This is a genomic window from Streptomyces sp. NPDC048192, from assembly GCF_043202415.1.
Classification (GTDB): domain Bacteria; phylum Actinomycetota; class Actinomycetes; order Streptomycetales; family Streptomycetaceae; genus Streptomyces.
Genome location: NZ_JBIDAL010000007.1, coordinates 222,379 through 332,549, shown reverse-complemented (window position 1 = coordinate 332,549; position 110,171 = coordinate 222,379). Strand labels below are relative to the sequence as shown.

104 protein-coding genes and 6 pseudogenes (2 of these 110 only partly in view) are annotated in these 110,171 nt (G+C 72.3%); 47 read left to right on the top strand and 63 right to left on the bottom strand.

The features are described from left to right. Positions 1-520, bottom strand: a pseudogene (locus ACGFZN_RS17330) (alpha/beta fold hydrolase); it reaches 246 nt to the left of the window's first position. Between the two features lie 726 nt (positions 521-1,246). Here ACGFZN_RS17330 and ACGFZN_RS17325 point away from each other — a divergent pair. Beyond that, positions 1,247-1,765, top strand: coding sequence for an NUDIX hydrolase (locus ACGFZN_RS17325; RefSeq protein ID WP_393859303.1), 519 nt, complete (start codon positions 1,247-1,249; stop codon positions 1,763-1,765). Positions 1,766-1,774: 9 nt separating this feature from the next. On the opposite strand, the gene ACGFZN_RS17320 is transcribed toward ACGFZN_RS17325, so the two are convergent. Continuing rightward, positions 1,775-2,395: a TetR/AcrR family transcriptional regulator gene (locus tag ACGFZN_RS17320; protein WP_393859302.1), complete on the bottom strand. Its 621-nt coding sequence runs from the start codon at positions 2,393-2,395 to the stop codon at positions 1,775-1,777. Positions 2,396-2,527: 132 nt separating this feature from the next. On the opposite strand from ACGFZN_RS17320, the gene ACGFZN_RS17315 reads away from it, so the two are divergent. Continuing rightward, positions 2,528-3,097 carry a dihydrofolate reductase family protein gene (locus tag ACGFZN_RS17315; RefSeq protein WP_393859301.1) on the top strand — a complete coding sequence of 190 codons (570 nt, stop codon included), beginning with the start codon at positions 2,528-2,530 and terminating at the stop codon, positions 3,095-3,097. Between the two features lie 42 nt (positions 3,098-3,139). Here the strand turns inward: ACGFZN_RS17315 and ACGFZN_RS17310 are convergent, their stop codons facing one another. Both ACGFZN_RS17310 and ACGFZN_RS17305 read right to left on the bottom strand, forming a co-directional pair. Beyond that, on the bottom strand, positions 3,140-4,285 hold the full coding sequence (locus ACGFZN_RS17310) for an RNA polymerase sigma factor (protein ID WP_393859445.1): 1,146 nt from the start codon (positions 4,283-4,285) through the stop codon (positions 3,140-3,142). An 8-nt stretch (positions 4,286-4,293) separates the two neighbouring features. Beyond that, positions 4,294-4,701, bottom strand: a complete 408-nt coding sequence (locus ACGFZN_RS17305; RefSeq protein WP_393859300.1) for a YciI family protein — start codon at positions 4,699-4,701, stop codon at positions 4,294-4,296. Between ACGFZN_RS17305 and ACGFZN_RS17300 the strand changes: the two are divergent. Next, positions 4,588-4,935 (top strand): annotated as a pseudogene (locus ACGFZN_RS17300) (LysR family transcriptional regulator); the annotation flags it as partial. The gene ACGFZN_RS17305 and the pseudogene ACGFZN_RS17300 sit on opposite strands and share 114 nt — an antisense overlap. Positions 4,936-5,295: 360 nt before the next feature. Here the strand turns inward: ACGFZN_RS17300 and ACGFZN_RS17295 are convergent. Continuing rightward, positions 5,296-7,455, bottom strand: coding sequence for an MFS transporter (locus tag ACGFZN_RS17295; protein WP_393859299.1), 2,160 nt, complete (start codon positions 7,453-7,455; stop codon positions 5,296-5,298). 73 nt (positions 7,456-7,528) lie between these two features. Here ACGFZN_RS17295 and ACGFZN_RS17290 point away from each other — a divergent pair, with 73 nt between their 5' ends. Together ACGFZN_RS17290 and ACGFZN_RS17285 are read left to right on the top strand one after the other, a co-directional pair. After that, positions 7,529-8,479, top strand: a complete 951-nt coding sequence (locus tag ACGFZN_RS17290; protein ID WP_393859298.1) for a 2-hydroxyacid dehydrogenase — start codon at positions 7,529-7,531, stop codon at positions 8,477-8,479. A gap of 108 nt (positions 8,480-8,587) precedes the next feature. Continuing rightward, complete coding sequence (locus ACGFZN_RS17285; protein ID WP_393859297.1) at positions 8,588-9,430, top strand: hypothetical protein; 843 nt, start codon at positions 8,588-8,590, stop codon at positions 9,428-9,430. A gap of 57 nt (positions 9,431-9,487) precedes the next feature. On the opposite strand, the gene ACGFZN_RS17280 is transcribed toward ACGFZN_RS17285, so the two are convergent. Then, positions 9,488-10,582 carry a sensor histidine kinase gene (locus ACGFZN_RS17280; RefSeq protein ID WP_393859296.1) on the bottom strand — a complete coding sequence of 365 codons (1,095 nt, stop codon included), beginning with the start codon at positions 10,580-10,582 and terminating at the stop codon, positions 9,488-9,490. Continuing rightward, complete coding sequence (locus ACGFZN_RS17275; RefSeq protein ID WP_393859295.1) at positions 10,575-11,264, bottom strand: response regulator transcription factor; 690 nt, start codon at positions 11,262-11,264, stop codon at positions 10,575-10,577. The genes ACGFZN_RS17280 and ACGFZN_RS17275 overlap by 8 nt, the downstream gene beginning before the upstream one ends. A gap of 87 nt (positions 11,265-11,351) precedes the next feature. On the opposite strand from ACGFZN_RS17275, the gene ACGFZN_RS17270 reads away from it, so the two are divergent. After that, positions 11,352-12,467, top strand: coding sequence for an endonuclease/exonuclease/phosphatase family protein (locus ACGFZN_RS17270; protein ID WP_393859294.1), 1,116 nt, complete (start codon positions 11,352-11,354; stop codon positions 12,465-12,467). A 114-nt stretch (positions 12,468-12,581) separates the two neighbouring features. Here the strand turns inward: ACGFZN_RS17270 and ACGFZN_RS17265 are convergent, their stop codons facing one another. From ACGFZN_RS17265 to ACGFZN_RS17255, 3 genes are all read right to left on the bottom strand, one after another. Continuing rightward, positions 12,582-13,409: a class I SAM-dependent methyltransferase gene (locus ACGFZN_RS17265; RefSeq protein WP_393859293.1), complete on the bottom strand. Its 828-nt coding sequence runs from the start codon at positions 13,407-13,409 to the stop codon at positions 12,582-12,584. 70 nt (positions 13,410-13,479) lie between these two features. After that, entirely contained in the window at positions 13,480-14,529 is a 1,050-nt protein-coding gene (locus ACGFZN_RS17260; RefSeq protein WP_393859292.1) for a 1-acyl-sn-glycerol-3-phosphate acyltransferase, read from the bottom strand. Between the two features lie 11 nt (positions 14,530-14,540). After that, complete coding sequence (locus ACGFZN_RS17255; protein ID WP_393859291.1) at positions 14,541-15,416, bottom strand: patatin-like phospholipase family protein; 876 nt, start codon at positions 15,414-15,416, stop codon at positions 14,541-14,543. Between the two features lie 567 nt (positions 15,417-15,983). Between ACGFZN_RS17255 and ACGFZN_RS17250 the strand changes: the two genes are divergently transcribed. Continuing rightward, the gene (locus ACGFZN_RS17250) at positions 15,984-16,619 is read left to right on the top strand and encodes an AAA family ATPase (protein WP_393859290.1); all 636 of its coding nucleotides are present in this window, start codon (positions 15,984-15,986) and stop codon (positions 16,617-16,619) included. Further along, positions 16,616-16,849: a hypothetical protein gene (locus tag ACGFZN_RS17245; RefSeq protein ID WP_393859289.1), complete on the top strand. Its 234-nt coding sequence runs from the start codon at positions 16,616-16,618 to the stop codon at positions 16,847-16,849. The genes ACGFZN_RS17250 and ACGFZN_RS17245 overlap by 4 nt, the downstream gene beginning before the upstream one ends. A 90-nt stretch (positions 16,850-16,939) precedes the next feature. Here the strand turns inward: ACGFZN_RS17245 and ACGFZN_RS17240 are convergent, their stop codons facing one another. Then, positions 16,940-17,473: an AAA family ATPase gene (locus tag ACGFZN_RS17240; RefSeq protein ID WP_393859444.1), complete on the bottom strand. Its 534-nt coding sequence runs from the start codon at positions 17,471-17,473 to the stop codon at positions 16,940-16,942. 64 nt (positions 17,474-17,537) lie between these two features. Between ACGFZN_RS17240 and ACGFZN_RS17235 the strand changes: the two genes are divergently transcribed. Next, positions 17,538-18,368, top strand: a complete 831-nt coding sequence (locus ACGFZN_RS17235) for a LuxR C-terminal-related transcriptional regulator (protein ID WP_393859288.1) — start codon at positions 17,538-17,540, stop codon at positions 18,366-18,368. Between the two features lie 282 nt (positions 18,369-18,650). Here the strand turns inward: ACGFZN_RS17235 and ACGFZN_RS17230 are convergent, their stop codons facing one another. Continuing rightward, on the bottom strand, positions 18,651-18,986 hold the full coding sequence (locus ACGFZN_RS17230) for a hypothetical protein (RefSeq protein ID WP_393859287.1): 336 nt from the start codon (positions 18,984-18,986) through the stop codon (positions 18,651-18,653). 358 nt (positions 18,987-19,344) lie between these two features. Between ACGFZN_RS17230 and ACGFZN_RS17225 the strand changes: the two genes are divergently transcribed. Both ACGFZN_RS17225 and ACGFZN_RS17220 read left to right on the top strand, forming a co-directional pair. Next, complete coding sequence (locus ACGFZN_RS17225) at positions 19,345-19,731, top strand: hypothetical protein (protein ID WP_393859286.1); 387 nt, start codon at positions 19,345-19,347, stop codon at positions 19,729-19,731. A 139-nt stretch (positions 19,732-19,870) separates the two neighbouring features. After that, on the top strand, positions 19,871-20,911 hold the full coding sequence (locus ACGFZN_RS17220) for a vWA domain-containing protein (protein WP_393859285.1): 1,041 nt from the start codon (positions 19,871-19,873) through the stop codon (positions 20,909-20,911). A 41-nt stretch (positions 20,912-20,952) separates the two neighbouring features. On the opposite strand, the gene manD is transcribed toward ACGFZN_RS17220, so the two are convergent. Both manD and ACGFZN_RS17210 read right to left on the bottom strand, forming a co-directional pair. After that, entirely contained in the window at positions 20,953-22,194 is a 1,242-nt protein-coding gene (manD, locus tag ACGFZN_RS17215) for a D-mannonate dehydratase ManD (RefSeq protein WP_393859284.1), read from the bottom strand. Between the two features lie 105 nt (positions 22,195-22,299). After that, complete coding sequence (locus tag ACGFZN_RS17210) at positions 22,300-23,745, bottom strand: gluconokinase, GntK/IdnK-type (RefSeq protein WP_393859283.1); 1,446 nt, start codon at positions 23,743-23,745, stop codon at positions 22,300-22,302. A 326-nt stretch (positions 23,746-24,071) separates the two neighbouring features. Between ACGFZN_RS17210 and ACGFZN_RS17205 the strand changes: the two genes are divergently transcribed. Beyond that, positions 24,072-24,269, top strand: a complete 198-nt coding sequence (locus tag ACGFZN_RS17205) for a hypothetical protein (protein WP_393859282.1) — start codon at positions 24,072-24,074, stop codon at positions 24,267-24,269. Between the two features lie 69 nt (positions 24,270-24,338). On the opposite strand, the gene ACGFZN_RS17200 is transcribed toward ACGFZN_RS17205, so the two are convergent. The 3 genes from ACGFZN_RS17200 to ACGFZN_RS17190 form a co-directional block, all read right to left on the bottom strand. Further along, the gene (locus tag ACGFZN_RS17200; protein WP_393859281.1) at positions 24,339-24,839 is read right to left on the bottom strand and encodes a DUF4232 domain-containing protein; all 501 of its coding nucleotides are present in this window, start codon (positions 24,837-24,839) and stop codon (positions 24,339-24,341) included. A gap of 20 nt (positions 24,840-24,859) precedes the next feature. Then, positions 24,860-25,231, bottom strand: coding sequence for a hypothetical protein (locus ACGFZN_RS17195; protein WP_393859280.1), 372 nt, complete (start codon positions 25,229-25,231; stop codon positions 24,860-24,862). Positions 25,232-25,531: 300 nt separating this feature from the next. Then, a complete protein-coding gene (locus ACGFZN_RS17190) occupies positions 25,532-26,740 on the bottom strand; it encodes a cytochrome P450 (RefSeq protein ID WP_393859279.1) in 1,209 nt (402 codons plus the stop codon). A gap of 316 nt (positions 26,741-27,056) precedes the next feature. Here ACGFZN_RS17190 and ACGFZN_RS17185 point away from each other — a divergent pair, with 316 nt between their 5' ends. Together ACGFZN_RS17185 and ACGFZN_RS17180 are read left to right on the top strand one after the other, a co-directional pair. Continuing rightward, the gene (locus ACGFZN_RS17185; protein ID WP_393859278.1) at positions 27,057-27,956 is read left to right on the top strand and encodes an esterase/lipase family protein; all 900 of its coding nucleotides are present in this window, start codon (positions 27,057-27,059) and stop codon (positions 27,954-27,956) included. 69 nt (positions 27,957-28,025) lie between these two features. Next, complete coding sequence (locus tag ACGFZN_RS17180; protein WP_393859277.1) at positions 28,026-28,916, top strand: GNAT family N-acetyltransferase; 891 nt, start codon at positions 28,026-28,028, stop codon at positions 28,914-28,916. Between the two features lie 121 nt (positions 28,917-29,037). On the opposite strand, the gene ACGFZN_RS17175 is transcribed toward ACGFZN_RS17180, so the two are convergent. Beyond that, complete coding sequence (locus ACGFZN_RS17175; protein ID WP_393859276.1) at positions 29,038-30,012, bottom strand: hypothetical protein; 975 nt, start codon at positions 30,010-30,012, stop codon at positions 29,038-29,040. Positions 30,013-30,376: 364 nt separating this feature from the next. Here ACGFZN_RS17175 and ACGFZN_RS17170 point away from each other — a divergent pair, with 364 nt between their 5' ends. Then, positions 30,377-30,784, top strand: coding sequence for a hypothetical protein (locus tag ACGFZN_RS17170; protein WP_393859275.1), 408 nt, complete (start codon positions 30,377-30,379; stop codon positions 30,782-30,784). A gap of 473 nt (positions 30,785-31,257) precedes the next feature. Here the strand turns inward: ACGFZN_RS17170 and ACGFZN_RS17165 are convergent, their stop codons facing one another. After that, complete coding sequence (locus ACGFZN_RS17165; RefSeq protein WP_393859274.1) at positions 31,258-31,989, bottom strand: hypothetical protein; 732 nt, start codon at positions 31,987-31,989, stop codon at positions 31,258-31,260. A 632-nt stretch (positions 31,990-32,621) separates the two neighbouring features. On the opposite strand from ACGFZN_RS17165, the gene ACGFZN_RS17160 reads away from it, so the two are divergent. Beyond that, positions 32,622-33,959 carry an alpha/beta hydrolase family protein gene (locus ACGFZN_RS17160; protein WP_393859273.1) on the top strand — a complete coding sequence of 446 codons (1,338 nt, stop codon included), beginning with the start codon at positions 32,622-32,624 and terminating at the stop codon, positions 33,957-33,959. Positions 33,960-34,522: 563 nt separating this feature from the next. Then, positions 34,523-36,427 (top strand): ArnT family glycosyltransferase, encoded by a 1,905-nt coding sequence (locus ACGFZN_RS17155; RefSeq protein WP_393859272.1) that lies wholly within the window; start codon positions 34,523-34,525, stop codon positions 36,425-36,427. A gap of 321 nt (positions 36,428-36,748) precedes the next feature. On the opposite strand, the gene ACGFZN_RS17150 is transcribed toward ACGFZN_RS17155, so the two are convergent. The 5 genes from ACGFZN_RS17150 to ACGFZN_RS17130 form a co-directional block, all read right to left on the bottom strand. Next, complete coding sequence (locus ACGFZN_RS17150) at positions 36,749-37,234, bottom strand: hypothetical protein (RefSeq protein ID WP_393859271.1); 486 nt, start codon at positions 37,232-37,234, stop codon at positions 36,749-36,751. A gap of 280 nt (positions 37,235-37,514) precedes the next feature. After that, positions 37,515-38,816, bottom strand: coding sequence for an acetyl-CoA carboxylase biotin carboxylase subunit family protein (locus ACGFZN_RS17145; protein WP_393859270.1), 1,302 nt, complete (start codon positions 38,814-38,816; stop codon positions 37,515-37,517). Between the two features lie 272 nt (positions 38,817-39,088). Next, positions 39,089-39,784: a helix-turn-helix transcriptional regulator gene (locus ACGFZN_RS17140; RefSeq protein ID WP_393859269.1), complete on the bottom strand. Its 696-nt coding sequence runs from the start codon at positions 39,782-39,784 to the stop codon at positions 39,089-39,091. Between the two features lie 158 nt (positions 39,785-39,942). Further along, entirely contained in the window at positions 39,943-40,305 is a 363-nt protein-coding gene (locus ACGFZN_RS17135) for a DUF488 domain-containing protein (RefSeq protein WP_393859268.1), read from the bottom strand. Positions 40,306-40,398: 93 nt separating this feature from the next. Continuing rightward, positions 40,399-40,803 (bottom strand): cupin domain-containing protein, encoded by a 405-nt coding sequence (locus tag ACGFZN_RS17130; protein WP_393859267.1) that lies wholly within the window; start codon positions 40,801-40,803, stop codon positions 40,399-40,401. A gap of 342 nt (positions 40,804-41,145) precedes the next feature. On the opposite strand from ACGFZN_RS17130, the gene ACGFZN_RS17125 reads away from it, so the two are divergent. The 4 genes and pseudogenes from ACGFZN_RS17125 (at position 41,146) to ACGFZN_RS17110 (ending at position 44,058) form a co-directional block, all read left to right on the top strand. Further along, positions 41,146-41,595, top strand: coding sequence for a carboxymuconolactone decarboxylase family protein (locus ACGFZN_RS17125; RefSeq protein WP_393859266.1), 450 nt, complete (start codon positions 41,146-41,148; stop codon positions 41,593-41,595). 61 nt (positions 41,596-41,656) lie between these two features. Next, positions 41,657-41,797, top strand: a pseudogene (locus ACGFZN_RS17120) (LysR family transcriptional regulator); the annotation flags it as partial. After that, complete coding sequence (locus ACGFZN_RS17115) at positions 41,797-42,969, top strand: MFS transporter (protein ID WP_393859443.1); 1,173 nt, start codon at positions 41,797-41,799, stop codon at positions 42,967-42,969. The pseudogene ACGFZN_RS17120 and the gene ACGFZN_RS17115, both read left to right, overlap by 1 nt. Before the next feature lie 201 nt (positions 42,970-43,170). Next, the gene (locus ACGFZN_RS17110; protein ID WP_393859265.1) at positions 43,171-44,058 is read left to right on the top strand and encodes an amidohydrolase family protein; all 888 of its coding nucleotides are present in this window, start codon (positions 43,171-43,173) and stop codon (positions 44,056-44,058) included. Positions 44,059-44,113: 55 nt separating this feature from the next. On the opposite strand, the gene ACGFZN_RS17105 is transcribed toward ACGFZN_RS17110, so the two are convergent. Beyond that, positions 44,114-46,330 (bottom strand): SpoIIE family protein phosphatase, encoded by a 2,217-nt coding sequence (locus ACGFZN_RS17105; protein ID WP_393859264.1) that lies wholly within the window; start codon positions 46,328-46,330, stop codon positions 44,114-44,116. Positions 46,331-46,453: 123 nt separating this feature from the next. Between ACGFZN_RS17105 and ACGFZN_RS17100 the strand changes: the two genes are divergently transcribed. The 3 genes from ACGFZN_RS17100 to ACGFZN_RS17090 all read left to right on the top strand — a co-directional run bounded on the left by ACGFZN_RS17100 (position 46,454) and on the right by ACGFZN_RS17090 (position 49,040). Then, on the top strand, positions 46,454-47,047 hold the full coding sequence (locus ACGFZN_RS17100) for a DinB family protein (RefSeq protein ID WP_393859263.1): 594 nt from the start codon (positions 46,454-46,456) through the stop codon (positions 47,045-47,047). A 56-nt stretch (positions 47,048-47,103) separates the two neighbouring features. Further along, positions 47,104-48,291: a permease gene (locus tag ACGFZN_RS17095; protein WP_393859262.1), complete on the top strand. Its 1,188-nt coding sequence runs from the start codon at positions 47,104-47,106 to the stop codon at positions 48,289-48,291. 194 nt (positions 48,292-48,485) lie between these two features. Further along, complete coding sequence (locus ACGFZN_RS17090) at positions 48,486-49,040, top strand: DoxX family membrane protein (protein WP_393859261.1); 555 nt, start codon at positions 48,486-48,488, stop codon at positions 49,038-49,040. A gap of 66 nt (positions 49,041-49,106) precedes the next feature. Here ACGFZN_RS17090 and ACGFZN_RS17085 read toward each other — a convergent pair whose 3' ends face one another. The 7 genes and pseudogenes from ACGFZN_RS17085 to ACGFZN_RS17055 all read right to left on the bottom strand — a co-directional run bounded on the left by ACGFZN_RS17085 (position 49,107) and on the right by ACGFZN_RS17055 (position 55,426). Next, the gene (locus ACGFZN_RS17085) at positions 49,107-49,784 is read right to left on the bottom strand and encodes a DUF4142 domain-containing protein (protein ID WP_393859260.1); all 678 of its coding nucleotides are present in this window, start codon (positions 49,782-49,784) and stop codon (positions 49,107-49,109) included. A 267-nt stretch (positions 49,785-50,051) separates the two neighbouring features. Continuing rightward, the gene (locus tag ACGFZN_RS17080) at positions 50,052-50,561 is read right to left on the bottom strand and encodes an Hsp20/alpha crystallin family protein (RefSeq protein ID WP_393859259.1); all 510 of its coding nucleotides are present in this window, start codon (positions 50,559-50,561) and stop codon (positions 50,052-50,054) included. A gap of 66 nt (positions 50,562-50,627) precedes the next feature. After that, complete coding sequence (locus tag ACGFZN_RS17075) at positions 50,628-51,782, bottom strand: site-2 protease family protein (protein ID WP_393859258.1); 1,155 nt, start codon at positions 51,780-51,782, stop codon at positions 50,628-50,630. Positions 51,783-52,062: 280 nt separating this feature from the next. Continuing rightward, positions 52,063-53,145: pseudogene (locus tag ACGFZN_RS17070) on the bottom strand (SpoIIE family protein phosphatase); the annotation flags it as partial. A 45-nt stretch (positions 53,146-53,190) separates the two neighbouring features. Continuing rightward, positions 53,191-53,487, bottom strand: a pseudogene (locus ACGFZN_RS17065) (PAS domain-containing protein); the annotation flags it as partial. 120 nt (positions 53,488-53,607) lie between these two features. Beyond that, positions 53,608-54,411 (bottom strand): VOC family protein, encoded by an 804-nt coding sequence (locus ACGFZN_RS17060; protein WP_393859257.1) that lies wholly within the window; start codon positions 54,409-54,411, stop codon positions 53,608-53,610. Between the two features lie 148 nt (positions 54,412-54,559). Beyond that, positions 54,560-55,426, bottom strand: a complete 867-nt coding sequence (locus ACGFZN_RS17055; protein WP_393859256.1) for a hypothetical protein — start codon at positions 55,424-55,426, stop codon at positions 54,560-54,562. Positions 55,427-55,635: 209 nt separating this feature from the next. On the opposite strand from ACGFZN_RS17055, the gene ACGFZN_RS17050 reads away from it, so the two are divergent. After that, on the top strand, positions 55,636-55,938 hold the full coding sequence (locus ACGFZN_RS17050) for an antibiotic biosynthesis monooxygenase (protein ID WP_393859255.1): 303 nt from the start codon (positions 55,636-55,638) through the stop codon (positions 55,936-55,938). A gap of 34 nt (positions 55,939-55,972) precedes the next feature. On the opposite strand, the gene ACGFZN_RS17045 is transcribed toward ACGFZN_RS17050, so the two are convergent. Together ACGFZN_RS17045 and ACGFZN_RS17040 are read right to left on the bottom strand one after the other, a co-directional pair. Continuing rightward, positions 55,973-56,575 carry a hypothetical protein gene (locus tag ACGFZN_RS17045; protein ID WP_393859254.1) on the bottom strand — a complete coding sequence of 201 codons (603 nt, stop codon included), beginning with the start codon at positions 56,573-56,575 and terminating at the stop codon, positions 55,973-55,975. 60 nt (positions 56,576-56,635) lie between these two features. Then, positions 56,636-57,100 (bottom strand): AAA family ATPase, encoded by a 465-nt coding sequence (locus tag ACGFZN_RS17040; RefSeq protein ID WP_393859253.1) that lies wholly within the window; start codon positions 57,098-57,100, stop codon positions 56,636-56,638. Between the two features lie 230 nt (positions 57,101-57,330). Between ACGFZN_RS17040 and ACGFZN_RS17035 the strand changes: the two genes are divergently transcribed. Next, positions 57,331-58,503 (top strand): polysaccharide pyruvyl transferase family protein, encoded by a 1,173-nt coding sequence (locus ACGFZN_RS17035; protein WP_393859252.1) that lies wholly within the window; start codon positions 57,331-57,333, stop codon positions 58,501-58,503. Positions 58,504-58,553: 50 nt separating this feature from the next. Further along, positions 58,554-59,963, top strand: coding sequence for an FAD-dependent oxidoreductase (locus ACGFZN_RS17030; RefSeq protein WP_393859251.1), 1,410 nt, complete (start codon positions 58,554-58,556; stop codon positions 59,961-59,963). Between the two features lie 87 nt (positions 59,964-60,050). Here the strand turns inward: ACGFZN_RS17030 and ACGFZN_RS17025 are convergent, their stop codons facing one another. After that, positions 60,051-60,482 carry a DUF2267 domain-containing protein gene (locus ACGFZN_RS17025; RefSeq protein ID WP_393859250.1) on the bottom strand — a complete coding sequence of 144 codons (432 nt, stop codon included), beginning with the start codon at positions 60,480-60,482 and terminating at the stop codon, positions 60,051-60,053. A 174-nt stretch (positions 60,483-60,656) separates the two neighbouring features. Between ACGFZN_RS17025 and ACGFZN_RS17020 the strand changes: the two genes are divergently transcribed. Together ACGFZN_RS17020 and ACGFZN_RS17015 are read left to right on the top strand one after the other, a co-directional pair. Next, positions 60,657-61,088 (top strand): CBS domain-containing protein, encoded by a 432-nt coding sequence (locus ACGFZN_RS17020; protein WP_393859249.1) that lies wholly within the window; start codon positions 60,657-60,659, stop codon positions 61,086-61,088. Between the two features lie 186 nt (positions 61,089-61,274). Then, positions 61,275-62,159, top strand: coding sequence for a universal stress protein (locus ACGFZN_RS17015; protein WP_393859248.1), 885 nt, complete (start codon positions 61,275-61,277; stop codon positions 62,157-62,159). A gap of 49 nt (positions 62,160-62,208) precedes the next feature. On the opposite strand, the gene ACGFZN_RS17010 is transcribed toward ACGFZN_RS17015, so the two are convergent. The 4 genes from ACGFZN_RS17010 to ACGFZN_RS16995 form a co-directional block, all read right to left on the bottom strand. Next, on the bottom strand, positions 62,209-63,540 hold the full coding sequence (locus tag ACGFZN_RS17010) for an erythromycin esterase family protein (RefSeq protein ID WP_393859247.1): 1,332 nt from the start codon (positions 63,538-63,540) through the stop codon (positions 62,209-62,211). Between the two features lie 133 nt (positions 63,541-63,673). Beyond that, a complete protein-coding gene (locus ACGFZN_RS17005) occupies positions 63,674-63,886 on the bottom strand; it encodes a hypothetical protein (RefSeq protein ID WP_393859246.1) in 213 nt (70 codons plus the stop codon). 110 nt (positions 63,887-63,996) lie between these two features. Next, complete coding sequence (locus tag ACGFZN_RS17000; protein ID WP_393859245.1) at positions 63,997-65,160, bottom strand: glutamate--cysteine ligase; 1,164 nt, start codon at positions 65,158-65,160, stop codon at positions 63,997-63,999. A 221-nt stretch (positions 65,161-65,381) separates the two neighbouring features. After that, positions 65,382-66,386, bottom strand: a complete 1,005-nt coding sequence (locus ACGFZN_RS16995; protein ID WP_393859244.1) for a LacI family DNA-binding transcriptional regulator — start codon at positions 66,384-66,386, stop codon at positions 65,382-65,384. Between the two features lie 108 nt (positions 66,387-66,494). Between ACGFZN_RS16995 and ACGFZN_RS16990 the strand changes: the two genes are divergently transcribed. The 3 genes from ACGFZN_RS16990 (at position 66,495) to ACGFZN_RS16980 (ending at position 68,323) form a co-directional block, all read left to right on the top strand. Then, complete coding sequence (locus tag ACGFZN_RS16990; RefSeq protein WP_393859243.1) at positions 66,495-67,649, top strand: Gfo/Idh/MocA family protein; 1,155 nt, start codon at positions 66,495-66,497, stop codon at positions 67,647-67,649. A gap of 125 nt (positions 67,650-67,774) precedes the next feature. Continuing rightward, positions 67,775-68,017, top strand: a complete 243-nt coding sequence (locus tag ACGFZN_RS16985) for a hypothetical protein (RefSeq protein WP_393859242.1) — start codon at positions 67,775-67,777, stop codon at positions 68,015-68,017. Between the two features lie 90 nt (positions 68,018-68,107). Next, positions 68,108-68,323 (top strand): hypothetical protein, encoded by a 216-nt coding sequence (locus ACGFZN_RS16980; RefSeq protein WP_393859241.1) that lies wholly within the window; start codon positions 68,108-68,110, stop codon positions 68,321-68,323. Between the two features lie 18 nt (positions 68,324-68,341). On the opposite strand, the gene ACGFZN_RS16975 is transcribed toward ACGFZN_RS16980, so the two are convergent. Continuing rightward, entirely contained in the window at positions 68,342-68,758 is a 417-nt protein-coding gene (locus ACGFZN_RS16975) for a hypothetical protein (protein WP_393859240.1), read from the bottom strand. A 159-nt stretch (positions 68,759-68,917) separates the two neighbouring features. Here ACGFZN_RS16975 and ACGFZN_RS16970 point away from each other — a divergent pair, with 159 nt between their 5' ends. Continuing rightward, complete coding sequence (locus ACGFZN_RS16970; RefSeq protein ID WP_393859239.1) at positions 68,918-69,505, top strand: pyridoxamine 5'-phosphate oxidase family protein; 588 nt, start codon at positions 68,918-68,920, stop codon at positions 69,503-69,505. Positions 69,506-69,574: 69 nt separating this feature from the next. On the opposite strand, the gene ACGFZN_RS16965 is transcribed toward ACGFZN_RS16970, so the two are convergent. After that, entirely contained in the window at positions 69,575-70,456 is an 882-nt protein-coding gene (locus tag ACGFZN_RS16965) for an SDR family NAD(P)-dependent oxidoreductase (protein ID WP_393859238.1), read from the bottom strand. 70 nt (positions 70,457-70,526) lie between these two features. Between ACGFZN_RS16965 and ACGFZN_RS16960 the strand changes: the two genes are divergently transcribed. Next, the gene (locus ACGFZN_RS16960; RefSeq protein ID WP_393859237.1) at positions 70,527-71,195 is read left to right on the top strand and encodes a TetR/AcrR family transcriptional regulator; all 669 of its coding nucleotides are present in this window, start codon (positions 70,527-70,529) and stop codon (positions 71,193-71,195) included. 44 nt (positions 71,196-71,239) lie between these two features. Here the strand turns inward: ACGFZN_RS16960 and ACGFZN_RS16955 are convergent, their stop codons facing one another. The 6 genes from ACGFZN_RS16955 to ACGFZN_RS16930 all read right to left on the bottom strand — a co-directional run bounded on the left by ACGFZN_RS16955 (position 71,240) and on the right by ACGFZN_RS16930 (position 76,588). After that, complete coding sequence (locus tag ACGFZN_RS16955; protein WP_393859236.1) at positions 71,240-72,112, bottom strand: endonuclease/exonuclease/phosphatase family protein; 873 nt, start codon at positions 72,110-72,112, stop codon at positions 71,240-71,242. Positions 72,113-72,239: 127 nt separating this feature from the next. Beyond that, on the bottom strand, positions 72,240-72,686 hold the full coding sequence (locus tag ACGFZN_RS16950; RefSeq protein ID WP_393859235.1) for a hypothetical protein: 447 nt from the start codon (positions 72,684-72,686) through the stop codon (positions 72,240-72,242). Between the two features lie 98 nt (positions 72,687-72,784). Further along, on the bottom strand, positions 72,785-73,240 hold the full coding sequence (locus ACGFZN_RS16945; RefSeq protein ID WP_393859234.1) for a MaoC family dehydratase: 456 nt from the start codon (positions 73,238-73,240) through the stop codon (positions 72,785-72,787). Further along, positions 73,237-74,772, bottom strand: coding sequence for a long-chain fatty acid--CoA ligase (locus ACGFZN_RS16940; RefSeq protein ID WP_393859233.1), 1,536 nt, complete (start codon positions 74,770-74,772; stop codon positions 73,237-73,239). Before ACGFZN_RS16940 ends, ACGFZN_RS16945 begins: the two co-directional genes overlap by 4 nt. A gap of 11 nt (positions 74,773-74,783) precedes the next feature. Next, positions 74,784-75,668 (bottom strand): amidohydrolase family protein, encoded by an 885-nt coding sequence (locus ACGFZN_RS16935; RefSeq protein WP_393859442.1) that lies wholly within the window; start codon positions 75,666-75,668, stop codon positions 74,784-74,786. A gap of 2 nt (positions 75,669-75,670) precedes the next feature. Next, positions 75,671-76,588: an SDR family NAD(P)-dependent oxidoreductase gene (locus tag ACGFZN_RS16930; RefSeq protein WP_393859232.1), complete on the bottom strand. Its 918-nt coding sequence runs from the start codon at positions 76,586-76,588 to the stop codon at positions 75,671-75,673. 107 nt (positions 76,589-76,695) lie between these two features. On the opposite strand from ACGFZN_RS16930, the gene ACGFZN_RS16925 reads away from it, so the two are divergent. The 4 genes from ACGFZN_RS16925 (at position 76,696) to ACGFZN_RS16910 (ending at position 81,290) form a co-directional block, all read left to right on the top strand. Then, positions 76,696-77,214 carry a MarR family winged helix-turn-helix transcriptional regulator gene (locus tag ACGFZN_RS16925; RefSeq protein ID WP_393859231.1) on the top strand — a complete coding sequence of 173 codons (519 nt, stop codon included), beginning with the start codon at positions 76,696-76,698 and terminating at the stop codon, positions 77,212-77,214. 72 nt (positions 77,215-77,286) lie between these two features. Then, complete coding sequence (locus ACGFZN_RS16920; protein WP_393859230.1) at positions 77,287-78,108, top strand: PaaX family transcriptional regulator C-terminal domain-containing protein; 822 nt, start codon at positions 77,287-77,289, stop codon at positions 78,106-78,108. A 173-nt stretch (positions 78,109-78,281) separates the two neighbouring features. After that, entirely contained in the window at positions 78,282-79,685 is a 1,404-nt protein-coding gene (locus ACGFZN_RS16915; RefSeq protein ID WP_393859229.1) for an alpha/beta hydrolase, read from the top strand. A gap of 15 nt (positions 79,686-79,700) precedes the next feature. Next, entirely contained in the window at positions 79,701-81,290 is a 1,590-nt protein-coding gene (locus ACGFZN_RS16910; RefSeq protein WP_393859228.1) for an MFS transporter, read from the top strand. A 49-nt stretch (positions 81,291-81,339) separates the two neighbouring features. Here the strand turns inward: ACGFZN_RS16910 and ACGFZN_RS16905 are convergent, their stop codons facing one another. The 5 genes from ACGFZN_RS16905 to ACGFZN_RS16885 all read right to left on the bottom strand — a co-directional run bounded on the left by ACGFZN_RS16905 (position 81,340) and on the right by ACGFZN_RS16885 (position 87,253). Next, the gene (locus tag ACGFZN_RS16905) at positions 81,340-81,693 is read right to left on the bottom strand and encodes a hypothetical protein (protein WP_393859227.1); all 354 of its coding nucleotides are present in this window, start codon (positions 81,691-81,693) and stop codon (positions 81,340-81,342) included. Positions 81,694-81,790: 97 nt separating this feature from the next. Next, on the bottom strand, positions 81,791-84,172 hold the full coding sequence (locus tag ACGFZN_RS16900) for a glycoside hydrolase family 3 N-terminal domain-containing protein (protein WP_393859226.1): 2,382 nt from the start codon (positions 84,170-84,172) through the stop codon (positions 81,791-81,793). Then, the gene (locus ACGFZN_RS16895) at positions 84,169-84,987 is read right to left on the bottom strand and encodes a carbohydrate ABC transporter permease (RefSeq protein ID WP_393859225.1); all 819 of its coding nucleotides are present in this window, start codon (positions 84,985-84,987) and stop codon (positions 84,169-84,171) included. Before ACGFZN_RS16895 ends, ACGFZN_RS16900 begins: the two co-directional genes overlap by 4 nt. After that, entirely contained in the window at positions 84,984-85,940 is a 957-nt protein-coding gene (locus tag ACGFZN_RS16890; protein ID WP_393859224.1) for a carbohydrate ABC transporter permease, read from the bottom strand. Before ACGFZN_RS16890 ends, ACGFZN_RS16895 begins: the two co-directional genes overlap by 4 nt. Before the next feature lie 8 nt (positions 85,941-85,948). Then, positions 85,949-87,253, bottom strand: a complete 1,305-nt coding sequence (locus ACGFZN_RS16885; protein ID WP_393859223.1) for an ABC transporter substrate-binding protein — start codon at positions 87,251-87,253, stop codon at positions 85,949-85,951. Positions 87,254-87,388: 135 nt separating this feature from the next. On the opposite strand from ACGFZN_RS16885, the gene ACGFZN_RS16880 reads away from it, so the two are divergent. The 3 genes and pseudogenes from ACGFZN_RS16880 to ACGFZN_RS16870 form a co-directional block, all read left to right on the top strand. Next, the gene (locus tag ACGFZN_RS16880) at positions 87,389-88,411 is read left to right on the top strand and encodes a LacI family DNA-binding transcriptional regulator (protein WP_393859222.1); all 1,023 of its coding nucleotides are present in this window, start codon (positions 87,389-87,391) and stop codon (positions 88,409-88,411) included. A gap of 312 nt (positions 88,412-88,723) precedes the next feature. Continuing rightward, positions 88,724-89,419, top strand: a complete 696-nt coding sequence (locus tag ACGFZN_RS16875; protein ID WP_393859221.1) for a glycoside hydrolase family 11 protein — start codon at positions 88,724-88,726, stop codon at positions 89,417-89,419. 70 nt (positions 89,420-89,489) lie between these two features. Then, positions 89,490-90,170 (top strand): annotated as a pseudogene (locus tag ACGFZN_RS16870) (polysaccharide deacetylase family protein); the annotation flags it as partial. A 169-nt stretch (positions 90,171-90,339) separates the two neighbouring features. Here ACGFZN_RS16870 and ACGFZN_RS16865 read toward each other — a convergent pair. Beyond that, complete coding sequence (locus tag ACGFZN_RS16865; protein WP_393859220.1) at positions 90,340-90,975, bottom strand: DUF6629 family protein; 636 nt, start codon at positions 90,973-90,975, stop codon at positions 90,340-90,342. A gap of 144 nt (positions 90,976-91,119) precedes the next feature. Between ACGFZN_RS16865 and ACGFZN_RS16860 the strand changes: the two genes are divergently transcribed. Both ACGFZN_RS16860 and ACGFZN_RS16855 read left to right on the top strand, forming a co-directional pair. Beyond that, a complete protein-coding gene (locus ACGFZN_RS16860; protein WP_393859219.1) occupies positions 91,120-91,335 on the top strand; it encodes a DUF4177 domain-containing protein in 216 nt (71 codons plus the stop codon). A 155-nt stretch (positions 91,336-91,490) separates the two neighbouring features. Beyond that, positions 91,491-93,923 (top strand): SpoIIE family protein phosphatase, encoded by a 2,433-nt coding sequence (locus ACGFZN_RS16855; RefSeq protein WP_393859218.1) that lies wholly within the window; start codon positions 91,491-91,493, stop codon positions 93,921-93,923. 96 nt (positions 93,924-94,019) lie between these two features. Here the strand turns inward: ACGFZN_RS16855 and ACGFZN_RS16850 are convergent, their stop codons facing one another. Continuing rightward, positions 94,020-95,309: a YbfB/YjiJ family MFS transporter gene (locus ACGFZN_RS16850; protein ID WP_393859217.1), complete on the bottom strand. Its 1,290-nt coding sequence runs from the start codon at positions 95,307-95,309 to the stop codon at positions 94,020-94,022. Between the two features lie 153 nt (positions 95,310-95,462). Between ACGFZN_RS16850 and ACGFZN_RS16845 the strand changes: the two genes are divergently transcribed. Next, positions 95,463-96,419: a LysR family transcriptional regulator gene (locus tag ACGFZN_RS16845; RefSeq protein WP_393859216.1), complete on the top strand. Its 957-nt coding sequence runs from the start codon at positions 95,463-95,465 to the stop codon at positions 96,417-96,419. Positions 96,420-96,551: 132 nt separating this feature from the next. Further along, the gene (locus ACGFZN_RS16840) at positions 96,552-97,064 is read left to right on the top strand and encodes a DUF2231 domain-containing protein (RefSeq protein WP_393859215.1); all 513 of its coding nucleotides are present in this window, start codon (positions 96,552-96,554) and stop codon (positions 97,062-97,064) included. 68 nt (positions 97,065-97,132) lie between these two features. On the opposite strand, the gene ACGFZN_RS16835 is transcribed toward ACGFZN_RS16840, so the two are convergent. From ACGFZN_RS16835 to ACGFZN_RS16825, 3 genes are all read right to left on the bottom strand, one after another. After that, the gene (locus tag ACGFZN_RS16835; RefSeq protein ID WP_393859214.1) at positions 97,133-97,321 is read right to left on the bottom strand and encodes a hypothetical protein; all 189 of its coding nucleotides are present in this window, start codon (positions 97,319-97,321) and stop codon (positions 97,133-97,135) included. Between the two features lie 133 nt (positions 97,322-97,454). Further along, complete coding sequence (locus ACGFZN_RS16830; protein ID WP_393859213.1) at positions 97,455-98,837, bottom strand: L-serine ammonia-lyase; 1,383 nt, start codon at positions 98,835-98,837, stop codon at positions 97,455-97,457. A 153-nt stretch (positions 98,838-98,990) separates the two neighbouring features. Beyond that, positions 98,991-100,124 carry an aromatic ring-hydroxylating dioxygenase subunit alpha gene (locus ACGFZN_RS16825; protein ID WP_393859212.1) on the bottom strand — a complete coding sequence of 378 codons (1,134 nt, stop codon included), beginning with the start codon at positions 100,122-100,124 and terminating at the stop codon, positions 98,991-98,993. A gap of 288 nt (positions 100,125-100,412) precedes the next feature. On the opposite strand from ACGFZN_RS16825, the gene purU reads away from it, so the two are divergent. After that, positions 100,413-101,285 carry a formyltetrahydrofolate deformylase gene (gene purU, locus ACGFZN_RS16820; protein ID WP_393859211.1) on the top strand — a complete coding sequence of 291 codons (873 nt, stop codon included), beginning with the start codon at positions 100,413-100,415 and terminating at the stop codon, positions 101,283-101,285. Positions 101,286-101,396: 111 nt separating this feature from the next. Further along, the gene (locus ACGFZN_RS16815) at positions 101,397-102,191 is read left to right on the top strand and encodes an IclR family transcriptional regulator (protein WP_393859210.1); all 795 of its coding nucleotides are present in this window, start codon (positions 101,397-101,399) and stop codon (positions 102,189-102,191) included. Between the two features lie 206 nt (positions 102,192-102,397). Here ACGFZN_RS16815 and ACGFZN_RS16810 read toward each other — a convergent pair whose 3' ends face one another. The 6 genes in view from ACGFZN_RS16810 to ACGFZN_RS16785 are tightly spaced (at most 22 nt apart) and all read right to left on the bottom strand, a layout consistent with a single transcriptional unit that may run on beyond the window. Beyond that, on the bottom strand, positions 102,398-103,000 hold the full coding sequence (locus ACGFZN_RS16810) for a sarcosine oxidase subunit gamma (protein ID WP_393859209.1): 603 nt from the start codon (positions 102,998-103,000) through the stop codon (positions 102,398-102,400). Beyond that, a complete protein-coding gene (locus tag ACGFZN_RS16805) occupies positions 102,993-106,295 on the bottom strand; it encodes a sarcosine oxidase subunit alpha family protein (protein ID WP_393859208.1) in 3,303 nt (1,100 codons plus the stop codon). Before ACGFZN_RS16805 ends, ACGFZN_RS16810 begins: the two co-directional genes overlap by 8 nt. An 11-nt stretch (positions 106,296-106,306) precedes the next feature. After that, positions 106,307-107,539 carry a sarcosine oxidase subunit beta family protein gene (locus ACGFZN_RS16800; RefSeq protein ID WP_393859207.1) on the bottom strand — a complete coding sequence of 411 codons (1,233 nt, stop codon included), beginning with the start codon at positions 107,537-107,539 and terminating at the stop codon, positions 106,307-106,309. Continuing rightward, a complete protein-coding gene (glyA, locus tag ACGFZN_RS16795; protein WP_393859206.1) occupies positions 107,536-108,819 on the bottom strand; it encodes a serine hydroxymethyltransferase in 1,284 nt (427 codons plus the stop codon). The genes ACGFZN_RS16800 and glyA overlap by 4 nt, the downstream gene beginning before the upstream one ends. Then, on the bottom strand, positions 108,816-109,676 hold the full coding sequence (locus tag ACGFZN_RS16790) for a bifunctional methylenetetrahydrofolate dehydrogenase/methenyltetrahydrofolate cyclohydrolase (RefSeq protein WP_393859205.1): 861 nt from the start codon (positions 109,674-109,676) through the stop codon (positions 108,816-108,818). Before ACGFZN_RS16790 ends, glyA begins: the two co-directional genes overlap by 4 nt. A gap of 22 nt (positions 109,677-109,698) precedes the next feature. After that, a protein-coding gene (locus ACGFZN_RS16785) for an FAD-dependent oxidoreductase (RefSeq protein ID WP_393859204.1) crosses the window boundary here: on the bottom strand, positions 109,699-110,171 show its 3' portion. The gene runs 1,966 nt beyond the window's last position; the window shows 473 of its 2,439 coding nt (coding positions 1,967-2,439); its start codon lies off the right edge, out of view; its stop codon occupies positions 109,699-109,701.

Sequence of the window (110,171 nt, the reverse complement as noted above, 5' to 3'; positions counted from 1 at the left end):
CGTAGGCGCCTTTGATACCCACCGACATGCTCCAGAGCCAGAACGCATCGCGGGTTCCCTGAGAAACGGTCCGTCAGGATGCCCTTTCGGATCTCGTCGAACACCTCGATCGGCAGCCCTTCCGGGTTCGCTTCCGTCTTCAGCATCAGCGGGGGTATCGCGCCGAGCAGGACGGCCTTGGCGACACGACTCGAGCCGTGCCGGCCGATATAGCGTGTGACCTCTCCCCCACCCGTCGAGTGTCCGACCGGGATGACGTCGGTGAGGTCGAGAGCCTCGATGACCGAGGCCAGGTCGTCAGCGTATGTGTCGAGGTCGTTGCCCTGCCACGGCTGGTCCGAGCGTCCGCCCCCGCGGCGGTCGGGGCCACGGCCCTGAAGCCGTTGTCGGCCACCAGTTTCAGTTGCCGATCCCACGCGTCCGCGGTCAGCGGCCGGCCGTGGGAGAAGACGACCGGCGGGCCCGATCCCCAGTCCTTTAAATAAATCCGAGTGCCGTCCACGGCGGTGGCAAAGGCCATGACTGCCTCTCTCGCACTTGTCGCGGCATACGCGTCGCATGGAATTCAGTGCCCGAGCCCGCACGGGAATACGCCCCACGGCCGGCAGCGGACGCGCAGGAAGAGGCCCACACCGGAAGGCGGCCGAGCAGCACGTCGTGCCTCACACGCTACTCGGAACGCCACCCGCGAGCGCGTCGGACCGACGACAGGGGCTGCTCCTATGAGGGCTCGGATGTTGTGGTCACAGGGTCTGCCGATCCTGGAGAGCAGTGCGAAGAGGTCTCCGTTCCCCGCGTCCGCGAAGAACAGCAGTGGATCGAACGGGATGTACAGGGCGGCGAGCTCGGTGTCCGCGCCAAGGTGCCGGTTCTCGGAAGCGATACGCTCGGCCGACCATAGGAGCCCGTCTCCGTACTCGTCCTCGATACCGTCGCTTTCTCGAATACAGCAGCGAGGTCCGTGTGCAGCGGGTGGCCGAGAACCACGGCACGGCGGATCAGTGCAGACTCCGGCACGGGGGGGCTGGAAGAGACCCGGCCGAACCAACCGTTCACCGACCCCGGTTCCGTTGCGGCGCAGCCCTCGGCACCGCGCGGATGGCTCCGCATCCCGGCCCTCCGCCGGCCCCGGAGCCGAGCCCCCTGCGCAGCCCTCGGCCACTCGGCGAAGCAGCCGTAGACGATCTTCCACGACGGCATGGCATGACCGGGGCTACTGCCTGAGCCGGGCGGGCAACATGTCGAGGTGGCCGCTTCTCACTCCTCACCGCTGGCCGTCGACGACCGCGGCAATGCCCTGGTCTCCTTCGTCCCGGGACCGGAGGACAGACCGCCCGGTGACGCGCCCTTGCCCGTTGCGCTGGTGGCCCTGTGGCACGGCGATCGGGTCTTGATGGCCTTCAACCGGTTCCGACAGGCCTGGGAGCTGCCCGGCGGGCTGATCGACCCCGGCGAAACCCCTCGCCAGGCAGCCGCGCGCGAGTTGCTGGAGGAGACCCACCACGTGCCCGACGGGCACCTCCGCTTCGTCGGCTTCGCCGGCTTCACTCTGTCACCTGACCAACGGGCCGAATACGGCGCCCTGTTCACCGGCCGGGCCGTCGGCGTCCCGCAGTCGTTCCGCCCCAACGACGAGATCGCGGCCATCCGGTGGTGGGACCTCCGAGAGCCGCTGCCGGGGCGGCTCCAGCCGCTGGACGTACACCTCGCAGAGCTCAGCCGCGGCACGCCGACGAGCACCGGCCACGGCGCGACCGAAGGGTGAAGGACGAGTTCAGGGGCTGGTGGTGGACTCTTCGGCGTTCCGGCCCGCTGAGCGCGCCTCCGCGGGGAGGAGGCGCGTCACCATGGTGTCGATCAGGGCGTCGAGCCGATGCGGCCGGAGGACTTCCGGGACGGTCAGGTCGTCGACGATCAGTCCGAGCATGGCCAGATAGAGCACGAGCACGCCGGTGCGGTCGCCCGGCAGGCCGTGGCCCAGGTGGAAGTCGATGTTGGCGTCGAGCTCGGCGGTGAAGAAACGCGCCAGCTCCGCGTGCAGTTCGGGCCGGCGGGTGGCTTCCAGGCGCAGCTCGAGCATGGCCAGGTGACTGCTGCGGTCGCGGCGCATGCGGTCGACCAACTGCAGCATCAGAGTTCTGACCACCTCATGTGACGGCTCGGCGTTCATCGTGCCGGCCAGTTCGGCCGGATCCGGGGTCAGACGCTCGCGGGTACGTCTCATGACCTGGGCCAGCATGTCGGTGCGGTTGGTGAAGTAGTTGGACGCCGTCCCGGTGGGCACGGCCGCCTCCTTGTCGACGGCGCGCAGCGTCAGGCCCCGGGAGCCCTCGCGGGCGAGAACCTCGATGGCGGCGTCGAGCAAAGCGGTGCGGCGGGCCGGGTTCTGACGCATCGACAACTCCTCGGAGAACTCATTGACATCACTGCAACTGCAGTACTACGGTCAAACCACTTCAAGTAGAGTACATCAGAGCGATGCGGCAGCAGACGGCCCGCCGTGTCGTCCAACGGGGAAAGAGACTTGATGCGCAAGCTCACCTATTACGTCGCCGCCAGCCTCGACGGCTATATCGCCGCTCCGGACGGCAGTTACGACTTCCTCCCGTTCGAGGGGGAGGTGCGGGAGGCGATCCTCGCCGAGTATCCCGAGACGATGCCGGTGCACGTCCGCGGGCCGCTCGGCCTGACCGGCACCCCGTCCCGGCACTTCGACACCGTGATCATGGGTCGCGGCACCTACGAGCCGGCCCTCAAGGCAGGCGTCACCAGCCCCTACGCCCACCTGAAGCAGTACGTCGTCTCCCGCACCCTGCGCGCCCCCGGCCCCGAGGTGGAGATCGTCGCCGACGACCCTGCGGCGCGGGTGCGGGAGTTGAAGGAGCAGGACGGGATGGGCATCTGGCTCGCCGGCGGAGGCAAGCTGGCCGCCGCGCTCCGCGCCGAGATCGACGAACTGATCATCAAGCACAACCCCGTCGTCATCGGCTCCGGCATCCCGCTGTTCGACGGCCCGTTCGCTCCCACCGGGTTTCTGCCCACCGCACGCCGCGACTTCGGCTCCGGCGTCAGCATCGTCACCTACACGAGGAAATGACATCAGCGCACTAGGTACCGCCTAGCCTGCGTGATCGGTACGTCAGCGGCGTCGGCGGGCGTTGAGGCGGGCGGCCTGGCGGGTCAGGTGGTCGCGTTCGGCGAGGTGGGGAGCCTTGTGGGCGGCCTCGGCGTACAGCTGTGCCGCCGTGGCCAGGTCGCCGTCGCGCTCGTGGAGGTAGGCGGCCACGGCGGTGTGGCGGGGCAGGGAGGCGTCCAGCTCCGCGAGCGCGGCCAGGCCGGCGCGCGGCCCGTCGGCCTCGCCGACGGCCACCGCGCGGTTGAGCCGGACGATGGGGTTGCGGGTCAGGCGGGTGAGCTCGTCGTACCACTCGACGATCTGCACCCAGTCGGTCTCCTCGGCGGTCGGCGCGTCGGCGTGCAGGGCCGCGATGGCGGCCTGGGCCTGGAACTCGCCCAGCCGGTCGCGGGCGAGGGCCGCCTGCAGGATCTCGATGCCCTCGGCGATCAGGCGCGTGTCCCACCGACGGCGGTCCTGTTCGGCGAGGGGCACCAGGCTGCCGTCGGCCGCGGTGCGGGCGGCGCGCCGGGCGTGGTGCAGCAGCATGAGCGCGAGCAGCCCGGCCACCTCGGGGTGGTCGACGTGGGCCGCGAGCTGCCGGGTGAGCCGGATGGCCTCGGCGGCGAGGTCGATGTCACCGGAGTAGCCCTCGTTGAAGACCAGGTAGAGCACGCGCAGCACGGTGCCGACATCGCCGGGCTGGTCGAACCGCACGCCGGAGACGGTCCGCTTGGCCCGGCTGATGCGCTGTGCCATGGTCGCCTCGGGGACCAGGTAGGCCTGGGCGATCTGCCGGGTGGTGAGTCCGCCGACGGCGCGCAGGGTGAGCGCGACCGCGGACGCCGGGGTCAGCGACGGATGGGCGCACAGGAAGTACAGCTGGAGCGTGTCGTCCACCGCGGGCACGGGCCCGGGCGCCGGTTCCTCGTCGAGGCGGTCCTCGCGCCGACGGCGGGCGGCGTCCGAGCGCGCCGCGTCGAGGAACTTGCGCCAGGCGACGGTGACCAGCCAGCCCTTCGGGTCGCGCGGAGGGTCGGCGGGCCAGCCGCGGACCGCCTCGACGAGCGCGTCCTGTACCGCGTCCTCGGCCGCCGCGAAGTCGGCTCCGCGGCGGACGAGGACGGTGAGCACACCCGGCGTGAGGCTTCTGAGCAGGGCCTCGTCCATGGATGAGGTCACTCCGTGATGGTGGGCGGCGCGGTGAGGAACGGGCGCAGCTCGAGCCACTCGTGGATGGGCTCGCCGCCCGCTCCGGGGGCGGCCGACAGTTCCCCGGCCAGCTCGACGGCGCGCTCGTAGCTGTCGACGTCGATCACCATCCAGCCGGCGATGAGGTCCTTGGTCTCGGCGAACGGGCCGTCGGTGACCGGCGGGCGCCCCTCACCGTCGTACCGGACCCACGTCCCCTCGGGGGCGAGTGCCTGGCCGTCGACGAACTCGCCGGTCTTCTCGAGCCGGGCCGCGAAGTCGTGCATGTACTGCATGTGCGCCGAGATCTCCTCAGGCGTCCACCGCTCCATCGGCACGTCGTTGACCGCTGCCGGGGCGCCTCGGTAGTGCTTGAGAAGCAGGTACTTGGCCATCGTGACTCTCCTCGTGCTGGTGCGACCCATTGTGGTCGCGTTCACCTCGGGGACGGAGCCGATCACGGGTTCTCGACATCGCCGTCCGAAGTTTTTTCGGACCCGGTGCCGGCCTGTTCGGGCCGGTCGTTCGGTGTCGCGGTGGCCTCGCACCGCAGCTTCACCAGTGCCGCCCGCACCCTGCTCGTGGCGCAGCCGTCGCTGTCGCACTCGATACGGCTGCTGGAGCGGGAACTGGGAACGCCCCTGTTCCACCGCCTCGGCCGCGGGGTCGCGCTGACCCCGGCGGGCGAGGCGTTCGTCGCTCCGGCCCGGCAGATCATGCGGGACATGGAGACGGCGCGGTCGGTGGTGCACACCATCGCCGGTCTCGCGGGCGGCAGACTGGACATCGTCGCGCCGACGACGCTGGCGGTCGATCCGCTGGCGGGGCTCGTCGGCGTGTTCCGGCGGCGGCATCCCGCGATCGACCTCGTCATCGTGGAACCACCGGACGTGCCCGCGACCGCCGAGATGGTGCGCACCGACGGCCGGTGGGTCGCCTGGCCGGACCCGTCAGCGGGCCCGATCAGGCTGCGGAGTGCTGCGCCCGTCTCAGGCGGACACCCGGGCCGCGATCTCCGTCACGCAGTCCCTCAACTCGGGCGCGAGTGCGCGCAGTTGCCCGGCGTCGGTGAGGATGACGGTGGCGGCCAGGGAGACGGCCAGCGGGCGGGCGCTGTCGGGAGCGCCGGGGAGCGCGGCCGCGATCGAGCGGACGCCGATCTCGTTCTCCTCCTCGACCTCCGCCCAGCCTCGGTCCCGGACCTGCGCCAGTTCGGCGCGGAGCCGGTCGGGGTCCGTGACGGTGCGGGGCGTCACCGCCGGGAGCGGGCCGGACAGCAGACGCTCGCGGTCCGCCTCCGGCAGGGCGGCTGCCAGTGCCTTGCCGAGGGAGGTGGCGTGCCACGGGTTGCGCGTGCCCTCCGCACTGCGCAACTGCAGATGCTGGGTGCCCTGGACGGAGAGGACGAGCAGCACTTCGGTGCCGTCGAGGACGCCCGCGATGACGGGCAGACCGGTGCGTGCGGCCAGCCGGCGCATCGGTTCCGCGGCCGCCGAGTAGCCGGAGGGCGAGCGCTGGAAGCCGCGGGACAGCTCCAGCACCCGGGAGCCCAGGGCGTAGCGCCGGGTGTCCTCGTCGTAGACGGCGAACCGTTCCTCGACGAGCCGTCCGAGCAGGCGGTGGGCGCTGCTGACGGGGAGCCGGGCGGCCCGGGCGGCGGCGCTCACGCCCAGGCCGGCGGGGTGCTCGGCCAGTACGGTGAGCAGGCGCAGCCCCCGGCCCAGCATGTCGTCGCCGGATGGTGTGGTCACCGTGTGCGCCTTTCGTCGTTCCGTGCCGCTGACGTCACCGGGGTGCGGTGGCCCGGGCCCCGATCGACCGTGATCAAGGTACCGGGTCCGGCCGGACGGTCGCCGCGCGCTCGGGGCGGCCAGGGTCAGGGCGGCGGCGAGCAGGGTGCAGGCGGCCATCAGCGCGAACGCGCCCGCGTCGCCGAGCGGCGTGCCGCGTACCCAGCCGACCAGGTAGGTACCGGCGAACGAGCCGAGCGCGCCGAAGGAGTTGACCAGCGCGACGGCGGCGCCGGCGATCCCGGGCGGGGCGAGCGCCGAGACGAGGGCGAAGTACGGCCCGTACGGCGCGTACAGACACACGCCCGCCACCACCAGCAGGGCGAGGGCCACGGGGAAGTCGCCGGCGGCCGCATAGGACGCGAGCAGGGCGAGGCCGCCGCAGGCCAGCCAGGGCCACACGGCCGCCCGGCGGCGCCCGCTGCGGTCGGACAGGCGGGAGTTGAGCAGCATGACGGCGGCCGCGCACGCATAGGGGATCGCGGTGAGCAGGCCGGTGGCTCCGATGCCCTCGCCGGAGCCCTTCTTGATGATCGCCGGGAGCCAGAAGACGAAGCCGTACATGCCGAAGGACCAGAAGAAGTACTGCGCCGCCATGAGAAGCACGGGGCGGGAGCACAGCACGCGGGTGTACTGCCGGCGCAGCGTGCCCGCCACCGCCGGTGCGGCCGCGCGTTCCACGGCCAGGTCGGCGCGCAGCAGGGCGAGTTCGGGTTCGGGCAGCCCGTTGGCCTGCTCGGGGCTGTCCTTGACGAGCCGCAGGCAGCACAGCCCCCACAGGACCGAGGGCACGCCTTCGGCGATGAACATGGCGCGCCAGTCGGCGACCGACACCAGCCAGCCGGAGACCGCCGACAGCCACATCACCGTGATCGGGTTGCCCAGGATGAGCAGGGTGTTGGCGCGTCCGCGCTCGCCCCGGGTGAACCAGCGCCCGAGCAGCATCACCATCGACGGCAGCACCGCGCCCTCGACCACACCCAGTGCGAAGCGGACCGCGATCAGCTGGGCCGGGCTGCTCAGCAGGCCCTGCGTCACGGCGAGCAGTCCCCACGCCACGGTCGACCAGGCGACGAGCCGGCGGGCACTGCGCTGCTCGGCGTAGATCGTTCCCGGTATCTGGAAGAAGAAGTAGCCGAGGAAGAACGATGCGGCGACAAGGGAGTCGGTACCTGCGGACAACCGCAGGTCGTCGGCCATGCCACCGGCGGACGCGATCGCGTAGTTGGACTTGTCGAGATAGGCGAGCGAGTACGTGACGAACGCGACCGGCATGAGGTACCGGGCCCGGGCGGACCGCCAGAACCCGGCACCCGACCCGCTCGGGGCGGTCTCGGTGGCAGGAGACGTCGCTGTCATACCTGACCCCCTGTTTTCCGTGAGATGGAAAGTGTTTCATTGGACGGAAACACCGTAGAAGAAGGAGAGCCCGATGACCAGAGCCGTTCACCAGACCGCCACCGGTGTGCTGCTGCCCTGGCCCGGCCTGGACCGGCGGTACGGACCCTGGCCGTCCGGTGTGAAGGTGCACGTCTGGGACGGTGTGACGCCGCACAGCGAGCCGGGCCGGGAGGTGCTCGACGGGATCGGCCTGTGGGTGATGCCGTACGCCGTGCCCGACGCGATACGCCTCCTGCCCCGGCTCCCGCGACTGCGCGCGGTGCAGTCACTGAGCGCGGGCGTCGAAAAGCTCCTGCCCCATGTGCCCGCCGGGGTCGGGCTGCACAACGGACGGGGACTGCACGACGCCTCCGCCGCCGAACACGCCCTGGCCCTGATCCTGGCTGCGCAGCGCGACCTGCCGCAGTGGGTCGCCGACCAGCACGCCGACCGCTGGGAGCCGCACTTCACCCGCTCCCTCGCCGACGCGCGCGTGACGATCGTGGGCTACGGCTCCATCGGCGCGGCCCTGGAACGGCGTCTGCTCGCGTGTGAGGCTCAGGTCACCCGGGTCGCCCGGCGAGCGCGGCCGGAGGAGGGCGTCCACGCCGTCGCCGACCTGCCCGATCTGCTTCCCAGCACGGACATCGTCGTGCTCGTCCTGCCGGAGAACCCCGGCACCGTGGGCCTCTTCGGGGCCGGGGAACTCGCCGCACTGCCCGACGGCGCCCTGGTCGTCAACATCGGACGGGGCAGCACCCTGGACACCGCAGCCCTGCTCGCCGAGACGGCCGGCAAACGGCTCCGGGCCGCCCTCGACGTCGTCGACCCCGAACCGCTGCCCGCCGGCCACCCTCTGCGCCACACGCCCGGAGTCCTCGTGACCCCGCATGTCGGGGGCGGCTCCACCGCGTTCCGCCCGCGCGCCGAGCGCCTGATCGTCGAGCAGGTCCACCGCTTCGCCACCGGCAGGCCCCTCCTGAACCCGGTCAGCCGGGACTGAGCGGCCCTCACGTCCGCCGCACGTGGGAGTGGTCGAACGCGGCGGAAACAGCACGTCCGCGCGGGCCGCCGCCGGCCGCGTGCACACCACCCGCTACCATCCCTGGCCATGGCACGACGGGGGTGGCGGCTGGGTGCCGCGGCGGCGGTGACAGTGGTGGCGGCGTACTGCGCCTCCGCCCCGGAACGACCGGGGCTCGTACGCACGGCCGCGGACCTCGGCCCCCTGCCGGCCGACCGCTACGCCTTCACATCACAGGACTACCAGCGGTCCGAGCGGGCATCGGCCCTGCTGGTCCGGCAGTGCATGGCGGACCGCGGCCACCCGGACTTCCCGCTCGACCCCCGTTACCCCCAGGACCCCGTCGTCGCCGTCGCGGTCGGCACCGACTACGGCGTCCTCGACCTCGGCGCCGCCCGCCGCTGGGGCTACGGCTGGGATCCCGCACGGCACCTGGTCCCCCAGCCCGCCGGCCGCCGCATGACCGGTGCCGAGTACGCGGACTGGCCTGCCTGCAACTCGGCGGCGCAGCGGCAGTTGATGCACGGCATAGACGTCAAGCGCGACTGGCTCTACGCGGGCAGGCGGGCCGTCGAGGTCGACAAGGCGGTCAAGCGTGACCCGGGCCTGCGCGCGGCCTGGGACCAGTGGTCCCGATGTATGGCGGCACAGGGATTCACCCGCTACGCGGACCCCGTCGCCGCCTACACGGACCACGCCTGGCAGCGCGACAACAGCGGCAACACCCGGCACACGCAGCGGGAGCGGGCCACCGCCGTCGCGGACGTCACCTGCAAGCGCCGCCACCACACGGCCGAAATCTGGCACGCCGTGCAGGCCCGGAGACAGGCGGCGGACATCGCCCGCCATCGCGACCGCTACGCCGCCGGACTGCGGGCACTGCACACCTACCGGGCCAACATCGCCGAAGTGCTGCGCAGGCTCGGCTAGGTGGGCGGCCTGCTGGTCGGGCGGGCGATCGCCGGATCAGTTGTCAGGCCCTCCCCCTCAGCGCTCCCGCGGGAGTTCCACCGTGACGCGAAGCCCGCCGGTGGCGCGCGGTGTGAGGGTGAGCGTTCCCTCGTGTGCGATGGTGATGGACCTGACGATCGCCAGGCCGAGGCCGACGCCTGCGTGGTCGGTGTGTACGCGCTCGGTGCCGCGCCGGAACGGCTCGGTGAGGGTGGAGACCTGCTCCGGGGCGAGCCTGTCGCCGGTGTTCTCCACGGTGAGGAGCACGGTTTCGGGGCGGATGCCGGTGGTGACCCACACGGTGCCCTGTTCCGGCAGATTGTGGACGATCGCGTTGTGCACCAGGTTCATGGTCAGCTGAAGCAGCAGCGCCTGCGATCCGGTCGCGGGGGCCACCTCTCCGCCGGTCTCGACGGTGACGCCGTGCTTTTCCGCGAGGGGCAGCAGTGTTTCGGTGACCTCTTCCGCCAGCAGGGACAGGTCGACGGGCTCCCGGGTGAAGGACCGTTGTTCCGCGCGGCTGAGCAGGAGCAGTGCCTCGGTGAGGTCGATCGCTCGGGCGTTGACGGCGTGGAGGCGGTCGATGATCTCCTGGATGTCGCGGTCCGGATCGGTGCGGGCCACGTCGAGAAGCGCCTTGGAGATCGCCAGTGGTGTGCGCAGCTCGTGTGAGGCGTTGGCGGCGAACCTCTTCTGTTCGGAGACGTGCGCCTCGAGCCGCGCGAGCATCGTGTCGAAGGCGTCGGCGAGTTCTCGGAACTCGTCCTTGCGGCCGGGCAGCCGGACCCGGTGGGAGAGTGTTCCGTTCGTCGCCAGCCGGGCGGCATCGGTGATGCGGGTCAGGGGGGCGAGCATGCGTCCGGCGAGAATCCATCCGCCCAGAAGACCGAATGCCAGCAGCAACGCCAGGACTGCGGCTGCCCTCGGAGCGAAGATGCGCAGGAGGTTGGACCGGACGGGGAAAACACCGTGGGTCGGGGTGTCGGCGGACACGATGAGCGCACGTTCGGGGACGTAACGCAAAAGAAAAACCCATACCGCCGCGAGCAGGAGAGCGCCGGCGAGCATGAGGAACCCGGCGTAGCTGAGGGTGAGTTTGGCGCGTGCGCTCAAACCAGGTGCCCTATCCACGCCCGGCTCCCCCCTGTTCTGGCGGCGTTTCGATGCGGTATCCGACGCCGGGCACGGTGGCGATGATCCAGGGTTCACCGAGCCGCTTGCGCAAGGCCGAGACCGTGATGCGCACGGCGTTGGTGAACGGGTCGGCGTTCTCGTCCCACGCGCGTTCCAGGAGTTCCTCGGCGCTGACGACACCGCCTTCGGCGGCGATGAGAACTTCGAGGACCGCGAACTGCTTTCTGGTCAGCGCGACATAGCGGCCGTCCCGGTAGACCTCTCTGCGGAACGGGTCCAGCCGCAGCCCTGCGATCTCCCGCACGGGAGGCCTGTGGTGGGCGCGTCTGCGGTCCAGTGCCCTGAGCCTGAGCGCGAGTTCGCGCAGTTCGAACGGCTTGGTGAGGTAGTCGTCGGCGCCCAGTTCGAACCCGGAGGCCTTGTCGTCGAGACGGTCGGCCGCGGTGAGCATGAGAATCGGCAGGCCGCTTCCGGAGGCGACGATGCGCGTGGCGATCTCGTCACCGGACGGTCCGGGGATATCACGGTCGAGGACGGCGATGTCGTAGGTGTTCGTGCTCAGCAGTTCCAGAGCGGTGTCGCCGTCTCCCGCGATATCGGCTGCGATCGCTTCCAGGCGCAGGCCGTCGCGAATGGCTTCTGCCATATAGGGTTCGTCCTCGACGATCAACACGCGCATGCATGTGATGCTACAAGCCGGCACATATCGTCGACGTATCGGAAAAGGGATACTCCCCGGCAACGCCAGACCGCCTTGACTGGGGTCATGCATCGAGCAGCACCTTCAGAACGAACAACGCCCCACCGGCTGACACGGGCGGACGCGACGGAGAACGGGCAGGGCGGCGCCGGACGCCGGGCTGCCGGCGCCTGGCGCGAGCGCATCCACCGGACGGTGCGCGCCGCCTCCCGGCCGGGCCCCTGGAAACGGGGCCTGGTGCTCGCGGCGCTCGCGCTGCTGCTCGGGCTGCTCCTGCTGCTGCACGCGAAGATCCCGAACCAGGGGCTCGGGAACGCCGGCAGTCTGGTGGAGACCTTCCTGCCGTGGTTCGGCCTGTTCATCCCCGTGCTGCTGGCCGGGGCGCTGTGGCGCCGCTCCGCATCCGCGGTCCTCGCGCTCCTGCTGCCGGTCGTGGCGTGGCTGAACCTGTTCGGCGGGCTGCTCGGCGACAAGTCCCACCCGGGCAGTGACCTCACCCTCGCCGAACAGAACGTCAACGCCGACAACCCCGACCCGGCCCGCACCGCCCGCTCACTGGCCGCCACCGGCACGGACGTGCTGGCCCTGGTGGAGCTGACCCCGCAGGCCACGGGCACGTACGAGAAGGAGCTGGCGAAGGCGTACCCGTACCACACGGTGCAGGGCACGGTCGGGCTGTGGAGCAAGCTGCCGCTGTCCGGCACCCGGCCGATCGACATCGTGGACTACGGGCCGCTGGCGGACACCAAACCGGCCGACGCCAAGCTGGCCTCGAACCGGGCGCTGCGCACCACGGTCTCCACGAGCCACGGCCCGCTGACGGTGTATGTGGCGCACCTGGGGTCCGTCCGGGTGACTCCGAGAACGGGCTACTGGACGGCCTCGCGGGACAGGACCGCGCAGACGCTCGGCAAGGCCGTCGCCGCCGATCCGAGCAAGAGGGTGGTGCTGCTCGGCGACCTGAACGGCACCATGGACGACCGCGCGTTCGCCGGTCTCACCTCGCAGCTGCGCTCGGCCCAGGACGCCGCCGGGAGCGGCTTCGGCTTCACCTGGCCGGCACGGTTCCCGGTGGCCCGGATCGACCAGATCCTGGTGAAGGGCGTGAAGCCGGACAGCTCCTGGCTGCCGTCGGCCACCGGGAGCGACCACCTGCCGGTGGCGGCCGGCATCAGCTGGTGAACACCGCGCAAGGGCCGATCCGGCCGGGGACAGTGGTGGGCTGGCCGTACAGGCCCTCCCCGCAGGGCGCGGGCCGTCGCTCCCCCGCGACGGCCGTCGTCCCCACGCCCGGTCTCACTCGGCGCGCCGGCCGACACGCAAGACGCTGAGGTAACGGCGCGGTACCCGGTCGCCCATCCGCGTGCGGATCCGCTCGGCGATGGCGTCGAGCAGGGGCTCGCGGACGTCGCGGTGAAGGGAGCGGTACAGCGACGTCGAGCGGAGGAGATCGGCGAAACCGGCGCCGTCGAACCACTGGACGGTGGGATACCAGCGCACGATCGTCGGGCCGAACAGTGCTCCGGGATCGTCGACCAGGCCCCAGCCCTCGTCGGTGGCGCGCACGTCGCCCTCCAGGGGCGGATGACCCCAGCCGGGGTTCCCGGGACAGAACCGCTCGTGGAGGTCGGCGGTCTCGGCGTAGACCTCCGGCTCTCCCGGCCGGCGGACGACGACGTGGCCGAGCAGCGCCATCCAGCCTCCGGGGTGGAGCACGTCGTACGCCCGCCGCCAGCCGATCGACGGGTCGACCCAGTGCCACGACGACGCGGCCGCGAGCACATCGAAACGCCGGCCGCGGTCGTCCCACTCCTCGAACGCCGCCGTCTCGATGTCGACGTTGCCGAAGGAGGCGATCCGCCGGCGGGCGAGTGCGGCCATGGCCGGTCCCGGTTCTACGGCGGTCACCGCGCACCCCAGCGCTGCCAGCGAGCGCGTCGCCTGACCGGTACCGCAGCCGACCTCCAGCACCGACGACCTCTCGTCCAGGCCGGTGACGGCGCAGAGATCGGCGAACAGTGCGTCGGGGTATCCCGGACGGACCCGGTCGTAGAGCTCCGGTACCTCGTCGAACACCCGGCCGAGGTCGTGTCGTTTCGGGGGCGTCCCCGGATCGTCGGTCACGCATGCAGAAGCTAGGGGACGCGTCGATGCAGACGCCACTGGTTTGTCATCAGCCCGGCGTCTGCGTACCTCAGGCATGTGTGGCGCCCGGGTCGGCGTGGGCCGCGATCCAGTGGTCGACGCTCGTCCACTGGGCGAGCAGCCACTCGCTGCGCGCGTCGTCGTCCGGTGGGACGCGGTGTGCGGGGATGCGCCACCAGTGTGCCCGCACACTCTCGCGCAACGGCAGCCGGCTCCACACGGTGCGGGTCGACTGGAGGACGTCGAGCCCGGTGTGGGCGACGAACACCACGTCGGCCGAGGGCGCGGCGGCGAGTGCGGCGAGGGCGCCGGCGTCCTGGGGCGGCAGCACATGGTGCATCCGTTCGGCGCGGGACGCCCGGCGCCGCAGGCCCCGGCGGCGCAGCGAGGCGATCACGCGCCGGCGCCGGCGCGGTGTGAAGTTGCCGCCCTCCGGAAAGATCACCAGGGCGTCGCCCGGTCCGAGCCCGGCCGCCAGCTCCGCGATCGCCTCCTCGGCCGTCCGGCCGTGGCGGGGAGGCAGGAAGCAGTGCGGGACCCGTCCGATGAGCACGTCGAGGGCGGGGTCCGCGCGCAGGATCCGCTTCAGGACCGTGTGGGGACGCAGTCCAGCCTGGCTGAGCAAGGTCTGAAGCAGCAGGAAGGAGTCGCCGACCCCGGCGTGCCGCGCCAGGATCAGGACGGGCGCCGCCGTGCGTCCCTCAGCGCCCGGCAGCGGGGGCGTCACCTCCACCCGAAGTCCGAAGACCAGCTCGCCCGCGCGTCGCAGCAGCCGCAGCAGCCGCTCCAGGAGGGCGAACGCGTCCGCGGTGCGCCGCTGACGACGGTTGCGCCGGTCGGGCAGCCGCCGCGCCCACAGACCGGCGGCGGCCACCAGCCCGGAAAGGTCCACCAGGAGGTACACGAGGATGAAGGCGGTGATCCGTACCGGTCTCCACGGGCCGCGCGTGGCGAGCGAGACCGGCGCGCACAGCACGCCTGCGGCGACCAGGAGCGCGGCCGCCGCGGGAACGAGTATGAGCAGCAGCGCGGTGGTGGTCGTGCGGCGCAGCACGGTCACCACGACGCCGGCCGGCCTCGTCGCGCGTCTTCGGTGCACGGCCGTCACCCTCATGGCGCGTCGTCGGCCGCGCTGAGCGCGGTCTCGAGGTACCGGGAGGAGGCGGCGTAGGCACGCTCGATGCGCTCAGCGGTCCGACCGAAGGTGCGGTGGCGCAGCTGCCGGAGGGTGGCCGTGCCCTCCTCGGGCCCCGAGCCCGACGGCAGCACGCGGACCGTGACGCCGGGCGGCAGGTCGGCCATGTCGCGGGCGAACCGGTGCCTGCGGGCGATCTCGAACGCCACCAGTGCCACCTGCCAGGGAGCCCGCGGCGGGGAGAGCCCTCGCTCGACACGGCCGACCTGCAGGACGTACACCTCGGTCGCGCCCAGGGCCACCGCGCGGCCGACGGGGATGCTGTTGACCAGGCCTCCATCGACGAAGTGCTCGCCGTCGAGCCGCACGGGCGGCAGCAGCCCGGGCACCGCGCACGAGGCCAGCACGGCGTCCACCAGCGGCCCGGCGGCGAACCAGTGCTCGGCGGCCCGCTCGATGTTCGCCGCGACGCACTGGAACGACAGCGCCAGATCCTCGATACGAGTGACCGGAAGATGGGAGGAGATCAGCTCGCGCAGCGGTGTGGGCTGGTACAGGTGGGTGCCGCTGCGCACGGCGGTGCCCAGCCTCCCGAGCAGCGATCCGGAGAACACGCCGGCGCGTCCCAGGCCGGTCCACAGGTCGGCGAGCCGGGTCACCGACGCGGCCGAGGGTTCGGCCGCGACGGCGGCGCCGTTGATCGCACCGACGGAGGTGCCGACAACGAGATCCGGGTGCACGCCGGCGGCGAAGAGCGCCTTGAGCATGCCGACCTCGTAGGCGCCGAGCGCCCCACCGCCTCCCAGCACGAAGGCGCGGGTCGGTGGGCGGGTCGGCCGGCTGTCCTCCATGGCCGAAGAGTGCCCCGGCACGGCGCCACCAACCGCCGGGGGTCACCGCAAGGGAACAGCGCGCCGGATGCCTGAGCCGGTGCCCTCATCAGCAGGAAGCCGGCGGCGGCCTTCGCCATCGCGCCGCCCGTGGACGCGGTCCCCGAGGGCGAACCCGTCAGCGCCGGCTCCCACCTCGTCGACGCGCCCGCGAAGTCGTACCCGAACCCGGAGGGCACGGGGACGCCGAATGTGCCGCCGTCCCGGGGCTCGAGGAGACGATCCAGCCCACCGGGTTGAGCCCGGCGGCCGCCACGCGGACACGTACCTCGCCCGGGCCGGCGTGCGGCTCCGGCGCGTCTCGCAGCTCCAGCACCTCGGGGCCTCCGAACGCCTGATCGACGACGGCTCGGCTCATGGGTGTGCCTCCGGGCTGGACATGAACGGGCGCGGCCGGTCTTCCCGGACGAACAGCGATCTCGGCGGGTTAGCCCGCGGGCGTGATTCGGCGGCTCCGCAGGGTGAACCGCGGGTGGTTGCTCCGCGTCAAGGACGGTCGCCGGTGCCCGGCCGTTAGCGTCGGCTCCTGTGCCGCTGAGCTATGCATTCGTGAACCTCAAGCCCGGGGTGGGGAAGACGACCAGTGCCGTCTGGCTGGCCCACGCGCTCCACGCATCGGGCCTGTCACCGCTGCTTGTGGACAGCGATCCCGCCTCGTCCGCCCTGCGCTGGAGTGAACTTGCGGGCGGTTTTCCGTTCCCCGTGCTCGCCCTTCCGGTGAGCGACGTACACCGGCGCGTGAACGACTTCCTCGACCAGCGCCGGGCCGTGGTGTTCGACGCCCCGCAACTGGAGGACCACGCCCACATCGCCCGGGGTGTCATGCGGTACGCGAGCGAGTGGATCGTGCCCGTGACGCCGGCCCCGATCGAGCTGGACCGCATGGCGTCCATCGACCGCGAAATGGACGACATGCAGTCCCTTCGCTCGCGCCCGGCCCGTGCCGCCGTCCTGTTGAACCGCACGAACCGGCCTGACGCCACGCGCACCGGGCCTGACGCCGACGCCCGCGAAGCCCTCACCGAGCGGGGTTTCGACGTGTTGTCCACCCACATCCCGCGACTCGACCTGTACTCCCAGTCCTTCGGCAGCCCGGTCAAGGTGAAGGGCACGGCCTACATGGATCTCGCCGAGGAACTCATCAACCGTCAGGACGGGACATGAACCAGCGTAAGGACACCTACCGGGCCGCACTGCAGCGTCGGCCCGACAGCGCGGCCCCCGCTGCCTCCTCCACCACCAAAGTCACCCGGCTGGACACCCGCTACGTCAAGGTGCAGATCGAACTGGACCTCGGCTTCGCCCGTGACCTCACCGACTGGGCCGGACCCCAGCTCTCCGCCCTGGTGCGCGCCGGCGAGGCAGTCCTGCGTCCGCTGCGGCAGGCCCGGTAAGGCAGCCTCGCGTGTGGTGCCGGGAGCCGGCCTTGCGGCTCCCGGTCGACGGTGACCGATCCGGCGGGGTCCGCCGCTGCGGCGCCCCGGTCAGAGGTCCAGTGCGGGCAGGCTGGCCAGGCCGGTGTCGTGCATGATGCGGTCGATGGTCTGCCGCAAGGGGCTGTCGGCGCCGATGACGGTCTCGATGCCGCCCGGCAGCAGATCGCGCGGCCGGTACCAGTCGCGTAGTTGCGCCTCGTCGACGTCATCGGCGATCGGCTTCGTGGCGTGCCGGGCGAGGGTTTCCTCGAAGGGCACGTCCAGGTAGTAGGCGTAGGTCGGGCCGCGGTGCTCGGCGCGCAACCGGGCGAGCATGTCGCCGTAGCGGTCGGCGTAGAGGATGCCTTCGACCACGACGTGGTAGCCGGCATCCAGGGCGTAGCGGGCCGTCAGGTCGATCAGGCCGATGTTCGCCGCTCCGGGCCGGTCGTGCTCGCGCAGCACGATGCGGCGCAGATTGTCCTGGGCGACCAGGGCCAGACCGCGCCCGAACCTCTCGCGCAGGCCCAGCGCGACGGACGACTTCCCCGAGGCACTGTTGCCGCGCAGCACGACCAGCCGGGTTTCCTCGGTGCCCACCATCACGGCGGTCACGCTACCGACGGCGGCGGTCCGGGGACAGGGCGGCTGTGCGCCGGAGCGTGGCATGCTGCTCGGCTACGGCAGCGCAGCCCTCGCGTGCGCGGTGCGGCGTACGCTGCGCGGCGGGCGGCGTCGAGGCCTCCGGATGGGTCAGTCCCGCGGGCGGGTGACCGGCCCTGTCCGGGATGCTGGTGTCACCGTGGTCTGCCTGGTTGCCCAGCCGACTCCTTCCGTTGGCCGGCCCTCTATGCATGGAAAATGGATGAGCCGAGAACCGACGTACGTAGCGGTCGTCTCCGACTGTCCGCTCCTTCTGCATGGCCTCACCCACGTCGTCGACAACGCGCCGGAGCTGCAGCGGCTGCACGCGGCGGGCGGCAACGGCACACCGCCGCACGAGGTCGGCGAGGCGGAGGTGGTCCTGCTCAATCTGCGGGACCCGGTCCGGGAGGTCTGCGACATCGTGGCCCAGCTGCACCAGAAGGGCCGCCGGGTGATCGTGCTGTCGGCCGCCGCGACGCAGACGGACCTCGTACTGCTCATCGAGGCGGGTGCCCGGGGATATGTGAGTCAGTGGGCGCGGGAAGAGGAGCTGCTGACCGCGCTGAGCACCGTGGCCTCCGGACGCTGCTATTTCTCCACCACCTTTTTCGGCGACCGCGACGTCCACCACACCCCGCTGCGTATCACGGACCGTGAACGGCAGATTCTGCAACTCGTCGCGAACGGCGCCACCGACCGGGAAATCGCCGCCGAACTGAGCATCAGCGAGCACACCGTGCATTCCCATCTGGACCGGCTGTACAGCAAGACCGGTTACCGCCGCCGGGCGGATCTGACGCGTCTTGCGCTGAAAGACGGGATGACGGCCGCGGAGCCCGCCGAAAAGGGGTAGTTCTCCCCACACCGGCTGGGTCGTTCTGCCTCTGGTTCTTCCCTGGACCGCGCGCGACGCTCAAGTGTGTCCCCGCGTCGAACGCGAACAGGAGTTTGGGTACATGAGGAACAAACTCAGGAAGATCGGTGTCGCAGTGACGGCCTCCTCCTTCGTGGTGGCCGGCGCCTGGGGCATCTCAGCAGCAGACGCCGGTGCGACCTCGAAAGCACCCGACCTCACGCCCAGCGCCAAGGTCATCAAGTGCTACCGGACATACAAGGAACCGAAGAAGATCCGCTGCTACGAGGTGAGGAAGCGGCACGAGCGCCACAACGGGCGTGACGTCATCGTGATCGTCCTCGTGCAGGTGCCCACGCCGAAGAATCCCCCGGCCGTCATCGTCGTGCCGTCGCTGCCGCAGCCCACCACGACGACGTCGGGGCCGACCCCGCCCGTCTCGTCACCGGCAGCACCCACGACCGGCACCCCGTCGCCGACGTCGGGCACCGGATCGCCGACCGGTTCGCCGACGGCGACCGAGACCGGAGGTACGCCTACCGGATCGCCGACGGCGACCGAGACCGGAGGGACACCGACCGGATCGCCGACGGCGACGGAGACCGGAGGAACCGACACCGGAACGCCCAACGCCACGGAGACCGGAGGAACCGACACCGGGGCGCCCAACGCCACGGAGAACGGTGGAACGGAAACCGGAGGAACGGACAACGGGGCTACGGACAACGGAGGGACGGACAACGGGGCGCCGAACGACGAAACGGGCGGCAGCTGACCTCCCCGTGACCCTGCCCGGACCTGCTGTACACGGCAGGTCCGGGCAGCCGTGTGTCGCCGCGACACCATTCCGTACCGCCGCCTGGATCATCTGATGCGGCTACTCCGGATGAGCCGATGGGCCATTCCGGTGATACTGAGATCGGGTGGACCGAGAAGAACGGAAAACTCTGTGGGGCACATCTGGAAGGAGAGCCTCATGCGTTGTCTCGCGATCCCCGCCGCGGCCGCTCTCGTCCTCGGCTCAATGGCCGTGACGGACGCCAGTGGCCTCAGTCTCTCGGCCGCGCACAGCTCGCCGTCACCGTCCAGCCGGACCAGGACGGTGGACTGCGGCAGAGGCTTCAACGACCTCTCTCTTCAGGTGGTCACCGCCCACGCCGGAAAGTCGACGTGTGCCACGGCCAAGCAGGTTTCCGACGCGTTCGGCAAGGCCGTCAGGGGCGGAAAGCAGCCGCCCGTCACGGTCAGCGTCCGCGGCGCCTCCTGGAAGTGCGAGGAAAAGCAGCCCACCAATACGCCGAACCCGTACACCGAGTGCGCAAGCAGCAAGCAAGCCGAGGAGCGGGTGCTGCTCGTCTCCTGACACCGAGCCGGTGTGGCGCCGGCGCCTCCCCCTCCTCCCTTCCCCCTCCCCCTCGCCGCGTCCAGGTCTGCGAGCAAGATCGATTGTCAGTGGTGGGTGAGAGGGTTGGAGCATCCAGTCGGAAAGAGGGGGAGCTGTCATGTCCGGTAGGCAGAACTACATCAACCACGTCGCCCTGGTGCTGGATGCCAGTTCGTCGATGTCGCATCTGAGCCGCAAGGTCGTCGAGGTCGCCGACCAGCAGATCGCGTACCTGGCCCGCCGATCGAGGGAGCTCGACCAGGAAACCCGCGTCACCGTGTACGTCTTCGCCGACACGGTGGAGTGCGTCATCTACGACAAGGACGTGCTGCGGATGCCGTCGCTGGAGCAGCTGTACCAGGTCGGTGGAATGACGGCCCTGCTGGCGGCCGCGCTGAAGTCGCAGCGCGAGCTGGCGCAGACGGCCCAACTGTACGGCGACCACAGCTTCCTGACGTTCATACTCACCGACGGCCAGGAGAACGCAAGCCATCGCTGCCCGGACTCCCCCACCAGGGATCCGCGGGAACTGGTCGAGGCTGTGGCCGGGATGATCGAGACGCAGGAGGACAACTGGACCCTGGCCGTCCTTGTGCCGGACCAGGTCGGCAAGCGCGAGGCCATGCGGTGCGGTTTCCCGAGGGACAACATCGCCATCTGGGACGCCACGAGCACACGGGGGCTGGAGGAGGCCGGACAGGTCATCCAGGAGGCCACCGAGAAGTTCATGGTGGGCCGCACCCGGGGCATCCGCGGCTCGCGAGCGGTGTTCTCCACGGGCGCCGAAGTGGTCAACAAGGACACCATCAAGGCGGCCGGCCTCACCCCGGCGGAGCCCTCCCGGTATGAGCTGATACCGGTGACCCGTGATGCGGCGATCCGGGACTGGGTCGTCGAATGCGGGCACACCTACCGCACGGGGGGCGCCTTCTACCAGCTCAGCAAGTCGGAGAAGATCCAGGCGCGCAAGCAGATCGCGGTGCTGGAGAAGAAGACGGACCGGGTGTACACCGGGCCGGAGGCCCGGGCGCTGCTGGGCCTGCCGGACGTGGAGGTCCGCGTCAAGCCGGACCACAACGACGACTTCACCATCTTCGTGCAGAGCACCAGCGTGAACCGGAAGCTCGTCCCGAACACACGGCTGTTGCTGATGCTCTGACGACGTCCCCGCCGGAAGTGGCGGATCCCGGGATCCGGGGGTCACCAGTCGTGCATGGTGCCGTCCTGCAGCCGGCAGACGGGCAGGTACGCCTGCTGGTAGGGGAAGTGTGCCGCCGCATCGACGTCGAGGTCGACGCCCAGGCCAGGGGCGTCGGACGGATGCAGCAGACCCTGGTCGAAACGGCAGGAGGTGCGGAAGACCTCAAGGGTCCGCTCGGAATGCCGCATGTACTCCTGGATGCCGAAGTTGTGCACCGCGATGTCGAGATGGAGGGCTGCGGCCATGCCCACCGGCGAGATGTCGGTGGGGCCGTGCATCCCGGACCTGACGCCGTGGACGGCCGCGAGGTCGAGCAGCTTCTTCATGCCGGTGACGCCTCCGGTGTGGGTCACCGCGGAGCGCACGTAGTCGATCAGCCGCTCGCTGAGCAGCGTCGTGTAGTCGTACGGGGAGTTGAAGACCTCGCCGATGGCCAGTGGTGTCGTGGTGTGCTGCCTGATCAGGCGCAGAGCCGCCTGGTCCTCCGCGGGGGTGGCGTCCTCCAGCCAGAACAGGTCGTACGGTTCCAGGGCCTTGCCCAGTCGTGCGGCCTGGATCGGCGTCATCCGGTGGTGTCCGTCGTGCAGCAGCGGCAGTTCGGGACCGAACTCCGCCCGGACGGCCTCGAAGACGGCGGGCAGGTGCCGCAAGTACGCGCGTGTGTCCCACATCTCCACGGTGGGCCGGGCCTGGTTGCCGGCGGTGCGGCGGGCGGGCTCGTAGTCGTACCGGTCGCCGCCGCCGGCGCTGGAGGCGGCCACGCCGTACACCGAGTCGAAGCCCGGGATGCCGGTCTGTATGCGGATGGCGCGGTATCCCAGTTCCAGGTGCGCCCTTATGGAGTCGAGCAGTTCGGGCACGTCGCGGCCTGAGGCGTGACCGTAGGCGAGGGCGCCGGTGCGGGACGCACCGCCGAGCAGTTGGTAGAGGGGCATGCCGGCGTACTTGGCCTTGATGTCCCACAGTGCGGTGTCCACGGCCGCGATGGCGGCCATGGTCACGGGGCCCCGCCGCCAGTAGGCGCCCCGGTAGAGGTACTGCCAGGTGTCTTCGATGCGGGAGGCGTCGCCGTCGATGAGCAGGGGTACGACGTGTTGGTCGAGGTAGGTGTGGACGGCGAGTTCGCGGCCGTTGAGCGTGGCGTCACCGAGGCCGACGACACCGTCCTCGGTGGTGATGCGCAGGGTGACGAAGTTCCGTCCCGGGCTGGTGACGATCACCTCGGCGGACACGATCTTCATGGGAGTTCCCCCTCTTGCGTTGTCGTCGGCTCGGTCGTTCTCTTTCTCCGTGGGCGCAGGAGTCGGGTCGTTCGGCGTGCGACCATGCGGTCCTGCCGGTGTGTGTCAGCGGCCCCGGGTGTGGCGGGCCAGCTCGGTCTGGATCTCCGCGACGATGCGTTCGACCGGCAGGGTCGCGTCGACGGTCATCCCGGCTTCGTCGTCATCGAGTGGTTCCAGGTCCTCGAACTGCGAGGACACCAGGGAGGCAGGCATGTAGTGCGCCTCCCGGCGCGCCACGCGGGCGTCCGCCGTGTCCTGGTCGAGGCTCAGGTGCACGAAGAAGGTGTCGGGCCGGGCCACCCGCAGCAACTCCCGGTAGATGCGTTTGAGGGCGGAGCAACTGATCACGAGCCCTTCCTCCGCGCCCGCCACCCGCATGCGGCCCGCTATGGCGGCCAGCCACGGACTGCGGCTGCGGTCGTCGAGAGGGGTGTGGTTCGCCATCGACTCCACGTTGCGCGGGGGATGGAAGTCGTCCCCTTCCTCGTACGGCACCCTGAGCGACTCGGCCAGGTACCGGCCCACGGTGGTCTTGCCGCATCCGCTGACCCCCATGAGGACGACGGGGGCGCGTCGAGCGCGGAACAGGGCGGCCATGGCGTCCTGGAAGCCCGCTCGATGGGCGGAGGGCAGACCGCTGATGTTGAACCGGTCCAGGCCCGCCCGGAGCCGGTCGCGTACGTCGGGATCGTGCAGCCTGCCGCTTCTGATCTCGGCGAGCAGAGCCTCCGCGAAGGCCTCCGCCGCCGTGGCGAGACCCTGGTCGATGGCGTAGGCCAGCCCCATGTGCAACCACATGGCGACCGGTTCGGGCCGGGTGGGATATCTCTGGACGGTGTCGGCGCCGATGACCGCCCGTGTGGGCGTGACCATCGCCTCGTCGTGGGTGCCGGCCCAGTTCCTGTCGATGCGGTGGTTGAGGGCCATGACGACCGGATAGGACAGGCGCACGAACAGCTCGTTGCGCGAGCCGGCGAGGAGAGTTCGGTGGAAGGCCGCGTCCACGTCCCGGAAGCGCCGGCGAAGCGCAGCGCCCTCCCGTGGCCGCGCGAAGTCCGGCTCCTCGCTCAGGGCGAGCAGGGTTCGGGCGAGGCTGGTGAGGTCGTGGCAGATCTCCGCCGAGCGGCTGAGGGCTGCCAGTCTCGCGGCGCGGGGTTCGATCACCTCGCGCAGTTCGGTCAGTGAGCGCATCTGGCTGTCGGGGGCCACTTCCAGCCGCCACGCGATCACGTCGGGGTCCAGCAGGTCCCACCGCTCCAGCGCCTGCACGGTGGCCCCGACCCGCGGCTGCAGATTGACCAGGCCCTTCTGGTGCAGGATCTGCAGGGCCTCCCGGGCCATGGGCCGGGTGATCCCGAACTCATGGGTGACGGCGTCCACGGTGACGTGATGGTCGCGGGGCTTGCCCCCTTCCACGATCTGGCAGCCCAGCGCCTCCACCACCTTCGCGGTGGAGCCCCGTAGCGCCTCCTCGGAACCTTCGGACGGATCGGCTTCGGGACCAGTCATGGCGGCGATGCTAAGTCAGCGCGGCCTCCTGGTCAGCCGTCCGAACACCCTTGCAGGGAGCGTTGGTTGCCTTTGAGGCGCACGCCGGAGCACGCTGCCGACCGCGTCCGCCCCCATGCGAACCCCATTCCGACGGATGGGATATCAGAGGCCTTTTCTGACCTAGATCACATGGCTACGGTGGTCAGTCATCCGAAATGTTTCGATGGTTGCCGGGGACCGGCAGGGCGTGGGGGCTGAAGCCCTCAACACGGTCGGCATCGGCGCGCACGGCAGCCCCCGCAGGGCTGCCTGGATCCCCTTCTGACGCAGCCGCAGGAGAGCGCATGCCCGAACCGACTTCACCCACGCCGCCGCCGGAGCGGCTGTCCCTGCGCTGGGCGCTCATCCTTCTGGCCGCGGTGGTGGCGGGACTGCTGGCCGGTCTCCTGACCTTCGCCCAGTCCCGCAACTGGCCGGCCGCACTCCTGGCGGCCCTCGGAGCGAGCGGCGCCACCTTGGTGAGCCTTCCGCTGCTGCTCTGAGACATCCGCGGTGCTGCGGCCGGACGTCCCGGTGGTCCATCGATGCGTCGGTGGGCCGAGCGAGGTGCGTCAGGTGATCGGGCTGACGAAGTTGCCCGGGTAACTGGCGGCCTCCTGCCGGGTGACACTTCCCCACTGCCAGGTGAGCGTCTTCACCGTGCCGCCGGGCAGGGTGACCACGGCCTGGTCGGGCCGGATGATCTCGTTCCCGCTCTTCCCGCTGTCGCCGAGGAAGGTGATGGTGAACTTCGCGGTCCTGCCGGGGCCGAGACTCACACTGGTGCCTCCCGACTGCTGGGACAGCGTCTCCGGCGCGCCGTTGGTGGTGAGCATGACCGAGGGTGCACCGAGCAGGGAGCAGGTGTGGTCCCCGCTGTTCTTGATCTGGACGCGGGCCGTCTCCTGCCGGTCGCTGCCGCCCCCGGTCTTGGCCGTACCCCCTGCCCAGGACAGGGTGACGTCCTTGCAGGCAGGTGAACCGGGGACGGCCACGGCCGGGACGACGGTGCAGACGGAAGAGACAAAGGCGCCGGCTGCGAGGCACAGTGCGATGTTCCGGGTGCGCTGCATGAGTACCTCCGATGAATGTGTCACTGGCTGGTCCCGGGCCGGGTTTCGATCTCGAGGGTCGCGTCTATTTCGCGACCGTTGGCGCACTTCCCGTGCAGGCCGTAGGAGGCGGGCTCCACGGAGTCCGGGATCCGCAGCGTGCCCTGGACGTTCTCCGGGTAGGTCTGGCCCCGGGACGTCAGGCGCACCGTGCCGGCGTCGAGTACCTGGGCGTAGACGACGGCCGAGCTGTTCCTGCCGCACTCCGAGCTGTTGAGGTTGACCGTGCTGCCCGGGTGGGCAGGGTTCGGCGTGACCTCCAGGACTCCGAAGTCTCCTGCGCGCGCGGTGGCGCCCGGCAGGGCCAGGAGCGCCGCCGTTGCCGCGGCAGCGAAGAGGCGTGGCGTCCGCATCCCGTGCTCCTCTCTCGGGGTGATGCGGGGGCCTGTCGCACAGTCCGAAGAGACTGGCCCCTGTCTCCAGCACATGGGTGGACGTGCCGGCGCGCACATCCGGGGTTCGCGCAGCGTGTCGCCTCAGGTACAGGGCATGGCTGCGGCCGCGTCAGCACAGGCCATCAGCCATCTGGGGCCTCCGGCAACGGTGTCACCCGTTCGGGCTAGCGGTGTCCCGCAAGCCCGCCTCCATCGCCGTACGCGATGAGGGCTGTCCTGCCGGAGGTCGGCCCCTGCCCCTCCCCCGCCGCGACGACTTCACCAGGTGACGGGCAGCTCGGCGAGGCAGTGGAAGACGGGGTGGTCGCGGAAGCGGAGCAGGGACGGCTCGCAGGCCAGGCGGAGCGTGGGCAGCCTGGTGAAGAGGGAGCGGAGGGCGAGTGTCACCTCGAGCCGGCCCAGCGACGCGCCGAGGCAGAAGTGGGCGCCATGGCCGAACAGCAGATGGGCGGAGGCATCCCGGTGGATGTCGAGGCGCTCGGGCTCCGGGAAGAGCGCGGGGTCGTGGTTGGCGGCCGGCAGGCTGATCATCACCGACTCGCCCTCGCTGATCAGGGTCTCGCCGATGAGGAGGTCCTCGGTGGCCTGACGCACGACACCGTCCTGGACGATCGTCCAGAAACGCATCGACTCCTCCACGAACTGCGGCAGGAGCGCGGCGTCTTCGGCGAGGACCTCGGCGCGCAGTCGGTCGTCGGTCAGCAGGCTCAGCGCGCTGACCGCTATCTGGGTGGCGGTCGACTCGTGGCCTGCGACGAGCAGCAGTTTGAGGATGCCGAGGAGGTCGGCGCGGTCCAGTTCGCCGGTGGCCACGTGGTCGGCCACGAGACGGCTGACCAGATCGTCACCCGGGTCGTGTTCCTTTGCGCGCGCTCGTTCGTCGAGGAAGGCGATGATCCGGTGGTGCGCCGCCAGGGACAGAGCCGGGTCACCGTCCGTGAGCAGGATCTGGGTCTGCTCCAGGAAGAACGCGGTGTGCTCGTCGGGGACCCCCATCAGCCGGGCGATGACCAGTGCCGACACCTTGGTGGCGAAGTCCCGTACCAGGTCGGCGGGTTGAGGGCCGGTTGCCAGCTCGTCGGCGGTCCGGTCGGTCAGCTCCTGGAGCCGGGGACCCAGCGCGCGCACCCTGCGCACGGTGAACTCGGGTGCGACCATCCTGCGCAGCCGGCCGTGCTCCGGATCGTCCATGCGAAGGAAGCCGCTCGGCCGTGCGTCGCCCGGCACGGGAAAACGCAGCGGAAAGCCGGGGCGGGTCTCGTCTGCGCTCAGCCGGGAGTCCTTGAGCGCGGCCTTGACGTCCTCGTAGCGGGTGATCAGCCAGACCAGCTGCTCGTCACCGGCGCCTGCCGGCAGCCGGACCAGCGTCGGCGGGCCGTCCCGCACCACACCGAGGGCCGGCGGCGGCGACATCGGACACACGCGGGCGAGCGGCCAGTCGAGCACACTGGAATCTGCACCGGGCATGGTCCTTCCCTTCATCGCGTACGGATTACCGCGCCGCCCGGCCTCTCCGGCGGCGGCTGCCTCAACCGGACCACCCAAGCACCCGCTGCTGACCGATCGCTGACCCCGGCCCACGGTCCCTTCCGCAGCCGCCGGCCCCTGCCTCAGCCGTTCGGGCACGAATCCGCCGCACCGGCCTCGAGGTCACCCTCCTCGCCGCCCGTCCCTGGGCCGCTGCGGAGAGTGGTCCGTGTGACCGCTGCGACGGGCGGGGACTCGGGATGAGGCAGAGAATGGTTCTCATACGACGGCGGGGGCGTGGGCACGGGAGGTGGCCATGGGCATTCCTTTCGGGCCGCACCTGGCGGTGCCGGGACTGTCACCGGCGCGCGGTGTGGGTATCGAAGCCGGCAGGGCGGCTGTCCGGCTGGTGCAGCTGCCGCTCGACGTGGCTGCCGGGAGCGTCGGACAGCTGGCCGGGCGCCTGAGCCGGGCGCTGCCGAGGCGGAGGACCGGCCTGGAGGAGCCACCCCCACCCCTGGTGACGGCTGCGGGAAACCCGGTCCTGCTGGTCCACGGGCTCTCCGACGGCGAGTGCGTCGTGACGTCGTTGCAGCGCGGTCTGGACGGCGTCGGCGCGGGGCCGTACTTCGAGGTGGGCTGCTCGGCGTTCACCCCGGACATTCGCGCGGCGGCCCAGAACCTGGGAGAGCGCGTGGAACGCGCGTGCGAAAGCCACGGCACCCGAAGCATCGTCGTCATCGGCTACAGCCTGGGAGGGCTGATCGCCCGCTACTACGTGCAGCGGCTGGGCGGCGACGCACGCGTGCCCCTGCTGATCACTCTCGCCACGCCGCACGGCGGGACCGCCACGGCCCTGCTGGCCCCGCCGCATCCGCTCCTGCGCCAGCTACGGCCGGGCAGCGCGCTGCTGACGGAACTCGCCGAACCGGCGCCGGAATGCCGCACCCGGTTCGTGGCCTTCTACAGCGATCTGGACGAGGTCGTCATCCCCGCTGCCAGAGGCCGCATCGATCATCCCGACCTCATGGCGCGCAATGTCCTCGTGCCCGGCGTCGGTCATCTGACGCTGCCCCTGCACCGGCCGGTCATCGACCACCTGCGTTCGCTGCTGACCGCGACCTGGCAGGCCGCGCCCGCCGTACGCCCCCAGCACGACGACACCGTGCAGAGCGAGGAGCCGCCTCGCAGGAGGACGTCGCCGGGTTCCCCGTGACAGCCGGGCCGGACCGGAGCACGCTGGGACGTAGCCGACAGGAACGTCGCATCCGCGCGGACGGACAGCATGGCCTCTTCGCCCAGCCCCGAGAGCCGGTCGACGGTACGTCCCTACCGTCCCGAGGACGAGTCCGCGGTGCGCGACCTGATCGACGCCGACAGACTGCCGGGTCAGCCGCACTGCCTCCCCGGGCAGCCGACCGCACGGCGAAACGGGGCCGCACCCCTGTCCGGGTGGGCGGCACCCGCGCGGCCGCGCATCAGCGTGCTCGTCGACGCCGGTGACCGCGCCCGGGGGATCGTCGCGTACCTGTCCTGGGCCGATGTGCGCACCGGGCTGATCTGCCGGCTGCACGCCCGGGAGAATCCGCCCGCCCTGCGGGCCCTGATCCGCCACGCCCTCGGCGCCCTCGCCCACTGCCTGCGTGTCGAGGCGTTCGTGGATGCTCCGGCCGTTGACGGGGGGCTGGTCGGACTGCCGCGCACTCGGCGCGCCGCCACCCATGACGCCTTGGTGCAGTCGGGCTTCACGGGCCGCCGGCAGGGCTGCTACCTGCACCGTTCGCTCCCCGCCGAGGTCCCGTCGGCGAGGGTCGCCGTCGACGTCCTCCCCTGCGAGATGCCGCACGGACGCCGGCTGATCATCCGCGAGGCCGCCGAGCCCGTCGCCGAAGCCGTGATCGGTGTGGGATCCGACCGCACCGCCACCATCCACTGGATCGAAACCCTGCCGTCCCGCCGCCGCCGCGGTCTGGCCCGCCTCCTGCTCGGCCAGGCGCTGGCCTTGCTGGCCGAGGAGGGGGCCACCGAGGTCTCCGCCGTCCTCGACGACGCCCAGCAGCGCAGCCCCGGCCGAGCGGCGGCTTCCCGGCTCTTCGATTCCTTCGGCTTCACGTTCGTCGACGACCTCTGGGGCTATCAGCACCAACGCCCCCGGGCCACGCGACAGGACGCGTGAGCCCGGGGGCGCGACGGCCTGCCCGGTCCATGCCCAGCCGGCCTTCGACGGACGTACGGCGAGGCCCGACGGACGCGGAGCGGTTCCCGGCGGACGCGGGACGGCCGAAGAGGGCGCCGGATCAGGCGGGGACCCGTTCGGCGGCGGCGAGGACGGAGGCGCGCGCCTGATGGCGGCGCTCGTAATCCAGGACCCGCCGGGTGACACGCTCGGTGGCCTCACCGATCCGCTTGACGATCTCATCCTCGTGCATGCCGTCGTAGCCGGGCCACGGCTCGGGCCCGAGCAGGTCCGCGATCCGGCTCAGGACCGCGGGGCGGGCGGCGTGGGAACGCTCGTAGGCGCCCACCCTGGCCAGATCCGACTGGGGCAGCTGCGGCAGCCGCTCGAGAATCGCCCGTGCGCTCAGCCTGCGGTAGTCGGGGATCGGCAGATCCATCTCCGAGATGAGGGCTCCGTCCGGCATGCCCTGGAGCCGGTCCGCTCCCGGCATGCGCTCGGCCGTCTCCCGCAGCCAGGTGCTCCATTCCCGTACCGCCTGGGTGGCCCGGCCGGCGCCCAGGCCGTCGCCGCACGCGACCGTCGCCTCGGCGTGGTGCTCGAGGCTGTCGCCGAGTTCGATCAGTGTCTCCTCGCCGTCGCGGCGGATGGACCGCAGCAGATCCGTGGTGGCGCCGTCCTGTGCCTCCTGGGCGATCCGCTCGGCGGCCCGGCAGATCGCCATGGCGAAGGCAGTGCGCGCGTACTCGTCCTCGACGTTCTTGAGCAGCTGGTGTTCCGTGGCCGTCCCCGAGCCCCGCAGCAGGGCGTTCGGTACGACCTTGACCGCCTCCAGGGGCAGCCGGACGGCCTGCCTGGTGAGCTGCCAGACGTTCCCGGCGACGGCCTGGGCGAAGCCACGGGGCTTCAGCGAGGCCAGGCGCTCGTCGATGAGGTACACGTGGCCGCGGGCGTCGCCGGCGCGGCGTTCCAGGACTTCCCGGTACTCGCCGGGAGGGGTGACCGCGAGATGGGCTTTGAAGCGGTCGGCGAGCGCTGCTTCGGCCTCTCGGACCTGACGCAGCGCGGGAACGAGCATGTCTGTGGCTACGGCCATCACGTTTCCTTCGGCTAGGGCGATGCTCGCATGACATCGGGCCAGAGCGGCCCCGCCCCCCTCGCCCTTACGGTGCCCCCAAACGCGGGCTCCCGCATCTTTCCGGCGGCCGCACGTAGCAGGCGCCGGCCGGAGGGAAAAGCCGCCCCTTCACGCGGCCGCGTCGGCGGTCGCCGAAAAGGCGTGCCGCCCGGGGCGCCTGACCAGCGGCGGTGTGCTCCGGCAAACCCGGATCGAGGCCCGTGAGCAAGCCGCCGCAGCCGAATGGGGTACGCCTTTCCGCTACTTCGTGTCAAATGATCCGATAGACCCTTGATGTTCATACGCTTCCGGCGATCCCTTCCCCCCAACCGGGAGACAGAGCATGCGCAAGACGGTACGAATCTGGAGTGCCGCAGCGGCGGTCGCAGCCGTGGCCGCGGGGTCCATCGGCACGGCGATGGCCGTCACCTCACCCCCCTCCCCCAGCCCGAAGCCGGCCGTCACGGCCGCGGCCGCGCCCACGGCCGAGGTGTCCGCCGCGGACGTCCGCGCCTGGCAGCAGTTCCGGATCCGCGGCACCGCGCCCGGCGTGCCCGCCGGCACCCGGGTCACCCTCCAGCAGCGGGTGGGCGCCCACTCCTGGGTCAACCTGCCGGCCTCGATGCACACCGACGCGCACGCGACGTACACCATGCGCGTCGTGCTCGGTATGAAGGGCCACAACAAGCTGCGTCTCGTCGACAGCAGAATGCGCGTCGTCTCCCCGCTCATCGACGTCTGGGTGCGCTGACCCGGGGCGGCTCGGGGACGTGGCGGAGCCCGGGAGTCGTATCCAGCTCCCGGGCCCCTGGGGATGCCACCCAATTGCGCATGCCGGCGGCGTTTAAGAGGTCGGATCAGTCATCATGCCGTCGTGTTCTTCCTTTGAACTACCGCACCAGGCAAGAGGTGCAGGCGAGAGTCGAACTCGCATCCGACGGCGTTCGTCCGGCCTCGGTCGATCCGGCGATCGGCGGCGATGCTGAGACTGGAGCGAGAGTCTGAGACTGACTACGGCTGCCTCTGCCATGTTGGGCTACCCCGGCCCGTCGGTGGTGCTGTGCCGGGGGAAGGACTCGAACCTTCACTGTCACCGTGTCTTCAGGCTGAACTTCAGTGTCAGCTTGCGCTCATCGCGCGAACCGGTCCTCATCCCGGCCCGCGCCTGTGGCGCACCCCCGCGCTCGCACGCGGGGGCGATCATGGATGCTACCCGTGGCCGCGTCAGCCGAGCAGGTAGCCGAACACCGCGTCGCCGACCCGCTGATCGGTGACCTCGGCGCTGTTGGCCTCCTCGCGGGCGAACTTCACCGCCTGCTGGAGCTTCTCGACGCGCTCCACCAGCTCGTTCACCCGCCGCGCCGGGAGCGCTCCGGAGAACTTCACGGTCGTCCAGTACCCGATGGGTACGTCCTCGTAGTACACCTCGACCTGGGCCGGGTGCTTGTCGGTCGCCTCCGCCTTGACGTGGTTGCGGGGGACCTTCTTGGTCCGGATCGTGCGCACCGGGTCCGTCTTCCACCAGTCCGTGGACGGGTCGTGGGACCAGGACTCGGCGGCGTCGAGGGTGGGGAGCTTCTTGACGAACGTGTGCAGGTCGGTGAGCTGCTTCTCCAGGAAGAGCAGGTAACTGACCGGAACGTCGGTGAGGATGGTCCGGCCGTCGACCGTGACGTCCGCGCGGGCCGTGCAGTTCGCCCAGTCCTTGGTGGCGGTCACGTCGAAGAGCCGGGTGAGCGAGGCGGACATCTCCCGCAGCACGTCCTCGGCCTGCACCTGCACCCGGGTGGACTCGGGCGGCAGCTGCTCGCCCTCCTCGTCCTTCGGCTGGTACGTGCGCGAGATGCCGGCCAGCAGGGCCGGCTTCTGCACCTTGTGGTGCGCGGCGGTGATGTCCTGGAGCGACTTGCTCTTGACACCCTTCTCGACAGCGATGATCTGGTTCAGTTTCGCCACTTCGGGCCCCCCTTCGAACGAGCGTCACCGTACTTCACCGGCTCGAACCCCGGCACTTGGTTTTCTCCCGTCACCCTGGGAACACGCACTCCCCCGCCGCCTCGCCGAGTCTCATCCGCCCACGAGGGCGACGAGTCTGATGAAGACCAGGTCCAGGCCGACGGTGAGGTCCACGAGTTCGTCGAGGCCGTCGACCTGGCGATCGCCGGCCAGGACGAAGAACCCGTTGGCCAGGAAGGCGCGTTCGGCGATCTCGGCCTGGCGCTCCCAGTCGATGCGGCGGGGCTCGCGCAGCCGTTAGCCGTTCAGCTCCGTCTCGGCGTCGTATGGCAGGGGGCACTGACAATGCGATCGACTCGGCCGCTCCGGAGGTACGGCTGCCGTACGCCCCGGTCATCGGCCGGCGTTCGGACCGCGCATGCCGGATAGTTCCCCACGGAGGGTGCCAAAACGGCACGCCGAGGCCGCCGTCCGGCCCCCGGTCTGCTCCCGCAGGGCCGGCTCCGGGCCCGTGCGGTCGGCTGATACGGCGCCATCTGACCCATCCCCGGGGAGCAGTTGGCCCGGGCAGCGGTACGGTGTGCCCCTGACCATCGCCGGGCCCCGTGGCCCGTGATCAACAGGGGAGTTTCATGCAACACCGCAGACCGCGCCACCACCGCAGACTCATAGCCCGAGCGGTCGGTACCGCCGGTGTGCTCGCCGTCGCCCTGGGTGCCGGGGTGACGCCGTCGATGGCTGCCGGGAAGTCGTCTTCCAATCCCACGGCCACCGGGTCGTCGCCCGACGAGGACGCCACGAACTGGGCGCCCGACAACGACAGCGCGGCTCTGCCCCAGGGCGCCCACCCCGCCGCCACGCTCGCCCGCGGCCGGGCCTCCACCGTCCAGCTCAAGCTTCCCGCACCGAGCGGCCCCTACCAGGTCGGCACCTTCAGCCAGCACCTCGTCGACAAGTCCCGCACCGACCCGTACGTGCCGGGCAACCGCGCGCGCGAGCTGATGGTGACGTACTGGTACCCGGCCTCCTCCACCTCCGGGTACCCCGTGGCACCGTGGATGCCGTCGGTCTCCGGCGCCCACTTCCTCCGCTCACGAGGCCTGTCGCCGCAGCAGGTCTCGCTGCCGCAGACCTCCAGCCATACGCTGGCCCCGGTCAGCACCAAGCTCGGCAAACTGCCCGTGCTGCTGTACTCGACCGGGCTGCACTCGGACCGCGCGATGGGCACCGCCCTGGCCGAGGACCTCGCCAGCCGGGGCTACATCGTCATCGCCGTCGACCACACGCACGACGCGAACGAGGTGCAGTTCCCGGGCAACCGGCTCGAGGTCAACACCATGCCGTCGGGCGCGCACTCCTCCGACACGCTCAACGTGCGGGCCGCCGACATCAAGTTCGTCATCAACCAGCTCGGCACCATCGCCAAGGGCGGCAACCCGGACGCCGACCACGCCAAGCTCCCCACCGGTCTGTCGAAGACCGTGGACACGTCCCGCATCGGGATGTTCGGCTGGTCGCTGGGCGGCGCCGCGGTCGACACGGCCATGCAGCTCGACCACCGCATCGCCGCCGGAGCCAACCTGGACGGCCAGTTCTTCGGCACCGCGCCGAGCAAGGACCTGAACCGCCCGTTCATGCTCTTCAGCTCCGGCACGCACAACCGCAACAACGACTCGTCGTGGCGCAAGCTGTGGCCGCATCTCAAGGGCTACCGGGTCGACATCCAGCTCCACGGCTCCAGGCACCTGTCGTTCAGCGACAACGAGTGGCTGGTGCCGCAGGTGGCGCCGCTGCTCGGCATGTCGCAGGACCAGGTGCGGCAGCAGTACGGCACGATCGACCCCAACCGGGCGATCAAGATCCAGCGCGTGTATCTCGCCGCCTTCTTCGACCAGGAGCTGCGCAAGAAGCACAGCACCCTGCTGGACGGGCCGTCCAAGAGCTACCCGGAGATCGCCTTCGTCCGCTGACCGGTCCCCGCGGGACGGGCCCCGCGCGGGGCCCGTCGTGCACCGCGCGGGGCGTTCCGCCGCGTCGCCGTACGAACGGACCCCCGGTCGTCGTACGGACGGCGGGCCGGGGAGGCCCTGAGCCGGCCGGTGCCCGGTTGCGCGTACGGGCACGGCACAGGGACACGAGTGTGATGGATGCGTGATCTCGTGCGGCTAAAGTGTGCGGTTGGTCGAACATTCGAGCGCTCGTCGCCGGTCGAGAGAGAGGATCCGCTGTCCTGCCCACCGCTTGCCGGCGCCACGCCCCACCGCACGCTCCCTCACCGCCACGCCGCCGTGCCCCGCTGCCCGGCGGCGCCGGCCGCGATCGCCTGCCGGTGCGGCAGGGGCCCGAGCCGCGACGGCCGGGCCCGCCGCAGCTTCTCCCCCGGCGTCCCGCCCGCCGACGGCCCGACCGGCACCGGTCCGTCCGGCAGCGTCCCGCCGGCCGCCACGCAGCCGTCGCACCCGCGGCTTCCAGGGAACCGCCGCCCAGGACCCGCCGCCGCTCCGCCTGACCACCGATCCGAGGACCTTCCGCCATGACCACCATCCCCACCGCCCAGAGCACCGGCCCGCACGGCCGCCACCGGACCTCGCGCCGCCGCGACGACCGGCCGGAGGCTCCGGCGTCCTGGGAGAGGCCGGCGCTGGCCGCGGTGCTGGTCGTCGCCGCACTGCTGTACGGCTGGGGCATGGGGCACGCCGCGATCCACCCCTATTACAGCGCCGCGATACGGTCGATGGGCTCCACCTGGCGGGCCTTCTTCTTCGGCGGTCTCGACCCCAGCGGTTCGATCACCCTCGACAAGCTGCCGGGTGCCTTCTGGCCGGAGGCCGTCTCCGTCTGGATCTTCGGCCCGCACACCTGGGCGGTCGCGCTGCCGCAGGTCGTCGAGGGCGTGCTCACCGTGTGGCTGCTGCACCGGATCGTACGGGTGTGGGCCGGGAAGCTCGCCGCGCTGATCGCCGCGCTGACGCTCACCCTCACTCCGGTGACCGTGGTGCTCAACCGGGCCACCATCCCGGACACGGCGCTCACCCTGCTGCTGGTGGCGGCGGCCGGAGCCCTGCAGAAGGCGCTGCGCACCGACCGGCTCGCGCCGCTGATCACCTGCGGCGTCTGGGTCGGGCTCGCCTTCCAGACGAAGATGCTGCAGGCCTGGCTGGTGCTTCCCGTCTTCGCGGCCGTCTACCAACTCGCCGCCAGCGGAACGCCGTTGCGCCGGGCGCTGCGCCTGCTGTCGACCGGCGCGGTCACGCTCGCCGTCTCCTGCTCCTGGGCGCTGCTCGCCTGGATCACACCCGCCGCACACCGCCCGTACGTCGACGGCACGTCCAACAACAACCCCTTCAGTCTGGTCTTCGGCTACAACGGCCTGAGCCGCTTCAGCGACGACGACACCGCGTTCGGGGCCGTTTCCGGAACCGCCGCCAGCCGGACCTCCGGCAACACGGGCTGGGGCATGCTGGTCAACCACACCATCGGCCCGCAGATCGCCTGGTTCCTGCCGCTCGCCGTGCTCGCCGCCGTCCTGGGCGTGGTCTGGCGGGCCGGCGAACCGCGCACCGACGCGCAGCGCGCCGGCTTCCTCCTCTGGGGCGGCTGGCTGGCCGTGCACGCCGTGGTGTTCAGCGTCTCCAACGGCAACCACCCCTACTACACGGCGGTGATCGCACCGGCCGTCGCCGCGCTCGCCGGGGGCGGGCTCGCCCTCTTCCGGTCCGTGTACGACACGGGCGGCCGGCGGCGCGTATGGCTGCCGGCGGCCATCCTGCTGACGGTGCTCTGGGCGCTGGTGCTCGACGTGCCGACCCTGTTCGCCTCCTGGCTGCTGCTGCCGGCCGTGGGCCTCGCGGCGTGCAGCGTGGTGGGCCTGTGGACCGGCGGGTCACGCGTCACCAGCGGGATGTTCCAGGGCTCCGTGGCCGCCGGGGTCGCGGCCACTCTGCTGCTGCCCGCCGGCTGGTCCGCCGCCGCCCTCGACCCGCTCTACGCGGGCGCCTCCACGTCGCCCACGGCCGGCCCGGTCGGCAAGGCCTACCACAGCGCCGTGCACAACCGGTCCGCTCTGCGCCGGGTGGAGCTCGACCGGCCCAGCACCCGCGACACCACCCTCCTCGACTACCTCGCCGAGCACCGTCACGGCGAGAAGTACCTGGTCGCCACCCAGGCCGCGTATCCGGCGGAACGGCTGCTGCGCGCCCGGTCCGAGCCCGTCCTCGTGATGGGCGGCTTCACCGGCAAGACGCCGTTCCCCACCGCCCAGCAGCTCGGCGACCTGGTCGCCTCGCACCAGCTCCGCTACGCACTGCTCACCCCGCTGCGCCCCACCACCCCGGCCACGACCTGGGTGAAATCCCACTGCACGCGCGTCCGCTCCGGGGCCTACGGCTGGCGCACCAAGGGCAGCTTCCTCCTCTACGACTGCCGCGCGCAGGCCTGAGCGGGCCGCGGAGGGTGTGCCCCGAGAAAGCGGGCGGCCGCAGGAGGGGTGCCTGCGGCCGCCGGCCGGCACCCCGCCTGCCTCACCCGTTCGGCGGTAGGCAAACGCCGGGAAGGTCTCGGGGGTCCCGGCGCGGGACTCGCCGGTGCGGTCCCCGGGCGGACGGCCGGTGGGCGTGCGGACGGCCGCCCGGCCGGCAGGCGCACGGCGGCCGCGTACCCGCAGGACCACGGTGTGTGCCCGGCGCGCGATGGCCGGACCATGGTCGAATGGGGCCCCGGCCCGATTCCGGCGGGCCGGGACCCCATCTCTCGCGGTGGCTTAGTCGTCCCAGTGGTGCACGACGCGGAAGCTGGCCACGACGCCGTGCTTGATGTCGATGCCCGGGACGTGGCCCGGCCGCAGGCCGTAGCTGGAGCTGTCGGGTCCCACGGTGGCGACCGGAGCGCCGTTGTCGCACACCACCCCGCGAAAGACCTCGACGGTCCTGTGGCTGTCGTTGCGGATGTTCAGGGTCCTGGCGCCCAGGCCGCTGATCACGGTGATGCAGTCGCCCTCGCGGGGCGAGTACGACCGCTCGTTGATCTGGATCCGGCCCTCGTAGCCCTCGTGGCGCCCGCTCCAGCCCTCGTTGCCCTTGCCCTGTCCGGAGTCGCCACCGAGCGGGGCCGCCGCGGGGGCGGAGACGGCCGGGGCGGACTCGGGCGTCGGAGCGGAGGCGGCCGACGCGTAGGTGATGCCGCTGGCGGCAAGCGCTGCCGCGGTGGCGACACCGGCGGTGACGACGGTGGAACGCTCGAGCTTCATGTCGCTTCTCCTGTCTCAGAGATGCCGGCCCGTCAGCCAGCTCGCGATCAGAAAATTACCCATAGCGGTCATACCAGTCATACTGGATTTCCGCTCGAGAGGGCCGTTCGAGCTATTCCCGACCCCGCCCGCCATCCCCGCGGAGAGCCGCGCCGGCCGTCAAGTGGCCTGTAATGACGAATGATTGACCTACTTTTAGACTGTCCGAGTGATCTTCTGACGCATGGTCACCCGGCCCGTGCTGCGGCGTGTCGCTGCGACAGGGGCCGGACGAACCGTGTTAGCCGGTGGCCGTCCGGGGGCGGGCCCCGGCGCGGGACGAGGGACGTTCACGGGTCGGACCGGGTGTCAGGACGCGGCGGATCTTGTCGAGCATGGAGGCCGGGATGAAACCGGTCTGCTCGCAGAGTTCGGTGAGTTCCTTCACCGTCCGCCGTTCGTCGCCGGGGTCCACGGTGAAGGTGAGGATTCCGCCGTGGTCGTGGCCGTCGATGATCAGGTCGTGGCAGGTGACGAGGTCGACGCGGGCCCGGAGTTGGGCGAGCAGCGCGGGGGTGGGGTTCGCGGTGAGGCACTCGATCGCGAAGCGTTCGGCCGGGGCGCCGGCGCGGGTCGGCCAGGCGCCGGCCAGGATGTCGAGGAGGGCGACGAAGGTGTTGAGTCCGGTGGCGGCGATGGACAGAGTGGTGGCGCCGCCGATCCGGGGGTTGATCTCCAGCACGTGGTAGACGCCGTCGGCGTGGATCATGTCGACGTTCACGGAGCCTTCGACCCCGAGGTGTGTGCACAGGTCCACCAGGCGCCGCGCCGTGGGCACGAAGTCGTCGTTCCCTGCGGGGGTGACGTAGCGCAGGTCGTCGAACGTGAAGGCGGGAGGGCCGCCCGCGGTGCCGGTCCGGATCAGCGGCATGACGGTGTAGTGTCCGCCCGCGCCGACGATGTCGACCGAACAGAGCCGTCCGCCGACGCACTTCTCCAGGACCGCGTGCGCCGCAGGGCGTGCGGCCAGGTGGCGGTCGAGGGCGGCCGGGTCCGCGAGGAACTCGATGCCCGTGCTGGTCGAGTCCCACAACGGCTTTGCCAGCAGCGGGTACCCGAGGTCCTGTGCGGCGAGGCGGACGGCGTCCCGGTAGGCCGGCACGGGCAGCGTACGGCCGTTGAGGAGGTCGCTGTCGAGCAGCACCGCCGGCGGGGTGGCGATGCCGTGGGCGTCGAGGACCCGCTTGGTCTCCCACTTGTCGCACAGGACGCGCGTGGCGGCGAGGGGGGTCATGACCGTGCGGACGCCGAGGGCTTCGAGCTTGGCCTTGACCACGGCGTCGCGCAGCGCGTTCTCGTCCGGCAGGGAGATCGCGACGGCCGCGTCGGCGCCCCAGGCGAGTACGCGCTCGACGAACTCGTCCGGGGTCGCGGCTGGTTCGAGTCTTTCGCTCGTCCCCGGGAACAGGCCCGGGCCGCCCTCGCCATGGGTGTGGAAGAGACGAGCCTGCGCACCGAGCCGCGCCAGGGCAGGGGCGATGCCGTGGATGTACGGGTCGGCGCGCTGGAGGTCGGCGGACCGGAGGAAGGCGATGCGCTGCATGTCGGCTCACTCCTGCGCGGGTGTGGGCGGCCTCGGCGTGGACCGTCGCGGGTGTGTGGCGGTGAGAAGGCGCATGACGCACGCTCCGCCGGGGGCTCGGCCGCCGTACGGGGGCGCTTCGGTGCGCAGCGTCTTCCTCACACGGCGCAGTACACCGCACTCGGCGCGTCACGACCACGAACACAACGACCGGACTGGCGCGGCGATTTCGCGCCGGCGGTTGTAGCAACCTCCAGCCGTGGCCGGGACCCGGGTGGCGGGGGGCGGCTGCCTCAGGACCGGTGCTCCTGCGCGGGAGCGAGGTGGGCCAGGCACAGTGCGGGTTCGACGAAGGGTTCCAGGCGGTCGACGCCCAGGGGTGCGCGCACCTCCTTCAGGGCGCCGCGCATGAGGCCCAGATGGAGGGAGCACACCACCTCGCGGTGTTCCTCGGCGACCTCCCGGAACGGGCAGTGCCGCAGCGCGATGACCTCGTCCGGCCGGCTCCCGGCGGGGGCGGGATCGAAACCGACGTCCGCGAGGACCTGGGTCAGCCGCCGGACGGCCTCCTCGGCGTCGATGCGCCGGCCGGGCGAGGGCGTGTCGGCGAGGTAACGTCCCCATGCCTCACCGGCGTCCACGGCGGCCTGTGCCGGATGCGGAAGCGTCTCGCTGACGAGTCCGGTCAGCATCTGGGCCAGCAGCTGGTAGCTGCGTCGGCCGGCCGGTACCCGGGAGGGGGCGGCGGCGCGGTAGACGGTGCGGGGTCTGCCGGGCCGGCCGCGTCCCTCCGCGCGGCACTCGGCAAGGCCGTCCTTGACCAGTGCGTCGAGGTGGAACCGTACGGTGTTGGGGTGCAGGCCGGTCTGCTCGGCGATCTCCCGTACGCCCGCTCCGCCGGACGCGGCGCGCAGTACGTCGAGTACGCGGACCCGGCTCTCGCCCCCGGCGGAGGAGCCGGCCGGATCCTGCAACGTCTGCCTGTCCACCCCCGCTCTTTACCCGGGAACGTCGTGCAAACGCGGGAAAACCCGTCCGCCTCCGCGTCGCGAGCGCCCACCCCTCCCCCGGGTGATCAGGTCCTCGACCGCGTGATCAGGTTCTTACAAAAGCACTGTGAAAACCCGGGCGCGAGGACGGCCGTCCCTCACCGCTGCTTGTTCAGCCACTCGGCGAGGACGGCGGCCTGGCTGTGGTCCACGTCCTTCGTGGCGGTCAGCAGCATCACCCTGTCGTGCGCCGCCAGGTCACGCAGGTGCTCGGCCGCCTCGCGGTGTTCGCCGTCCCGCAGTTCCGCCAGATAGCGGCGGCGGAACTCGGTGAAGCGCTCGGGGTCGTGGCCGTACCACTTGCGCAGTTCGCTCGACGGAGCGACGTCACGCAGCCACTCGTCGAGATGCGCGTCCTCCTTGCGCATACCCCGGGGCCAGACCCGGTCCACCAGCACGCGCTTGCCGTCCCGCGGTGCGGTGTCCTCGTAGACTCGGCGGTAGGTGATCCGTTCGGCCATGACGGTGCCCCTCCGGATGGGTCGGTCGCCATGCCTTGCGCGGGCGGGACCCCATCGTCCCCCGCTGCGCCGCAGGCACTGCCGTCTTCCCCATTATCCCATCCGGTCGTCCGCCGAGAGGTGCTCCACCGTCCTGCCGGTTTCCGTGACCGTGCGGGTGACGTGCCCCGACGAGTACACCCAGAGGATGCGCAGCGGCCGGTCTCCGGTGTTGCGGAACAGGTGGGGGACGGGCGAGGGGATGTAGGTGGTGTCGTACTGCTCCAGCTTCGTCACCTCGCCGTCCACCACCACCTCCGCCTCGCCCTCGAGGATCGTCACGTGCTCGTCGCAGTTGTGCGCGTGCAAAGGCGCGCCGGAGCCGACCGGGTACACGCTCATGCCGCTCGTGATCCGGTTCTCGCCGCGGGCCGACGGCGTGGTGACGAGCGGAGTCGTCACGACGGAGCCTCCGCGGTCGAGCGGGGGAACGGACGCGGCCTTGATGATCGTGGTCATCCGGGGAGCCTGCCTTTCGGGTGCGTCTGGTCCGGCTGCCGGTGTTCTCCGGTGCCGCGTCGACCGACCGTAGGGCGTGTCCGGCCGCCGTGGCGCCTCTCGGCGTGCAGCTTTTCCTTGCGCGCCGGACGGGGGTGAGCACACAGGAGCGGGTTGTACGGTCCCTGGCACCGCGCGGTCGCCGAAGGCCGCGCCGGACAGCCGAGGCAGGTGTCGCCCCATGAGGCTCCCCGTACTGACCGAAGAGGACATGGACCCGCGGCAGAAGGAACGGGCCGCACGCATCGCCGGCCGCCGCGGCGGTGTGCGCGCCCGTTCCGGGTCTGGCTGCACAGCCCGGAGATGTGCGAACGGGCCGAGTCGCTCGGCGCGTTCGCCCGCTTGGACTGCGGTCTCCCCCGGCACCTGCGCGAGTTGAGCCTGCTGATGGCGGCGCGGAACTGGGACGCGCAGTACTCCTGGAACGCCCATGTGCACCATGCGATCGAGGCGGGAATACCGGAAGCCGCCGTCAAGGCGATCGCCGAGCGGCGGGAGGCCGTGTTCGACGAGGAGCGGGACCAGGCCTTCTACCAGTTCTGCCGGGAGGTCCTGGAGGAGCACTTCGTCTGCGACGCGACCTTCGCACGCGCACTCGGCCGCTCAAAGGGCCTGGTCGACGCGATCGGGGCGCTCGGCAACTTGACGATGCTGGGCATGCGCCTGAACACCTTCCAGGTGGACCTCCAGGCCGGCGCGGAGCTCCCCTCCCCCGACGTCCGCGGCCACGGAAAGGCCGCCCCGAACTGTTGACATACTTGCCAACAATGTCTTTGGGCTGAGGCCGAGCCGTCGGCGGCTCTCGGAGGAAAACATGGATCGTCTGCTCCTCATGCACAGCTTCGTCACCGTCGCGCAGGCCGGCAGCTGCAACGGCGCCGCCAGGAAGCTCGGCTCGTCGGGGTCGCTGGTGTCACGTCACGTCGCCGAGCTGGAACGGCAGGTCGGGGTGCGCTGTGGACGGCCTCCCTGGGTCTCGCTCTGACACTGGGTCCGCTGATCAACGGCCTGATCGTGGAGCACGCGAGCGCGCGCTGGCTCTTCCTGCCCTCGCTCGTCATCGGAGTGCTCGCGGTCGTGGCCGGAGCCGTCCTGCTCACCGAGTCCCGTGCCGAGCGGGAGCGGCACCTGGACGTCCCCGGCCAGCTGCCGGCCGTCGTCGCCATCACGGGCCTGGTCTACGGCGTCATCGAGGGCGGCAGCGCCGGCTGGGGCTCGGCCGAGGTGGTGACCGCGTTCGTGGTGGCCGCCGTCGGGCTGCTCGGTTTCGTCCTGGTGGAACTGCGGTCGTCCTGCCCGATGCTGGACATGCGCCTGTTCGCGTCCCCGGCGTTCTCCGGTGCCGCGCTGGTGATGGCGCTCACCCTGTTCGCCCAGGTCGGCCTGGTCTTCGCGCTCAGCGAGTACTTCGGGCTCGTCCGGCACGCGTCGACGCTGGACATCGGCGTGCGCCTGATCGCCCTCAACGGCTTCACCGTCGTGCTCGGCCCGCTGGTCGGCCGCCTGATGAACCGCACCTCCCCGGGGCTGCTGCTGGTCATCGGCCTCGTCGTCGGCGGTACCGGGGCCCTGTGCGTCACCCTGTTCCACGCGGGCACCGGCACCGGTGAGGCCGCGCTGCTCATCGGCGTCCTGGGCATCGGCATCGCGCTGGCCATGGCGCCGATCACCACCATCGCCATGGCCAGCCTCCCGCACCGGCTGGCGAGCGCCGCCGGCGCCGCCAACAGCGCACTGCGCCAGATCGGCAGCGCGCTCGGCCCCGCCGTCTTCGGCGTCGTCCTCACGCACCGGACGCTGGGGCGCCCTGCCCGGACACCTCGCCCGGTCCGGTGTCTCCCCGGCCGACCAGGGCCAGGTGAACGGCATGGTCTCCCACGTGGGCATCCAGGCGGCGCCTTCCTTCACCTGAACACCCCTCGGGCCACCGGACGCGCGCTGTCCGCCTACGGCGCGAGCTTCGCCGACGCGCTGCACACCTGCGCCCTGACCGGGAGCGTCGGGATGCTGGTGGCCGCGCTCATCGCCCTGGTGACGATCGGGGTGCGGGCCCGGCCGGCGCACGGCGCCGGCGCGCCGGCCGGGTTGACACACCCCGCCGGGGCGGTCGCGGGCGACATGGGCTGACCGCCTGGCGGGCAGCGGCCGCTGACGGCCCGCCGGCCCCCGGGCCCGGCCTCCGCTCCGGGGGCCGGATCCGGTGGGAGGTCGGCGCCGGATCAGGCGGGAGGCGCCGGCCGCCACCGCGGGTCCCGTGACGGATCCCTCACGCCGTCCGTTGCGGAAGGGGCTGGACCCGCCCCGTCCGCAGGTCCGATCGTGGGCGGCATGAACGATCACCGCGACGAGGCCCGTGAGGTCCGGCGTTTCTGGACAGGGCTCGGGCTTCCCGGGCTGGTCGACGTGCACACGCACTTCATGCCCGAGCGTGTCCTGCACAAGGTCTGGGACTACTTCGACGCCAACGGACCGCTGACCGGTGGGCTGCACTGGCCGATCACCTACCGGCACGAGGAGGCCGAACGCACCGCTCTGCTCCGGGAGTTCGGGGTCCGGGCCTTCACCGCCATGCTCTACCCGCACAAGCCCGGCATGGCCCGGTGGCTGAACGGCTGGGCGGCCGGCTTCGCCCACCGCACCCCCGACTGTCTGCACACCGCCACCCTGTACCCCGAGCCCGGCGTCGAGACCTACGTCCGCGAGGCCGTCGAAGCGGGCGCCCGGGTGTTCAAGGCGCACGTCCAGGTGGGGGCGTACGACCCGGCGGACGCGCTTCTCCGGCCGGCCTGGGGGCTGCTCGCCGAGGCGGGGATCCCCGTGGTGATCCACTGCGGTTCCGGGCCGGCGCCGGGCAAGCACACCGGCCCCGAGCCGATCGCCCGCGTACTGGCCCGGCATCCGCGCCTGCGGCTGGTCATCGCTCACCTGGGGATGCCCGAGTACGAGGAGTTCCTCGGCCTCGCCGAGCGGTACGACGAGGTGCGGCTGGACACGACGATGGTGTTCACCGACTTCGCCGAGGCAATGATGCCGTTCCCGCGCCGGGCCCTGCCCCGGCTGGCCGGCCTCGGCGACCGCATCCTGCTGGGCTCCGACTTCCCCAACATCCCCTATCCGTACGCGCACCAGCTCCACGCCCTGGAGCGGCTCGGTCTCGGAGACGACTGGCTCCGGGCCGTGTGCCACGACAACGGGGCCCGGTTGTTCGGACGGTGAGGGAGCAGGGTGTGGTGTCGCCGCCGGTCGCGTTCCGGCGGCGGCGTTCCACGGGTCACAGCTCCGCGTGCAGGGCGAGCGGCTCCGCCGGTCCGGCGGCAGCGACGGAGTCGTCCAGTTCGGCCCAGACCGTCTTGCCGTGGCGGGCGTGGCGGGTTCCCCAGTGCCGGGCGAGCTGGGCCACCAGGAGCAGTCCGCGTCCGCCTTCGTCGAAGACGCGGGCCCGGCGCAGATGCGGGGTGGTGCTGCTGTCGTCGGACACCTCGCACAGGAGGGTGCGGTCGTGGATCAGACGCAGCCGGATGGGCGGCCGGCCGTAGCGGATGGCGTTGGTGACCAGCTCGCTGACCACCAGTTCGGCGGTGAAGTCCAGCTCCTCCAGGCCCCAGGCCGCCAGCTGCCGGGAGACGCGCGAGCGGGCCCGGGAGACCGCGCTGGGATCGGCCTCCAGCTCCCAGGTGACCACCTGACGGTCGTCGAGGCTGTGGGTGCGGGCCAGGAGGAGCGCCACGTCGTCGTCCGGCCGGTCCGGCAGCAGGGTGTCGAGCACGTTGTCGCAGGTGGTTTCGAGGGAGTCGCAGCGCTGGGCGAGGGCGTGGCGCAGTTTGTCGAGGCCGGCCTCGATGTCGTCGCCGTGGGCGGCGAGCAGGCCGTCGGTGTACAGGGCGAGGAGGCTGCCGTCGGGCAGGTCCACCTCCGCCGCCTCGAAGGGCAGGCCGCCCAGGCCCAGCGGCGGGCCGGGCGGCAGGTCGAGGATGTCGACGGCGCCGTCGCGGGACACCAGGGCGGGCAGGATGTGCCCGGCGCGGGCGAGGGTGCAGCGGTGGGACACGGGGTCGTAGACGGCGTACAGGCATGTGGCGCCGATGTCCTGGTGGCCGTTGCCCTCCGGTGCCTCGTCCCGCCCGCACAGCCCGTCGCACCCGCCGTCCGCGGCGGCCTCGGCGGACAGGCGGATGACGATGTCGTCGAGGTGGGTGAGCAGTTCGTCGGGCGGCAGGTCGATGTCGGCGAGGGTGTGCACCGCGGTGCGCAGCCGGCCCATGGTGGCGGCGGCGTGGATGCCGTGTCCGACGACGTCGCCCACCACCAGGGCGACCCGGGCCCCGGACAACGGGATGACGTCGTACCAGTCGCCGCCCACGCCCAGCTCGGCGGCGGCCGGGAGATAGCGGCACGCGACCTCCACGGCGGACTGCCCCGGCGTGTACCGCGGGAGAAGGTCGCGCTGCAGGGCGAGCGCGGTGGCACGCATGTGCGTGTAGCGCAGCGCGTTGTCGATGGCGACCGCCGCTCGGGCGGCGATGTCCTGCAGGAAGAGCAGATCCCCGTCGTCGAAGCGCTCGGGGGTGCGGTGCCGGAAGAACTGGGCGACGCCCAGGATGGCTCCGCGGGTGCGCAGCGGCACCACCAGGCAGGAGTGGACAGGTGCCTCGACGGCGAGACACGGGTCCGTGGCCGGCGGCCGGCTGTCCGCGGAGGCCTCGGGGTGGTGCCGGGACGGCTGCCCCGTGGTCAGCGCCTGGTCCTGAGCGGATCCGAGCGGGTAGGTGTGCAGCTCGTGCCAGGCGACGGCCGGCTGCGGCGCCTCGTCGCCCGCCGTGCTCCGGGCGATCCGGCGCAGCAGGCGCACGCCCCTGCCCGGGGTGCCGCGTTCCCGGAGCACGGAGTCGAGCAGGTCGACGGTGGCGGTGTCGGCGATCTCCTCGGTGGCGAAGTCGGCCAGCTCCTGGGCGGTGCGGACGGTGTCGAGGGTGGTCCCGATGCGTACGCTCGCCTCGTTCACGGCCGACAGCGTCCGGCGCAGCCGGCGACCGTACTCCTCCTGGAAGGCGGCGACGCCCCGCTCGGAGGTGCGGTCCACGTAGTCGGTCGCCACCTCCATCAGCCTGCGTGCCGCCTCGCTGACCAGCCGGGGGTCGTCCGTCAGCCGGGGCAGCTCCGCGAGCAGCCGGTCGACGACGACGCCCTGCCCCAGGCGGAAGGCCCGCAGCATGGCGGTGACCGGCTTCGCGTGCCGGGCCAGCCGGCGCGCCCGGACCACTTCGCCGGCCGGCGGTTCGAGCCCGGCGCCGTCCGGTCCGCGTGCGAGGGCGTGCAGCACGGTGGCGACGTGCTCGGCGATGTTCTGCGAGGCCATGACGTCCGGGTCTTCCCACAGCTCGGGAACGTCCCGCCGCACGGCCTGCTCGACCTCTTGCGTCAGTGCGTCCACCTTCGGGCTGAGCTCTTGGGCCGCACGGCTCAGAAGACTGTCCGCGGTGAAGTCCACGTCTATGACGTTACGCCGCGCAGGCGCTCGCGCATGCCGGTGCGGGTGACCAGCGGGCCGTACGGCACGCCGGGGAGCCGGGTGGGGTTGAGCCCGCGGGCGGCGCATGACAGGCTCATGCCCATGATCGGCGATGGCGAGAAGGAGTCCCTGCACAGCGGTCTGCGGGCGCTGCGCGAGGACATGCTCGGCAAGCTGGACGGGCTGGGCGAGTACGACGTCCGGCGCCCGCTGACCGCGACGGGCACCAACCTTCTCGGCCTGGTGAAGCACCTGTCGGTGTGGGAAGCCAGGTACTTCGGCGAGGTTTTCGGCCGGCCGTTCCCCGAGCCGCTGCACCCGTGGGACGACGCCGGGGCGCGCGACGCCGACATGTGGGCGGCCGCGCACGAGACGCGGGAGGAGGTCGTCGGCCACTACCGGCGGGCGGCGCGGCACTCGGACGCGACGATCGCCGCCCTCGCCCTCGACTCCCCCGGTCATGTGCCCTGGTGGCCAAGGCCCGGCGTGAGGCTGTTCGACGTCCTGGTCCACATGCTCACCGAGACCAGCCGGCACGCCGGACACGCGGACATCCTGCGGGAGCAGCTCGACGGCCGGACGGGGGCGGCAGCCGGGTCCGTGCCGGATGAGCACGACGCGGCTCTCCGGCAGGCCCGGCGCGCGACGATCGAGCGAGCGGCCCGCGCCGCGGCCACTGGGCAACAATACCCCTAGGGGGTATAGACTGGGGGCTTGTCCACGCCGGCCCACGGCGAAGGGGGTGTGCAGACATGCACGCGCTCGGCCACGCGCTGTCCATCGCCGGATCGATGACCTGGGAGATCACCTGGGCGCTGATCCTCGGCTTCACCCTGTCCGCCGTCGTCCAGGCCGTGGTGCGCCGTGAGACGGTCGCCCGGCTGCTGGGGGACGACCGGCCCCGCACGCTCGCCCTGTCCGCGGGGCTCGGCGCCGCCTCGTCGTCCTGCTCGTACGCGGCGGTCGCGCTCGCCCGCTCGCTGTTCCGGAAGGGGGCGGACTTCACGGCGGCGATGGCCTTCGAGATCGCCTCGACCAACCTGGTGATCGAACTGGGCGTGATCCTGGCGCTGTTGATGGGGTGGCAGTTCACCGCCGCGGAGTTCGTCGGCGGCCCCGTGATGATCGTGGTCCTCGCGGTGCTGTTCCGGCTCCTCCTGCGGCAGCGGCTGCTGCGGCAGGCGCGGGAGCAGGCCGAGCGGGGGCTCGCCGGGTCGATGGAGGGTCACGCGGCGATGGACATGTCCGTGCGCGGCGAGGGCGGGTTCCTGCGCCGGCTGCTCTCCCGCGACGGCCTCACCTCCGTGGCGCACATCTTCGTCATGGAGTGGGCGGCGATCCTGCGCGACCTGGTGGCGGGACTGCTGATCGCCGGGGCGATCGCCGCCTGGGTGCCGGACGACTTCTGGCGCGGCTTCTTCCTGGCGGATCACCCGCTCGCGGCCAGACTGATCGGCCCGCTGGTCGGACCGCTGGTGGCGATCGCCACGTTCGTCTGCTCGATCGGCAACGTGCCGCTGGCCGTGGTGCTGTGGAAGGGCGGCATCAGCTTCGGCGGCGTCATCGCCTTCATCTACGCCGACCTGCTGATCCTGCCGATCCTGAACATCTACCGGAAGTACTACGGCGCCCGGACGGCCGCGTTCCTGCTGGGCACGTTCTTCACGGCGACGGCGGTGGCCGGCTACGTCGTGGAGTTCGCCTTCGGGGGGCTGGGCCTCGTCCCGGACCAGGCCACCGCGAAGATCCCCGAGGGCGGCGTCGGCTGGAACTACACGACCTGGCTCGACATCGCCTTCCTGATCCTCGCCGCGGCCCTCGTCGTCCGGTTCCTGCGCACCGGCGGCCCGGCGATGCTGCGGACGATGGGCGGCTCACCGGATCACGGGGAGCACGGCCACGACCACGCACACGCCCGTGACGGACACGGCCCCTCCTGAAGCGGACGTACGCCGCCGGCCGTCCGACGTGTGCGGCCGGCCGCCCGACATGCGGGGCCACTGCGGCTGCGGAAGTATCGGTAGGGGCGCTGGGCGCCCGACCGACGCGCCGGCGCCTCCCGGCGGCGGATGGGCCGATGCCTTTCGAGGCCGGCCGTCGACGCCTGTTCCGGCGTACCTACCGGAGTTTTCCCATGGCGAAGCGCAACACGGAAGGGCCTTCGACCTTCACACGGCAGCCGACCCAGCGGGCGCCCGCGGAGCGGGTGACCGCCGGTGACTTCGGTCTGCTGCTCCTCAGGCTGACGTTCGGGCTGCTGATGGCCGGACACGGCTCACAGAAGCTCTTCGGACTCTTCGGAGGCCGGGGCCTGACGGCCACCGGCAGGGGCTTCGAGTCCCTGGGTTATCGCCCCGGGAAGGTCTACGCGGTGATCGGCGGGCTGTCGGAGTTCCTCGGAGGCCTGGGCCTGGCCGTCGGGCTGCTCACGCCGCTCGCGGCCGCCGCCCTGATCGGCGTGATGATCAACGCGATGGCGACCGTCACCGGCGCCCACGGCCTGTGGGAGACGGACGGCGGCGTGGAGTACAGCGTCGGGATCGCCGTCGTCGCCTTGGCGGTCGCCGCGGTCGGCCCCGGCCGGCTGGCGCTCGACCGGTTCTTCCCCTGGGGCACCGGCGGCTGGCCGGAAGCCGCCTGCGCCCTCGGTGTGGGAGGCGCCGCGGCGGCGATCACGCTGGCCCTGTGAACACCGTGCGGACGGGGCACCACCCGCCCGGCCTGCCGCCCGCACGGCCTCACCGGGTGCGGGGGGTCAACGCCCCGTGGTCGCCCGGCGCCTGGAGCGCAGGTACCAGGCCGCGGCCACGGCGGACAGCCCGCCGCCCGCGCCGAGGGCCGCCACGCCCATGGAGCTGCCGCCCTCGGCGGTACCGGTGGCGACACCGGCGTGCACGGCCGTGGACGCGCCGGGCTTGTGGCAGGTTCCGCCGCTCACCATGTCCAGGTGCATCCTGACCACGGGCCGCGCGGCCTTGGCGGCGGCGACGGCCGCGGAGTCGGAGCCGCTGGAGATCTCCCGGTCGATCATGGCCAGCGTCTTGGTGTGCGCGGCGGACTGCAGCTTCAGCCACGCCGCGTCGTACCCGGAGGTGCCCGCCTTGCCCTGTACGGCGGCGAGCGCCTGGCGCTGCTCGGCGGTCGGACCGCTGGGCAGCGAGACGTTCAGCTTGCGCGCCAGCGCCCGGACGTCCGAGTCGAGCTTGGTGTGGTCGGTGACGAACTTCGCGGCGACCTGGCGCACACAGTCGGTGGTGGCGTGGTTCGCCGCGTCCTTGCCCGCGGCGATCTCCGCGAGGTTGCCCTGGTGGGCGGCGCGCAGGAACGACGTGTCCTGCGTGCTCGGGCCGGCGGCGAACGCGGGCGCGGCCGCCGGCATGACGCCGCATATCGCCGTCAGGGTGAGCGCGGCCGAGGTCCTTGTCCGGTGCATCAGGGGGTGCTCCTTCCGACCAGTGCGCGGACGACGCCCCGCGCCGGTCCAGCTCGGAATGCGGGCGACCGGTGCGGTGCCCGACCTCGCATCCCTTCCACGGATCCCGCCCGACGAAGGCGACACGCCGCCTTGTCACCCGATCGGCACGGATAATCACCCCTTCGGCCGGTAGGAGTTGACCCACAGGGAGTAGGTGTTCCCGCCCGCCGGCGGGGTCCCCGCCCCGCCCCGGAACCGACCGGGTGTGGTCCGGCCGGGCGCGCCTCACTCCCCCGGCGTGTTCTCGATACGGCGGTGCCCGGCGGTCCGCGCCTTGGGAATCCGGATGGTCAGCACCCCGTCCTGGAGAGTGGCCTCGAAGTGTTCGCCGTCGGCCTCGCCGGGCAGCATCATCCGGTACGCGAAGCGGCCCGCGGGCCTCATGGCCCGGTGGAGGGTGCCGGTCCGCTCCCGTCGGCCGGTCTCGCCGCTGACGATCAGCTCGCGGTCGCGCAGCTCGATGTCGATGTCCTGCCGCTTCGCGCCGGGCAGGTCGATCTCGATCAGATAGGCGTCGTCCGTCTCGGAGAAGTCGGCCGGCGGCGCCCAGGGCATGCCCGCGGCCGCGGGCGACCAGGGCGCGCCCGGGGTGGCGGGTGCGCTGCCGGACACGGACTCCAGCAGCGACCCCATGCGGTGGACCAGGTCGGCGAACTCGGCCAGCGGGTCCCTCATCCAGCCGGGGAACGGCCGTTCGGCGAGCCTGCCGGAGGGGCGTCGTACAGGCGGAGTCATGTCGGTGCGCCTCCTTGTGCCGGTGTCCCGGGGCCGTCGGCGCCGGGTGCTCGCCCGGCGTCGGCGTCAGGGCGCCGTTCTCAGGCCCGCGCCCGGTGGCGCCGCGGAGGAGAGCCAGGTGAGGACGCGGCTGACGTCCGAGCTGCTGACGATCCCCACGAGGCGGCCGTCCGTCAGCACCAGAGCGCGGCGCGCCGGGCTGCTGTCCAGGGCCGGCAGGAGCTGGACCAGGGGGTCGTCGGGGCCGGCGGCCGGGACGTCGCCGGCCGGGACCATGACGGTGTCGACCGTGGCCGAGCCCCGGTCCTGCGCCGGCACCCGTCCCGCGCTCCGGACGCTGACCAGCCCGAGCGGACGGCCCGTCTCGTCGGTGACCGGGAAGGCGGAGTGCCGGTAGCGCCACGGCGGGCCGCCGAGGAAGTCCCGGACGGTCGTGCCGGCCGGAACGGTCACGGGGTCCGCGGTCATGGCCTGCCGGACCGGCACGGAGCGCAGCAGCTCGCGCAGACCGGCCTGGCTGCCCTCCATCGTCGCCATGGCCACCATGAACCAGCCGATCAGCATCAGCCACAGACCGCCCCCGAACCCGCCGCGCAGGACTTCGTACAGCCCGACGGCCACCAGGATCCAGCCCAGGACGCGTCCGGCGCCGGTGGCGACCGCGGTGGCGCGCAGGCGGTTGCCGGTGCGCCACCACACCAGTGCCCGCAGCAGCCGGCCTCCGTCGAGGGGCGCGGCGGGCAGCACGTTGAACACCGCCAGCAGGACGTTGATGCCGGCGAGCCAGCCCAGCGCCTCCACCAGCAGCACCGGGCCGCGCAGTGCGTGGGCCCACCAGGCGACCAGGACGAACCCGCCGCCCAGCAGCAGGCTGACCAGCGGCCCGACTCCCGCGATGCGCAGTTCCGCCACCGGGGTGGGCGCCTCGCTGTGCAGGCGTGCCGCCCCGCCCAGCAGCCACAGCGTGATCTCGTCACCGGCGACGCCGTGGCGGCGGGCCACCAGCATGTGGCTGATCTCGTGGGCCAGCAGGGACAGCAGGAACACCACGGCGGTCGCCAGGCCCGTCAGCCAGTAGGCCCAGGCCGGCTCGCCCGGGTGGGCGTGCGGAAGGCGCCCCTGGGACAGTCCGAAGGCGATCAGGACGAAGATGATCAGGACGCTCCAGTGAACGCCGACGCGGATGCCGGCGATCCGGCCGAGTGTGAAGGTCGCGCCCACGGCCGCCACCTCCTTCGTGCCCCGGGTACCCACCGGGCCGGGTGAGTACGTGACCGGCGGGCGCCGGCCGCGGTCAGCGTCCCCCGGTGCCGCGCGGCGTCGGCCGCCGTGCCGGACCCGCGTGGGACCCGGTGGGCCGGGTGCGGGTCTCGTGCCCGGCGGGGCGGGCGGCCGGGCCGGCGGCGTCGGTGCGCCGGTCGTTCTTCGGCGCCGGTGCACGGCCGTCCGCGGCGAGGGCGCCCGTCGACGGAGCAGGGGGCGGCCGCAGCCGCTCGTGCAGCGGCGGTGGCTGTTCGGCCCAGATGGTCTTGCCGTCGGGCGTGTGCCGGGTGCCCCAGCGCTCGGCGAGCTGGCCCACCAGGTACAGGCCGCGCCCGCCCTCGTCCAGTTCGCGGGCCCGGCGCAGGTGCGGGGTCGTACTGCTGGCGTCGGAGACCTCGCAGATCAGGGCGGCGTCGTGGATCAGTCGCAGCTGGATCGGCGGGCGGGCGTGGCGGATGGCGTTGGTGACCAGCTCGCTGACGATCAGCTCGGTGGTGGCGCTGGCCTCCTGCAGTCCCCAGGCGGTGAGCTGGCCGGCGGCCTGCCGGCGTGCGTCGACGACCACGGCCGGATCGGCCGGCAGGTTCCACGAGGCCACATGGGAGTCGCCCATGATGTGGGTGCGCGCGACGAGCAGGGCGGCGTCGTCGTCGGGCCGGCCGGGCAGCAGCGCCTCGACGAGCCGGTCGCAGGTCGCCTCCAGCGAGGGCCCGGGCCGGGACAGGACGTCCAGCAGGGCCCGCTGTCCGGATCCGATGTCCCGGTGGCGGGTCTCGACCAGGCCGTCGGTGAACAGCACGAGCAGGCTGTCCTCGGGCACCCCGGTCTCGGCGGCCTCGAACGGCAGGCCGCCCACGCCCAGCGGCGGCCCCGGCACCACGCTCAGGAAGCGCGCGCTGCCGTCGGGGGTGACGAGCGCCGGGGCGGGATGGCCCGCGCTGGCCATGGTGCAGTGCCCGGAGACCGGGTCGTAGACGGCGTAGAGGCAGGTGGCGCCGACCTCGCCGGCCGACTCGATGCCCTCTTCGACCTCTTCGAGGATGAGGTCGTCGAGCTGGGTCAGCAGCTCGTCGGGGGAGAGATCCACGTCGGCGAGGGTACGGACGGCGGTACGCAGCCGGCCCATGGCCGCCGAGGCGTGGATGCCGTGGCCCACCACGTCGCCGACGACCAGGGCGACCCGGGCGCCGGAGAGCGGGATGACGTCGAACCAGTCGCCGCCCACGCCTGCCTGGAGGCCGGCGGGCAGATACCGGGTGCCCGTCTCCACGGCCAGCTGGGTCCTCCTGTGGTGCGGGAGCAGGCTGCGCTGCAGGACCAGGTCGGCGCCGTCGTCCTCCCGCGGCGGCTCGGCCTGGAGGAACCACTGGACGTGTTGTTCGGCGTCCATCAGCGGGCAGGCCCGCACCTCGGCGTCCACCTGACGCCCGTCGCGGTCGCGCAGCGCGACCCGGCCTGCCCAGGCCTGCCGCCTGGTGCCGCACTTCCTGGCCGCGTCGGGCAGGCGGGCGGCGAGGAGATCCGCCGCCGGGCGCCCCACGACCTCCGCGGGCGTGTATCCAAGCAGGAGCCGGGCGCCGCGGCTCCAGGCGGTCACGACGCCCTGCGCGTCGACGGCCGCGACGGCCGTGTCCGTCACCTGCGCAGTGCCCTGTGTACGCATCACTCTCAGTTCCGCACCTGTCCGGGGGCGGTGACCTCTTCACATGACAGCACCGGGGGGCGGGCGGGCATTCCCGTGCGGCGCCCCGCGCGCCGAACAGTCCGGGGTCCGGGCGGGGTTTCAGCGCAGCCGGCGTGAGGTCACCGTGAACTGGGCGCCGTCGGGGTCGCGCAGCACGGCTTCGTCCTCGCCCTCGTGCAGGACGCTGCCGCCGTGGTGCTCCGCGGCCCGGGCGCACGGTTCCACCTCGGGTACGGCGAAATGGACCTGCCAGTGGGGCCGGACCGAAGGGTCGGGCGGTGCCTCCACCGCGCCCGACTCGATGCGGGCCACGATGTCGCCCTGATGGCGCAGCAGCACCCCGCCGCCCGCGTACTCGACCTCGCAGCAGCCGGGGAGGCCCGACGCCCAGTCGAGGACCTGGCCGTAGAAGATGGCGGCGTCGAAGGCGTCACGGGTGTGGAGGGTGATGAACGTGGATCCCGCCTGCCGCCATGCCTCCCACTCGGTGACGAGCTGGCCCTGCCAGACCCCGAAGGTGGCCCCGTCGCGGTCCGCGACCAGCGCGGCTCTTCCGGGCGGGAAGGAGATCGGCCCCACCGCCACGGTCCCGCTGCGCTCGCGGACGCGGGACACCGCCTGGTCGGCGTTGGTCACCGCGAAGTACGGCGTCCAGGCCACGGCCATCTGCCACATGCCGGCGACCTCGGCGATCCCCGCGACGGGTACGTCGCCCGCCAGCGCGGTGCGGAACCGGTCGCCCAGCCGGGCAGAGCGCCAGCGCCAGCCCATGACGGCCCCGTAGAACTCCTGGGTCACCTCCAGGGCGCGGCTGCCGAGGCTCACCCAGCAGGGAGCGCCGAACACGGACGGCGTGCAGACGAGGTCCGCCGCGTCCGGTGAGTGTGTCGTGTCCTGGTTCATGGCCATCGCGCCCTGGTCTCGTACCCGGCAGCCACCGCTCTGACTGACTCCAGTGTCCATTCAGAGTTCCCGGACCGCACGCCACCTGCGCAAGCCGGGCGTGTCCGGTCCGGCGGACGCGCCCCGCCGCAAAAGTCGCCTCGGGCTCTCACGGTGTACCGGGCCGGGACTCGTAGTGCAGGCTGTGGAAACGGCCGCTCTCCTCCCGCCCGGCGGGGTCGTGGCCCAGCGCCCGTACCGCCGTGACCGCGAACTCCCGCTCCCGTTCGTCGGTGAAGCGCCGCTGGGGGTAGGTGCGGGAGGCGTCGAGCGTGGTGCGCAGTCCGTGCGCGGCCAGGGCGTCGACGACCGGCTGGTACGACACCGTCCGCAGGACGAACGCGCTGACCCAGACGGGTCGCCGGGCGCCGTCCAGCAGTGCGGTGAAGGTGCGGGCGGTGACGTAGCTGCCTCCGCCGGTCAGCGTGACGAGGCCGACGTCGGCGAGGGCGTCTCTCAGCGCCGGGCCGGGCGGCCCCTGTTCCAGGTCGTCGGTGAAGGCGGCGTCCAGCAGACCGACCTCGAGTGCGTACCGCACGGCGGGGGCGGCGACGTCCAGGCCGAACACGGGCACCGCGTCGGGCCGGCGCCGCTCGGCGTAGAACTCCCTGTCCTGCTCGGCGAGCCGGGCCGTGGACAGCTCCTGCCGGGCGGGCGAGGTGTAGCGCCCGTACAGGTCGGCCAGGGTGATGTCGTGGTTGAGGAGCGCGGCGTTGATGCCGTACGAGCAGCACACGTCCAGCACGGCCGGCCTGCCGGGGTGGCCGTCGTCGAGTGCGGCCCGTTCGGCGGCGGCGCGGCGGAAGACCGGCTGGGCGTGGTGCGGGATCTCGTACTCCAGCGGGGCCAGCCGCCGGAAGTAGGTGCGGGGGTCCGGCCGGTCGTAGATCTCGTCGAACCGCGCCTTGCCGCCCGCCACGCCCGCGGAGCCCCCTGTGCCCGACCCGGACATGCCGTACACCTCCTCGCGGCGCACATGTGTGTCTCCATCATGTGCCCGATCCGGGCCTGTCGGTGCCTTCGCCACACCCGGGAGCGCACGGGCGCACACTGTCGCTCCGGGCCTGCGGGCGTGCACATGTCTCGCCGCAGCGGCGCGGTCGCCGCCCGGCGGGATCCGGGCCGGGGACCTACGGTGGTCCAAAGGCACCGACGAGCCGAGCCGCCGTAACGGAGGAGGCCGTGATGGAGGAGCACTTCGTCTGGGTGACGACTCGCCGCATTCGGCCGGGCGCCCTGGAGGACTTCGAGAAGGCGTGGCGGCCGGGCGCCCCTCCGCAGGGCATGCACCGCGCCTACGCCTACTGGTCCGAGGACGGCCAGGAGGTCACCGGGGTGTCGTTCTGGGACTCCCGGGAGTCGTGCGACGCCTGGCGCGCCTCCGGGCCGGAGGAACAGCGGCGTGCCGCCATGGCCCCGTACGTCGTGGAGGAGCGGGAGGGCTTCTACCGCGGCCGGGAGCTCGCCGTTCCCAGCGGCTCCGGCTGAGTGCCCGGCGCCCGCCGGTGCCCCTGCCACGGCCTCACAGGTCCGTGTGTTCCGCCTCGCCGGTGAGGAACCGGTCGAGCTGCTCGGCCTGCCGGAACGCCGACGTGCGGGCACCCTCCGGGGCGAGCGCCGCCTGCAGCCGGTCGATGACGTCCGGGCGAGGTGAGTGCTCGACCTCGTCGCGCAGCGCGGCGGCCTCCGCCTCGACCTCGTGCACCGCGTCCGCGAGCCGGGCCAGTGCCTCGGGTGGCGCCGCCGAGCGCAGCCGTGGCAGGACGGCGGTCTCGAACTGCTCGCCGTGCCGGTGGACCGTGGTGATGAGGTGCCGGACCAGTGGTTCGAACGGGCCGCTGCCGGTGTCGGTGTACTCGAGGTCCTTCATGGTCTCCTCGGCGCGGACCAGGTCCGTCGCCTGCTGCCGTACGAGCCGGTCGCCACCGGGCACATACCGGCGCACCGTGCTGTGCAGCCGGCGGTCGGCCACGGCCATGTCGCAGGCCAGGGCGAGGGCTGCGCGCTTCAGGCACGTCCTGCGCCTCGGGTCGCCGGTCGGGAGCCTCAGGGTCTCCGTGAGGATCCGTTCCGTCTCGCGCTGCGGCCGGGTCAGGGCGGTGGTGATGTCTGTGCCGTGTGCCATGTCCGTGCTCCCTGAACGACTTCCGCGTACCCCGGCGCACCGAAGAAACCCCCTCGTACATCAGCCGCGCACCTCGAAGCCCCCTCGGCCGTCGAACCGCACCTCGCGCACCGCGTCGAACCCGTCCGCCGCCGTCGGTTCGCGCAGGCGCTTCAGCGTGGCCAGGACGCCGACGTCCGGGACGCGCTCCCGGCCCTCGCGGGCCGCGTTGCGCCGCAGCGAGCCGGTCACGTCCGGCGGGAACCAGTACGCGGTCGCCGTCGCCCCGTGGGCGTGGGCCGCCTCCACCAGCGGGCGCCACTCCTCGGGTGAGGGGTTGGTGTTGTCCACCGCCACCGGCCTGCCGGCCGCGAGGTGCTCGGCGACGAGCCGCATCTGCCGCTGCTGCCTGTGCCTGGCGCCCCGCGGGAACAGGTCCTTGCTGACCAGCGCGTACCGGTCGGACAGACACCGCTCGTAGAACGTGGACTTCCCGGACGCCTGCAGCCCGACCAGCACGACCAGATCCACCACTCCAGTGGCCATGCACGCCACGATGTCACGCGACCGGCGCACGGGCGACGGCGCGTGAACGGCCCGCTCCGCCGTGCTGACGGACGCGGCTGCGGGGACCGGCTGCCGGGTGACGTCCGGCGCCCGCGCCCGTTTAGCGGCAATCTGGTACGAAAGCACCGAGAAGGGCCATGCGGCGTACGGCCGCTTCCCGCCCTCGCATCGTGGGAGCACTTCTGATGAAACGTCGTGAGGGAGCGGTCATGGACGGCACAGGCGGTGTGGTCGTGGGCGTACTGGGCTCCTACGGGGGCCGAAACGTGGGGGACGAGGCGATCCTCACGGCCCTGCTGGACCGGGTACGGGCCGGGCGGCCGGACACGCGCTTCGTCGTCTTCTCCCGCAACCCGGCTCACACCCGCGGCGCCCATCCGGAGGTCGAGGTCGTCGGCTGGGAGGGGGTGTGCCGGGAAGGCATCTCGGACCATCTGCGCCGGCTGAACGTGCTCGTGCTCGGCGGCGGCGGGATCCTCTACGACACCGAGGCGCGCCGCTATCTGCGCCTGGCCCGCGCCGCCCAGGAGCTCGGTGTCCCCGTCTTCGCCTACGCCGTGGGCGCCGGACCGCTGACCGACGAGGCGGACTGTACGTGGGTCCGCACGGTGCTCTCCGACGCGGTCGAGGTGACGGTCCGCGACGAGGAGTCGAAGCTCGTGCTCGAGGAGGCCGGGCTCACCCGGCCGGTGTCCGTCACCGCCGATCCGGCGCTGCTGCTGGAGCCGGGCGACCGCGGCCGGGCGCTGCTGCGGGCCGAGGCCGTGCCGCGCCGGACGCGGCTGGTGGGGATGAGCGTGCGGGAGCCGGGCCGGGCTGCCGAGCACCTCGACGAGGAGGGCTACCACCAGCTCCTCGCGAGTGTCGGTGACTTCCTCGTCCACCGCCTGGACGCCCATGTCGTCTTCGTGTCGATGGAGCGGGGCGACATCCGGCACGCGCACGCCGTGGTGTCCCGCATGGCCACGGCGGACCGCTGCACGGTGCTGCACGGCGAGCACGGCCCGCAGCAGGTCCTCGACATCGTCGCGCAGCTGGACCTGGCCGTCGGCATGCGGCTGCACTTCCTGATCTTCGCCGCGCTGGCGGGCATTCCGGTGCTGCCCCTTCCGTACGCCGGCAAGGTGTTCGACTTCGCCCAGCGGATCGGCGCGCCGGCGCTGCGCGGCGTGATCAGGGAGACGACGGGGCTGCTGCTGGCGGAGGTGGACCGTCTGTGGGACGAGCGCCCGGCCCGTACGGCCGACGCGGCCGCCCGCACGGCCGCACTGCGGTTGCGGGCGGCGCAGACCGCCGACCGTCTCCTCGCCCATCTGGACGCGGCCGCCGCACAGCCCGTCGTCCGGGACGGCACACCGGTGCCCGCCTCCGCCGCGGGCTGAAAGCCGATGCCCACCGGGTTCCGACCGCCACCGGGTTCCGAGGAGGGACCGTGACCTACCTGAAGCCGCCCCGCGTCCCCAGGAAAGTGGAACTACCGCCCCGCCAGGCGCTGCACGCGGGCTCCACCCAGGTGCTGGTGATCGGCGGCGGGCCGGCCGGCCTCGGCGCCGCCGTCGGCGCCGCGAACGCGGGCGCCGAGGTGGTCCTCGTCGAGCGCTACGGCTTCCTCGGCGGCAACGCCACCGCGGCCCTGGTGATGCCGCTGATGAGCTTCCACAACGAGATGAAGCAGGCGGTGGGCGGCGACGCCACGCGCCTGCTGCCGCCCGATCACGGCGAGGGCGAACCGGTGGTCGCCGGGGTGCTGTGGATGCTGCTCGACCGGCTCGTGCGCACGGGAGCGGCGATCCGGCCCTCTCTGGACACCGGCTACACCGTGCCCTTCGACCCCGAGCTGTTCAAGCTGGTGGCGTACGACGTGCTGGAGGACCACGAGGTCCGTACGCTGCTCCACGCCTTCGCCTCCGACGTGCTCAGCCTGCCCGACCGGGCACGTGCGGTGTTCGAGACCAAGTCGGGGCCCCTCGTCCTGGACGCGGACGTGATCGTCGACTGCACGGGGGACGGCGACATCGCCGCGGCGGCGGGGGCGGCGTACGAGACCGGGCGGCCGGAGGACGGCTGGACGCAGCCGATGTCGCTGATGTTCCGCATGGTCCGCTTCGGCCACGAGGAGTTCGCCGCGTACACCCGCGCCCACCCCGACCAGTGGCGCGGCGTGCACGGGCTGTGGGACCTGGTCCGGGCCGCCACGGACGCCGGGGAACTCGACCTGCCCCGCGAGGACATCCTCTTCTTCGCGACCCCGAACAGCGGCGAGGTGGCGGTCAACTCCACCCGTGTCACCGAGGCGCTCGGCACCAGCGTGTGGGACCTCACCCGCGCGGAGTTCACCGCCCACCGGCAAATGGCGCAGATCGCCCGCTTCCTGCGCGAGCGCGTGCCCGGCTTCGCCGACTCCTACGTGGCCCAGAGCGGCGTGCAGGTCGGCGTCCGCGAGACACGCCGGATCACCGGCGACTACCGGCTGACGGGAGAAGACGTCCTGAAGGCCCGCAAGTTCGACGACGCGATCGCCCGCGGCGCCTACCCGGTCGACATCCACAACCCCAGCGGCCGCGGCACCCTGCTCAAACGGCTGCCGCGCGGCGAGTCCTACGACATCCCCCTGCGCTGTCTCCTCCCCCGCGGCCTGGACCGGATCCTGGTCGCCGGCCGGTGCATCTCCGGCGACCACGTGGCCCACTCCTCCTACCGCGTCATGCCCATCTCCATGGCCACCGGACAGGCGGCCGGCGTCTGCGCGGCCCTCGCGGCGACCGGCGGCCGGCGGCCCCGTGACGTCCCCCCGAGCGCGGTCCAGCGGGAACTGCGCGCCCAGGGCGCAAGCCTCCTGTGAGGACGACGATCCCGTCGGCGGCGCGCTCGGGGGTCACCGGTCCACCGGAGCGCTCCCCCAGCGCGGCGGCGGCCCCCTCCTCCCCGGTCAGGGGCGCCGGGGCTTCCGTGGCGCGGCCGAGCGCTCGGGCGTCGCGTCGGGTTCCACGAACAGCGTGCCGAACTCGTCGGGCAGGGCGCTGCGCAGGTCCGACTCCAGCGCCCGGTCCTCGGCCGTGATCCGGGCGACCACGGTCTGCGCCAGGAACAGCGCCTGCTCGGGAGTGGCCCCCACGGGCCGCGCCACGTCGGCCAGCAGCTCGTCCAGCCGCACGTCGGAATCGTCCGCCGCGTCGCCGCCGCGTTCCAGCACGCCGCGCTCGTGGGTGGGTACGGCCTGCCGCAGATGTTCCCGGCGCGACGGGTCGAGGCGCCTTCCCAGCGCCGCGAGGACGAGGTGGACGGCGGCGTCGGCGGCCTCCGTGTCGTCGAGCCGGGCCCGAGAGGCCACCTCTTCCACCAGACGCCGATGGGTGATCATGCTGCCTCCCGCTGGTAGTTCGCGTACCACGGGTGCCCATGGGCCGCGACGGATACACCGCGGCACATGTCACGCGTCTCCGCCCAAGCAGACATGGATCGCCGCATTCGTGGTAGTTCGGCACGTGCAGCACGGAAGTGGCTGTGCAGAAGACGATGTTCCGGAGGTACGAACATGGCTACGGCACAGATGGTGCGCGACGTGATGACCGCCCCGCCGGTCGAGGTCGGCCCGAACGCCTACGTGACCGACGTCGCCCGCCGTATGCGGGACGAGGACATCGGCGCGGTCGTGGTGACGGAGGAGGGCCACCCGCGCGGCCTGGTCACGGACCGGGACCTGACGGTGCGGATCCTCGCCGAGGGCGGCGACATCAGCGGTGTCCGGGTCCAGGACGCGTGCAGCACGGACCTGGTCACGCTCAAGCCCGACGACCCGGTCGACCGGGCCGCCCAGCTCATGAGGGAGAAGGCGGTGCGCCGGCTCCCGGTGGTCGATCCCGACCGGGACTGCGTCGTCGGCATCGTCTCGCTGGGCGACCTGGCCGTCGAACGCGACACCGACTCGGCGCTGAGCGAGATCAGCGCGGCACGGCCGAACACCTAGCACCCGGTCGCGGGCAGCAGACGGCCGCGCGGACGGAAAGCGCACGGAAGGAGGGAAGGCCTCGGCGAACGCATCCCCGCCTCGACCGCGTCGCCGAGCGCGCGCGTGCCGACAAGGCGAAGGCGATCCACGTTGCGGGCGAGGCCACCCTGGGCGGCCGGGCCGGACGAGTCTCCTGGAGGAAGCATGACCGCAGCCGGCCGTTCCGGCACCGTGGTGGTCGGCGTGGACGACGCCCCGGACGCCTGGTCGGCCCTCGACTGGGCCGCCGCCGAGGCCGAACGGGGCGGTGACGCGCTGCGGATCCTGCACGCCGTCGATGCCGGCGCAGAGCCGACGGGGCCGGCGGATGAAGCCGATCCGCACGTACAGGCGGGCGTCGCCTTGCTGCACGACGCCCAGGCCCGGGTCGCCGCGGCCAGGCCCGGTCTCGCGGCCGATGCCGTCCTCGCCCGGGGCCATCCGGCCGAGGCGCTGATCGAGGCCGCGCGGGATGCCGGCGCCCGGCTGGTGGTGGTGGGGACCCGCGGCCGGGGCGGCTTCACGGGACTGCTGCTGGGGTCGGTCGGCCTGCGGCTGGCCGCCCACACGGACCGCCCGGTGGCCGTCGTCAGAGGAGAGCACACGGAGGATGACGCGCTGCACGACGTGGTCGTGGTCGGCGTCCACGACGAACGCGACGAGGACGTCGTACGGTTCGGCCTCGAGGAGGCCGCGCGGCGCGGGACGACGGCGCGCCTGCTGCACGCCTGGACGCCGTTTCCCCGGAGCGGCCTGACGGCGCCCCAGGTGAGCCGGCTGGACGACGCGAGGCGGCTGCATGAGCGACTGCTCGACCGGGCCCTCGATCCGGTCGCCGCCCACCCGAAGGCGCACGCGGACACCGACTTCGTCATCGGCTCGCCGGCCGGGGTGCTGGTGGAGGCCTCGGCGCGGGCCGGTCTGCTCGTCGTGGGGCGCCGTCCACCGCGCGGCCCCCTGGGACTGCGGCTGGGAACCGTGTCACACGCCGTCCTGCACCACGCGAGCTGTCCCGTCGCCGTGGTGCCCGTCGCAGGGGGCGAGGGCTGAAGCCCGGGCGGACTGAAGCGCGCACCGGCGAGCGCCTCGCGGCTGTGTGTCACACGCCCACGGGCCAGGTCTCCTGCTCCCGGCTCGCCGCGGCCAGCGGGCGCAGCGGGGTGAGCGCGTGGGTGCGGTCGAGATGGCAGAACGCGTCGTAGCGCTCGGCCAGGACAGTGGGGACGTAGTTGCCGACGCGCTCGTACTGCGGCCGGTAGACCACGCCGATCGCGCGGTGACCGCGCTCTTCGTGGAACCACTCGCCGTGCCCGGCCGACGGCGGCCGCTGGAACTGCACATGCGGGAAGACGAACAGCGCCCGCGCCCCCGGCAGCGCCCGGTGCAGCAGATCCTCCAGGCTGCCCCGGCGCGCGGCCGGCACGCCCATGACCTTCGGTACGTCGCCCCACGCGTCCGCGGCGATCACGGTGCCGGAGTGCGAGCCGAACCCGACCAGCACCACACCGCTGCCCATGTGCCGTTCCCGCACCAGCTGGCCCACGCTGACCATGCCGGTGTCGGCCATGTCGGTGGCGCGGGCGTCACCGACGTGCGTGTTGTGCGCCCATACGACGGCCTTGGCGCCGGAGCCGTAGTGCTCCGTCAGCCGGTCGAGGGTGTCGGCCATGTGACGGTCCCTGATGTTCCACGCCTCGGGTCCGCTGTCGAGCATGGCCCGGTAGTAGCGTTCGGCTCCGGCCAGCACCTCGGCGTTCTGCCGGGCGGTGAACTCGGCGAGGGAACCGTCCAGCGCGGCCGTCTGCGCCGCCCGCCGCCTCAGTTCGGTCAGCAGGGACATCACCTGCGGCTGACAGCCCTCCGGAACGTACCGGGTGGCCACCGTGTAGGACTGCGGGTCCTGCGCGTACGGCTCGAAGCAGCGGTACGCCTCCAGGGCGTGCTCCACCCGGCCGGGGTCGTGTTCGCGCAGGTGGGCGAGGACCGCGCTGAGCGACTCCCACAGGCTGTAGACGTCCAGTCCGAAGAATCCGACGCGCCGCTCGGGCGGCAGCCCCTCGTTGTGCCGGCGCAGCCACCGGGTGAAGGCGGCCACGTCGGTGTTGCACCACATCCACGCGGGCCAGCGCCGGAAGCCCGCAAGCACCTCGCCGGGGTCCTCGGGGGCGCCGGGCGCGGCGACCACCGCGCTGTGGACGGCCTGGCAGTCCGGCCAGTCGCCCTCCACCGCGACGAAGGAGAAGCCCTTCTCCTCGATGAGCCGGCGCGTGAGCACGTCACGCACCTGGTAGTAGTCGGCGGTGCCGTGGGAGGCCTCGCCCAGCAGCACGTAGCGGGCGTCGCCGATGCGCTCCAGCAGCGGGTCCAGCGACGCCGGATCGGCCAGCGGCAGGGCCCGGTCCCGGATGCGGTCCTGGTCGGTGTCGGGCACGGCGTGCTCCCCCTTCCGCGGGGTGTGCGCCCCTTGCTCGGGGCGCGCACCGGGTTCCCGGCCCGCCGAACGCCGAAACGGGCGGCCAGGGGCGGCCGGGCCGCCGTACGACACGCCTGCGCTCAGGCGCGCGTCAGCGGGCGCAGCCCACGTCCAGCACCTCGACCACGTCGCCCTGGATGGTGTACACGAGCCAGCACCACTCGCCGAACGCGGCCGCGAGGTCCGGCGCCTGCGTCTCGGTGTCGTCCGTGACCGCTCCGATGAGCCGGATGATCTCTTCGTGCATGTCGTCCGGGACGTCGAAGAGAACGTTGGCGGCCGTCTGGATCATTTCGACTTTCATGGCACCCCCCGATCGGCAGGAGCGGCATGGTCCGGCGGAGCCGGCTACCCGGGCTGCGCGCATGTCCCGGCGGAGCCCTCATCGACCACGGTAAACCCATCGGCCGCCCCTCAGGGAACGCGCACGGCCAGATCGTCCACCACCGCCCGCAGCCCCCGCAGTTCCGCGACGCGCCTCTGCCGGGCGGCGCCGGTCCCGGTGCGCTGGACGGCGCTCAGCCAGTCGCCGACGCACCGGTCGTCACCGTGGCGGCCGAGGTGGGGCTCGACCCGTTTCCACAGCTCTTCGACCAGCCGGCCGACGTCCGTGGGGGCGCAGTCGCGGGTGTGGGTGGCCGGCAGGGTCCCGGCCGGCCCGTGCCGGGCGGCCCGCCAGCACGCGGCCGTCAGCAACGCCTCCGGGACGTCCGGCGCGGGTTCCCCTGCGCGCACCAGGTCCACGGCGTGCCCGACGAGGGCGCGGACGAGCAGCGCGTACGCGGTGGTGGCCGCGGCGTCGGCCAGCACGTCCGCGATGCGCACCTCGATGGTGGGCAGGTGCGCCGAGGGCCGGACGTGCCAGTAGACCATGGCGGGATCCAGCGCCGCGCCGCTGGCCAGGAGCCGGCCGACGAGGCGCTCGTAGCGGTCCGCGTCGCGCAGAAGGGGAGGCGGCCCGGCCGAGGGCCACCGGCTCCACACCATCGAGCGCCAGCTGGCGTATCCGGTGTCCGCTCCGTCGCAGTAGGGCGAGTTGGCGGTCAGCGCCAGCAGCAACGGCATCCAGCCCCGCAGGTGGTCGACCGCCGGTACGGCCTCTTCCCGGTCGGCGACGCCGACGTGCACGTGGCACGCGTTCACGCCCTGCTCGTGGACGACGGGGCCGAAGCGGCGCAGCAGGGCGTGGTACCGGTCCCGGTCCAGGACGGGCGGCGGCCCGGCGCGGCCCAGGACCGCGACGCCGCTGGGCACCAGCAGGCAGTCGTGCTCGGCCGCGGCGAGGGCGGCGCCGGTGCGTAATCGGGCGACCTCCGCCTGGAGTTCGACGGCCGTACGGCACACGGCGCTGACGGTCTCCACCTGCGCCTGCGACAGCTCCGGTGTGGCGTGCGGCCCGCCGAGACGGGCGCGGGCGGCGGCCACGACGGAGGCCGACCGGCGGACGGCCGCCCCGCTGTGCCGGTCGGCCAGCACGAACTCCTCCTCCACGCCCACCGTCGTCGGTGCCACCGTGTCCGGTGGGTGTCCGGGGCCGCCGGCGGCGGCCGGGGTCACGGCATCGAACGGCTCTGGCACGTCCAGCCCCCTTCGCACGGCACACGGGACACGGGCCACCACCCGTCACCTGCGCGCGGAGGCACACCAACCGCCGGCGCACGGACGACGCGTGGGGACCGCCATGCTCGGTCCTGCGCCGGAACCACCGCAAGCGGTTGCCCGGCCACCATCGCCGCAGGCCGGCCGCCGGCCCAGAGCGACACCGGATGCGCCTGGTGCCGCTGCCACTGCTGTGCCGTTCAGCTGACGGGCGGCGGCCCTGTCGTACCTCGCACTTCGAGGTACGGAGTGGCGAGATCGACCTCGCCGGGGCGGTCCGGCTCCTCGATCCGCTCGAGCAGCCGCTGCGCGGCTCGCCGGCCGACCTCGTGGCTGGCGTTGTCCACCGTGGTCAGCCACAGATGGCGCAGACGGGAGAGGGAGGTGTTGTCGTAGCCGACGAGGGAGAGGTCACGGGGCACCCGGAGGCCGCATTCCTCCGCGGCGGAGAGTGCGCCGACGCAGGTCATGTCGTTGACGGCGAAGACGGCGGTCGGGCGCTGCGGGCGGCTCAGCAGCCGGACCGCGGCCCGGTAGCCGCCCTCCTCCGTGAGGTCGCCCTGTTCCACGACCGCCGTGCCGGCGAGGCCGTGCGCGCGCATGGTCGCCTCGAAGCTGCGCCGGCGCAGGGCACCGACCGCGCCCCGGCCCGCGATGTGGGCGATGCGACGGTGGCCGAGGCCGATGAGGTGCTCGGTGGCCAGGCGGGCTCCGTGCTCGTCGTCGTTGGCGACGATGTCCACGCCGGGCAGCACCGGTTCGCGGGTGCCGGCGACGACCGTGGGGACCAGCCCGGCGGCGGTGCGCAGGGCCTGCGGGTCCTGGAGCGTGCCGACGGCGACCAGGCCGTCGACGCGCAGTTCGGTGAAGGTCCGGGTGAGGTCCTCGCCGAGGCGCCGGTTGAGGTGGCCGTCGGCCAGCAGCATGTGCAGGCCGTTGTCGTAGAGCCGGGCGTTCAGGCCGTCGAGCAGGTCCACGAACCAGGGGTTGCGCATGTCGTTCAGCAGCACCCCCACGGTCCGGGTGCGCCGCTCGCTCAGGCTGCGGGCGGCGGCGTTGGGCCGGTAGCCGAGCGCTTGGACCGCGGCGAGGACCGCCTCGCGCTTCTCCGGCCGCACGCCTCCCGAGCCGCGCAGCACCAGGGAGACCAGCGACTTGGACACGCCGGCCCGTTCGGCGACGTCACGAATGGTCGGAGAGCCCATGCATGGACCGTTCCATAAGCAGCCCGCACCTGTAAAGGCCGCTTGACATCGATGACACGCGGGACCATGGTGGGCGCAGTTTCTGGAACGGTCCAAAGAAGGGCGCTCATGGTGCATACGCTCGGCGTCGCCGTCGTGGGATTCGGCTGGATGGGACGGGTGCACACCCAGGCGTACGCCCGCCTGCCGCACCATTTCCCGCAGTTGTCCGTGCGGCCGGAACTCGTCGCCGTCGCGGACGAGGTACCGGGCCGCGCCGAGGAGGCGGCCGGTCGCTACGGCTTCGCCACCGCGACCCGCGACTGGCGCGAGGTGGCCGCCGATCCGCGCGTCCACGCCGTCAGCATCACCGCGCCGAACTTCCTCCACCGGGAGATCGGGGTGGCGATGGCCGAGTCCGGCAAGCACATCTGGATCGAGAAGCCCGTGGGGCTGACCGCCGGCGACGCCCGGGCCGTGGCCGACGCGGCGGCGAAGGCGGGGGTCCAGGGCACCGTCGGCTTCAACTACCGCAACGCGCCCGCCGTGGAGGCGGCACGGGAGCTGATCGCCTCCGGCGGGATCGGCACGGTCACCCACGTCCGCATCCGCCTGTTCAGCGACTACGCCGCCCACCCGGACGGCGCCCTGACCTGGCGTTACGAGCGCGCCCGCGGTGGCAGCGGGGTGCTGGGCGACCTCGCCTCGCACGGCGTGGACCTGGCCCGCTTCCTGCTCGGCGGGATCGTCTCGCTCACCGCCGACACCGCCGTCTTCCTGCCGGAGCGGGCCCGCCCGACCGGCGCGACGGCCGGTCACAGCCTCGCCTCCGGCGGCGAGCCCGGCCCGGTGGAGAACGAGGACTACGTCAACTGCCTGCTGCGCTTCGCCTCCGGCGCCCGCGGGGTCCTGGAGGCCTGCCGGGTCTCGGTCGGCGAGCAGAACAACTACGGCTTCGAGGTGCACGGCACCGAGGGCGCCGTCTTCTGGGACTTCCGCCGCATGGGCGAACTCGCCGTCAGCCGCGGCGCGTCGTACCAGGACCAGCCCGTCAGCACAGTGTACGTCGGGCCTGGCCACGGCGAGTACGCCGCGTTCCAGCCGGGGGCGGCCACCAGCATGGGCTACGACGATCTCAAGGTCATCGAGGCGTACCGCTTCCTGCGTTCCGTCACGGAGGGCACGGCGACCGGCGCGACGCTGAGCGACGCCGTCGCCGCCGCGGTGGCCCTGGACGCGATGACCCGCTCCGCCGAGCAGGGGACGTGGGTCGACTTGACGTGAGCGCCGTACGCGTCGCGAGCCGCGACGGGTTTCGCCGTCCCGCCCGCGACACGGATCGCCGCTCCACCCGATCGGGCGGTGCCGGGACGGCCGGCGTCGCGCGGCCGCGGACTAGGATCCGAAGCGTGGCAGAGGTCCCCGACGAGTTGATCAGGCTGGAACGGACCGCCGAGGAAGAGCGCGCGAAGCTCGCGGGCCTCACCGGTGACGCGTACGACGCCCAGGTGCGCCGCTGGCGCGAGGCGTCCGAGGCCGCACGGGCCGCCGTCGCCGCGTACGCCACGGCCACCGGCGCGGACCGGGACGAGGCCGAGCAGGCCGTGCGCAGTGCCGTGCAGCGGAGCCAGGAGGACCCGGCCGTCGAGTAGGGGTGTTCCGGCCGGGCCGAGCAGACAACACCGGAGTGTTCGGCGATGCTGGACAGGGGTGGCACTCCTGCATGCGACAAGGAGCACGCTATGCCGACAGATCCGGTCGGACGTTTCCTCGCGGCCCTCGACCCCGATCACCGGGAGGCGGTCGGCGCCAGACCGCGCCAGGAGCAGGAACAACTCGCGGCGGCCTGGGAGCGGGAGCTGGAATCCGACGACGAACTCGACACCCTCGACGAACTGTCCCCGCCCGCCGCGGAGGAGGAGGCCGCCCGCCGGGTCCTGCACAACCAGGCGGGCTAGGTCCTGTGCGGCATCCCGTCACCGGGACCAGGCGCTCGTCGGCCGGGGCGGCTGTCCTTTCAGCGCGGCGACCACGGCGGAGACGGCGGCGGTGGCGACGAGGCTGCCGACCGTCACCAGTCCCACGCCGATGACGAAGAGTCCGCTGGCGTCGTCCGACCAGTCGGCGTACGAGGCGACGGAGAGGCCGGCCGTGGTGCCCACGACCGCGCCCACGACGTACTGCCGGGACGCGGCCCAGCACACCGGCACGAGCAGCGTGAGCGCCAGGCCGATGACCTGCCACGCCTCGTACGGCCCGGTCGTCGAGCCGTCGGGGTGCACATCACGGCTCTGGTCCCAGCCCAGCCAGGCGCTCCACAGCGCCAGCGACACCCCCGCAAGGACGAGGACCGACAGAAGCTGGGCGATGGGTTTCGGCTGTCCATGTGTCATGCCTTGAGCCTGGCGGCCCGCACCCTCGCCGGGCAGAGCACGGGTACTCAGCCGCGCCTGAGTACGAGAGCGCGGTGCGGCCTGTGCGGCGATGAGTTCCGGACCGCCGGGCGGTCCTCATAGGGGGAACGGGAGGGACGGAGAAGAAGGAGACGCATCATGCCCGGACGCATCAGCCCCGGACGTATCAGGCCCGGACGAGGAACCACCGGACAGCCCGTCGCCGAACTGGACGAGCGCTACAGCTCCGCGCTCCAGGCCCGGCCGGGTGCCGCGGACGTCACCGCCACGGACTGGGCGGAGGCCGAGCGGCAGTTGGCTGCCGCCGAGATCTTCTGGCTGTCCACGGTGCGGCCCGACGGCCGGCTTCATGTCACCCCCGTGATCGCCGCCTGGCACGAGGGGGTGTTGTACTTCTCCACCGGCTCGGGCGAGCAGAAGGCACGCAATCTCGCCCACGACGGCCACTGCGCGCTGACCACCGGCTGCAACGCGCTCGGCGAAGGGCTGGACCTCGTGCTCGAGGGAGAGGCCGAGCCGGTCGCCGATCCGGCGGTACTGGAGCAGGCCATCACGGCGTACGAGGCGAAGTACCGGGAGCACGTCACCTCCCCCGACGGCACCTTCCACGGGATCGGAGACGCCGCCCGCGCGGGGCATGTGGTGGTGTACGCGGTGACTCCGGACACGGCGTACGGCTTCGGCCGGCGCGGCGGTGTCTACAGCCACACTCGCTGGGTGTTCTGAGGCACGGCGAGCCGACAGGCCGGTGGCCTGTGCCCCTGCCCGCTGCCGTCCCGGGGAGCGGGGGCGCGCTCAGCCGTGCTGTTCGGTCGGCAGCTCCACGGGGTAGGGCTCGCCGAAGTCGGCCGAGCGGCCGACCTTCTCCCACGCGGTCGCCTCCGCCAGCTGACGCCGCGAGTAGTCCTGCGCCATCGTCACCGCGTTCACGCCCAGCAGGAGGTGGGTGGGGACCTGTTCCTGGTGCACGGTGCGGACGACGATCTCGGCGGCCCGGCGCGGGTCCCCTGCCGCACCGGCGGTGCTCTGCCGCATGCGCCGGTGCATCGCGCCGACCGTCTCGTCGTAGGCGTCGGGGATCGCATGGACCGTCATGGAGGAACCGGCCCAGTCCGTGGCGAAGCCGCTGGGCTCCACGACCATGACGCGCACGCCCAACGGCGCGGTCTCGGCCGCCAGGACGCGGCTGAACCCGTCGACAGCGAACTTGGCCGCCTGGTACGAGGCGATGCCCGGCGAGCCGCCGACCCGGCCGCCGACCGAGGAGAACTGCACGACGGTGCCCGCCCGCTGGCGGCGCAGGACAGGCAGCGCGGCCTTGGTGACGTGGTAGACGCCCCAGAAGTTCGTCTCGAACTGGGCGCGGAAGTCGTCGTCGTCCGCCGTCTCGATGGGTGCCACGTTGGCGTATCCCGCGTTGTTCACGATCACGTCGAGGCGTCCGAAGCGCGCGACGGCCTCGGCGACGGCCCGCCGGGCGGCGTCCGGGTCCGTGACGTCCAGGGCGAGGGGAAGGAAGCGGTCGCCGTACCCGCCGAAGGCCTCCGCCAGCGCCTCGGGGCGGCGGGCGGTGGCCACGACGCGGTCGCCGGCGTCGAGGGCGGCGGAGACCAGGGCACGGCCGAGGCCGCGCGACGAACCGGTGATGAACCAGACCTGTGTGTTCTGTGCACTCATGCAGTTAGTACAACACCGTTCTCTTAATAACGCAACATCGTTGCCTTATGGCGTTCCTATGATGTCCTGCATGAACGAGCCTGCCTTTCAGCGTGCGCGCAGTGCCGAGGCCAAACAGGCACGGGAACGGGCGATCCTCGACGCGGCTCGCACGCTCGGCCGGCGGCACGGCATCCGCGAGGTCACCCTCACCGACATCGCCGCGGCCGTGGGCATGCACAAGTCGGCTCTGCTGCGGTACTTCGAGACCAGGGAGCAGATCTTCCTGGAACTGACCGCGGAGGGCTGGCGGGAGTGGTCGGCGGAGCTGCGCGCGGTCCTGGAGAGCAGGGCGCAGGCCACGCCCGCCGAGGTCGCCGCCGCGTTCGCCGGCTCGCTCTCCGAGCGTCCGGTGTTCTGCGATCTGCTCGCCCAGGCTCCGCTGAACCTGGAGCGGAACGTGTCGGTCGAATCGGTACGCTCGTTCAAGCTCGCGACACTCCACGAGGTCGAGCTGATCGGCAAGGAACTGCACCGGCTGCTCGGGCTGACCGAGACGCAGTCGGTGGACACGGTCGCCACGGCCACCGCGATGGCCGGGGCCCTGTGGCAGATGGCCACGCCGGGGCCGCGGCTGCGCGAGCTTTACACGAGCGATCCCCGGCTCGGCCATGCCGTCGTCGAGGTGGAGCCCCGGCTGACCCGCGTTCTGACCGCCTATCTGACGGGGCTCGGCATCCGGTCCGCCACGGCCACGTGAAGCGGGCGGCGTGAGGACGCGCACGCGGCGAGCCGCGGCTGTCGTCACAGCGCCAGGTCGACCACTACGGGGCGGTGGTCGGAGATCGCCGAGCCCGGCGCGGACGCCGAGCGCACCGACGCCGCCGTGACGCCCTTCGCGAGGACGCGGTCCAGTTGCACGAGGGGACGGTGCGCGGGATAGGTCGGCAGGCGGATCAGGTCCTGCCAGCGGTCGGCCGGTCGCCGTGCCGAGCCCGGTGCCGCCAGGCCGAGCACGGTGCGCGGCAGCGCACCCACCAGGTTGAGGTCGCCGAGCAGCAGCTGCGGCCGGGGCAGTCCGGCGAGCCGGCGGCACACGGTGAGCAACTGGCCGATGTTCCAGCCGGGCACGAAGGAAAGGTGCACCGCCGCCACGGTGAACGGGCCGCGGGGCCCCTCCAGCACCGCCGCCACCGCGGCACGCGGCTGATCCCGGCTCAGGGCGAGTCCGCGCCGACCGGCGACCCGCAACGGCACCGGGCAGGGCGCCGGAGACAGCGGCAGCACCCGCCACTCCCGCACCGGAAGGCGGGACAGGAGCGCGATGCCGTGCGAGGGGACCTCCGGCGCCGGGCCGGTGTGCTGCGGGCCGTACAGGAGCGGCCCCGGCCGCGCGGGGTCGGGGACCCAGCCCCGCCCCGGCACCGGCCGTCCGTGCAGGGCGGAGGCGTAACGCCAGTCGTGGGCGTCCATGGCGCCGGCGGCGACGGCGGCCTGGTCGGCACCGCCCGACCGGTCCTGGAACCGGTCGAGCTCCTGCAGGGCCAGCACATCGGCGTCGAGAGCGGAGACGGCATCGGCCAGCGGCCGCCAGGGGACCTCGTCCGGCACGGGTACCGGACGGCCGTCGCCGCCTGTCTCCAGGCCGTGCAGGACGTTGAAGGTCGCGAACCGCACCCGCGCCTCACCCCGACCACGCCGAAGAAGAGGGCATCGTTCCCACACCGGAGGTCTATCACCCCCGGCCCGCCGGGAACGGGGAAACGCGCCCCTGCGCCGCGCTCCCGTCCGGCCGCCTGGACGATCAGCCGGCGAGGATCTTGCCCTCCTGCACGGTGTACTGCGCCGGCGCGGAGCAGCCGATGGACGGCGTGACCAGCAGGCTCACGGTGAGCGGCGCGGGTTCGGTGCTCGCGGTCGAGAACGTGCAGACCGCTCCGCTGCCCGTGAGCGGGTACCAGAACCAGCCGTCGGCGTCGCCGACGGTGACCCGGTCGGACTCCTTCCAGGCGCCCTGGGTGTGCCGGTACACCTGCAGCCGGACGGAGGCGGCGTACTGGTCCTGCGTCGACCGCAGTGCGGTCAGCGTGACCTTGTAGTCGCTGCCGAGGACGGAGGACGCGATGACCTGGGTGCGCGGTGCGGAGTCGGCGCCGGCCGCCCCGGCACCGGCCGCGCCCAGGCCGGCCGCCAGGAGCAGCGTGCATGCCGCGGCGGCCGCACCGCGCGCGTGGTTGCGGACAAGGCTCATGTGTTCCCCCAGTGGAGCAAGCTGGACCAATAGGTCGGATCGGCTCGTACAGTGATAAGACGAGTGATCTTGCCCCGGGGTTGTACGGGGTGAGCCGGTCAGGCGTAGAAGCGGGACAGGCTCTGCAGCACCGCGGCCGGCTTGGCGCCGCCCTCGGTCTCGATCGTGCCGTCGACGGTGATCTGGACACCGCCGGGCACGTCCTCGACCGAGCTGAGGCGGGCGGCGAGCCGGATGCGGGAGCCCGCCTTCACGGGTGCGGGGAAACGGACCTTGTTCAGGCCGTAGTTGACCTTGGTGGTCACGCCCTGCACGTCCAGCAGTCCGGTGAAGAGGGGGATGAACAGGGACAGGGTGAGGTAGCCGTGCGCGATCGGCGCGCCGAAGGGGCCCTGGGCCGCCCGTTCCGGGTCGGTGTGGATCCACTGGTGGTCGCCGGTGGCGTCGGCGAAGGTGTCGATCCGCTCCTGCGTGACCTCGATCCACTCGCTGGTGCCGAGGTCGCTGCCGGCGAGCTTCTTCAGTTCGTCCAGGCCGTTGACGGTGATGCTCATGCGGTGCCTTCTCCTTCGGGGAGCCGGGGACTGGGGGTGCCGTAGCGGTGGCGGAGGCGGGACTTGAGGAGTTTTCCGGAGGCGGTGCGCGGGAGTTCGTCCGCGACGACCACCGATTTGGGGATCTTGTACCGGGCCAGCCGCCCGGACAGCGTGGCCAGGACCTCCTCCGGGTCGAGCTCGGCCCCGTCGGCGGGGACCACGACCGCGCGGGGCACCTCGCCCCACTTGTCGTCCGCCACACCGATCACCGCGCACTCGGCGATGCCGGGGTGGGCGAGGAGGAGGTCCTCTATCTCGGCGGGGTAGACGTTCTCACCACCGGAGATGATCATGTCTTTGATCCGGTCGACGATGTACACGTAGCCGTCCTCGTCGACGCGGGCCGCGTCGCCGCTGCGGAACCAGCCGTCGGCGAAGGCGGCCTCCGTCTCCTCGGGCAGCCCCCAGTAGCCGGGCATGACATGCGGTCCGCGCACCACCACCTCGCCGGTCTCGCCGACGTCGACCGGGGTGAGGTCGGGCCGTACCACGCGTACGTCGCTGAAGAAGTGCGGTACGCCGGCCGAGCCCGCCTTGCCGACGGCGTGCTCGACGTCCAGGAAGAGGGTGCCGGGCGCGGCCTCGGTCATGCCGTAGCCCTGCAGGAAGGTGAGTCCGCGCTGCTGGTAGGCGGCGATGAGCGGGGTCGGCACCGGCGATCCGCCGCAGGTGAGGATGCGCAGCGAGGACAGGTCGGCCTCCGCCCAGCGGGGGTGCCGGGCGATGCGGTCGAACATCGTCGGCACCCCGAACATGAAGGTGATCCGGTGCCGTTCGATCATGTCGAGCATCGCGGCGGGGTCGAACGCCTCGGCCAGGACGCAGGCGCCGCCCTTGAGCAGGACCGGCAGGGTGAGCATGTTGAGGCCGGCCGTGTGGAACAACGGGGCGCAGACCAGGGCGCGTTCGTCGGCGATCAGGTCGTGGTCGACCAGGACGTTGACGGCGTTCCAGGTGATGTTGCCGTGGGTGAGCATCGCGCCCTTGGGGCGGCCGGTCGTGCCCGAGGTGTACATGATGAGGCACGTGTCGTCGGGGCCGACCGGTTCGTCGATGGGCTCCTCCGGCGCGGCCGCCAGCGCCTGTTCGTACGCCTCGCCGGTCTCCAGGTACGTCCGTACGTCCGTCTCGCCCGGCAGTCCCGCGACGAGGCCGGCGTGGGCGGGGCCGTACACCAGGGCCTTGGCTCCGGAGTCGGCGAGCTGGTAGGCGATCTCGGGGCCGGTGAGGCGGGTGTTGAGGGGGACGAAGACCGCGCCGAGGGTGCCGGCGGCGAACAGGGTCTCCAGGTAGGCGGGGTGGTTGGGGCCGAGGTGGGCGATGCGGTCGCCGCGCCGGACGCCTCGGGAGCGCAGGGCGTGGGCGAGGCGGGTGACGCGGCTGTGCAGGGTGCGGTAGTCGGTCGACCGGCCGCCGTGGATCAGGGCCGTGCGGTGCGGGGTCTTGCGGGCCCGGCGTGCGGGCCACGACCCCAGTCCCTCGTTGCGCATCAGTCACCCCTTCACGGTTTCGTCAGCCCGAGCAGCCGGGCCGCGTTCTCCTTGAGGATCTTGGGCCTGACCTCGTCCTTGACGTTCAGCTTCGCGAAGTCGGCCAGCCAGCGGTCCGGGGTGAGCACCGGGAAATCGGAGCCGAACAGGACCTTGTCCTTCAGCAGCGTGTTGGCGTACTGCACGAGCTGCGGCGGGAAGTACTTCGGCGACCAGCCGGAGAGGTCGATGTGCACGCCGGGCTTGTGGGTGGCCACCGCCAGCGCCTCGTCCTGCCAGGGGAACGACGGGTGCGCCAGGATGATCTTCATGTGGGGGAAGTCCGCGGCCACGTCGTCCACATGGAGCGGGTTGGAGTACTTCAGGCGGATGCCTCCCCCGCCGGGCACGCCGGCGCCGATGCCGGTCTGCCCGGTGTGGAAGAGGGCGATGGCGCCGGTCTCCTCGATCACCTCGTACAGGCCGTACGCCACCGAGCGGTCGTCGGGGAAGAACCCCTGGATGCTGGGGTGGAACTTGAAGCCCTTCACCCCGTACTCCTCGACGAGCCGCCGGGCCTGCCTCACGCCCGCCTTGCCGCGGAAGGGGTCGACGGAGGCGAAGGGGATGAGGACGTCCGGGTTGGCCGCCGCGGCCTCGGCGACCTCCTCGTTGGGCACGGGCGCCGTGCCGGTCGCGGACTCGGCGTCCACGGTGAAGACGACGGCGGCCATCTTCCGCTGGCGGTAGTAGGCGGCGGTCTCCTCCAGGGTGGGCTTCCGGTTGCCCTCGACCTTGAAGTAGGCGGAGGAGGCGTCGTGCAGGTGGTCGTCCAGGGAGGAGTGGCCCTTGGCGGACACCTCCGCGTGGGTGTGGACGTCGATCGCGACGAGGTCGTCGATGTTGAGGGCCGGCATGCTCACGCCTCCGGGATCCTGGGGGCGGGGATGCCCACGGTCTGCGGTTCGGCGCCGACCGAGGTGTGCCAGGCGTCGGCCAGGGCCTCCGGCGTCCAGCCGCCGTCGGCGTACGCGGCCCGGACCTCCTGCGGATGCGACCACAAGGCCACCTTGTCGCCGCCGATCCCGATGCACTGGCCGGTGATGCCGCGGGCGGCCTCGGAGGCCAGGAAGGGCACGAGCGCCGCGCAGTCCTCGGGGGTGCCGAAGCCCTCGCCCTTGCGCAGGAAGTCGGGCAGCGGCTCGCCGTTCCTCATCGCCTCGACGTACGGGGCGAAGGCGGGGATGGTCTCGGTCATCGCGGTCGCGGCGACCGGCACGATCGCGTTGACGGTGATGTGCGCGCGGGCCAGCTCCATGGACCAGGTGCGGGCCATCGCGGCGATCCCGGCCTTGGCGGCGGCGTAGTTGGTCTGGCCGAAGTTGCCCCGCTGCCCGGCCGGGGAGCCGACGAGGACGAGCGTGCCTCCCTCTCCCTGCTCGCGCATGCGGACGGCGGCGGCGCGGGCGCAGGTGAAGGTACCCCTCAGATGGGTGGTGATCACCGCGTCGAAGTCGTCGTCGGTCATCTTCCACAGCACCTTGTCGCGCAGGATGCCCGCGTTGGTGACGAGGACGTCGAGCCGGCCGAACTCGGCGACGGCACGGCCGACCAGCCGGTCGGCGGCCTCGGCCGTGCCGACCGGGACCACCTCGGCCACGGCGGTGCCGCCGGCCTCGGTGAGGGACTTGACGGCCTGCTCGGCCACGGCTTCGTCGACGTCGTTGACGACCACGGACGCACCGTGGGCGGCGAGGGCGTGCGCATAGGCGAGACCGAGGCCCCGGCCGCTGCCGGTGACGACGGCGACCTTGCCGGTCAGATCGATGGTGGGCACGGGCGATCCCTTCGCATGGGGTGGAGTCGGGTGGGGTCGTGGCGAGATCGAAGCTAAGAGCAATAATTGTTGTCGTCAATAGTTGATGCCGACGTTCAGGGTGCGTCATGCTGGCATCCCCGCCACCGAGACCCAGGGAGCCCGCCATCGCCGGCCAGCACACCGACACCCCGACGCCCATCGACGCCGACGAGCCGTGGATGCGGGCGCTGCACGCGGACACGGGCTATCTGCTGTACCGCCTGGGGCTGCGCTCGGGTCAGTTGTTCAACACGTTCCTGCAGGAGTCGGGGCTGCGGCTGCGGCACTACGCCGTGCTCCGCTTCCTCGCCACGTGCGAGGGCGCGCTCCAGCGCGAGCTGAGCGCGCGGCTCGGCTACGACCCGAGCGCGATCGTCGGCCTGGTGGACGACCTGGAGAAGCTGGGCTTCGCGGAGCGCCGCCCCGCCCCGGAGGACCGCCGCAGCCGCATCGTCGTCCTCACCGAGGACGGCCGCGCGTTCCTGCGCGACACGGACCAGGCGGGCCGGCGTGTGACCGACGAACTGCTCACCCCGCTCGCCCCCGCCGAACGGGAGGCGCTGCACACCCTCCTGCTGCGCGTCGCGGAGCACAGGCTCGACTGAACCCCGGGACGCCCGGCGCCGGCACCCGGCACCGCGCGCGTCAGGCGGGGCGCGGCCTCGTAAGGTGTCCGCGTGACCGGTCCCGTCCCCCGCCCCCAGTCCCTCCTGCTCAGCTTCCTCGGCGACGAGGTGCTGGGCCGCGGGGTGTGCGTCTACACGGGCAGCGTCATCGAGGTCTTCCGGCGCGCCGGAGTGGGCGAGCAGGCCACCCGGTCCACGCTCACCCGCATGGTCGGCCGGGGCCTGCTGAGCCGCCGGCGCGAGGGCCGGCGGACCTATGTCGGCCTCACCGAGCGCTCGGAGGCGATCCTGCGCGACGGCGAGCAGCGCATCTGGAGGACGGGTGCGGTCAACCGGGACTGGGACGGCACCTGGACCCTGCTCGGCTTCTCGCTCCCGGAGTCGTGGCAGCGCCAACGGCACGACCTGCGCTCGCAGTTGACCTGGGCCGGCTTCGGCGCGCTGTTCAGCGGGCTGTGGATCGCTCCGGGCGAGGCGGACGTCTCCGGGATCGTCGCCGAACTCGGTCTGGAGGCCCATGTGAAGGTCTTCCGGGCGCACGCGGACGCCGGGACGGACATCGCCGAGATGATCGACGACACCTGGGACCTGCCCGGACTGGCCGCCCGCTACCGGGACTTCCAGGCGTCGTGGCAGCCATACGCCTCGGGCGCCACCCGCCCGGCCGCCGAAGACGCCCTCGCCCTGCGCCTGAGGCTGACCGCCGAGTGGCTCCAAGTGATCCGCAGCGACCCCCGGTTGCCCCTGCGGCACCTGCCGGCGGACTGGCCCGCGGCCGGCGCCGAGCAGACGTTCCGCGCGGTCCACGCCGCCCTGGAGGCGCCCGCACGGGACGCGGCGCGCCGGCTGATCGAGACGATTCCGGCGGCGTAGCCGTGTCGACCCGCTAGCGCCTCCCGCACCGCGCCACAGCCCGCCCCGCTCGTGATGTTGTGCACCGCCTTGACGGCCGCAAGAAATCAGCCCTACATTCCTCCCCACCTTCGTTCAGTGCACTGAGCATCTGCCAGGTCTCCGCTCCGCAACCGCCTCGAGGAGCCACCTCCATGCCCGCCAGCACCCGCGCCCGAACTCCCCGTGCCCGCCTGCGCGTCGCCCTCGCCGCCCTGGCGTCCGCGGCCCTCACCGCCCTCCCCGCGCCCGCCGCCCAGGCGGACACCGGCACCTCCGGGCACCTCACCGGCACCCTCGCCGACGGGGCCTCCTGGATCGCGGACGTCCCCGCCCGCTGGAACGGCACCCTGCTGCTGTTCAGCCACGGCTTCGGCCCCACCGTCGCCCAGGACGCCCCCTCCGGTGCCGTACGCACCGAGCTGCTCGCCGAGGGGTACGCGATGGCCGGGTCGTCGTACGACCCCCATGGCTCGATGTGGGCCCTGAACAGCGCCGAACACGACCAGTTCGCCACGCTCGACGCCGTCGCCGCGAAGATCGGCGGCCCGCGGCGCACCCTGGCCGTAGGCCAGTCCATGGGCGGGCTCGTCAACGCGCAGATCGCCCGCGACGGCGCCGGCCGCGTCGACGGCGCGCTCGGCCTGTGCGGGCTGGTCGCGGGCGGCACCGATCTGGACAACTACCAGCTCGACGCCGAGTACACCCTCGCCCGGCTGCTCCTGCCCGGGCGGGACGTCGGCCTGGTCCGCTTCGGCTCCGCCGACGACGCGGCCGCCACCGCCCAGCAGCTCACCGACGCCGTCACCACCGCCCAGGCCACGCCGCAGGGCCGCGCCCGGATCGCGCTGGCCGCCGCCTTCCTCAACCTGCCCGCCTGGGCGCCCGGTCAGGACCGGCCCGCCCCGGGCGACTGGGCGGGCCAGGAGGAGCAGCAGTACGCGTGGTTCGCGCAGGGCATCCTGTCCTTCGTCGAGGGCGGCCGGTACGCCGTCGAGCAGTCCGCCGGCGGCAACAACTCCTGGAACCGGGGCGTCGACTACGGCCGCCTGCTCACCGGTTCCGTGCACGCCCCGCAGGTCCGCGCGCTGTACCGGGCCGCCGGGGTCGACCTGCGCGCCGACCTGGCATCCCTCACCCGGGGCGCCTCGATCACCGCCGACCCCGCCGCGGTGCGTGCCGCGCAGCGCACCTCGTCCGCCGGTCAGGGCCTCGGCGTGCCCCTGCTGGACGTGCACACCGTCGCCGACAACCTGGTCCCGGTCGAGCAGGAGCGGCAATTCGGCGACCGGGTGCGCGCGGCGGGGGACGGCGCGCTGCTGCGGCAGGCCTACGTGGAGCGGCAGGGCCACTGCGCGTTCACCACGGCCGAGACCGTGGCCGCCCTGCACGCGCTCGAACACCGCGTCTCGTCCGGTCACTGGGACGACGCCGCGACCCCGGCCGCGCTCCAGCGCTCCGCCACCGCGCTCGGTCTGGACGGGGCGGCCTACGTCCCCTACCGCCCGGCACGCCTGACGGTCGGCCGCGACCGGCCGGCGCACCCCACCCGCCCCTGACGTTGGGACCCTGTCATGTCCGACGCTTCCGCCGCCCCGCGCGGTTCTCTGCCCCTCGGCACGCTCGTCGCCGGCTGTCTCGCCGTCTGCCTCGCGCAGATCGGGCTGGCCATACCGGCCACCCTCAACGGCCTGTTCCAGGAGCACCTCCACCCCGTCGGCTCCCAGCTCACCTGGATCTCCGACGCGTTCCTGCTGCCCGTCGCCGTCCTGGAACTCACCTTCGGGGTGCTCGGGGACCTCTTCGGCCGCAAGCAACTCCTCATCGGCGGCGCGGTGCTGCTGTGCGCGGGCGAGGCCGTGGCCGCGAGCGCCTCCGGCATCCATCAGCTGTGGGCGGGGCAGGCGCTGGCCGGGCTCGGCGCCGCCGCGCTCTTCCCCACCTCGCTCGCCATGATCGCGGCCGGCACGCACACCGGTCCGCAGCGCGCCCGCGCCATCGCCGTCTGGGCGTCCAGCCTGTCGGCGGGCGGATTCCTCGCCCCGCTGCTCGGCGGCATCACCGGCACCTACGGCTCCTGGCGGTCGGCGTTCGTAGTGGTGGCCGCCCTGGCCGCGGTCAGCGCCCTGGTCAGTCTCCGGCTGGCCGCCAACTCCCGCTCCCCCGAGGGCCGTTCCCTCGACGTGGGCGGCCAGGTCACCATCGGCGTCGGACTGTTCGCGCTGCTGTACGCCGTCATCCAGGGGCCGGCGGACGGCTGGGGCTCGGCTCCGGTGGTCGTCGCGTTCGTGATCGCCGCGGTGGTCGTGGGCCTCTTCGTGGCCGCGGAGAGCCGGGCCCGATCGCCCCTGCTGCGTCTGGACCTGTTCCGCAACCGTTCCTTCGCCATCGCGTCGGTCGTCGCGGTCGTGGGCATGTTCAGCTTCCTGGGCACGGCCTATGCGGCGAGCATCCGGCTCGGCCCCATCCAGCACCAGAGCCCGATGCGCACGGCCTTCGCGTTCCTGCTGCTCAACGGCATCACCCCGGTGCTCACCCCGCTGACGTCCCGGCTGCTGCACCGGCTGCCCGCACGGGCGCTGCTCTCCACCGGTCTCGCACTGATGGCCGCGGGCGACTTCCTGGCCGCCGCGCTCGACGTCGGCGACGGGCACCTCACCTCGCTGATCCTGCCCCTTGGCCTGGTCGGCATCGGCTTCGCCTTCACGGTGTCGTCCATCACCGCGACCGCCGTCAACACCGTGCCGCTGCCGCTGGCCGGGATGGCGAGTGCGGCGACCAACCTGCTGCGCGACTTCGGCTTCACCCTCGGGCCCGCGGTCATCGGCGCGGTCGCGCTGAGCCAGGCGGCCTCCCGGGTGACCTCCGCACTGGCCGCCTCGGCGTCCCTGAACGCCGAGGCGCGGGCGGCGGCCCACGAGGTGCTGAAGGAGGGCGGCCCCCTCGCCCTGAACTCCGTCCCCGCCGCCTCCCCGCCGGGCGCGGCCCGCGCGTACGCCCTCGACGCGCTCGGTCACGGCTACGCGATCGGTTTCGTGGTGTGCGGGGCGGCCGCCCTCTTCTCGGCGCTGCTGGCGGTGACCGCGCTGCGGGGGCGTACGGCGGAGGAGACCGGGTCGCCGGCACAGGAGGGGACGGAGCGAAGCGCCCTGGCCGCGGGGTGAGCCGGGGCCGCTCGGGACCGTCTCGTCGGCGCCCGGGGAGTGCCGGAGATCAGTCGCCGGGGCGGAACCGGAGCGCCGACCAGGTGTCGTCGACGGCGATCTGCCGCACCGGCCGCACGCCCCGCTCGGACAGCGCGGCGGCCAGGGTGTCGCGGTTCAGATCGGTGCCGAGCTTCCCGCCCTTCGGGTAGGCCACCCAGGCGAGGGCATCGCGCCGCGCGGCGGCGAGCGCCGCCTGCGCGTGCGGGCCGGGGAGGTCGGCGGAGGTGGTGACGAAGGCGAGGACCGCGTCGGCCGAGGCCGGGTCGGCGCCGGACCCGGCCTCCAGGTGGACGTCGTCGGGCTTGCCCAGCACGACGACGCTCTGGCCGGGCTTGATCTGCAGCTTGTCGAGTACGGTCACCTCGCTGATCCTGCCACACAGACGCACGACGGCCGTTCCCCCCTGCCGGCTGTGCCGGCAGGGGGGAACGGCCATGCGCGGGAGGAGACCCGGTGTCTCAGCCGGCGGCTCCCGTCTCCGGCTCGAAGCGCGCGTGGAACCGCCGGGTGTGGTCCACGTGGCGTTCCGGACCGGTCAGGGTGACCGTCGCCGTCAGGCGGGCGTCGCTGCTGGAGGCCGCCAGACGCAGGTGCAGTTCGCCCGGTTCCACCACGCGTCGTCCGTCGCGGCCGGTGAAGGAGGCGAGGTCGGCCGGCACGGTCACCCGCAGCCGGCGGCTCTCGCCGGGCTCCAGCGGCACCCGGGTGTAGCCGACGAGGCGCTGCACGGGCTGGACGACGGAGGCGACGGGGTCGTGCAGGTAGAGCTGTACGACCTCGGTGCCGTGCCGGTCCCCGGTGTTGCGGACGGTGAAGGCGAGGGAGAACTCGCCGCCGGTGTCCGCCTCCGGCCGCTCGACCGACAGCTCGCCCCAGTGGAAGGACGTGTAGGACAGTCCGTGTCCGAAGGCGAAGGCCGCCGTGGGGTCGATGTTGGAGACATCGCCGGCCTGGGCGAGCCGGGCGCCGAGGTAGGTGGCGGGCTGGGCGCCGGAGCCGCGCGGCACGCTGACGGGCAGCCGCCCGGAGGGGTTGGTGCGGCCGCTCAGCACTCCGGCGATGGCGGGGGTGCCTTCGGCGCCGGGGAAGAAGGACTGCACGAGGGCGGCCGCCTCGTCCACGGCGCGGCCGAGGGCGTAGGGCCGGCCGGCGAGCAGGACGGTGACGACCGGCGTGCCGCTGTCGAGCAGGGCGTCCAGCAGCTGCTGCTGGGCTCCCGGCAGGGTCAGCGATTCGCTGTCGCAGCCTTCTCCGCTGGTTCCGCGCCCGAAGAGGCCCGCGCGGTCTCCGAGGGCCGCGATGACGACGTCGGCCTCGCGTGCGGCGCGGACGCCGTCGTCGATGCCGGTCACGTCGCCGTCGTCGACGCCCGTGCCGCGTACGACGGTGAGCTCGGCGTCGGGGAACTCGTGCCGGAGGGCGTCGTGCAGGGTCGGCAGCTCGATGCCGGCCGGCGTCTCGGGGTGGTGCACGCCGACGTGCTGGGGGAAGGAGTAGCAGCCCAGCACGGCCGTGCCCTCGGTCGCGGTGGGGCCGACCAGGGCGATGCGGCGCGGCCGGTCCAGCGGCAGGGTGCCGTCGTTGGCCAGCAGCACGACCGCTTCCTCGGCGACCGTGCGGGCCAGTTCCCGGTTGGCCGGCGAGTCCAGGTCGATCGTGCCGCGCAGCGTCTCCGGGTCCTCCGGGTCGGCTCCCGCGAGCGCGGCCGGAACCGGGTCCCAGCCGGCGTCGAGCAGCCCGAGCCGGGCCTTCTGGGTGAGCACCCGGCGCAGGGCGCGGTCGATGAGCGCCTCGGGCACCCGGCCCGCCGCGACGGCCTCGGCGAGGGGCGCGCCGAACGTCTTCACGGTGGGCAGTTCCACGTCGACGCCGGCGTGCAGGGCCTTGCCCGCGGCCTCCGCCCAGTCACCGGCGACGCCGTGCAGCATCTTGAGGAAGGCGATGCCGAAGTAGTCCGCGACGACCGTGCCCTCGAAGCCCCAGGTGTCGCGCAGCAGCCCGGTGAGGAGGTCCTCGTCGGCCGCCGAGGGCATCCCGTCGGTGTCGGTGTAGGCGTGCATGACGGAGTCCGCTCCGCCCTCGCGCAGCGCCATCTCGAACGGCGGCAGGATGACGTCGGCGCGTTCGCGCGGGCCCATGCCGACGGGCGCGAGGTTGCGGCCGGCGCGGGAGGCGGAGTAGCCGGCGAAGTGCTTGAGGGTGGCGACGATGCCGGTGGACTGCAGGCCCTGGACGTAGGCGGTGCCGATGCTGCCGACCAGGTACGGGTCCTCTCCGATGGTCTCCTCGACCCGTCCCCAGCGGGCGTCGCGGACCACGTCGAGGACGGGGGCGAGGCCCTGGTGGACGCCGACGGACCGCATGTCGCGGCCGATGGCGGCCGCCATCCGGCGGATCAGGTCGGGGTCGAAGGTGGCGCCCCAGGACAGTGGCACGGGGTAGGCGGTGGCGCCCCAGGTGGCGAAGCCGGCGAGGCACTCCTCGTGGGCCAGGGCGGGGATGCCGAAGCGGTTCGCGGCGGTGATCCGCTTCTGGGTGCGCGCCAGGGACAGCGCGCCGAGCGCGGGGTCGACGGGCGCGGTGCCGAAGGGGCGGGTCAGCTGTCCCAGACCGGCGGGCAGGAGGGCGTCGAGGTCGACGGCCTCCTCCATGTCGTGCTGGTGCGGGGCGACTTCGCCGCCCTCGGCGGAGGCGCCGACCCACACGCCGTACAGTTGGGCGATCTTCTCGTCCAGGGTCATGGCGTCGATGAGCGCGGACACACGGACGGCGATGTCCTGGGTGGGGTCGTTCCAGACAGGGGCTTCGGGGGTGGTCTCTACGGCCACGTTGGCGGTCACTTTCCTCCCACGCCCATCAGGCCCTGGACGAGGGCCCTGCGGGCGAACAGGTAGACGAGCAGGACGGGCACCATCGACAGCATCACGGCGCCCAGCAGGCCGGGGATGTCGATGCCGTGTTCGGTCTGGAAGTTGTACAGACCCAGGGTGATCACCTTGGTCGAGTCCGACTGGGTCAGGACGAGCGGGAACAGGAAGCCGTTCCAGGCCTGGAGCGCGGAGAACACCACGATGGTGGACAGGCCGCCGCGCGAGAGCGGGACGACGAGCTGGAAGAACATCCGCCGCGGGGTCGCGCCGTCCACCGTCATGGCCTCGAAAAGCTCCGGGGAGATGTCGCGCATGGCGCCGCTGAGGATCAGGGCCGACATGGGCAGGCAGAACGCGGCGGTGGGCAGGATGATGCCCAGGAGGTTGTCGTACAGGCCGGCTTCGCTGATCAGGTAGAACATCGGGACGATGACCGCCTGGGCGGGGATGGCCAGGCCCAGCAGGAACAGCCGGAAGATCTGCGAGGTGACCCGGCTGCGGCTGCGCACGATCGCGTAGGCGAGCGGCGGTACGAGCAGCAGCACCACGCCGACGACGCAGACGGTGACGATGATGGTGTTGAGGAAGTACCGGCCGAAGCCCGAGTCGAAGGCCGACGTGTAGTTGTGCAGGGTGAAGTCGTGGGGGAAGGACAGCGGTCCGTTCTTGGCGTAGTCCTGCCGGGTGCGCAGGGTCGCCGCGAGCATCACGTACAGCGGCAGGCCGACCAGGACGAGCCAGACGATCGAGCCCGCTCCTGCCAGGTAGTTGGGGCGGCGCCTCATGAGACACCCTCCATGTCGCTGCGCATCTTGTCGTAGCCGGAGACGCGGACGACGATCAGCGAGATGATCGTGGCCGCGACGACCAGGCACAGCGCGATGGCCGAGCCCGCGCCGAAGTCGAAGCCCTGGAAGGCCTTCTGGTACATGTAGTAGGCGCTGATCGTGGTGTCGCTGCCGGGGCCGCCCTGGGTCAGGATGAGCACCGTCTCGAACGTGGTAAGCCCGCCGACGACCATGAGGATCATCGAAGTGATCATCGAGTTGCGCAGCTGCGGCAGGGTGATGTGGAAGAACTGGCGGTAGCGTCCCGCGCCGTCGATCTCGGCGGCCTGGTACAGCACCTGCGGAATGGCGCGGGCGGCGCCCTGGTAGATCAGGGTGTGGAACGGGGTGAACTGCCAGGTGCTGACGAAGGCGAGCACGCCGATGGCGGTGGCCTGCTTGCCGAACAGGTTGCCGTCACCGAACAGCCAGGTCATCCGTGCGGGGATGCCGAAGTTCGGGTCCAGCAGCGCCCGCCACAGCACCGACACCGCGGTGGAGGACAGCAGCAGCGGAACGAAGTAGATCGCCGACAGCACCGCGCGGTTGCGCTGGTGGCCGGCGGCCCACACGCCGAGCACGATGCTCAGCGGTGTCTGCAGGACCACGCCCAGGGTGGTGAGCAGGAGCGTGAGCCAGATGCTCTTGATCATCACCGGGTCGTCGAGGATGCGGTGCCAGTTGTCCAGGCCGACGAACTGGGGAGATCCCAGGCCGTTCCAGCTCATGAAGGACAGCACCGCCACCACGACGAGCGGGACGAGGGCGAAGAGGGCGAAGAAGACGGTCGCGGGCAGCGCCCAGAGGAAGGTCGGGCGCGTGCCGCGGGCGGCGCGGGTGTCTTCCGGCCGGCGCCGGGCCCCCTTGGGGGCCGCGGCGGCGGGCGGAGCACTGGTGGTCTGTGTGCTCATGAGGGGTTTCACTTGGCAGGGAGGGCCTGCATGGCCTTGATGAAGCCGTCCGCGTCGAGCTGTCCGTTGAAGAACTGCTGGACGGCCTGGTGGATGGGCGTCATGGCCGCCGGCGGGTAGGCCTGGTCCCACGACAGCTGGAAGGACTTGGCCTTGGCGACGAGGTCGTACTGGAAGCGCGAGTACGCCGGGCTGGCCGACTGGTCCAGGAACTTCGGGGTGTTGGTCGTCGTCGGCAGGTTGCCGATGGACATCTGGGCCTTGACGAACTCGTCGGAGTACATGAGCTTCAGGAACTTCGCGACGGCGTCGGGGTGCTTGGTCCGCTTCAGCACGGAGTAGAAGTTGTTGGTGTTGCCGACCACGTCGGAGGTGTCGCCCTTGCCGCCGGGGACGGTCGGGAACGCGGTGTAGCCGAGCCCCTTGGCCGCGAACTCCTTGGCGTCCTGCTGCTGCTGGGCGTAGTACCAGGAGCCCATCAGCTCGAAGCCGGCCTTGCCGGAGGCGACGAGCGCGGGCGAGGCGCCGTTGGTGTACTTCACCGAGTCGTAGTTCTTGCCGAAGGCCCCGGAGTCCACCAGCTGCTTGAGCATGCCGAGCGCCTTCTTGCTGTCCGCGCTGGCCCACGCGTCCTTGTCCCCGTCGAGGGCCTTCTGGAACAGGCCCGGTCCGGCGACCCGGTCGTAGACGTACTCGAACCACATGAGGGTCGGCCACTGGTCGCCGCCGCCGAGGGCGATCGGCGTGACGCCGGAGGACTTCAGCTTCTTCACCGCGGCGAGCAGCTCGTCCCAGGTCTGGGGCGGCTTGACGCCCGCCTTGTCGAGCACGTTCTTGTTGTTGAACAGCAGGACCGGCTGGGTTCCGCGCATGGGGACGCCGTAGGGGTGGCCGTCGACGACGGCGCTGTTGAAGACGGCGGGCAGGAACTTGTCGTCGAGGTTGGGGTCCTTCTTGATGAAGTCGTCCAGCGGCATCAGCAGGCCGGCCTTGACGAACGGCTGGATGCTGCCGCCGCCCCAGTTGAAGAAGATGTCCGGTGCCTTCGGAGTGCTGATGATCGTCTGCAGCTTCTGCTGGTAGTCGGCGCCGGGGATGGTGTCGAGGACGGCCTTGACGTCCGAGGTCTTGTTGAAGGTGTCGACGATCTGCTTCTCCACCTTGTTGCTGGCATCGCCGTAGACCAGGACATGGATCTTGCCGTCGTCCGCCGAGCCTCCTCCACTGCCGTTCCCGCAGGCCGCGAGACTCGCCGAGAGAGCGAGCGCCGTGGCACAGACGAGCACCCGGGACATCCGTACACGCATGATCATCCGCCTTCCGAAAGTTTCGGCATCTTCGCCGAAAGTACTGCGGCTGGACAGTAGGCGCACAGAGGAGAATCGGTCAACGGTCGTGCATCCACGCGGCCAAACCGTTATCGGTGACCCATGGCCTATGCTGCGGCCATGCGCGAAGAAGACCAGGTGGCCCGCAGAGTCACCCTGGCGACCGTGGCCAGGGAAGCCGGCGTCTCGCTTCCGACAGTTTCGAAGGTGCTCAACGGTCGTTCGGATGTGTCGTCTGCGACCCGGGCCAAGATCGAGCATCTGCTGGAGGTCCACGGCTACCGCCGGCGCACACTGGGCGCGCCGCCCACACCCCTCATCGAGATCGTGTTCCACGAGCTGGAGAGCGTGTGGGCCATGGAGCTCATCCGCGGCGTGGAGAACGTCGCCAAGCAGCACAACGCGACCGTCGCACTGACGGAGAGCGGGACCCGGCAGGCTCCCGGACCCGAGTGGATCGAGGGTGTGCTGCGCCGTCGGCCCCTGGGGGTGCTGCTGGTCTTCTCCACCCTGCCCGAGGACGTCAAGCGGCAGCTCGTCTCCCGGGCCATACCGTTCGTGATCGTGGACCCGGCCGGCGACCCCGACCCCGATGTGCCGTCCGTCGGCTCCGCCAACTGGGCCGGGGGGCTCGCCGCCACGCGGCACCTCACCGACCAGGGGCACCGCCGCGTCGCCATCATCACCGGCCCCGAGGACCTCATGTGCTCACTGGCCCGCCTCGACGGCTACCGCTCGGCGCTGGCCATGGCCGGCGTCGAGGCGGACCCGGGGCTGATCCGTTTCGGCGACTTCCACGTCCAGGGCGGTTTCGAGCACGCGCTGGACCTGCTGCGGCGCCCGGACCGGCCCACGGCCATCTTCGCCGGCAGCGACCTGCAGGCCCTGGGCGTCCTGGAGGCCGCACGGGTACTGGGGCTCAGCGTGCCCGGGGAGCTGTCGGTGGTCGGTTACGACGACGTGCCGCCGGCCCAGTGGTCGAGTCCGCCGCTGACCACCGTGCACCAGCCGCTCCAGCGCATGGCCGAGGAAGCGGCCCGTATGCTTCTGCAACCGAAGAACGCCAAGAAGTCCGCCTCACGGATCGAGCTGGCCACGCATCTCGTGGAACGCCAGAGCACCGCACCGCCGACCCGGGTCTGAGCCATTCGAAACTTTCGCACTGCTCGTTCGAGCACTGCGAGGGGTGAGCGTGCATTGCATACCACCCCGAAGGGCCTTCGTAAGAGCCATAAGAGGTCAGAGACGCGGCTACAGCAGATCCAACGAAAGTTTCGTTAATAGACGAGCCTCTGAGAGGCTGACTTTCGTTGAAGTTTCGGAAACGAAGCCGTTGACCGCCCTTCTGAGCCGGGCGCATACTCACTGGCGCTCGACGCCCCGCAGCGGCGCCAGTTCGCCCCGTTTCACCTCTCGCTGCCGGGTCTGCCCATCGGCCTTCACACAGGAGGAAGCATGGACATGGACCACGCGTTCGATCAGAAGATGAGCCGCAGAGGCTTCATCGGCCGCGCCGGTGCCCTGGCACTGGCCACCACCGCGTCCGGGCTGCTGCTGCCCGGCACCGCCCACGCGGCCACGACCATCACCACGAACCAGACCGGCACCAACAACGGCTTCTACTACTCGTTCTGGACCGACGGCGGCGGGTCGGTCTCCATGACCCTCGGCTCCGGCGGCAACTACAGCACCTCGTGGACGAACTGCGGGAACTTCGTCGCCGGCAAGGGCTGGAGCAACGGCGGGCGCCGGAGCGTGCAGTACTCGGGCAGCTTCAACCCGTCCGGCAACGGCTATCTGTCCCTGTACGGATGGACCTCGAACCCGCTCGTCGAGTACTACATCGTCGACAACTGGGGCACCTACCGGCCCACCGGCACCTACAAGGGCACCGTCACCTCCGACGGCGGCACCTACGACGTCTACGAGACGACGCGGTACAACGCCCCGTCCGTGGAGGGCACCAAGACCTTCAACCAGTACTGGAGCGTCCGGCAGTCGAAGCGGACGGGCGGCACGATCACCACCGGCAACCACTTCGACGCGTGGGCGCGCTACGGCATGCCGCTGGGCAGCTTCGCCTACTACATGATCCTCGCCACCGAGGGCTACCAGAGCAGCGGCAGCTCCAACATCACGGTGAGCGGCTGACGTTCGCTTCCGCGACGGCTCGATCCACGCTCGGCCCCGACCACGCCGACACGAGGAGGACCAACCCCGCATGCGCACCCCAGCACGCTCCCCCGCCATGGCCCTGGCCGCCGCCGCGACGGCCGTGGCCGCCACCGTCACGCTGTCCGTCGACGCCGGCCCGGCGCACGCCGCGACCTGCACCGGCTACGTCGGGCTCACCTTCGACGACGGCCCGTCCAACGACCACACCCCGGCCCTGCTCAACGCGCTCAGGCAGAACGGACTGCGCGCCACCCTGTTCAACGAGGGCCAGTACGCCGCGGCCTACCCGGCCCAGGTGCGGGCCGAGATCAGCGCCGGGATGTGGGTCGGCAACCACAGCTACACCCATCCGCATCTGACCCAGCTGAGCCAGTCCCAGATCGACTCCGAGATCTCCCGCACCCAGCAGGCCATCGCCAGTGCGGGCGGCGGCACTCCGCAACTGTTCCGTCCGCCCTACGGCGAGACCAACGCCACGGTGCAGGCGGTCGAGGCCAAGTACGGTCTGAGGCAGATCATCTGGGACATCGACTCGCAGGACTGGAACGGCGCGAGCACGGACGCCATCGTGCAGGCCAACGCCCGGCTCACCAACGGCCAGATCATCCTGATGCACGAGTGGCCCGCCAACACGCTCGCGGCCATCCCCCGCATCGCCCAGGTGCTGGCGAGCAAGGGCCTCTGCGCCGGCCGGATCTCGCCGCAGACCGGCCGCGCCGTGGCCCCCTGACAGGCAGTCAGGCGGCGCGGCGGTAGCACGCCGCCCCGCCGCAACGCACCCGCCGTCCCATCGGCCCGGTCCCCCTGCGGGACCGGGCCACTTGCCTGACTGCGGGAACCAGAACCCCTCAACTATCCGGTCAGGAACGGCAGTTGAGCGTGGAAGGGCCGTGCCCCTACCGGCCGGACCGCGCACCGGCGGACATCCTGCGTGCGCGCAGCCACCGGAACAGCACCACCGAACACAGCGCCGCGAACGCACACCAGGTCGACACGAACTCCAGCCGCCACAGCGCCCAGCACACCACCGCTCCCACGGCGGCCAGGACGCCCAGCACGAACAGCCACCGGTCGCCGGACAGCAGCAGAGAACCCACCGTGGCCAGCAGATAGCCCACGACGAGCGGCACCACCGGCGAGGCGTGCAGGGCGTAGCCGACGGTGTGACCGCGGATCTCGGCCGTCACCGGGTCGCCGGCCAGGGCGCGGGCGAGCAGCGCGGCGGTCACCGCTCCCGCGGCGAGCGGGAGGACCAGCCGGAGCCGGGCGTGCGGCGGGGCCACACACATCACGCCCGCCGGGACCCAGAGCGCGAGCACCGGCAGCGCGATCACGGCCCAGGCGAGGGTCGCCGGGCCGCCTCCCCCGCCCGAACGCCACACCGCCGACTCCACGATCTGGTGGGCGCCCAGCAGCAACGGCACGGCCGCCAGCGGAAGTTCACGGCCGCTGCGCACCAGCGCCACACAGGCCGCCCCGACCGCCGCGACAGCGCTGCCCGCCGCGAGATCGGCCGTCGCACTCCAGCACATCCACGCCACCAAGGGTCCGCCACGGGCCTTCCGGCTCTGCCGCCGACCACGGTACGTCCTTCCGCCACGGCCTTCGATGATGATTGGCTTGCCCCGGCCCTCGCGCCCCACCACCCGCCCCGGCAGTCAGGAGGACTCCGCACCATGAGCAGTGGCCACGCGTTCGAGTACAAGGTCGTCACCTTCCGGGAGTCGCTGATCGGCGACGCCCTGGACAGCGACAAGCTGGAGAAGGTTCTCAACAAGCACGCGGAGGACGGCTGGGGCCTGAAGGCCATCACCTCCGCCGACGTCAAGGGCCGTATAGGGCCCGGGGCGGTGGAGGGACTGCTGCTGACCTTCGAGCGTCCGCGGCAGTGACGTCCGCGGAGGCCTGAAGGCCTTCCGCCACGGCGACGGGCGGGCCGGCAACGCCCCGCGGCCCGCCTGCCCCGGCGGGCGTACGGCTCGAAGACACGCCCGGGTCCATGTGAGACTGTGGTGGCAGGAAACCCGTCTGCGGATACGGTCGAGCGATGGATCTCAGGGATCTGGCCGACAGGCACGGGGGCGATCCGTTCGGCATCACGACTGCCGCCGTCGCCCTCGTGGACGTACACGGCCTGATCCGCTACTGGAGCCGGAAGGCCGAGGACCTCCTCGGGTATCCGGCGTCCGGCGTGCTGGGGCGGTCGGCGGCGTCCCTGCTCGCCGGCGAGCGTCCACCCGCCTCCGTGCTCGCGGCGGCCCGGCGGCTCGGGGAGGGCTGGGAAGGGCTGGTCACCGCACGCCACCGCGCAGGCCACCCGGTCGAGCTGGCCCTGCGGGTGTGTCCGCTCAGCGCCGAGCACGGCTCCGGCTGGCTCGCCGTGGCCTGCGACGCCGCCGACGCACGCCGCTGGCAGCTCGACCAGGCGGTGATGCGCGGCCTGCTGGAGGAGTCGCCCATCGGTATCGCGGTCCTCGACGCCGAGCTGCGCTTCCAGTGGGTGAACCAGGTGCTGGCCGCCATGGAGGGACTGCCGGCCGGCCTGACGGCCACCCGTACGGCGCCCCCCGGCCCGGAACAGGTGCCGTCGGCCGTGGACTGGCAGGCCCGCCAGGCGCTGATCTCGGGGCAGGGCACGCCGACGGTCGAGCATGTGCCGCCGCCGCACGGCAGGTCCCGGCGCAACGCGCAGAGTCACCTCAGGCTCCGCTCCTCCTTCCCGCTGAAGGACCTCGACGGCAAGACGCTCGGCGTGTGCCACACGGCCGTCGACTTCACCGCCCAGGACCGGGCCCGCGCGCGGCTCGCCCTCGTCAACGAGGCAGCGCAGCGCATCGGTACGACCCTGGACCTCGACCGCACGGTGCAGGAACTCGCCGAGGTCCTGGTGCCGCAGCTCGCCGACTTCGTGGCGATCGACCTCTTCCAGGGCGTCCTCGCGGCCCGGGACCTCACTCCCCGGCCGGTCACCGGCGGCCCCCTCCAGCGGGCGGCACACGTGTCGGTCCGGGAGGAGCTGCCGGAGGCGATCGTCCCCATCGGGGGGCCCTCCGCGTATCCGGCCAAGTCCCCGCAGCAGCGGTGCCTGACCACCGGCCGGCCGATCCTGGATCCGGTGCTGGACCCGACGACGTGGTGGCTGGCGGACGATCCGCAGCGCATGGCCAAGATCGTCGGCCTGGGTGTGCACAGCCACCTGGTGGTGCCGCTGCGGGCGCGCGGCGCGACCATGGGGGTGGTCACGCTGCTGCGCTGGGAGAACCCCGGCCCCTTCGACGAGGACGACCTGCTGCTCGTGGAGGAACTGGTGGCGCGCGCGGCGGTGTGCGTGGACAACGCACGCCGGTTCGTCCGCGAGCACAACGCCGCCCTCGCCCTGCAGACCAGTCTGCTGCCGCCCGACCTGCCCGATCACTGCGCCGTCGAGGTCGCCTACCGCTATCTGCCGGCCGACCCCGAGGCCGGTGTGGGCGGCGACTGGTTCGACGTCATCCCGCTGTCCGGGGCCCGCATCGCCCTGGTCGTCGGGGACGTGGTGGGACACGGCATCCACGCCGCGGCCAGCATGGGCCGGCTGCGTGCGGCCGTACAGACGCTGGCCGACATGGACCTGCCGCCCGACGAGCTCCTCGCCCACGTCGACGACCTCGTCCTGCGCCTTTCCGACGAGGCGGAGGCCGCCGAGAACGGGCCGATGGTGATCGGGGCGACCTGCGTCTACGCGGTCTACGACCCGATCTCGCGGAAACTCAACGTGGCCCGTGCCGGGCACCCCGCTCCGGCCATCGCCCACCTCAGCGAGCCGGTCGAACTGCCCGACATCCCCGCCGGTCCCCCGCTCGGGCTCGGCGGGCTGCCCTTCGAGTCGGCCGAGATCGAACTGGAGGAGGGCAGTGTCGTCGCGCTCTACACCGACGGTCTGATCGAGGCGTCGGACCGCGATGTCGACGTCGGCTTCGAGCGGCTCTGCTTCGCCCTCGCCCACCCCGACCGGCCGCTGGAGGAGATCTGCGACACGATGGTCCGCATTCTCCTGCCGGACCATCCGCACGACGACGTCGCCTTCCTCATCGCCCGGACCCATGCGCTCGCCCCCGACCATGTGGCCAGCTGGGAGGTGCCCGCCGACCCCCGTGCGGTGCACGAGGCACGCGACAACGCCATCCGCCAGCTGGCCGCGTGGGGACTGGAGGACATCGCCTTCACCACCGAACTGATCGTCAGCGAGCTGGTCACCAACGCGATCACGCACGCCTGCGGACCGATCGGCCTGCGTCTGATCCGTGAACGGACGCTGATCTGCGAGGTGCAGGACGCCAGCAACACCTCGCCCCATCTGCGCCGCGCCCGCACCACCGACGAGGGCGGCCGCGGCCTCTTCCTCGTCGCCCAGCTCGCCCAGCGCTGGGGCACGCGCTACACCGCCACGGGCAAGACCATCTGGGCGGAACAGCAGGTCCCGGGCAGCGCACCCTGCTGAGCGGGTCCGGCTCCGCGCCGGAACTCCGGACGCGATGGGCCTCCGGCCACCGCGCGGCCCGGGCACGGGCGGGCTGCCCGGCTCCCCGGTGCCGCCCTACCGGCCCGGGTCCCGCCCGGCCTCCGGGAAGCCGGCGGACTCGTCACCGGGCACGCGTGCGGTCGGTTCCGGGGGTGTCCGGTGCGTCATCGTCGTGCGGCCCGGGAAACCGGCCCGCAGCACGGCGGCTGCCGCGGCGGCGGCCAGGACCACGGCGGCGGCGAGGAGGAGCGCCTGGTGGTAGCCGTGCCGCAGGAGCGGTGTGACCACCGGCGGGCCCAGCATCTGGCCGACGGAGTACCCGGCGGTGAGCAGGGCCACCGAGCGCGGCACCCGCAGGTGCGCTCCGGTGGCGAGGGCGAGCGTGCTGATGCCGATGAACGTGCCCCCGAACAGGGCCGCCGAGACCAGGGCGGCCGGCACTCCGGCGATCAGGACCGGCAGGGCGATGCCGGCCGCCTGGATCACGAGCGCGGCCAGCAGCAGGCCGGGCCGGGACCAGCGGCGCCCCAGCCACGCCCACAGCGCCGCGGACGGCACGGCGGCCAGCCCGACCAGCACCCAGGCCCCGCTGCCGGCCCAGCCGGGGGAACTCTGCTCGATCGCGGAGACCAGGAAGGTGCCGGCCACGATGTAGCCGATGCCTTCCAGGGAGTAGGAGACGAACAGGGCGGTGAACCACCGGTGCACACCTGTTCCTGGCGTGGAAGCCGGGCCGCCCGCGGTCGCGGGCGGAGCCGCTTCGGGGCGCAGGTTCCAGGAGGCGGCGCCCAGGAGTGCGGCGAGGGCGGCCGAGGCGTACCACGCGGTGCGCCAGCCGGCGAGCGGGCCGAGCCAGTGCAGCGCCAGGACGAGCAGGCCGGACAGCGCGATGCCGGCGCCGACTCCGCCGAACCCCCAGCCGGGCAGGTGCGCGGGGTGCCGGCGCAGATGGCCGAGAAGGGAGCTGACGGCGATGACGAAGATCAGCGCGCTGGCCACCCCGGCCGACAGCCGGAGCACGAACCACACCGACGTGTCCCGGGCAGCCGGCATGAGGGCCAGGCTGCCGGTCAGTACGGCCAGGGAGGTGCGCAGCACGGCGGCGGAGCGCACCAGCGCCGGCAGCGCGATGCCCGCGAGCGCTCCCAGGAGATAGCCGGCGTAGTTGGCGGTGGCCAGGTTCGCGCCGGTGCCCGCCGTCAGCCCCGCCTGGGCGTGCATCAGGGGCAGGATCGGGGTGTACACGAAGCGGCCGACCCCCATGCCCGCGGCCAGCGCCGCCGCGGCTCGGGCGACATGGCCCCACGGCGAGGCAGGGTGTCCGCCGCTCCGGTCGCCCGGGGCGCCCGGTCGTCGTGCGCTCATGTCGGAGCCCTCCGGCCGTCCCTCATGTGCGTACTCCGTTCTCCGTCGCCGGCCCGTGGACGGGCTGTGGCGTCATCGTCCGTCCGCCGCCGGTGCGGGCGCCACGACCGGATTCCTCGCTGCTGGTAGGCCGAGCCTCCTACCGGCCGTAGCATGAAGGCCGTGGAGCTGCGCCAACTCCGGTACTTCGTCGCCGTCGCCGAGGAGCTGAACTTCGGCAGGGCCGCCGCGCGGCTCCTGATCGCCGGACCGTCCCTGTCCCAGCAGATCAAGGCGCTGGAACGCGACCTCGGGGTGCGCCTGTTCGACCGCGACCGCCGGTCGGTCTCCCTCACCGCGGCGGGCTCCGCCCTGCTCCCGCAGGTGCGCGACCTGCTGGCCCGGGCGGAGGAGCTGAAGAGCCGCGCCGGCGCGCTGTCCGGTTCCGAACCGGTACGGCTCGGCTACGTCAACTGGCTTCCGGCGGACCTGACGGCCCGCACCTCGCCGGTGGCCCGGGTGCACCTCGACGCCTGGGTAGCGCCCTCCCACACCCAGGCCGCCCGGGTCGCCGACGGCAGTCTGGACCTCGCGGTGTGCTGGGCCCCGGCCGCGGATCTCGAGCGGCTGGGGCTGCACGCCACGCTGATCGGCGCCGACCGGCTCTACGCCGTCGCCACCGGTGACGACACCGGGCCCGTCCGCGCCCGTGACACCGCCGTTCTCGTCGACGCGGACACCACGTCCTGGCTGTCCTGGAACCTCTACGCCGAGCGCCTGGCCGAGGACACGGGGGCCCGGGCGGTGCACATCAGCGACGGCGGCGTCACCGGCCCCGCGTTCTTCGACCACGTCCGCCGCAGCGACCGCCCGGTCGTCAACTCCCCCAAGGGCCAGATCACCCCGCTCCCGCCCGATCTGGTACGACGCCCGGTCGTGGCGCCGGAGATCCACTGGACCTGGTCGGTGATCCGGCGCGCCGCCGAGGACCGTGCCGCGGTCCTCGGCGTCGTCGACGCCCTCCGCGACGGCGCCGGAGACCTCGGCCTCCACGGCCCGGACGCCTGGCTGCCCGCCGACGACCCGCACCGGTCACCGCGGCCCTCGCACCCACCCGCATCCCGCCACTGACCCGCCGGCCTGGGCCAGGAGGCGTCGCCCGCCCGTGTGGCCGGTTGTCTCCCGCGTCTCACCGGGCTCAGAGGCAACTGAGAGTTTGCTGTGGCAGTCTGGCGCGCCCCCAACCCCCTCGGGAGCGCTCGAATGACTTTGATCAACGGTCTGCCCGCCCATGTCCTGCTGGTCCACGTGGTCGTCGTACTGATACCGCTCACCGCGCTGGCCCTGGTGGCCGCCGCCGTGTGGCCGCGGGCCGCCCGCCGGCTGGGGGTGATGCTGCCGCTGCTGGCGTTCGTGGCCCTGGCGAGCGTGCCGCTGACCACGCATGCCGGCGAGTGGCTCGAACGCCACGTGGCCGACGACGCCCTGGTGCGCCGGCACACCGAGCTGGGCGACGGGCTGCTGCCGTGGGCCCTGGGCCTGTTCGTGCTGGCGGCCGTCGTGTGGTGGGCGGGGCGCCGTACGCAGACGGAGTCCGGGCCGGGCGGCGGCCTGCGCTGGTCCGCGCTGCCCGTGCGCATCGTCGTGGGCGTGCTCTCGCTGGCCGTGGCGGCGGGCGCCGTGGTGGACGTCTACCGGATCGGCGACTCCGGAGCGAAGGCGGCCTGGCACGACGCGTACTCGAAGTCGGCGACGCGTGGCGGGGACGGCTCCTGACCCGACGCGACCGGGTGAAGCCCGGCCCTTCCGGCGAGGCCGCGGGGCCGGCTCATCGCGGGGTGCGCTCAGCCGAACAGGCCGCGCACGCGGATCGTCTCGACGTGCCGCCACGAGCCGCCGGGCAGCAGCACCCAGTCGCCGTTCGCCGACGTGGTCCTGCGCACGGCGGGGGTACGCGCCGCCCGGCGCGACGGCAACCGGGAACCGCAGCCCCGCGTCTTCGCCCGCTGCCGGGCGTGGGCCGACTTGCTCATGACCACTCCCGCGACCTGATGCTGTACTCCACCCGCGTACCCCCGCAAGCGCCCTCCCTCCGTCCTCCATCGTCCCTCTCTTCCCCCGGGATCGCCCGGCGACGAGGAGGAGAACGGTGCGCGCTCCGCCGCCTCAGCACTCGACGACGTTGACGGCGAGTCCGCCGCGGGCGGTCTCCTTGTACTTGACCTTCATGTCGGCGCCGGTCTCCTTCATCGTCTTGATGACCTTGTCGAGGGAGACGTGGTGCCGCCCGTCGCCGCGCAGGGCCATGCGGGCCGCGGTGACGGCCTTCACCGCGGCCATGCCGTTGCGCTCGATGCACGGGATCTGGACCAGGCCGCCGACCGGGTCGCAGGTCAGGCCGAGGTTGTGCTCCATGCCGATCTCGGCGGCGTTCTCCACCTGTTCCGGGCTGCCGCCCAGCACCTCGGCGAGGCCGCCCGCCGCCATGGAGCAGGCGGAGCCGACCTCGCCCTGGCAGCCGACCTCGGCGCCGGAGATGGATGCGTTCTCCTTGAAGAGCAGCCCGATCGCGCCCGCGGCCAGCAGGAACCTCACCACGCCGTCCTCGTCGGCGCCCGGGACGAAGCGCAGGTAGTAGTGGAGGACCGCGGGGATGATGTCGGCCGCGCCGTTCGTCGGGGCGGTGACGACCCGGCCCCCGGCGGCGTTCTCCTCGTTCACCGCCATCGCGTAGAGGGTGACCCACTCCATCGCGCGGCCCGCCGGGTCGCCCTCGCCGCGCAGGGCCCGGGCCGCCGACGCGGCACGCCGGCGGACCTTCAGGCCACCGGGCAGGATGCCTTCGCGGGACAGGCCGCGGGAGACGCAGCCCTCCATGACCCGCCAGATCGCCAGCAGGCCCGCACGGACCTCCTCCTCGCTGCGCCGGGCCTTCTCGTTCTCCAGCATCAGCGCGGAGACGGACAGACCGGACTCGCGGGCGAGCCGCAGCAGTTCGTCACCGGTGCGGAACGGGTGGGGCAGCTCGGTGTCGTCGGCCTTGACCCGGTCGGCGCCCACGGCGTCCTCGTCGACCACGAAGCCACCGCCGACCGAGTAGTACGTCTTCTCCAGCAGCGGCACGCCGTCGGCGTCGTACGCGAACAGGGTCATGCCGTTGGCGTGGTACGGCAGCGACCGCCGGCGGTGCAGGACCAGCTGGGTGGAGGCGTCGAAGCCGATCTCGTGGGCGGAGCCGATCTCGGCGCCGAGGAGGCGGATGCGGCCGGTGCCGCGGATCCGCTCGACGTCCAGGTCGGCCTGGGTGCCGTCGACGGTGTGCGGTTCGTTGCCCTCCAGGCCGAGCAGGACGGCCTTGGGGGTGCCGTGGCCGTGCCCAGTGGCGCCGAGGGAGCCGAACAGCTCCGCCCGCACCGACGCGGTCTGGGCCAGCACGCCGTCCCTCTTCAGCCGGGCGGCGAACATCGCGGCCGCGCGCATCGGGCCCACGGTGTGCGAGCTGGACGGGCCGATGCCGATGGAGAACAGGTCGAAGACGCTGATTGCCACGCCGTGACTCCGTGGGACGGGCGGGGTGTGCCGGGCACGCCCTGCGGGCGGGTCGTCGGCTGCCGGGGTGGGCCGGCGACGGGAGTGTGGGGCGGGACCCGTCCCCCTGCCGGAAGGCCTGGCGGCAGGGGGACGGGCGGTACCGGGGGTGGCTCAGCGGGCGGGCTGCGCCTCGAGCCGGTCCCGCAGCCAGGTGTGGAAGGCGCCGATGTGGTGCTCGCTGGGCACCAGGACGCCGCCCTCGGCGTAGGCCCGGGAGCTCATCCCCGGCTGGGTGCGCTCGCAGGCGTCGAAGTCCTGCTGGTTCACCCGGTGGAACAGCTCGACGGAGCGGTCCACGTCCTTTCCGCCCTCCACCACGTGCGGCAGGTACAGCCAGTCGCACTCGACGACCGTGCGGTCGACGGCCACCGGGTACATCCGGTGGAAGATCACGTGGTCCGGCACCAGGTTGACGAACACCTGCGGCTTGACGGTGATCGCGTAGTAACGGCGGTCCTGGTCCCGGGTGACGCCCGCGATGCGGTCCAGACCCTCGCCGCCGTCGACGGTGAAGCCCTCGACCTCCGCGCCGAACTCGGCGCCGTGGCCGACGTAGTACTGCGCCGCGTAGCCGTCGGCGAACTCCGGGAGCACCTCCGTGAGTTCGGGGTGGATCGTGGCGCAGTGGTAGCACTCCATGAAGTTCTCGATGATGAGCTTCCAGTTGGCCTTCACGTCGTAGACGATCCGCCTGCCCACCCGCAGGTTGTCGACGTCGTAGTTCTCGATCGACCCGGTGTCGCCGAGCCGTTCGGCCACCGCGCCGATCACGTCCTGTTCGAAGGACGGCGGGTTCTCCGCCAGGCACACCCACACATAGCCGAGCCACTCGCGGACATGGACGTTCACCAGGCCGTACGCGGTGCGGTCGACATCGGGCATCGACGTCAGGTTCGGCGCCGCCACCAGCTTTCCGTCCAGGTTGTAGGTCCAGGCGTGGTAGGGGCACTGGAAGGCGCGCCTGACCTCACCGGACTCCTCCGCGCACAGCTTCGCGCCCCGGTGCCGGCAGATGTTCAGGAACGCCTTGACGGAGCCGTCCCGGGAGCGGGAGACCAGCACGCTCTCACGACCCACCCGGCAGGTGCGGAACCGGCCCGGCCGCGCCAGTTCCGAGGCGCGGACCACACAGAACCACATGGCCTCGAAGACGCGCTCCTGCTCCAGGGCGAAGACCTCGGGGTCGGTGTAGTGCTTCCCGGGCAGCGTGGCGATCAGGCTGGGAGGAAGGCTGGTCGTCGTCATCGTGGTCACCTCGGAATGCATCGGACCCGGACGCGGCGCGGGTACGTGCCGGCGCCTGCCTCCTGTTGCATATAGCGATACTGAACTCTTCATGAGCAACAGTCACACTGTCATGCCTCTGAGTGACCAGTGTCAAGAGGCAGCCGACCGCGCGCCGGCGCTGACGCCGGTCGAGAACAGTCCGTCGAGGGCTCCAGCGGGAGCAAGCCTCTTGACCGGCCGCCGCCCACACCGGACGATGTTGCGTATCACTCTCACCGTTGCGCATCGCGCATTACGGAGGATGTCATGTCCCCTCGCCCGCAGTCCGGCCGCGAGTTCGTCCTCACCCTCTCGTGCCCCGACCGGTCAGGCATCGTCCACGCGGTCAGCAGCTTCCTCGTGAGCCATTCCGGCAACATCCTCGAGAGCCAGCAGTTCGACGACCGGCTGCAGGACCGCTTCTTCATGCGGGTGCACTTCGAGGTCACCCATCCGGCCACGTCCCTGGAGCTGCTGCGCACCGACTTCGGCCCGGTCGCCGAGGCGTACCGGATCAGCTGGCAGCTGCACGACGCCTCGACCCCGACCCGCACCCTGATCATGGTGTCGAAGTTCGGCCACTGCCTGAACGACCTGCTCTTCCGCCGGTCCACCGGCTCGCTCAACATCGAGGTCCCGGCGATCGTCTCCAACCACCGCGACTTCGAGCCGCTGGCCCGGAACTACGGCATCCCGTTCCACCACATCCCGGTGAGCCGCGACACCAAGGCCGATGCGGAGGCCCGGCTGCTGGAGCTCGTCGCCGAACTCGACATCGACCTGGTGGTGCTCGCCCGCTACATGCAGATCCTCTCCGACGACCTGTGCAAGCGGCTCGACGGCCGGGCCATCAACATCCACCACTCCTTCCTGCCGAGCTTCAAGGGCGCCCGGCCGTACGAGCAGGCGCACCGGCGCGGCGTCAAGCTCGTCGGGGCCACGGCGCACTACGTCACGCCCGACCTCGACGAGGGCCCGATCATCGAGCAGGACGTCGTACGCGTGGACCACTCCCACACGCCGGACGAACTGGTCACCATGGGACGCGACGTGGAGGCCCGGGTCCTCGCCCGCGCCGTGCAGTGGCACAGCGAGAGCCGTGTGCTGACCAACGGCAACTGCACGGTCGTCTTCCGCTGAGGCACAGGCCGCCCTACGGTAGGGGGCCGGCCGGCGCCGACGGCGGACAGGGTCCGTCACTTCGTCGCCGCGGCCCTTCGCCGTACCCCGCCCCCTGCGTATAGTTGCGCCATGAGCAACTACGCTGCAGATGGCGAAACAACGAGTCCGGCGAGCGGAGTGCAGTCCGTCGACCGCGCCGTCAGCGTCCTGGAGATCCTCGCCCGGCGCGGAGAGGCGGGCGTCAGCGAGGTCGCCGCCGAGATCGACGTCCACAAGTCGACCGCGTTCCGTCTGCTCGCGGCGCTGGAGGCGCGCGGTCTGGTCGAGCAGGCGACCGAGCGCGGCAAGTACCGGCTCGGTTTCGGCATCGTGCGCCTGGCCGGAGCGGTCACCGGGCGCCTGGACATCACCCGGCAGGGCCGGGAGGTGTGCGAGCGGCTCAGCGAGGAGATCGGCGAGACCGTCAACATCGCCGTGCTGCAGGAGCATTACGCCGTCAACCTCTGTCAGGTGCGCGGGCCGGGCGCCGTCGGCACCCACAACTGGGTCGGCCAGCTCACTCCGGTGCACGCCACGTCCAGCGGCAAGATCCTGCTGGCGCATCTGCCGGCGCAGGCGCGCGACGAGGTGATCGCGGCCTCGGGCCTGCGGAAGCACACCGAGCGCACCCTGACCACACGGGCGCGGCTGGAGAAGGACCTGACCGAGGCGCGGGAACGCGGGTACGCGGTGACGCTGGAGGAGCTCGAGACCGGGCTGCACGCCATGGCCGCCCCGATCCGCGCCCACCACGGCGAGGTCATCGCCGCCCTCAGCTCATCCGGTCCGGCGTACCGCTTCACCGAGCAGCGGATGCACGAGCTGGCGCCGCTGCTGATCAAGGGCGCGGAGGAGATCAGCCATCGCATGGGCCACCTCGGCTGACACGCTCCCCAGCGGGCTCGGCGGCGCTTCGGGCGTGGACCGGGTGCGGGTCTCGTCACCGGTGCGCCGCCCGTCGCCAGGGCCCGCCCGGGATTGCGGTAGGCCGTGGGATGAACGTCGGCTGCTCCACGACTTGTTGAGGCGTCGGTGAGAGCGGCCGGCTCCGCCTCCCGGCCGCCGCCGCGGGCGGCCGGGAGGCGTGGGGGTCACCGGTATTCGACGGCCGCGTCCAGCAGCCAGTCCGCCAGATAGCCGGCGAACGAGGAGCGCACCAGCACCCAGAAACCGGCCCTGGGTTCGTCGCGGGCCACCAGGACGACCTGGGTGCGGGCCAGTGTCGTCTGCGCGCACCGGCCGGGGCCGAAGGCACGTGGGTGCAGGTCCAGCGAGCAGCCGTGGGCCAGCAGGTCGCGGGCGCGAGGTCCGGCCACCAGCAGGGTGGTGCGCTGGGCGGAGACGTCGGTGACCGAGACCGGTTCGTCACCGGCCGCCGCGCGGATCCGGCCCTCCAGGTCCCGCTCGGTGCCGGGCCGGCCCACCACCAGCCATTCGTCGGGGCCGAGCCACACCGCGGTCACGTTCCCCGCGTGCACGACCGTGTCGGGCTCCAGGGGCAGTTGGAGTCCCAGGGCGAGTCCGACGGCGTCGGCCGCCGGGCCCTTGGCGTCGAGACGGACGTTCACCTGGGCCAGGAAGGGGAGTTCGACCAGGCGGATCGCGCCCCGGCAGGAGCGCGTCGCGGCGGCCAGGCGGTGGGCGGCGTCGGCCAGGGGGCTGCGCTGCCACGGGATCGGGGCGGTGTCAGCCATCGCGGCGGGCTCCCTCGGGGTCGTAGAGGACGGGGCTTGCGACGGTCACCGGGACCAGCCGGTCGCCGACGGGCGCGTAGAGGCGTTCGCCGATGCGGTCCCGGCCGCCCTTGACCAGGGCGAGCGCGAAGGTCCGGTCGAGCGCCGCGCTGCGGTAGCTGGAGGTGACATGACCGAGCATCGGGACGGGCGGGGCGGGCAGTTCGCTGTCGGCGACCAGGTGTGTGCCCTCGGGGAGGAAGACGGCCGGGTCCTCGGGGAGGAGGCCGACGAGGTGCTTGCGGTCGGGGCGGACGGTGTCCGCGCGGGCGTAGGAGCGCTTGCCGATGAAGTCGGGCTTCTTCTTCGACACCGCCCAGCCCATGCCGAGGTCCTGCGGGGTGACCGTGCCGTCGGTGTCCTGCCCGACGATGGGGTAGCCCTTCTCGGCGCGCAGGACGTGCATGGTCTCGGTGCCGTACGGGGTGATGCCGTACGGGGCGCCGGCCTCGTACAGCGCTTCCCACAGCCTGCGGGCGTCCCACGGCGAGACGTTGATCTCGTAGGCGAGTTCGCCGGAGAAGCTGATCCGGCACACCCGCGCCTCGATGCCCGCGACCGTCGTGTCCCGCCATGCCATGAACGGGAAGTCCTCGTTGGAGACCGCCAGTTCAGGGGCGACCGAGCCGAGGACGGCGCGGGACTTCGGACCCACCAGGGCCACGGTGGCCCACTGCTCGGTGACCGACGTGCAGTGGACCCGCAGCTCGGGCCACTCGGTCTGCAGCCACTCCTCCATCCAGTCCAGGACGGCCGCCGCGTTGCCGGTCGTGGTGGTGACCAGGAACCGGTCCCGGTCGAGCCGGATGACCGTGCCGTCGTCGAAGACCATCCCGTCCAGGCGGCACATCACCCCGTAGCGGATCATGCCCACCTTCAGGGTGCTCATCATGTTGGTGTAGAGCCGGTCGAGGAAGAGCGCGGCGTCCGGACCCTGGACGTCGATCTTGCCCAGTGTGGAGGCGTCCATGAAGGCCACGCCCTCGCGGGCCGCCCGGCACTCGCGCAGCACCGCCGTCTCCATGTCCTCGCCGTCCCGCGGGTAGTACCAGGGCCGCTTCCACTGGCCGACGTTCTCGAAGAGGGCGCCGTGCTCGACGTGCCAGGTGTGCAGGGCGGTGGTGCGGACCGGATCGCTCAGCGCGCCGCGGTCGCGGCCGGCGAGGGCGGCGAAGGACACCGGGGTGTACGGCGGCCGGAAGGTGGGCAGGCCGAGCGCCGAGATGTCCACGCCCAGGAGTCCGGCGACGACGCCGCTCGCCAGGACGCCGCCCGTCTTGCCCTGGTCGTTCGCGGTCCCGGCCGTGGTGTAGCGCTTGGTGTGCTCCACCGAGCGCAGGCCGGCGCCGGTCGCCCGCGCCAGATCGTCGACCGTGACGTCGCGCTGGAGGTCGACGAACCGCGGGGCGCCGGTGTCGCCGGGGACGGTGAAGACCTGCATCGGCGGGGTGTACGGCTGCGCGGACACGGCCGGCAGGACGGGAGCCTCGGCCGTGTACCCCTCCGCCTCGGCCGCGCGGACACCGGCCGACGCGCCCTGTGCGAGGGCCGTGGCCAGGTCGGAGGCGCCGTTCGCGCTGCCCGCGACCTCCACCGCCTGACGGCAGCCGTCGGGCACGAACGCGCCGAGTGCGGCGTCGTGCCGGAGCTTTCCGCCCGCCTGGCTGAACAGGTGCGCGACCGGGTTCCAGCCGCCGGAGACCAGCAGCAGGTCGACGGCGAACTCCCGCCGGCCGGTGGACTCGCCGTACGGCATGACCGTCACGGCGGTGAGACGGTCCCCGCCCTCCGTGCCGGTGACCGCGTGGCCGGCGAGCACGTCGATCCCGGCGGACCGGGCACGCTCGGCCCACTCGCCCGGCTCGGGGCGGGTGTCGACGATCGCGGCGATGCCCACGCCCGCGGCCGCCAGGTCGAGCGCGGCGGCGTAGGCGCTGTCGTTGGTGGTGAACACGACCGCGTGCCGGCCGGGCAGCACGGCGTACCGGTGGAGGTACGTCCGCGCGGAGGACGCCAGCATCACTCCGGGGCGGTCGTTGTCGCCGAACGCCAGCGAACGCTCGTGGGCACCGGTGGCGAGGACGACGCGCCGGGCCCGGATCCGCCAGACGCGCTCGCGGGAGACGTTCGCCGGGGCCTCGGCGCCGAGGTGGTTGGTGCGGCGCTCGACGGCGAGGAGGTGGTTGTCGTCGTAGTACCCGAAGACGGTGGTGCGGCGCAGGACGCGTACCTCGGGGGCCGCTTCCAGCTGTGCGCGGGTCGTCTCCACCCAGTCGAGGAGTTCGCCGGTGCCGAGGAGGCTGCCGCCGGGCTCGGGCTGATCGTCGGCGAGGACGACGCGGGCGCCGCTCTTCGCTGCGGCTGCCGCGGCGGCGAGGCCGGCCGGGCCGGCGCCGACGATAAGCAGGTCGCAGTGGGCGTGTACGGCGTCGTAGCGGGCCGGGTCGGGTTCGGTGGCGAGGCGGCCCTGACCGGGGAGGCTGCTCGCGGCCAGGCCGTCGTAGAGCTCGACGGTCGTCGCGGGGAGCATCGGCTCGGGGAAGGGTTTCTCGATCTGGACGACCGCGTTCGGTTCTTCGACGCCGGCGGAGAAGATGCCTCTCGGGCGGCCGAGCTTGATGCTCGTCGCTGCCGCGATGACCCCGTTGGCCAGGAGGGCCGAGGCGAGGGTGTCGCCTCGGTAACCCTGGTACGTGGTGCCGTCGAAGGTGAAGGCGAGGGATTCTTCCCGGTCGATGCGTCCGCCGGTGGGGCAGCGGAAAGGCTGGGTTTCTTCGCCCCCTCCGCCCCTGCCCTCCCCCACTCTCGGCTTCGCTCGAGCGCGGGGACCCCCATCGTCCTCCAGGGGCTGCGCCCCTTCGACCCCGCCAGGGGGCTGCGCCCCCTGGACCCCCGTCGGGCCTGAACGGGCCTTGTCCTCAAACTCCCCCAGAGGGGGCACCCCCGGGCGGGCTGGATTTGCCGGCCTCGGCTGAGAAGTGACAGTCTCCGGGCGCGGCTCCCCCACCTTGTACACGGCGAGGATCTCGTTCGTCGACGTGTCCCGCACCGCGTTGAACCACCGGCGGCAGCCCGCCGCATGGCTCCACCGCTCGGCGAAGGGGCCCTTGGGGTTGTCGCGGAAGAACAGGTACCGCGCCCACTCCTCGTCGGTGAGGGCGGCGGGGTCCTCGGGGTAGGGGACGTGGGCCTGGCCGCCGTAGTGGAACTCGGCCTCGTCACGGGGCCCGCACCACGGGCAGGGGATGAGCAGCATGGTTCGGCTCCCTAGTGGGCCACCGCGGCAGCGCCGTGCTCGTCGACGAGCGCGCCGGTGGTGAAACGGTCGAGCGAGAAGGGGGCGTTCAGGGCGTGGGGGGTGTCGTGCGCGATGGTGTGGGCGTAGACCCAGCCGACACCCGGGGTGGCCTTGAATCCGCCGGTCCCCCAGCCGCAGTTGAGGTAGAGGTTGCCGACCGGGGTGAGGCCGACGACGGGCGAGGCGTCGGGGGTGACGTCCACGATGCCGCCCCAGGTGCGCAGCACATGGGCGCGGGCGAAGACCGGGAAGAGCTCCAGGGCCGCCGACATCTGGTCCTCGATGATGTGGAAGGCGCCGCGCTGGGTGTAGGAGTTGTACGCGTCGATGCCGGCGCCCATCACCAGTTCGCCCTTGTGCGCCTGGCTGACGTACACGTGGACGGCGTTGGACATCACCACCGTGGGGTGGACGGGTTCCAGGAGTTCGGAGACGAGTGCCTGCAACGGGTGGCTCTGCAGGGGCAGTTCGATGCCGGCCATGGCGGCGAGGACGGAGGTGTGGCCGGCCGCGCACAGCGCCACCTTGCCGGCCGCGATCGGGCCGCGGGTGGTCTGCACGCCGACCACCCGGCCGCCGGCCACGTCGAGCCCGGTGACCTCGCAGTTCTGGATGATGTCGATGCCGGCGGCGTCCGCGGAGCGGGCGAAGCCCCAGGCGACGTAGTCGTGCTTGGCGATGCCGGCGCGCGGCTGGTAGGTGCCGCCGAGGACGGGGTAGCGCACGTCCGGGGAGGTGTTGACGATCGGGCAGACCTCTTTGACCCCGTCGGCGTCCAGCCATTCGGCGTCCACGCCGTTGAGCCGGTTGGCCTCGACGCGGCGAACGCTGTCGCGGACGTCCTGAAGGCTGTGGGCGAGGTTGAGCACACCGCGCTGGGAGAACAGGATCGGGTAGTCCAGCTCCTCTTCGAGCCCCTCCCACAGCTTCAGGGCGTGCTCGTAGATGCCGGCGCTCTCGTCCCACAGGTAGTTGGAGCGGATGATCGTGGTGTTGCGGGCCATGTTGCCGCCCGCGAGCCAGCCCTTCTCCAGGACGGCGACGTTGGTGATGCCGTGGTTCTTCGCCAGGTAGTGGGCGGTGGCCAGGCCGTGTCCGCCGCCGCCCACGACGATCACGTCGTACGACGGCCTGGGGTCCGGGTCGCGCCAGAGGAAGTCCGGGTGGTCGGGGAGGTCGGCGCCGGGCGTGCGGGGGCTCATCGGGCGTCTCCGTCGTACGAGAGGTGCGGGTAGAGCGGGTGCTTGGCGGCCAGTGCCTCGGTGCGGGCGCGCAGGGCGGCCACGTCCGGCTCGGGCTGGAGGGCGAGGGCGATCACGTCGGCGACCTCGGCGAAGTCCGCCTCGGTGAATCCGCGGGTGGCGAGCGCGGGGGTGCCGATGCGCAGGCCGGAGGTGACCATGGGGGGGCGGGGGTCGAAGGGGACGGCGTTGCGGTTGACGGTGATGCCGATCCGGTGGAGGAGGTCTTCGGCCTGCCGGCCGTCCAGGGGCGAGTCGCGCAGGTCGACGAGGACGAGGTGGACGTCCGTGCCGCCGGTGAGCACCTTCACTCCGGCCGCGGCCGCGTCCGGCCGGCCGAGGCGTTCGGCGAGGACGCGGGCCCCGGCGAGGGTGCGGGCCTGGCGTTCGGCGAACTCGGGCGAGGCCGCGACCTTGAAGGAGACCGCCTTGGCGGCGATGACGTGCTCCAGCGGGCCGCCCTGCATGCCCGGGAACACCGCCGAGTTGATCTTCTTGGCGAGGTCGGCGTCGTTGGTGAGGACGACCCCGCCGCGCGGGCCGCCGAGGGTCTTGTGCGTGGTGGTGGTGACCACGTGGGCGTGCGGGACCGGGCTCGGGTGCAGTCCGGCGGCGACCAGGCCCGCGAAGTGGGCCATGTCGACCATCAGGAGGGCGCCGACCTCGTCGGCGATCCGGCGGAAGGCCGCGAAGTCCAGCTGCCTGGGGTACGCCGACCAGCCGGCGATGATCATCTTGGGGCGGTGCTCCTTGGCGAGCCGCTCCACCTCGTCCATGTCCACGAGGTGGTCCGCCGCGGAGACGTGGTAGGGCACGACGTTCAGCATCTTGCCGCTGTAGTTGATGCGCATGCCGTGGGTGAGGTGGCCGCCGTGCGCCAGGTCGAGGCCCATGACGGTGTCGCCGGGCTGGAGGAGGGCGAAGAACACGGCGGTGTTGGCCTGCGCGCCGGAGTGCGGCTGGACGTTGGCGTAGGCGGCGCCGAACAGGGACTTGACGCGCTCGATCGCCAGCCGCTCGGTGACGTCGACGTGTTCGCAGCCGCCGTAGTAGCGGCGTCCCGGGTAGCCCTCGGCGTACTTGTTGGTCGCCACCGAGCCCTGCGCCTCCATCACGGCGGTGGGCGCGAAGTTCTCGGAGGCGATCATCTCCAGGGTGGACTGCTGGCGGCGCAGCTCGGCGCGCAGGGCTGCGTGGACCTCCGGGTCCAGCTCGGCAAGGCTGGTGTTCAGGGGGTTCATACGGCGTTCGCGTTCCTCTCGGCGGCCTCGACGACATTCGTGAGGAGCATCGCTCGGGTCATGGGTCCCACTCCCCCGGGCATCGGGGCGAGCCATCCGGCGGTCTCGGCGGCCTCCGGGTGGATGTCGCCGACGAGCCCGTGCTCGGTGCGGGTGATGCCGACGTCCAGGACGGCCGCGCCGGGGCGCAGCATGTCCTTGGTGATCAGTCCGGGCGAGCCGGCGGCAGCGACGACGATGTCCGCCTCACGCACGTGCCGGGCCAGGCCCTTGGTTCCGGTGTGGCAGAGGGTCACGGTGGCGTTCTCGGACCTGCGGGTGAGCAGCAGCCCGAGGGGCCGGCCGACCGTGATGCCCCGGCCGACCACGCACACCCGGGCCCCGGCGAGCGGAACGTCGTGGCGGCGCAGCAGTTCGACGATGCCGCGCGGGGTGCAGGGCAGCGGGGCGTCTACGCCGAGGACGAGGCGGCCGAGGTTGACGGGGTGCAGTCCGTCGGCGTCCTTGGCGGGGTCCATCCGCTCCAGTACGGCGTTGCTGTCCAGGTGGCGCGGGAGCGGGAGCTGGACGATGTATCCGGTGCAGGCCGGGTCGGCGTTCAGTTCGTCGACGACGTCCTCGACCTGCCGCTGGGTGGCGTCGGCGGGCAGTTCCCGGCGCAGGGAGGCGATCCCGGCCTGCGCGCAGTCGCGGTGCTTTCCGGCGACGTAGGCGCGGCTGCCGGGGTCGTCGCCGACGAGGACGGTCCCGAGGCCCGGCGGGCGGCCGGTGAGGGCGGTCGACTTGGCCACGCGCTCGGCGAGTTCACGGCGGATGGCGGCGGCGGTGGCCTTGCCGTCGAGGAGTTGTGCGGTCACCGGTGGTGTTCCTTCCCCTCGGCTAGCCACGGAGGCGGGACATGGACGGGTCGAACAGCGGCTCCTCGGCGACGACGGCTTCGACCCGCTGGTCGAAGTAGCCGATGTGCACCGTCGTACCGGCCTCGGCCAGCTCCGCCGGCAGCCACGCGTAGGCGATGCCCTTGCCGATGGTGTAGCCGTACGCCGCGCTGGTGACGTGACCGACGGCGCGGTCGCCGGCGTACACCGGCTCCTTGCCCATGACGACCGCGTGCGGGTCGTCGATGGTGAGGCAGCTCAGCCTGCGCCGGACGCCGGTCTTGCGGCGCTCCAGCGCGGCCTTCCCGATGAAGTCGCCCTTGTCGAGCTTGACGGCGAAGCCGACGCCGGCCTCGTAGGGGTCGTGCTCGTAGGTCATGTCGGTGCCGAAGGAGCGGTAGCCCTTCTCCAGGCGCAGGCTGTTGAAGGCGCCACGGCCGGCGATGACGCCGCCGAGCGGTTCGGCCGCGGCCC

Bases quoted from the DNA above. Each gene is read 5' to 3' on its own strand.
- ACGFZN_RS17320 (WP_393859302.1), bottom strand. From the start codon at position 2,395: ATGCGTCAGAACCCGGCCCGCCGCACCGCTTTGCTCGACGCCGCCATC.
- ACGFZN_RS17315 (WP_393859301.1), top strand. From the start codon at position 2,528: ATGCGCAAGCTCACCTATTACGTCGCCGCCAGCCTCGACGGCTATATC.
- ACGFZN_RS17310 (WP_393859445.1), bottom strand. From the start codon at position 4,285: ATGGACGAGGCCCTGCTCAGAAGCCTCACGCCGGGTGTGCTCACCGTC.
- ACGFZN_RS17305 (WP_393859300.1), bottom strand. From the start codon at position 4,701: ATGGCCAAGTACCTGCTTCTCAAGCACTACCGAGGCGCCCCGGCAGCG.
- ACGFZN_RS17295 (WP_393859299.1), bottom strand. From the start codon at position 7,455: ATGACAGCGACGTCTCCTGCCACCGAGACCGCCCCGAGCGGGTCGGGT.
- ACGFZN_RS17290 (WP_393859298.1), top strand. From the start codon at position 7,529: ATGACCAGAGCCGTTCACCAGACCGCCACCGGTGTGCTGCTGCCCTGG.
- ACGFZN_RS17285 (WP_393859297.1), top strand. From the start codon at position 8,588: ATGGCACGACGGGGGTGGCGGCTGGGTGCCGCGGCGGCGGTGACAGTG.
- ACGFZN_RS17275 (WP_393859295.1), bottom strand. From the start codon at position 11,264: ATGCGCGTGTTGATCGTCGAGGACGAACCCTATATGGCAGAAGCCATT.
- ACGFZN_RS17270 (WP_393859294.1), top strand. From the start codon at position 11,352: ATGCATCGAGCAGCACCTTCAGAACGAACAACGCCCCACCGGCTGACA.
- ACGFZN_RS17255 (WP_393859291.1), bottom strand. From the start codon at position 15,416: ATGGAGGACAGCCGGCCGACCCGCCCACCGACCCGCGCCTTCGTGCTG.
- ACGFZN_RS17245 (WP_393859289.1), top strand. From the start codon at position 16,616: ATGAACCAGCGTAAGGACACCTACCGGGCCGCACTGCAGCGTCGGCCC.
- ACGFZN_RS17240 (WP_393859444.1), bottom strand. From the start codon at position 17,473: ATGGTGGGCACCGAGGAAACCCGGCTGGTCGTGCTGCGCGGCAACAGT.
- ACGFZN_RS17235 (WP_393859288.1), top strand. From the start codon at position 17,538: ATGCTGCTCGGCTACGGCAGCGCAGCCCTCGCGTGCGCGGTGCGGCGT.
- ACGFZN_RS17225 (WP_393859286.1), top strand. From the start codon at position 19,345: ATGCGTTGTCTCGCGATCCCCGCCGCGGCCGCTCTCGTCCTCGGCTCA.
- ACGFZN_RS17220 (WP_393859285.1), top strand. From the start codon at position 19,871: ATGTCCGGTAGGCAGAACTACATCAACCACGTCGCCCTGGTGCTGGAT.
- manD (WP_393859284.1), bottom strand. From the start codon at position 22,194: ATGAAGATCGTGTCCGCCGAGGTGATCGTCACCAGCCCGGGACGGAAC.
- ACGFZN_RS17210 (WP_393859283.1), bottom strand. From the start codon at position 23,745: ATGACTGGTCCCGAAGCCGATCCGTCCGAAGGTTCCGAGGAGGCGCTA.
- ACGFZN_RS17205 (WP_393859282.1), top strand. From the start codon at position 24,072: ATGCCCGAACCGACTTCACCCACGCCGCCGCCGGAGCGGCTGTCCCTG.
- ACGFZN_RS17200 (WP_393859281.1), bottom strand. From the start codon at position 24,839: ATGCAGCGCACCCGGAACATCGCACTGTGCCTCGCAGCCGGCGCCTTT.
- ACGFZN_RS17195 (WP_393859280.1), bottom strand. From the start codon at position 25,231: ATGCGGACGCCACGCCTCTTCGCTGCCGCGGCAACGGCGGCGCTCCTG.
- ACGFZN_RS17190 (WP_393859279.1), bottom strand. From the start codon at position 26,740: ATGCCCGGTGCAGATTCCAGTGTGCTCGACTGGCCGCTCGCCCGCGTG.
- ACGFZN_RS17185 (WP_393859278.1), top strand. From the start codon at position 27,057: ATGGGCATTCCTTTCGGGCCGCACCTGGCGGTGCCGGGACTGTCACCG.
- ACGFZN_RS17180 (WP_393859277.1), top strand. From the start codon at position 28,026: ATGGCCTCTTCGCCCAGCCCCGAGAGCCGGTCGACGGTACGTCCCTAC.
- ACGFZN_RS17175 (WP_393859276.1), bottom strand. From the start codon at position 30,012: ATGGCCGTAGCCACAGACATGCTCGTTCCCGCGCTGCGTCAGGTCCGA.
- ACGFZN_RS17170 (WP_393859275.1), top strand. From the start codon at position 30,377: ATGCGCAAGACGGTACGAATCTGGAGTGCCGCAGCGGCGGTCGCAGCC.
- ACGFZN_RS17160 (WP_393859273.1), top strand. From the start codon at position 32,622: ATGCAACACCGCAGACCGCGCCACCACCGCAGACTCATAGCCCGAGCG.
- ACGFZN_RS17155 (WP_393859272.1), top strand. From the start codon at position 34,523: ATGACCACCATCCCCACCGCCCAGAGCACCGGCCCGCACGGCCGCCAC.
- ACGFZN_RS17150 (WP_393859271.1), bottom strand. From the start codon at position 37,234: ATGAAGCTCGAGCGTTCCACCGTCGTCACCGCCGGTGTCGCCACCGCG.
- ACGFZN_RS17145 (WP_393859270.1), bottom strand. From the start codon at position 38,816: ATGCAGCGCATCGCCTTCCTCCGGTCCGCCGACCTCCAGCGCGCCGAC.
- ACGFZN_RS17135 (WP_393859268.1), bottom strand. From the start codon at position 40,305: ATGGCCGAACGGATCACCTACCGCCGAGTCTACGAGGACACCGCACCG.
- ACGFZN_RS17130 (WP_393859267.1), bottom strand. From the start codon at position 40,803: ATGACCACGATCATCAAGGCCGCGTCCGTTCCCCCGCTCGACCGCGGA.
- ACGFZN_RS17125 (WP_393859266.1), top strand. From the start codon at position 41,146: ATGTGCGAACGGGCCGAGTCGCTCGGCGCGTTCGCCCGCTTGGACTGC.
- ACGFZN_RS17110 (WP_393859265.1), top strand. From the start codon at position 43,171: ATGAACGATCACCGCGACGAGGCCCGTGAGGTCCGGCGTTTCTGGACA.
- ACGFZN_RS17100 (WP_393859263.1), top strand. From the start codon at position 46,454: ATGATCGGCGATGGCGAGAAGGAGTCCCTGCACAGCGGTCTGCGGGCG.
- ACGFZN_RS17095 (WP_393859262.1), top strand. From the start codon at position 47,104: ATGCACGCGCTCGGCCACGCGCTGTCCATCGCCGGATCGATGACCTGG.
- ACGFZN_RS17090 (WP_393859261.1), top strand. From the start codon at position 48,486: ATGGCGAAGCGCAACACGGAAGGGCCTTCGACCTTCACACGGCAGCCG.
- ACGFZN_RS17085 (WP_393859260.1), bottom strand. From the start codon at position 49,784: ATGCACCGGACAAGGACCTCGGCCGCGCTCACCCTGACGGCGATATGC.
- ACGFZN_RS17080 (WP_393859259.1), bottom strand. From the start codon at position 50,561: ATGACTCCGCCTGTACGACGCCCCTCCGGCAGGCTCGCCGAACGGCCG.
- ACGFZN_RS17060 (WP_393859257.1), bottom strand. From the start codon at position 54,411: ATGAACCAGGACACGACACACTCACCGGACGCGGCGGACCTCGTCTGC.
- ACGFZN_RS17050 (WP_393859255.1), top strand. From the start codon at position 55,636: ATGGAGGAGCACTTCGTCTGGGTGACGACTCGCCGCATTCGGCCGGGC.
- ACGFZN_RS17045 (WP_393859254.1), bottom strand. From the start codon at position 56,575: ATGGCACACGGCACAGACATCACCACCGCCCTGACCCGGCCGCAGCGC.
- ACGFZN_RS17040 (WP_393859253.1), bottom strand. From the start codon at position 57,100: ATGGCCACTGGAGTGGTGGATCTGGTCGTGCTGGTCGGGCTGCAGGCG.
- ACGFZN_RS17035 (WP_393859252.1), top strand. From the start codon at position 57,331: ATGGACGGCACAGGCGGTGTGGTCGTGGGCGTACTGGGCTCCTACGGG.
- ACGFZN_RS17025 (WP_393859250.1), bottom strand. From the start codon at position 60,482: ATGATCACCCATCGGCGTCTGGTGGAAGAGGTGGCCTCTCGGGCCCGG.
- ACGFZN_RS17020 (WP_393859249.1), top strand. From the start codon at position 60,657: ATGGCTACGGCACAGATGGTGCGCGACGTGATGACCGCCCCGCCGGTC.
- ACGFZN_RS17015 (WP_393859248.1), top strand. From the start codon at position 61,275: ATGACCGCAGCCGGCCGTTCCGGCACCGTGGTGGTCGGCGTGGACGAC.
- ACGFZN_RS17005 (WP_393859246.1), bottom strand. From the start codon at position 63,886: ATGAAAGTCGAAATGATCCAGACGGCCGCCAACGTTCTCTTCGACGTC.
- ACGFZN_RS16995 (WP_393859244.1), bottom strand. From the start codon at position 66,386: ATGGGCTCTCCGACCATTCGTGACGTCGCCGAACGGGCCGGCGTGTCC.
- ACGFZN_RS16990 (WP_393859243.1), top strand. From the start codon at position 66,495: ATGGTGCATACGCTCGGCGTCGCCGTCGTGGGATTCGGCTGGATGGGA.
- ACGFZN_RS16980 (WP_393859241.1), top strand. From the start codon at position 68,108: ATGCCGACAGATCCGGTCGGACGTTTCCTCGCGGCCCTCGACCCCGAT.
- ACGFZN_RS16975 (WP_393859240.1), bottom strand. From the start codon at position 68,758: ATGACACATGGACAGCCGAAACCCATCGCCCAGCTTCTGTCGGTCCTC.
- ACGFZN_RS16970 (WP_393859239.1), top strand. From the start codon at position 68,918: ATGCCCGGACGCATCAGCCCCGGACGTATCAGGCCCGGACGAGGAACC.
- ACGFZN_RS16965 (WP_393859238.1), bottom strand. From the start codon at position 70,456: ATGAGTGCACAGAACACACAGGTCTGGTTCATCACCGGTTCGTCGCGC.
- ACGFZN_RS16960 (WP_393859237.1), top strand. From the start codon at position 70,527: ATGAACGAGCCTGCCTTTCAGCGTGCGCGCAGTGCCGAGGCCAAACAG.
- ACGFZN_RS16950 (WP_393859235.1), bottom strand. From the start codon at position 72,686: ATGAGCCTTGTCCGCAACCACGCGCGCGGTGCGGCCGCCGCGGCATGC.
- ACGFZN_RS16945 (WP_393859234.1), bottom strand. From the start codon at position 73,240: ATGAGCATCACCGTCAACGGCCTGGACGAACTGAAGAAGCTCGCCGGC.
- ACGFZN_RS16940 (WP_393859233.1), bottom strand. From the start codon at position 74,772: ATGCGCAACGAGGGACTGGGGTCGTGGCCCGCACGCCGGGCCCGCAAG.
- ACGFZN_RS16935 (WP_393859442.1), bottom strand. From the start codon at position 75,668: ATGCCGGCCCTCAACATCGACGACCTCGTCGCGATCGACGTCCACACC.
- ACGFZN_RS16925 (WP_393859231.1), top strand. From the start codon at position 76,696: ATGCTGGCATCCCCGCCACCGAGACCCAGGGAGCCCGCCATCGCCGGC.
- ACGFZN_RS16915 (WP_393859229.1), top strand. From the start codon at position 78,282: ATGCCCGCCAGCACCCGCGCCCGAACTCCCCGTGCCCGCCTGCGCGTC.
- ACGFZN_RS16910 (WP_393859228.1), top strand. From the start codon at position 79,701: ATGTCCGACGCTTCCGCCGCCCCGCGCGGTTCTCTGCCCCTCGGCACG.
- ACGFZN_RS16895 (WP_393859225.1), bottom strand. From the start codon at position 84,987: ATGAGGCGCCGCCCCAACTACCTGGCAGGAGCGGGCTCGATCGTCTGG.
- ACGFZN_RS16890 (WP_393859224.1), bottom strand. From the start codon at position 85,940: ATGAGCACACAGACCACCAGTGCTCCGCCCGCCGCCGCGGCCCCCAAG.
- ACGFZN_RS16885 (WP_393859223.1), bottom strand. From the start codon at position 87,253: ATGATCATGCGTGTACGGATGTCCCGGGTGCTCGTCTGTGCCACGGCG.
- ACGFZN_RS16880 (WP_393859222.1), top strand. From the start codon at position 87,389: ATGCGCGAAGAAGACCAGGTGGCCCGCAGAGTCACCCTGGCGACCGTG.
- ACGFZN_RS16875 (WP_393859221.1), top strand. From the start codon at position 88,724: ATGGACATGGACCACGCGTTCGATCAGAAGATGAGCCGCAGAGGCTTC.
- ACGFZN_RS16865 (WP_393859220.1), bottom strand. From the start codon at position 90,975: ATGTGCTGGAGTGCGACGGCCGATCTCGCGGCGGGCAGCGCTGTCGCG.
- ACGFZN_RS16860 (WP_393859219.1), top strand. From the start codon at position 91,120: ATGAGCAGTGGCCACGCGTTCGAGTACAAGGTCGTCACCTTCCGGGAG.
- ACGFZN_RS16855 (WP_393859218.1), top strand. From the start codon at position 91,491: ATGGATCTCAGGGATCTGGCCGACAGGCACGGGGGCGATCCGTTCGGC.
- ACGFZN_RS16850 (WP_393859217.1), bottom strand. From the start codon at position 95,309: ATGAGCGCACGACGACCGGGCGCCCCGGGCGACCGGAGCGGCGGACAC.
- ACGFZN_RS16845 (WP_393859216.1), top strand. From the start codon at position 95,463: ATGAAGGCCGTGGAGCTGCGCCAACTCCGGTACTTCGTCGCCGTCGCC.
- ACGFZN_RS16840 (WP_393859215.1), top strand. From the start codon at position 96,552: ATGACTTTGATCAACGGTCTGCCCGCCCATGTCCTGCTGGTCCACGTG.
- ACGFZN_RS16835 (WP_393859214.1), bottom strand. From the start codon at position 97,321: ATGAGCAAGTCGGCCCACGCCCGGCAGCGGGCGAAGACGCGGGGCTGC.
- ACGFZN_RS16825 (WP_393859212.1), bottom strand. From the start codon at position 100,124: ATGACGACGACCAGCCTTCCTCCCAGCCTGATCGCCACGCTGCCCGGG.
- purU (WP_393859211.1), top strand. From the start codon at position 100,413: ATGTCCCCTCGCCCGCAGTCCGGCCGCGAGTTCGTCCTCACCCTCTCG.
- ACGFZN_RS16815 (WP_393859210.1), top strand. From the start codon at position 101,397: ATGAGCAACTACGCTGCAGATGGCGAAACAACGAGTCCGGCGAGCGGA.
- ACGFZN_RS16810 (WP_393859209.1), bottom strand. From the start codon at position 103,000: ATGGCTGACACCGCCCCGATCCCGTGGCAGCGCAGCCCCCTGGCCGAC.
- ACGFZN_RS16805 (WP_393859208.1), bottom strand. From the start codon at position 106,295: ATGCTGCTCATCCCCTGCCCGTGGTGCGGGCCCCGTGACGAGGCCGAG.
- ACGFZN_RS16800 (WP_393859207.1), bottom strand. From the start codon at position 107,539: ATGAGCCCCCGCACGCCCGGCGCCGACCTCCCCGACCACCCGGACTTC.
- glyA (WP_393859206.1), bottom strand. From the start codon at position 108,819: ATGAACCCCCTGAACACCAGCCTTGCCGAGCTGGACCCGGAGGTCCAC.